Source organism: Novosphingobium barchaimii LL02 (assembly GCF_001046635.1).
Classification (GTDB): Bacteria; Pseudomonadota; Alphaproteobacteria; order Sphingomonadales; family Sphingomonadaceae; genus Novosphingobium; species Novosphingobium barchaimii.
The window spans coordinates 971,048-1,086,390 of record NZ_KQ130452.1; the positions used below are offsets into that span (position 1 = coordinate 971,048).

At 64.7% G+C, this 115,343-nt stretch carries 95 protein-coding genes (2 of these 95 running past the window's edge); 41 read left to right on the forward strand and 54 right to left on the reverse strand.

Features of this window, described 5'->3' with window-relative positions; genetic code table 11:
* From V474_RS04920 to V474_RS04930, 3 genes are all read right to left on the reverse strand, one after another.
* Nucleotides 1–609: the 5' portion of an NAD(P)H-dependent amine dehydrogenase family protein gene (locus V474_RS04920; RefSeq protein ID WP_059150362.1), read on the reverse strand. The gene continues 444 nt to the left of window position 1, outside the view; the window shows 609 of its 1,053 coding nt (coding positions 1–609); its start codon is at nt 607–609; its stop codon lies beyond the left edge, outside the window.
* An 88-nt stretch (nt 610–697) separates the two neighbouring features.
* Nucleotides 698–2,923, reverse strand: coding sequence for a TonB-dependent receptor (locus tag V474_RS04925; RefSeq protein ID WP_236710666.1), 2,226 nt, complete (start codon nt 2,921–2,923; stop codon nt 698–700).
* 108 nt (nt 2,924–3,031) lie between these two features.
* Complete coding sequence (locus tag V474_RS04930; protein ID WP_059150364.1) at nt 3,032–4,714, reverse strand: MFS transporter; 1,683 nt, start codon at nt 4,712–4,714, stop codon at nt 3,032–3,034.
* A 241-nt stretch (nt 4,715–4,955) separates the two neighbouring features.
* Here V474_RS04930 and V474_RS04935 point away from each other — a divergent pair, with 241 nt between their 5' ends.
* Together V474_RS04935 and V474_RS04940 are read left to right on the forward strand one after the other, a co-directional pair.
* Nucleotides 4,956–6,209, forward strand: coding sequence for an acetyl-CoA C-acetyltransferase (locus V474_RS04935; RefSeq protein ID WP_059150365.1), 1,254 nt, complete (start codon nt 4,956–4,958; stop codon nt 6,207–6,209).
* 57 nt (nt 6,210–6,266) lie between these two features.
* Nucleotides 6,267–6,755, forward strand: a complete 489-nt coding sequence (locus V474_RS04940; protein WP_148649278.1) for a MarR family winged helix-turn-helix transcriptional regulator — start codon at nt 6,267–6,269, stop codon at nt 6,753–6,755.
* Nucleotides 6,756–6,847: 92 nt separating this feature from the next.
* Here the strand turns inward: V474_RS04940 and V474_RS04945 are convergent, their stop codons facing one another.
* Complete coding sequence (locus V474_RS04945; RefSeq protein WP_059150367.1) at nt 6,848–7,156, reverse strand: hypothetical protein; 309 nt, start codon at nt 7,154–7,156, stop codon at nt 6,848–6,850.
* A 338-nt stretch (nt 7,157–7,494) separates the two neighbouring features.
* Here V474_RS04945 and V474_RS04950 point away from each other — a divergent pair, with 338 nt between their 5' ends.
* From V474_RS04950 to V474_RS04970, 5 genes are read left to right on the forward strand one after another with little or no spacing between them, the layout of a single operon-like run.
* Nucleotides 7,495–8,724, forward strand: a complete 1,230-nt coding sequence (locus V474_RS04950; protein WP_236710680.1) for a CaiB/BaiF CoA transferase family protein — start codon at nt 7,495–7,497, stop codon at nt 8,722–8,724.
* 45 nt (nt 8,725–8,769) lie between these two features.
* The gene (locus V474_RS04955; protein ID WP_059150368.1) at nt 8,770–9,060 is read left to right on the forward strand and encodes a hypothetical protein; all 291 of its coding nucleotides are present in this window, start codon (nt 8,770–8,772) and stop codon (nt 9,058–9,060) included.
* 19 nt (nt 9,061–9,079) lie between these two features.
* A complete protein-coding gene (locus V474_RS04960) occupies nt 9,080–10,579 on the forward strand; it encodes a class I adenylate-forming enzyme family protein (RefSeq protein ID WP_059150369.1) in 1,500 nt (499 codons plus the stop codon).
* On the forward strand, nt 10,563–11,771 hold the full coding sequence (locus V474_RS04965) for a CoA transferase (RefSeq protein WP_059150370.1): 1,209 nt from the start codon (nt 10,563–10,565) through the stop codon (nt 11,769–11,771). The genes V474_RS04960 and V474_RS04965 overlap by 17 nt, the downstream gene beginning before the upstream one ends.
* A complete protein-coding gene (locus V474_RS04970) occupies nt 11,765–13,192 on the forward strand; it encodes an amidohydrolase family protein (RefSeq protein ID WP_059150371.1) in 1,428 nt (475 codons plus the stop codon). Before V474_RS04965 ends, V474_RS04970 begins: the two co-directional genes overlap by 7 nt.
* Here V474_RS04970 and V474_RS04975 read toward each other — a convergent pair.
* Nucleotides 13,127–14,191 (reverse strand): enoyl-CoA hydratase/isomerase family protein, encoded by a 1,065-nt coding sequence (locus tag V474_RS04975; protein WP_236710683.1) that lies wholly within the window; start codon nt 14,189–14,191, stop codon nt 13,127–13,129. The two genes, V474_RS04970 and V474_RS04975, sit on opposite strands and share 66 nt — an antisense overlap.
* 208 nt (nt 14,192–14,399) lie before the next feature.
* Between V474_RS04975 and V474_RS04980 the strand changes: the two genes are divergently transcribed.
* Nucleotides 14,400–15,215: a helix-turn-helix domain-containing protein gene (locus tag V474_RS04980; RefSeq protein WP_059150373.1), complete on the forward strand. Its 816-nt coding sequence runs from the start codon at nt 14,400–14,402 to the stop codon at nt 15,213–15,215.
* A gap of 94 nt (nt 15,216–15,309) precedes the next feature.
* Here the strand turns inward: V474_RS04980 and V474_RS04985 are convergent, their stop codons facing one another.
* The 10 genes from V474_RS04985 to cysD form a co-directional block, all read right to left on the reverse strand.
* On the reverse strand, nt 15,310–16,056 hold the full coding sequence (locus V474_RS04985; RefSeq protein ID WP_059150787.1) for a TetR/AcrR family transcriptional regulator: 747 nt from the start codon (nt 16,054–16,056) through the stop codon (nt 15,310–15,312).
* A gap of 33 nt (nt 16,057–16,089) precedes the next feature.
* Nucleotides 16,090–17,571, reverse strand: coding sequence for an aldehyde dehydrogenase family protein (locus V474_RS04990; RefSeq protein WP_059150374.1), 1,482 nt, complete (start codon nt 17,569–17,571; stop codon nt 16,090–16,092).
* Between the two features lie 82 nt (nt 17,572–17,653).
* A complete protein-coding gene (locus V474_RS04995; protein WP_059150375.1) occupies nt 17,654–18,391 on the reverse strand; it encodes an SDR family oxidoreductase in 738 nt (245 codons plus the stop codon).
* Nucleotides 18,392–18,519: 128 nt separating this feature from the next.
* A complete protein-coding gene (locus tag V474_RS05000; RefSeq protein WP_059150376.1) occupies nt 18,520–18,966 on the reverse strand; it encodes a MarR family winged helix-turn-helix transcriptional regulator in 447 nt (148 codons plus the stop codon).
* Between the two features lie 197 nt (nt 18,967–19,163).
* Nucleotides 19,164–20,876, reverse strand: coding sequence for a class I adenylate-forming enzyme family protein (locus V474_RS05005; protein ID WP_059150377.1), 1,713 nt, complete (start codon nt 20,874–20,876; stop codon nt 19,164–19,166).
* A gap of 61 nt (nt 20,877–20,937) precedes the next feature.
* Nucleotides 20,938–21,921: an acrylyl-CoA reductase (NADPH) gene (gene acuI / locus V474_RS05010; protein WP_059150378.1), complete on the reverse strand. Its 984-nt coding sequence runs from the start codon at nt 21,919–21,921 to the stop codon at nt 20,938–20,940.
* Between the two features lie 189 nt (nt 21,922–22,110).
* Nucleotides 22,111–22,773, reverse strand: coding sequence for a TetR/AcrR family transcriptional regulator (locus V474_RS05015; RefSeq protein WP_059150379.1), 663 nt, complete (start codon nt 22,771–22,773; stop codon nt 22,111–22,113).
* Nucleotides 22,774–22,890: 117 nt separating this feature from the next.
* Nucleotides 22,891–23,628, reverse strand: a complete 738-nt coding sequence (locus tag V474_RS05020) for a 3'(2'),5'-bisphosphate nucleotidase CysQ (RefSeq protein WP_059150380.1) — start codon at nt 23,626–23,628, stop codon at nt 22,891–22,893.
* The gene (gene cysN / locus V474_RS05025) at nt 23,628–25,550 is read right to left on the reverse strand and encodes a sulfate adenylyltransferase subunit CysN (protein ID WP_059150381.1); all 1,923 of its coding nucleotides are present in this window, start codon (nt 25,548–25,550) and stop codon (nt 23,628–23,630) included. The genes V474_RS05020 and cysN overlap by 1 nt, the downstream gene beginning before the upstream one ends.
* A 98-nt stretch (nt 25,551–25,648) precedes the next feature.
* Nucleotides 25,649–26,551 carry a sulfate adenylyltransferase subunit CysD gene (cysD, locus tag V474_RS05030; protein ID WP_059150382.1) on the reverse strand — a complete coding sequence of 301 codons (903 nt, stop codon included), beginning with the start codon at nt 26,549–26,551 and terminating at the stop codon, nt 25,649–25,651.
* A gap of 106 nt (nt 26,552–26,657) precedes the next feature.
* Here cysD and V474_RS05035 point away from each other — a divergent pair, with 106 nt between their 5' ends.
* Nucleotides 26,658–27,746, forward strand: a complete 1,089-nt coding sequence (locus tag V474_RS05035; protein ID WP_059150383.1) for a helix-turn-helix transcriptional regulator — start codon at nt 26,658–26,660, stop codon at nt 27,744–27,746.
* A 13-nt stretch (nt 27,747–27,759) separates the two neighbouring features.
* Here V474_RS05035 and V474_RS05040 read toward each other — a convergent pair whose 3' ends face one another.
* Nucleotides 27,760–28,677, reverse strand: a complete 918-nt coding sequence (locus V474_RS05040; RefSeq protein WP_059150384.1) for an acyl-CoA dehydrogenase family protein — start codon at nt 28,675–28,677, stop codon at nt 27,760–27,762.
* Nucleotides 28,677–29,822 (reverse strand): acyl-CoA dehydrogenase family protein, encoded by a 1,146-nt coding sequence (locus V474_RS05045; RefSeq protein WP_059150385.1) that lies wholly within the window; start codon nt 29,820–29,822, stop codon nt 28,677–28,679. The genes V474_RS05040 and V474_RS05045 overlap by 1 nt, the downstream gene beginning before the upstream one ends.
* A gap of 184 nt (nt 29,823–30,006) precedes the next feature.
* On the opposite strand from V474_RS05045, the gene V474_RS05050 reads away from it, so the two are divergent.
* From V474_RS05050 to V474_RS05065, 4 genes are all read left to right on the forward strand, one after another.
* Nucleotides 30,007–30,321, forward strand: coding sequence for a Rieske (2Fe-2S) protein (locus V474_RS05050; RefSeq protein ID WP_059150386.1), 315 nt, complete (start codon nt 30,007–30,009; stop codon nt 30,319–30,321).
* Between the two features lie 492 nt (nt 30,322–30,813).
* Nucleotides 30,814–32,007 carry an acyl-CoA dehydrogenase family protein gene (locus tag V474_RS05055; protein ID WP_059150387.1) on the forward strand — a complete coding sequence of 398 codons (1,194 nt, stop codon included), beginning with the start codon at nt 30,814–30,816 and terminating at the stop codon, nt 32,005–32,007.
* Between the two features lies 1 nt (nt 32,008).
* Nucleotides 32,009–33,025, forward strand: a complete 1,017-nt coding sequence (locus tag V474_RS05060) for an acyl-CoA dehydrogenase family protein (protein WP_059150388.1) — start codon at nt 32,009–32,011, stop codon at nt 33,023–33,025.
* A 49-nt stretch (nt 33,026–33,074) separates the two neighbouring features.
* Entirely contained in the window at nt 33,075–34,043 is a 969-nt protein-coding gene (locus tag V474_RS05065; RefSeq protein ID WP_059150389.1) for a cation diffusion facilitator family transporter, read from the forward strand.
* 68 nt (nt 34,044–34,111) lie between these two features.
* Here V474_RS05065 and V474_RS05070 read toward each other — a convergent pair whose 3' ends face one another.
* From V474_RS05070 to V474_RS05090, 5 genes are all read right to left on the reverse strand, one after another.
* Nucleotides 34,112–35,143, reverse strand: coding sequence for an alpha-ketoacid dehydrogenase subunit beta (locus V474_RS05070; RefSeq protein ID WP_407938313.1), 1,032 nt, complete (start codon nt 35,141–35,143; stop codon nt 34,112–34,114).
* Entirely contained in the window at nt 35,140–36,138 is a 999-nt protein-coding gene (locus tag V474_RS05075) for a thiamine pyrophosphate-dependent dehydrogenase E1 component subunit alpha (RefSeq protein ID WP_059150390.1), read from the reverse strand. The genes V474_RS05070 and V474_RS05075 overlap by 4 nt, the downstream gene beginning before the upstream one ends.
* Before the next feature lie 180 nt (nt 36,139–36,318).
* Complete coding sequence (locus V474_RS05080; RefSeq protein ID WP_059150789.1) at nt 36,319–36,654, reverse strand: hypothetical protein; 336 nt, start codon at nt 36,652–36,654, stop codon at nt 36,319–36,321.
* A gap of 233 nt (nt 36,655–36,887) precedes the next feature.
* Complete coding sequence (locus V474_RS05085; RefSeq protein ID WP_059150391.1) at nt 36,888–39,425, reverse strand: penicillin-binding protein 1A; 2,538 nt, start codon at nt 39,423–39,425, stop codon at nt 36,888–36,890.
* Nucleotides 39,426–39,502: 77 nt separating this feature from the next.
* Entirely contained in the window at nt 39,503–40,372 is an 870-nt protein-coding gene (locus V474_RS05090; RefSeq protein ID WP_059150392.1) for an N-acetylmuramoyl-L-alanine amidase family protein, read from the reverse strand.
* 723 nt (nt 40,373–41,095) lie between these two features.
* Here V474_RS05090 and V474_RS05095 point away from each other — a divergent pair.
* Complete coding sequence (locus tag V474_RS05095) at nt 41,096–43,936, forward strand: Rne/Rng family ribonuclease (protein WP_059150393.1); 2,841 nt, start codon at nt 41,096–41,098, stop codon at nt 43,934–43,936.
* Between the two features lie 119 nt (nt 43,937–44,055).
* On the opposite strand, the gene V474_RS05100 is transcribed toward V474_RS05095, so the two are convergent.
* On the reverse strand, nt 44,056–44,808 hold the full coding sequence (locus V474_RS05100) for an SDR family NAD(P)-dependent oxidoreductase (RefSeq protein ID WP_059150394.1): 753 nt from the start codon (nt 44,806–44,808) through the stop codon (nt 44,056–44,058).
* 705 nt (nt 44,809–45,513) lie between these two features.
* On the opposite strand from V474_RS05100, the gene V474_RS05105 reads away from it, so the two are divergent.
* Genes V474_RS05105 through zapE form a run of 3 tightly spaced genes read left to right on the forward strand, consistent with a single transcriptional unit; the run spans nt 45,514 to nt 47,912 of the window.
* Nucleotides 45,514–46,296 carry a succinate dehydrogenase iron-sulfur subunit gene (locus tag V474_RS05105; protein ID WP_059150395.1) on the forward strand — a complete coding sequence of 261 codons (783 nt, stop codon included), beginning with the start codon at nt 45,514–45,516 and terminating at the stop codon, nt 46,294–46,296.
* Between the two features lie 30 nt (nt 46,297–46,326).
* On the forward strand, nt 46,327–46,800 hold the full coding sequence (locus V474_RS05110; protein WP_059150396.1) for a PaaI family thioesterase: 474 nt from the start codon (nt 46,327–46,329) through the stop codon (nt 46,798–46,800).
* A complete protein-coding gene (gene zapE / locus V474_RS05115) occupies nt 46,797–47,912 on the forward strand; it encodes a cell division protein ZapE (RefSeq protein WP_059150397.1) in 1,116 nt (371 codons plus the stop codon). Before V474_RS05110 ends, zapE begins: the two co-directional genes overlap by 4 nt.
* A 399-nt stretch (nt 47,913–48,311) precedes the next feature.
* Here the strand turns inward: zapE and V474_RS05120 are convergent, their stop codons facing one another.
* The 13 genes from V474_RS05120 to V474_RS05180 all read right to left on the reverse strand — a co-directional run bounded on the left by V474_RS05120 (nt 48,312) and on the right by V474_RS05180 (nt 66,892).
* Complete coding sequence (locus V474_RS05120; RefSeq protein WP_059150398.1) at nt 48,312–50,615, reverse strand: EAL domain-containing protein; 2,304 nt, start codon at nt 50,613–50,615, stop codon at nt 48,312–48,314.
* A 224-nt stretch (nt 50,616–50,839) separates the two neighbouring features.
* A complete protein-coding gene (locus V474_RS05125; protein ID WP_059150399.1) occupies nt 50,840–52,735 on the reverse strand; it encodes an XrtA/PEP-CTERM system amidotransferase in 1,896 nt (631 codons plus the stop codon).
* A 9-nt stretch (nt 52,736–52,744) separates the two neighbouring features.
* Nucleotides 52,745–54,319 carry an exosortase A gene (gene xrtA / locus V474_RS05130; RefSeq protein WP_082699592.1) on the reverse strand — a complete coding sequence of 525 codons (1,575 nt, stop codon included), beginning with the start codon at nt 54,317–54,319 and terminating at the stop codon, nt 52,745–52,747.
* Complete coding sequence (locus tag V474_RS05135) at nt 54,309–55,547, reverse strand: TIGR03087 family PEP-CTERM/XrtA system glycosyltransferase (protein WP_059150400.1); 1,239 nt, start codon at nt 55,545–55,547, stop codon at nt 54,309–54,311. Before V474_RS05135 ends, xrtA begins: the two co-directional genes overlap by 11 nt.
* Nucleotides 55,547–56,635 carry a FemAB family XrtA/PEP-CTERM system-associated protein gene (locus V474_RS05140; RefSeq protein ID WP_059150401.1) on the reverse strand — a complete coding sequence of 363 codons (1,089 nt, stop codon included), beginning with the start codon at nt 56,633–56,635 and terminating at the stop codon, nt 55,547–55,549. Before V474_RS05140 ends, V474_RS05135 begins: the two co-directional genes overlap by 1 nt.
* Entirely contained in the window at nt 56,632–57,531 is a 900-nt protein-coding gene (locus V474_RS05145; RefSeq protein WP_059150402.1) for an XrtA system polysaccharide deacetylase, read from the reverse strand. Before V474_RS05145 ends, V474_RS05140 begins: the two co-directional genes overlap by 4 nt.
* Nucleotides 57,532–57,680: 149 nt before the next feature.
* Nucleotides 57,681–58,946 carry an XrtA/PEP-CTERM system-associated ATPase gene (locus V474_RS05150; RefSeq protein ID WP_059150403.1) on the reverse strand — a complete coding sequence of 422 codons (1,266 nt, stop codon included), beginning with the start codon at nt 58,944–58,946 and terminating at the stop codon, nt 57,681–57,683.
* 13 nt (nt 58,947–58,959) lie between these two features.
* Nucleotides 58,960–60,699 carry a hypothetical protein gene (locus V474_RS05155; protein ID WP_059150791.1) on the reverse strand — a complete coding sequence of 580 codons (1,740 nt, stop codon included), beginning with the start codon at nt 60,697–60,699 and terminating at the stop codon, nt 58,960–58,962.
* Between the two features lie 5 nt (nt 60,700–60,704).
* The gene (locus tag V474_RS05160; RefSeq protein WP_059150404.1) at nt 60,705–61,745 is read right to left on the reverse strand and encodes a P-loop NTPase family protein; all 1,041 of its coding nucleotides are present in this window, start codon (nt 61,743–61,745) and stop codon (nt 60,705–60,707) included.
* 10 nt (nt 61,746–61,755) lie between these two features.
* Nucleotides 61,756–63,279: an XrtA system polysaccharide chain length determinant gene (locus V474_RS05165; protein WP_059150405.1), complete on the reverse strand. Its 1,524-nt coding sequence runs from the start codon at nt 63,277–63,279 to the stop codon at nt 61,756–61,758.
* A gap of 17 nt (nt 63,280–63,296) precedes the next feature.
* The gene (locus V474_RS05170; protein ID WP_059150406.1) at nt 63,297–63,938 is read right to left on the reverse strand and encodes an XrtA/PEP-CTERM system exopolysaccharide export protein; all 642 of its coding nucleotides are present in this window, start codon (nt 63,936–63,938) and stop codon (nt 63,297–63,299) included.
* Between the two features lie 186 nt (nt 63,939–64,124).
* The gene (locus V474_RS05175) at nt 64,125–65,357 is read right to left on the reverse strand and encodes a pyridoxal-dependent decarboxylase, exosortase A system-associated (RefSeq protein WP_059150407.1); all 1,233 of its coding nucleotides are present in this window, start codon (nt 65,355–65,357) and stop codon (nt 64,125–64,127) included.
* The gene (locus tag V474_RS05180) at nt 65,354–66,892 is read right to left on the reverse strand and encodes an acyl-CoA ligase (AMP-forming), exosortase A system-associated (protein WP_059150408.1); all 1,539 of its coding nucleotides are present in this window, start codon (nt 66,890–66,892) and stop codon (nt 65,354–65,356) included. Before V474_RS05180 ends, V474_RS05175 begins: the two co-directional genes overlap by 4 nt.
* On the opposite strand from V474_RS05180, the gene V474_RS05185 reads away from it, so the two are divergent.
* The 4 genes from V474_RS05185 to V474_RS05200 are packed head-to-tail and all read left to right on the forward strand — an operon-like array spanning nt 66,867 to nt 69,696.
* Entirely contained in the window at nt 66,867–67,937 is a 1,071-nt protein-coding gene (locus V474_RS05185) for a GNAT family N-acetyltransferase (protein ID WP_059150792.1), read from the forward strand. The genes V474_RS05180 and V474_RS05185 overlap by 26 nt on opposite strands.
* Before the next feature lie 37 nt (nt 67,938–67,974).
* Entirely contained in the window at nt 67,975–68,235 is a 261-nt protein-coding gene (locus tag V474_RS05190; RefSeq protein WP_043972638.1) for an acyl carrier protein, read from the forward strand.
* Nucleotides 68,236–68,248: 13 nt separating this feature from the next.
* Nucleotides 68,249–68,923: an alpha/beta hydrolase family protein gene (locus V474_RS05195; protein ID WP_059150409.1), complete on the forward strand. Its 675-nt coding sequence runs from the start codon at nt 68,249–68,251 to the stop codon at nt 68,921–68,923.
* Nucleotides 68,920–69,696, forward strand: coding sequence for a hydrolase 1, exosortase A system-associated (locus V474_RS05200; RefSeq protein WP_059150410.1), 777 nt, complete (start codon nt 68,920–68,922; stop codon nt 69,694–69,696). The genes V474_RS05195 and V474_RS05200 overlap by 4 nt, the downstream gene beginning before the upstream one ends.
* A gap of 204 nt (nt 69,697–69,900) precedes the next feature.
* Here V474_RS05200 and trxB read toward each other — a convergent pair whose 3' ends face one another.
* Entirely contained in the window at nt 69,901–70,872 is a 972-nt protein-coding gene (gene trxB, locus V474_RS05205) for a thioredoxin-disulfide reductase (protein WP_059150411.1), read from the reverse strand.
* Between the two features lie 174 nt (nt 70,873–71,046).
* Here trxB and V474_RS05210 point away from each other — a divergent pair, with 174 nt between their 5' ends.
* Nucleotides 71,047–71,919 (forward strand): alpha/beta fold hydrolase, encoded by an 873-nt coding sequence (locus V474_RS05210; protein WP_059150412.1) that lies wholly within the window; start codon nt 71,047–71,049, stop codon nt 71,917–71,919.
* Between the two features lie 193 nt (nt 71,920–72,112).
* Here V474_RS05210 and V474_RS05215 read toward each other — a convergent pair whose 3' ends face one another.
* The gene (locus tag V474_RS05215) at nt 72,113–72,319 is read right to left on the reverse strand and encodes a hypothetical protein (protein ID WP_059150413.1); all 207 of its coding nucleotides are present in this window, start codon (nt 72,317–72,319) and stop codon (nt 72,113–72,115) included.
* Between the two features lie 542 nt (nt 72,320–72,861).
* Between V474_RS05215 and V474_RS05220 the strand changes: the two genes are divergently transcribed.
* The 4 genes from V474_RS05220 to V474_RS05235 all read left to right on the forward strand — a co-directional run bounded on the left by V474_RS05220 (nt 72,862) and on the right by V474_RS05235 (nt 75,486).
* Complete coding sequence (locus V474_RS05220) at nt 72,862–73,242, forward strand: winged helix-turn-helix domain-containing protein (protein WP_059150414.1); 381 nt, start codon at nt 72,862–72,864, stop codon at nt 73,240–73,242.
* A gap of 103 nt (nt 73,243–73,345) precedes the next feature.
* Nucleotides 73,346–74,128 (forward strand): molybdate ABC transporter substrate-binding protein, encoded by a 783-nt coding sequence (modA, locus tag V474_RS05225; RefSeq protein ID WP_059150415.1) that lies wholly within the window; start codon nt 73,346–73,348, stop codon nt 74,126–74,128.
* Between the two features lie 7 nt (nt 74,129–74,135).
* Entirely contained in the window at nt 74,136–74,852 is a 717-nt protein-coding gene (gene modB / locus V474_RS05230) for a molybdate ABC transporter permease subunit (RefSeq protein WP_236710694.1), read from the forward strand.
* On the forward strand, nt 74,842–75,486 hold the full coding sequence (locus tag V474_RS05235) for a molybdenum ABC transporter ATP-binding protein (protein ID WP_059150416.1): 645 nt from the start codon (nt 74,842–74,844) through the stop codon (nt 75,484–75,486). Before modB ends, V474_RS05235 begins: the two co-directional genes overlap by 11 nt.
* A 67-nt stretch (nt 75,487–75,553) precedes the next feature.
* On the opposite strand, the gene V474_RS05240 is transcribed toward V474_RS05235, so the two are convergent.
* From V474_RS05240 to V474_RS05250, 3 genes are all read right to left on the reverse strand, one after another.
* Nucleotides 75,554–76,711 carry an acyl-CoA dehydrogenase family protein gene (locus V474_RS05240; protein ID WP_059150417.1) on the reverse strand — a complete coding sequence of 386 codons (1,158 nt, stop codon included), beginning with the start codon at nt 76,709–76,711 and terminating at the stop codon, nt 75,554–75,556.
* Nucleotides 76,712–76,808: 97 nt separating this feature from the next.
* Nucleotides 76,809–78,332, reverse strand: a complete 1,524-nt coding sequence (locus tag V474_RS05245; RefSeq protein ID WP_059150418.1) for an MFS transporter — start codon at nt 78,330–78,332, stop codon at nt 76,809–76,811.
* Between the two features lie 211 nt (nt 78,333–78,543).
* A complete protein-coding gene (locus V474_RS05250; protein WP_059150419.1) occupies nt 78,544–79,596 on the reverse strand; it encodes a LacI family DNA-binding transcriptional regulator in 1,053 nt (350 codons plus the stop codon).
* Between the two features lie 293 nt (nt 79,597–79,889).
* Here V474_RS05250 and V474_RS05255 point away from each other — a divergent pair, with 293 nt between their 5' ends.
* The 4 genes from V474_RS05255 (at nt 79,890) to V474_RS05270 (ending at nt 88,389) form a co-directional block, all read left to right on the forward strand.
* Nucleotides 79,890–82,685 (forward strand): TonB-dependent receptor, encoded by a 2,796-nt coding sequence (locus V474_RS05255; protein WP_236710697.1) that lies wholly within the window; start codon nt 79,890–79,892, stop codon nt 82,683–82,685.
* Between the two features lie 158 nt (nt 82,686–82,843).
* Nucleotides 82,844–84,661: an alpha-amylase family glycosyl hydrolase gene (locus tag V474_RS05260; RefSeq protein ID WP_059150795.1), complete on the forward strand. Its 1,818-nt coding sequence runs from the start codon at nt 82,844–82,846 to the stop codon at nt 84,659–84,661.
* Between the two features lie 48 nt (nt 84,662–84,709).
* Nucleotides 84,710–86,329, forward strand: a complete 1,620-nt coding sequence (locus tag V474_RS05265) for an alpha-amylase family glycosyl hydrolase (RefSeq protein WP_059150420.1) — start codon at nt 84,710–84,712, stop codon at nt 86,327–86,329.
* A complete protein-coding gene (locus V474_RS05270; protein WP_059150421.1) occupies nt 86,326–88,389 on the forward strand; it encodes a glycoside hydrolase family 97 protein in 2,064 nt (687 codons plus the stop codon). Before V474_RS05265 ends, V474_RS05270 begins: the two co-directional genes overlap by 4 nt.
* Nucleotides 88,390–88,453: 64 nt before the next feature.
* On the opposite strand, the gene V474_RS05275 is transcribed toward V474_RS05270, so the two are convergent.
* Genes V474_RS05275 through V474_RS05285 form a run of 3 tightly spaced genes read right to left on the reverse strand, consistent with a single transcriptional unit; the run spans nt 88,454 to nt 91,637 of the window.
* Nucleotides 88,454–89,107: a TadE/TadG family type IV pilus assembly protein gene (locus V474_RS05275; RefSeq protein WP_236710698.1), complete on the reverse strand. Its 654-nt coding sequence runs from the start codon at nt 89,105–89,107 to the stop codon at nt 88,454–88,456.
* Nucleotides 89,104–89,709, reverse strand: coding sequence for a TadE/TadG family type IV pilus assembly protein (locus V474_RS05280; protein ID WP_059150422.1), 606 nt, complete (start codon nt 89,707–89,709; stop codon nt 89,104–89,106). Before V474_RS05280 ends, V474_RS05275 begins: the two co-directional genes overlap by 4 nt.
* A complete protein-coding gene (locus V474_RS05285; RefSeq protein WP_236710700.1) occupies nt 89,706–91,637 on the reverse strand; it encodes a TadE/TadG family type IV pilus assembly protein in 1,932 nt (643 codons plus the stop codon). The genes V474_RS05280 and V474_RS05285 overlap by 4 nt, the downstream gene beginning before the upstream one ends.
* A 260-nt stretch (nt 91,638–91,897) precedes the next feature.
* Between V474_RS05285 and V474_RS05290 the strand changes: the two genes are divergently transcribed.
* The gene (locus tag V474_RS05290; protein WP_059150424.1) at nt 91,898–93,748 is read left to right on the forward strand and encodes a response regulator; all 1,851 of its coding nucleotides are present in this window, start codon (nt 91,898–91,900) and stop codon (nt 93,746–93,748) included.
* Nucleotides 93,749–93,815: 67 nt separating this feature from the next.
* A complete protein-coding gene (locus tag V474_RS05295; protein ID WP_059150425.1) occupies nt 93,816–94,283 on the forward strand; it encodes a low molecular weight protein-tyrosine-phosphatase in 468 nt (155 codons plus the stop codon).
* Nucleotides 94,284–94,359: 76 nt separating this feature from the next.
* Here V474_RS05295 and V474_RS05300 read toward each other — a convergent pair whose 3' ends face one another.
* Nucleotides 94,360–94,947: a GNAT family N-acetyltransferase gene (locus tag V474_RS05300; protein ID WP_059150797.1), complete on the reverse strand. Its 588-nt coding sequence runs from the start codon at nt 94,945–94,947 to the stop codon at nt 94,360–94,362.
* A 160-nt stretch (nt 94,948–95,107) separates the two neighbouring features.
* Between V474_RS05300 and purC the strand changes: the two genes are divergently transcribed.
* Entirely contained in the window at nt 95,108–95,890 is a 783-nt protein-coding gene (gene purC, locus V474_RS05305) for a phosphoribosylaminoimidazolesuccinocarboxamide synthase (RefSeq protein WP_043972592.1), read from the forward strand.
* A gap of 118 nt (nt 95,891–96,008) precedes the next feature.
* The gene (locus tag V474_RS05310; protein WP_059150426.1) at nt 96,009–98,861 is read left to right on the forward strand and encodes a M16 family metallopeptidase; all 2,853 of its coding nucleotides are present in this window, start codon (nt 96,009–96,011) and stop codon (nt 98,859–98,861) included.
* A 17-nt stretch (nt 98,862–98,878) separates the two neighbouring features.
* On the opposite strand, the gene V474_RS05315 is transcribed toward V474_RS05310, so the two are convergent.
* Together V474_RS05315 and V474_RS05320 are read right to left on the reverse strand one after the other, a co-directional pair.
* A complete protein-coding gene (locus V474_RS05315; RefSeq protein ID WP_059150427.1) occupies nt 98,879–99,757 on the reverse strand; it encodes an isocitrate lyase/PEP mutase family protein in 879 nt (292 codons plus the stop codon).
* Nucleotides 99,758–99,848: 91 nt separating this feature from the next.
* Entirely contained in the window at nt 99,849–100,544 is a 696-nt protein-coding gene (locus V474_RS05320) for an HAD-IA family hydrolase (protein WP_059150428.1), read from the reverse strand.
* Between the two features lie 60 nt (nt 100,545–100,604).
* On the opposite strand from V474_RS05320, the gene glmU reads away from it, so the two are divergent.
* A complete protein-coding gene (gene glmU / locus V474_RS05325; RefSeq protein ID WP_059150429.1) occupies nt 100,605–101,996 on the forward strand; it encodes a bifunctional UDP-N-acetylglucosamine diphosphorylase/glucosamine-1-phosphate N-acetyltransferase GlmU in 1,392 nt (463 codons plus the stop codon).
* A 50-nt stretch (nt 101,997–102,046) separates the two neighbouring features.
* Here the strand turns inward: glmU and V474_RS05330 are convergent, their stop codons facing one another.
* Nucleotides 102,047–102,787 carry a tetratricopeptide repeat protein gene (locus V474_RS05330; RefSeq protein ID WP_059150430.1) on the reverse strand — a complete coding sequence of 247 codons (741 nt, stop codon included), beginning with the start codon at nt 102,785–102,787 and terminating at the stop codon, nt 102,047–102,049.
* Between the two features lie 77 nt (nt 102,788–102,864).
* Here V474_RS05330 and V474_RS26080 point away from each other — a divergent pair, with 77 nt between their 5' ends.
* From V474_RS26080 to V474_RS26085, 6 genes are all read left to right on the forward strand, one after another.
* Nucleotides 102,865–103,062 carry a hypothetical protein gene (locus V474_RS26080; protein WP_169795005.1) on the forward strand — a complete coding sequence of 66 codons (198 nt, stop codon included), beginning with the start codon at nt 102,865–102,867 and terminating at the stop codon, nt 103,060–103,062.
* Nucleotides 103,063–103,164: 102 nt separating this feature from the next.
* Nucleotides 103,165–103,398: a CopG family transcriptional regulator gene (locus V474_RS05335; protein ID WP_059150431.1), complete on the forward strand. Its 234-nt coding sequence runs from the start codon at nt 103,165–103,167 to the stop codon at nt 103,396–103,398.
* A gap of 23 nt (nt 103,399–103,421) precedes the next feature.
* Nucleotides 103,422–103,787: a type II toxin-antitoxin system VapC family toxin gene (locus tag V474_RS05340; protein ID WP_059150432.1), complete on the forward strand. Its 366-nt coding sequence runs from the start codon at nt 103,422–103,424 to the stop codon at nt 103,785–103,787.
* Between the two features lie 17 nt (nt 103,788–103,804).
* Nucleotides 103,805–105,628 (forward strand): glutamine--fructose-6-phosphate transaminase (isomerizing), encoded by a 1,824-nt coding sequence (gene glmS, locus V474_RS05345; protein ID WP_059150433.1) that lies wholly within the window; start codon nt 103,805–103,807, stop codon nt 105,626–105,628.
* Nucleotides 105,629–105,749: 121 nt separating this feature from the next.
* A complete protein-coding gene (locus V474_RS05350) occupies nt 105,750–108,113 on the forward strand; it encodes a putative bifunctional diguanylate cyclase/phosphodiesterase (RefSeq protein WP_059150798.1) in 2,364 nt (787 codons plus the stop codon).
* Between the two features lie 79 nt (nt 108,114–108,192).
* Entirely contained in the window at nt 108,193–108,369 is a 177-nt protein-coding gene (locus tag V474_RS26085; RefSeq protein WP_169795006.1) for a hypothetical protein, read from the forward strand.
* A gap of 6 nt (nt 108,370–108,375) precedes the next feature.
* On the opposite strand, the gene V474_RS05355 is transcribed toward V474_RS26085, so the two are convergent.
* From V474_RS05355 to scpA, 6 genes are all read right to left on the reverse strand, one after another.
* Nucleotides 108,376–109,155 (reverse strand): thioesterase family protein, encoded by a 780-nt coding sequence (locus tag V474_RS05355; RefSeq protein ID WP_059150434.1) that lies wholly within the window; start codon nt 109,153–109,155, stop codon nt 108,376–108,378.
* Complete coding sequence (locus V474_RS05360; protein WP_059150435.1) at nt 109,155–109,526, reverse strand: tRNA-binding protein; 372 nt, start codon at nt 109,524–109,526, stop codon at nt 109,155–109,157. The genes V474_RS05355 and V474_RS05360 overlap by 1 nt, the downstream gene beginning before the upstream one ends.
* 1 nt (nt 109,527) lies before the next feature.
* Nucleotides 109,528–111,549 carry an acetyl-CoA carboxylase biotin carboxylase subunit gene (locus V474_RS05365; protein WP_059150436.1) on the reverse strand — a complete coding sequence of 674 codons (2,022 nt, stop codon included), beginning with the start codon at nt 111,547–111,549 and terminating at the stop codon, nt 109,528–109,530.
* Nucleotides 111,531–112,406 (reverse strand): alpha/beta hydrolase, encoded by an 876-nt coding sequence (locus tag V474_RS05370; RefSeq protein WP_059150437.1) that lies wholly within the window; start codon nt 112,404–112,406, stop codon nt 111,531–111,533. The genes V474_RS05365 and V474_RS05370 overlap by 19 nt, the downstream gene beginning before the upstream one ends.
* On the reverse strand, nt 112,403–113,473 hold the full coding sequence (bioB, locus tag V474_RS05375) for a biotin synthase BioB (RefSeq protein ID WP_407938314.1): 1,071 nt from the start codon (nt 113,471–113,473) through the stop codon (nt 112,403–112,405). The genes V474_RS05370 and bioB overlap by 4 nt, the downstream gene beginning before the upstream one ends.
* 94 nt (nt 113,474–113,567) lie before the next feature.
* On the reverse strand, nt 113,568–115,343 hold the 3' portion of the coding sequence (gene scpA / locus V474_RS05380; RefSeq protein WP_059150439.1) for a methylmalonyl-CoA mutase. Its footprint extends 384 nt past the window's final position; the window shows 1,776 of its 2,160 coding nt (coding positions 385–2,160); its start codon lies beyond the right edge, outside the window; its stop codon occupies nt 113,568–113,570.

Genomic DNA, 115,343 nt, shown 5'->3' on the forward strand with positions numbered 1-115,343 from the left:
ATCGCCTTTGAGATGCTCGGCACGGCGCTGGTCGAACGGGGCCATCGGCGCGGCGAAACCCATGATCTGAAACAGCATGTCGGGCGAATTGCGGCTCGATACGTCAGCATATTCGTCGATCGTCAGCAGGCCATGGCTGCGCTGGAGTGACAGCAGCGGGATCGCCAGCGCCTCGGTTACGAAGCCGGGGCTGGAACCCGTCGAATAGATCGAGGTACCACCAGCGGCGCAGGCTTGCTCAATACGCGCGCGGTTGGCCGGGTCTATCATCGGCGGGTAGTGAAAGTCGCCGCGCGTGGTCACCACGTTTTTCCCCGAGGCGAGCAGCGTGCAAATCGCGTCCCAATCGGTGCCCTGCTGCATGAACAGCACGCAATCGGCATCGAGCGCGGCGATATCGTCCAGCGAGCCGGTCGCCTTCACGCCGGTGTCGGCCTCGGCTCCCTCAAGGCCCGCAAGCTCAGCCGCATCGCGGCCGACCTTGTCTGCTGAACTGACCCACACCCCCACCAGGTCCATGCGTGGATGCTCGATGACCATGCGCAGTGCGCGGCTGCCGACATTGCCCGTCGCCCACTGGACGACGCGCCAGATCCTGTCTTGCGGCATCGTGTTCTCTCCCGTGTTTTCGTCCTGGCCGTCATTCGTCCGGGCCTGCTGGCCAAGGGCATTCCGCCGGGGAGCGCCCCTGGCCCGTTCAGAACTTCACGCCCGCCTCGACGCCGTAGACCGCCGGCTTGCTCCAGTTCGCGCCGATGCCGAAGCTGGAGTACTGCGCCTGCGTCAGGTAGCGGCTGTTGGTGACGTTATCGCCGTAGAGCGCGAGGTAGAACTTTTCGTCAGGCGCGGTCCACTGCGCGCGCAGGGCCAGTGTGGCGTAACCCCCCTGTTCGAACTGCACGCCCGAGGGGCCGAAGAAAAACTTCGAGGAATAGAACAGGTTGCCCGACAGCGCGAGTTGCCCCCCGGCCACGTCCGCTTCGTAGCGCGCGCCGATGAAGCCGGTGAATTCGGGCGTGCGCTGCATCGTCACGTCCTCCAGCGTGGTGGGTACCACCGCGAACGTCACCCCGCCCGCTGCGCATGCCGCCGCCGTGGCTGCATCAAGCTCGCTGCAGCGCACATAGACCGGCGCGTTGTTGAACTTCTTGTAGCGTGCATGGACCCACGAAGCGCCCGCCGAAATCTGGAAGGCCGGGGTGACCTGATAGTGGGCCGAACCTTCGAGGCCGTAGATCTCCGAAGTCGCGGCATTGATGATCTCGGCGGTGCCGGTACGGTAAATAGAAACCTGCAAGTTTTTGTAATCGTAGTAGAATGCCGCGCCCTCGAACGAGAGGCCGCGCGCCTGATACTTGAAGCCCAGTTCGTAGGCGTTGATGTCCTCTGGCTTGACGCTGTTGCAGAGGAACTGCCCGGGGTTCGCGGGATCGGGGTTGGACTGGCAAGAACCGCCGACATCGGACACCGCCGCCTTGTACCCCTTGGTGAACGAGGCATAGACGCTGGTCTGGTCGGTGGGCTTGTAGCGCAGCACCACGCGCGGGGTCAGCTTGTTATTGGAGATGTTCGGGACCGGCACCCGGATATCGGTGAACGAGCGGTTCCAGTAGGCATCGACGATCTTGTCCTGCGAATAGCGCGCACCCGCCGTCAGGAACAGCTGCGGAGTAAACTCGTAAGTCGCATCGAGAAACGCGGCGTAGCTTTTGACCGTGGTGCTCGACCCGCCAAGGCGGATACGCTCATTCGGGGCGTTGCCGGCATTGTTGATGTAGGTGACGTAAGTGTCGGTGTTCTGGAAGTAGAACAGCCCGGCGGTCCATTGCAGCTTGGGCCCGGCCTTGGAGGTCAGCAGCAGTTCCTGACTCCACGTCTCATTGATGTTGGGCAGGCCAAGCTGGAAGATATCGGCGCCCGAATAGTCCAGATCCTGCGACATGACCGAGTTTTCGCTGCGGTACTGGCTATAGGACGTGAGGTTGGCAAAGCCGAGGTCGGCGCGGATCGTGCCCTGCACCACGTCGCTGTTCGACTTGAACACCTCGTCCACAGAGCCCGTCGCAATCTTGTTCCTGGCGGTCGTGAACGTGCCGGGAATACCGCCGAACGGCGCACCAAGGCCGAAGTCGGCGGTGTCGAGCGTCGAGGCCAGCATGGTCGAAGGATCGTCCACGTCGCCATGCTTGTAGCGCAGGAGGACGTCCACATTGTCGGTCAGATCCGCCTTCAGGCCGAGGCGCACCGACCAGTTCTCATACCCGCCCACACGCTTGCCGCTGGAGATGTCGTGCTGCCAGCCGTCGCCCCGGCGGTACTGACCTTCGACGCTGAGCGCCACGCGGTCGGAGATGGCGTAGTTGGTGAAAGCCTCGGCCCGGGCCTCGTTGTAGCGCCCGTAACTGACGCGGCCTTCGAAGGCATTGGCCTTGGTCGAAGGTTCGCGCGTGGAGACGAGGATCGCGCCGCCAGTGGTGTTGCGGCCGAACAGCGTGCCTTGCGGGCCTTTCAGTACCTGAATGCTATCCACGCTGATGAGGTCGAAATCGGCGGCCAGCGGGTTGGGTGAATAGAACCCGTCGATGTAGATCCCCACGTTGCCGCCGCCGCCCGAAGTCGTCACCGCCGTGCCGATGCCGCGAATGGTGGGCTGGAAAAAGCCGCCCGCAAAGTCGAAACGCAGCGCCGGGGTAACCTTGCCGATATCGGCGAGCTGCTGGACGCTGGCGGTCCTTAGCGCATCGTTGGTGAGGTTGGTAATCGAGATCGGCACATCTACCTGCGCCTCGGCGCGGCGCTGCGCGGTGACGATGATCGCGCCGTCATCAATCTCTGCCGCACTTTGCGCCAAAGCCGGCAGCGGAGCCAGAACGGCCAGCCCGACAAGGCCGAAAACAGACGCGGTGGTCCTGATAGTGTTCACGATACCCCTCCCTCATTGATTTTCGCCCACCTTACAGGCGATCCACGAGAGAGTTCCAGTAAGCCTGCTGAACAAGTGTACAGATATCGCTAGGGCAGATTCGCCCCTCTACGGGCCCATATAACCGATCGTTTCCTGATGGGCGTCGAAAGAATCCGCTTTCCAACGCACTGAGCCGAACGGCCGCTCCAGTCGGCGGCGCACGCGACGAGCGTGGCGGGTGCGGTTGAATACATCCACTTTCGCCTGAATGTCGAAATCGGGCTGAGTGTAGCGCCCCCTCATGCGCAGATAGTCTCCCCAGGTGGGGCAATGATAGCGCTCGGTCCACAGGGCCGGGTTTTCGATGTCGCGCGCGATGGTCCAGTCGAAAGCGCCGATACGCTTGCGTACGCGCTGCAGCATCATCATCGCATCGTAGAATTCGCGGGCGTGGCCGGGATCGACGTCGTACTCCAGTTCGATCACCACCGGGCCGGAACGCAGGGTCAGCGGCAGGGTGACTTCGGGCTCGTGGCCGATCTCGATCGAGTCCATGTCGCCCTCGGCATCCTGCGCAACTGGCAAGACAACGCCCAGCAAGGCGCTGGCGGCCACGGCGATGCCCGAGGCGACGAGCGCAAAGGACACGTCATGCGCGCCGGCGACCATGCCCCAGCCCCAGGCGCCGATGCCCACGCCCGCCGTGATCGCAGAGGAGAACAGCGAAAGCGCCCTCGCCGTCACCCAGCGCGGCGCGGAAAGCTGCACGGTGACGTTGAGCATCGCCACGGTCAGGATGTTACAGGCCCCCACAACAAGGAATGCGAGGCAGCTCAGGACCAGCGCATGGCTGAAACCGATGGCAACCAGCGCAAGGCCGGTGCCCACAGCGAACAGGCGCAGCGCCCATTCGGTGGAGATCGCCTCGCGGATCTGGCTTACGAACAGTGCCCCCGCCACCGCGCCCACCCCTTGCGCACCCAGCAGGATGCCGAAGGTCGCGGCATTGCCGTGGAGCAGATCCTTCGCAATCAACGGTGCTAAAGCAGACGCGGTTGCCGTGGTCAGCCCGAACACCAGCACACGCAGCAGGGCTGTGCGCACTGCCGGCGCATGAAGCGCATAGCGCGCGCCGGTCAGGATCGCGCGGTCGACACGCTCGGGCGGCAAGCGCGAGGGAACATGCCGGCGCTGCCAGAAATAGAACGCGGTGAGCAGCGGCAGGTACAGCAGCGCCGTCATACCGAACACTGCCTTTACACCGTATACGACGACGATGAGTCCGCCCAGCGCCGGCCCGAAACTACGCGCGACGTTGTAGCTGATGGTCCCCAGCGCAATAGCCGCCGGCAGATGCGCGCGCGAGACCTGCTCCGGGATCGATGCCTGCCAGGACGGGGAGAACAGCGCCACGCCCCCGCCGATCAGCACACAGAACGCCAGCAGTACCCAGGGCGTAGCGAGGCCCAGAAAGGTGACCCCGGCCAGCATCGCAGCGGCCACCGCGCTGAAGGCAAGGCCGGTCATTGCGATGCGGCGCCGGTCGAACATGTCGGCGATGGCGCCGGCGGGCAGCGTCACCAGCATCAGCGGGATCATCATCGCCGTCTGCACCAGCGCGACCATGCTGGCCGAACTGCTCAACCGGGTCATTTCCCACTGCGCCCCCACGCCCAGGAAAAGCTGCCCGAAGTTCGAGAACAGGCTGGCCGACCAGATGTTGCGGAACGTGCGCTCCCTCAGCGGGGCGAATGCACCTCCCTTGCCATGCTCGGCTTCTGCACTGTCTGCGCCCCCTGTACCGCTCATGGCCTCTTCATTCCCTGTTTTTCGCATCGTTGCCGATCTTGGCCAGCGCCCTGCGCCCGTCAAGGCGAGCATCGCGAAGACGATCTATAGCCGCATCTTGGCCCTATACCGAATATACTAACCATAGTCAGCAATCGCTGCGGCGATAGGGCTTTGGGGGCCGATTGCAATTGCCCCGTCCCCCAAGCATGACCGACGAAATCGGCGCTTTTCTGCGCTAACGAAGACGGGGAGAGCTGCCGTGACAGAGGCCTATATCATCGACGCCGTTAGAACCCCGCGCGGCCTTGGCAAGATGGGCAAGGGCGCGCTGTCGCAGATGCATCCCGAGCATCTTTCCGCCTCAGTCCTCGCCGCGTTGAAGGATCGTAACGCGATCGACACCGCCGAAGTGGACGATGTGATCTGGGGTGTCTCCGCCGCGCTTGGCCAGCAGGCAGGCGACATCGGCCGCATGGCGGCGCTCGATGCGGGCTATGACGTGAAGGCCGGCGGCGTCACCCTCAACCGCTTCTGCGGGTCAAGCATCACCTCCACCAGCCTCGCCGCCGCGATGATAAAGTCCGGCATGGCCGATCTCATGGTGGCAGGCGGGATGGACATGCTCTCCTACGCGGGCATGTACGGCATGAAGATGCGCGAAGCTGGCCTTGGCAGCGCCGGTATGGGCGCGGGCAATCCGCGCCTCCAGGCCAAGCACCCCCAGTCCAACCAGGGCGTTGCCGCCGATGCCATCGCAGCGATGGAGGGGTTCACCCGCGCGGAACTGGAAGCGCTCGGCGTCGAGAGCCAGCGCCGCGCCGCGCTTGCCATCGCCGAGGGGCGCTTCGACAGGTCGACGATCACGGTGAAGGACGACGAGGGCAATGTGATCCTCGATCATGAGGAATACCCACGCCCCGAAACGACGGCCGAAAGCCTGGCCCAGCTCACGCCGGCCTTCGAGATGTTCTACGACATGCCTTCCGCGCCCGGCGGTAAGACTTATGTTCAGCTGATAAACCAGGTATATCCCGAGCTGGAGATAAAGCCGATCCACCACGTCGGCATATCCTCTGGCGTGGTTGACGGCGCCTCCGCAATCCTGCTGGCGTCCAGGGACTATGCCAAGTCCCACGGCCTGACACCGCGCGCGCGCATCGTCGCCATGGCCGAAACCGGCGATTGTCCTACCCTGATGCTCAACGGTCCGGTGCCCGCGGCCCGCAAGGTACTGGCCAAGGCAGGCCTCACCGTGGCAGATATCGACGTCTTCGAGGTGAACGAGGCTTTTGCCGTCGTCGTCGAGAAATTCATCCGCGACCTTGACCTCGACCGCGCCAGGGTTAACCCCAACGGAGGCTCGATGGCGCTGGGCCATCCCATCGGCGCAACCGGCGCCATGCTGATCGGCACGGCTCTGGATGAACTGGAACGGACCGGCGGACGTTATGGCCTGATAACGATGTGCGCGGCGGGCGGCATGGCTCCTGCGATCATCATAGAGCGCGTCTGACGGCGCTGGACATCATTATGGAGCGCGCGCCCGAGGGCGCCCTGCAAGGAGCAATGCGTGGCCACTGAGGCGGAAGACAAACCGATGGGCAAGCTGAACGACCCCTTCTCCATGCGGGACGAAAGCCCAACGCGCCAAGTGGGGCTGCGCATGACCATCGTCAGCCGCCTGCAGCGCAACAATTTCGATCGCAAAGTGGCCGCTCTCAACGTCACTCGATCACAATGGGCGATGATTGCAATCGTCGCGCGCTATCCCGGATCGACCCAGCGGACCGTCGCCGAATATCTCGAAATGTCCGAGGCTTCGGCCGGGCGCCTGATCGACCGCCTCTGCGCCGACGGACTGCTGGAACGCCGCGACCGCAAGGATGACCGGCGCGCCCGCGCGGTCTACCTGACCGAGCAGGCAAAGCCGCTTCTCGATCTCCTGGGCGCCATCGCCGCCGAAAGCGAAAAACGCATGTTCGCGGGCTTTTCGGACGAGGAAGTTGACCGCCTGCTGGATTACATGACGCGCATCTACGAAAACGTAAGCCGGGGCTGAGTTTTTCCTGCCGCAACTGCGGTTGCACCATAAGGCACACATGAAAAGGGCGGCGCCATCGGCACCGCCCTTTTTTCAATGCCGTGAAGGGCTCACTTGGCTGAAGCAATTTCCTTCTTCGACAGCGAGGAGGTCACCTTGCCGCCAACGTCGCTAAGGCTGGACGCCGGAACGGTCACCAGGCGGCCGTTCAGAATGACCTGCGGGTTGCCCTCTGCGGTGATGCGGTAAACCGGGGCAATCCGGACCCCATCGGCGGCATACAGCATCTTGCCAGCGGTCAGCGGGGCCGGGGATGCTGCCTGCTCGGTTGAGTCACGGACTTGGGCGGTCTCTGCGAAAGCAACAGCCGGAAAGGCAGCGACGGTGGCAAGGGCGACGAGCGATGCGAACTTCTTCATTCTGTTTCTCCGAACTTTACGAAACCTGGCGCAATCGGTTCTTTCCAATTTACTAACCTAGATTAGTAAATCTGGCTTGCAGGAGTCAATTGTAATTTCTGCAACCGCGGCTGCGATTTTCGCTAACTTTATCGCTGTAGCGTCATTTGCCTCGCCGCCCTCCTGCGCGATGCCTCGAGGGCCATTAACGCGCCGCGTGAAGCCCTTGATCGTCCCTACGATGGGGCCCCCGGTTGATCCTTTCCGGCTTTGCGCGCACATCGAACGGACGGCGGGACACAGCCCGAGAGCTGGCCGCAAACGCGAAATCATAAGATAACGACAGGGATTGGCGGCAGATGTCGACAAAGGTCATGGAGGGCGTGCGCGTCCTTGAAGTTGCACAGTTCACCTTCACCCCCGCTGCCGGCGGCGTGTTGGCCGACTGGGGCGCCGACGTCATCAAGATCGAGCATCCCGTGCGCGGCGATACCCAGCGCGGGTTCCTCAACATGGGCGGCGTCACGCTCGATCCGCTGCGCCACACTCTGTTCGAGCACCCTAATCGCGGCAAGCGCAGCGTCGGCATCGACCTTTCCACGCCCGAGGGCCAGGAAGTCCTCTACGAACTGGCCAAGCAGTGCGACGTATTCCTCACCAACTACCTCCCGCAGGTTCGCCAGAAGAACAAGTTCGACATCGAGCACATCCGCGCCGCCAACCCGAACATCATCTATGCGCGCGGATCGGCGCTGGGGAACAAGGGCCCTGAGCGCGAGGTCGGCGGCTTCGACGGCACTTGCTTCTGGGCGCGCAGCGGCATTGCCTATTCGATGACGCCAGGGGAACTGGACGCACCGCTGTCTCAGGGCATCCCGGCATTCGGCGATTCCATCGGCGGCATGTTCATCGCCGGCGGCATTTCAGCCGCGCTCTATCACCGCGAAAAGACCGGCGAGGCCACCGAACTAGACGTCTCGCTGCTCAGCACGGCCGCCTGGGCGTCGGGCGCGCTGATCGCACAAGTCGCCGAAACCGGCATCCTCACGCGCAATCCGATGCCGGGATCGGGCGGCGCCGCGCGCAACCCGTTCATGGGTAACTACCAGACCAGCGACAACGGCACGATCAACCTGTGCACGATCTCGCCCACCGGCCATATCCGCAGCCTCTTCGAACATCTTGGCGTACCGGAAGCTGCCGAAGACGCCCGCTTTTCCGAACCGCGCGCGCTGTTTGAAAACGCAGGCGCGGCCAGCGATGTATTGGTCAAGGCCTTCGCGCAGCACCCGTTCGCCTACTGGCGCCGGCACCTCAAGACGTTCTCTGGCCAGTGGGCGCCGGTCCAGAGCTTTCAAGACCTGCTCACCGACGAACAGGCCATCGCCAACGACATGATCCTCGAAGTCGAGGGAGCAGACGGCGGCGCACCGCTCAAGCTGGTGCGCGGCCCGGTGCAGTGGAACGGCGAAGCGGTGGAGACCTCCCGTTCACCACAAGCCTCCGAGCACACCGAGCTCGTCCTTATGGAAATGGGCATCGGGTGGGACCAGATCGAGGCCTGGAAGGCCAAGGGCGCGATCGCCTGAACAAGTCGCAAGACCATCGAACATTGCAAGCACGAGGAACCTGAAATGAAGCCCGGAACCCGCCTGAAAAGCGCCGCGTGTGATACCGAAGTCATGGTGATCCGCAGCGCCGACGGTCAGATCGAATGCGGCGGCTCACCGATGGGGGAGGCCAGGCCCACCGAGCCCGCTCCCCTCGCCGCAGACTTCTCCGCCGGCACGCTGATGGGCAAGCGCTACATAGACAGCGAGGGCAAGTACGAACTGCTTTGTGTGAAGCCTGGCAAGGGCTCGCTGAGCGTCGAAGGCGCCGCGCTGGTCGTCAAGGACGCCAAGCCCCTGCCGGCCTCCGACTGACTTTCGAAAAAGACACCCGATGAACATCGCCCTCCTTCTTGAAATGGCCGCCGAGGCCGCGCCGGACCGGATCGCCCTCGTCTGCGAAGGCAAGCGCTGGACTTACGGCGACCTCCTTGCCGCCGCGCGCGGTGCGTTCGAGCTGATCCAGGACAGCGGAGCCGAATATGTCGCCCTGCTCGACGAAAGTAGCGAGGCGGCGGTGATCGCGGTGTTCGGCGCGGCGCTGGCCGGCGTGCCCTATTGCCCGCTCAACTACCGCCTGCCCGATGCCGATCTTGCCGCGCTGCTGGGCCGTATCGCGCCCGCGCTGGTCATCGGTGACGAGGAGCGCGTGCTGCGGATCGCCGGCGGACAGAACCATACGGTCTTTCCGCGCGATGAGTTCACGCTGAAGGTGCAGGAAACCGTGCCCGGCAACGACACGCGCCAATACGATCCCGGCGAAGGCGTGGCGATCCAGCTGTTCACCAGCGGCACCACCGCCGCGCCAAAGGCCGCGATCCTGCGCCACGCGAACCTCATCGGCTACATCCTGGGCACAGTGGAATTCGCCAGCGCCGACGAAGCCGACGCAGCCCTGGTGGTCGTGCCGCCGTACCACATCGCCGGCATCTCGGCGCTGCTGTCGTCGATCTACGCCCAGCGCAAGATCGTGATGCTGCCCAGTTTCTCGCCCGAAGGCTGGCTCTCACTGGTAGCGCACGAGGCGGTCACCAATGCCTTCGTAGTGCCTACCATGCTGGCGCGGATCGTCGATGCCATGGAAAAGGGCGCTACTGCGCAGACCGCCAGCCTGCGCGCTATCGCCTATGGCGGCGGGAAGATGCCGCTTGAGGTGATCCACAAGGCGCTGGAACGGTTCCCCAGCGCAGGCTTCACCAATGCTTACGGCCTCACAGAAACCAGTTCGACCGTTGCCCTGCTGGGGCCCGAGGATCACCGCGAAGCGGTTGCTTCCGAAGACCCGAAGGTGCGTGCCCGGCTCACCTCGCTGGGTAAGCCGATCCCCACCGTCGAGATGGAAATCCGCGGCGAGAACGGCGAAGTCCTCCCCGTTGGCGAACCCGGCGAGATCTACGTGCGCGGCGATCAGGTTTCGGGCGAATACAAGGAAAAGAGCGCGCTCGACGCCCAGGGCTGGTTCCCCACCCGCGACGCCGGGTTCATGGACCAGGATGGCTATCTGTTCCTTTCCGGCCGCGCCGACGATGTGATCGTGCGCGGGGGCGAGAACATGTCACCCGGCGAAATCGAGGACGTGCTTCTCACCCACCCGGCCGTAGCCGATGCCTGCGCCTGCGCGATCCCCTCAGTCGAATGGGGCGAGACGGTGGGCGTCGCCATAGTCACCCGCCAAGGCCACATTGCCCCGAACGAAGGAGAATTGAAGGAGCTGGTCCGCTCGCGCCTGCGCTCCTCGCGCGTGCCGGAGAAGGTCGCCTTCGTCAGCGAACTGCCCTACAACGAAATGGGCAAATTGCTGCGCCGCAAAGTAAAGGATGTTCTTGCCGACTGACCCTGCCTCGCCCGGTCCCGCGATCCCGCTGGCGCGCTGGGCCGACAGGCAGATCAAGGCGATGGCCGACGCGCACGCCAGCCCTGCGCTTGCCGCGCTCGACGGCGCAACCTTGATGGGCGAGCGGGGCGCTAATTACCGCATCAGCGGCAGCATCTCCCCCGGATTGGGCGGCAGCCACCTGATGCCCACACGGGACGGCGGCTGGTTCGCCCTCACCCTGATCCGCGAGATCGACCGCGAACTGCTGCCTGCCCTCTTCGGGAGTGCCGACATCGACGTGCACGACTGGAACGCGATTGCCGCAGCCGTGCTGCGACATGACTGCAACGACCTTGTTGCCAGGGGCCGCGCCCTCGGCCTGCCGGTGGCCTCGGCAGACGAGGCGCCGGTTTCGTCTCCGATCGAAGTCATGCATCGCGGGGAGCAGCGGGAAAGGCCAGCCGGGCACCGCCCACTGGTGATTGACATGTCCGCCATCTGGGCCGGACCGCTTGCCGGGCACCTGCTCTGGCAAGCCGGCATGGAGGTGGTGAAAGTCGAGAGCCGCAGCCGCCCCGATCTCATCCGCCGCGACGATCCGGCGACGTTCGCCCGCATCAACCAGGGCAAGGCCAGCCTGCTCGTCGACTTCGCCAGCGAAAGCGAAAAAGCCGCCCTGGTTGCCCTGATCCGCCGGGCGGACGTGGTTATCGAATCCTCCCGCCCCCGCGCCCTGCGCCATCTAGGGATAGATGCCGAAGCGCTGGTTCGCGAAGTCCCTGGCCTGGTCTGGCTCTCGGTCACGGGCCACGGTGCCAGCGGAGAGGCCGCTAACTGGGTCGGCATCGGCAACGACTGCGGCGTCGCCGGAGGGCTTTCCCGCGCCATGGCCGATGTATCGGGCGAAATAGGCTACGTCGGCGACGCCATCGCCGACCCCCTGACCGGCATCACCGCTGCGCACGAAGGTCTTGCCGCTTACCGCAGAGGGTTTGCCCAGCGCATCGGCCTGTCGATGAGCGCCATCACCGCCCTGGCCCTGGCCCAGGAACGTGACCACGACCGCACAGCCATCGACGCAGAACTGGGCGCGTGGGGCGCCGCGACGGGGTGCCCCTTCCCCCTTGTCCGGCCCCGCATGTTGCAAGCCCCGGTACGTCCGCTTGGCGCGGACACCGTGCGCTATCTCGACGCATTCGCACAATGCTGATCCGCAACGCTGAAATCTTTGGCCGCACACTCTGCGACTTGCGCATCGAAGGCGCCCTCATCGCGGAGATCGGCAACCTGCCTGTTCGTCCACACGAGCTGGTGATCGAGGCCCGCGGCGCAGCCCTGTTGCCGGGCCTGCACGACCACCATATCCACCTCGCCGCCCTCGCCGCGCAGCGCGGTTCAGTGCAATGCGGCCCGCCACAAGTCACCGACGCCGCTGCGCTGTTTAGCGCGCTGCAAGTGCCTGGAACGGGATGGCTGCGCGCCACCGGCTTTCACGAAAGCGTGCTGGGCGGAGACCTGCCAGAAGCGGCCGTGCTTGACCGGATGGTGGCGGATCGTCCTCTCCGATTGCAGCATCGCACCGGGCGTATGTGGCTGCTGAATTCGCGCGCGCTGGACGAACTGTTGGCCATTGCCGCGCCGCCGCCTGGCCTGGAACGCGGCGATAGCGGTTTCACAGGACGCCTGTTCGACGAGGATGTCTGGCTGCAGCGCGCGCTCGCAAGCCTTCCCCCCGACTTCGGCGAAGCCAGCGCCGAACTCGCCCGTTTCGGGGTGACTGGCCTGACCGACATGTCACCGCGCAACGATCCCGTGATCGCCGGCCATTTTGCGCAGCAGAGGGCGGAACGCAGGCTGCTCCAATCCACCGTTCTGGCCGGTGGCCTTACCCTCGCCGAAGCGGAGCAAGACAGCTGGCGCCTCGGCCCTCTCAAGCTGCACCTGCACGAAGCCGCGCTCCCCGATTTCGACGAAGCGATCGGCTTCATCCGCGCCGGCCATGCGCAGGGACGCGCCCTTGCCGTCCATTGCGTGACCGAAGTGGAACTGGTTTTCACCCTAGCCCTGCTCGAAGTCGCCGGCTCTATGCCGGGGGACCGTATCGAGCACGTATCCGTTGCCGCGCCGGAACTGGTGGAGCGCATGGCCGCTCTGGGCCTTTATGCCTGCGTCCAACCGCATTTCATCGCCGAGCGCGGCGATCGCTACCTTGCCGACGTCGAACCCCGGCACCATCGCGACCTCTATCGCCTGCGATCCCTTCGCAAAGCTGGCATCGTCATGGCAGGCGGTAGTGACGCACCCTACGGCAGCGCCGATCCATGGCAGGCCATGGCAGCAGCCATCAGCCGCTGCACACCAAGCGGCACCTGCATCGGTCCCGATGAAGCCCTGACGCCGGAAGAAACCCTGGCGCTTTATATCGCCGATCCGCAGGACCTTTCGCGCGCGCGCCGCATCGCTCCCGGGGAGCCTGCGGACTTGTGCCTGCTGGGACTGCCATGGTCCGATGCGAGAAGCCGGCTCTCCAGCGCCGACGTAACCGCAACGATCTGCGCCGGGCACCTAGTCCACCAGCGCGTCGACCAATCCCCAGTCGAGCGCCTGGCGAGCGCCGATACGGCGCCCTGAAAGCACCATCAGCGCAGTACGCTGACGCCCGATCCGGCGGGTCAGGGACACACATCCTCCCGCTCCCGGCAGGATTCCCATGGCCAGTTCCGGCAACTGGAACCACGACCGCCGCGTCGCAGTGATCCGGCTGGCGAAAGCCGCCAATTCCAGCCCCGCGCCGATGGCGGCGCCGTCGATCTCCACCGCAAACCGGTCTGCGCAGAGCACCGCTTCGCGCGCAGGCAAAGTCCGCGCGCGGATCATGTGCGCGGCGGCCGGATCGGTTGTCGTGCCGAATTCGCCGAGTTCCGCGCCAAGGCTGAATGCCTTGCCCCGCGCTCTCAGGGTGATGCGGGTGATGCTGCGGTCCATGTTCACCAATGCGAACGCTTCGTGCAGATCGTCACGCATGGACCGGTCGATGGCATTGCCCGTGTCTGGCCGGGCGAGAGTGGCAACCACTTCGTTCCCTTGGCGCATGAGTGAAACGCCGCCGCGAATCAGATCGCCCTCAGGTATTTTGCGTCGTGCGATCCAATCCCTGTGCGCCGTGCTGCCCTGCAGCGTGGCATAGGCCAGAGACTCCGCCGTAAGCCCATCTTCGGCAGAAAGTGAAGGCAGCAGCCGCAGCAGCTGCACAAGCGTTGCGGCCGCCAGAGGCTGCGATATCACAGCCTTAGCCAAGGCGTCTGCTTGGGAACCGGATTCGACAAAGGTATCCAACTTGATCGCAAGAGGGTGGTCCGCCGCGCCTATTCCAATCAGCGGACAAGGCGGCAACCGGATATCTGCTGCTTCATGCCGCGTAGCTGCCAGATCGACGAAAGCAACCGGCCCGGGCCACGAATGTCCGCCGTACTCAAGCTCTGCCGCCGATGCCGTAAATTCCTTAAAATCCATGACTTTCCCGCATACGTCCATCGATTTCATTCGTTCTCGCAGAGGAATGGACCTACCCCGCGACGTTGGCCAGCCCCAAACGTGCAGACACACCTCACCACAGCGCAAGCGATCCAAGTGATCGCCCGATTTGACACCTAACCAAGCCCTCCCAACTTGTCCCATTCGTATACATACAAGATGCGCTTGATGAACATCAGTGTTGATGCTAACCCAAGTGAGCAAAAAACGAGAACGACTCGTTTATCTGAGCAATCGACTCAGGGATCGAGGCCAATCTCGCCGAAGGCGAGTTCATCAACCAAGCAGAGGGAGGAGAGACCTCATGTCTGGAAAGACGTCATCATCATCGAACAAGGCAAAAATTGCTCGTCGCGTGATCGAAGTGCTGGAATATTTCGACGACGCGCATCGGGAGGCTACCGTCATGGACATCGTCCGGCGTTATAACCGACCGCAGTCGAGCACGTCCGAACTGCTTTCGAGCCTTGTGGAACTGGGACTCCTTCACAAGGATGCCTACTCGCGCGTCTACAGCCTGACGCCCCGCGCCGCGCTGATCGGCACCTCCGGCCAGCCCGAACTGGTTCGCGACGGACGCATCGTGCGCCTGATGGACCGCCTGGTCGCGCAGACCGGCCTTTCGGTCGCGCTGCATTCCATGGTCGGGCTGGACGCGCAGATCGTCAATTGGCGCCACGGCCCACGCGCCATGGCCGCCACCCGCGAACTGGCGGGCGGCATCAAGGAACCCTTGGCCCGCAGCGCTGCCGGCCTGCTGATGCTGTCGACCATCCCCCGCCAGCGCTGCGAAGGCATGGTCCGCCGCCTCAATGCCGAAGCCGACGAGCAGTGCAAGTTCGCCTTCTCCGAGATGATGGCCCGTATCGACGCCTGCCGGGATTCGCGCCACATATTCGCCGCTGCCGGGTTCGGCACCGGCGCCGATGCGCTCAGCGGCCTTGTCCCGCGCCAGCCCGATGGGCACCCGCTGGTGATCAGCGTCATCTACGGCAAGGACGACAAGGTCACCCCCGAAGCCCTGTTCCAGTGCCTGAGCGACGCCATGCGCGCCTGCCTGCCGGACCCGGGTTCGCACTATGCCGAGTCGACGGTCGAGCAGTTCTCGCACGCGGCCTGAGCGCAGGGCCCAGACCCAAAGGGGAAAGGCCCCGCGAGATATCTCGCGGGGCCTTTCTTTTGCCGAAGTCCTTCAGCGGACAAGAATAAAGCCCCTAATCGGGCAGCACGTATGTATAATCCTTATCGCCGCCATCGCGGGCATCGCGGATCGCGAATTGCATGAGCCTTGCGCCCGGCACGAGGTAGCGGTCCTCGCTGATATCCGGGCCCATCTCGACCAGCTTGCGCAGTTCCTTGTCCGTGACCAGCGTAACCGAGCGCTCGATGCCGATCATCACCATCGTCGCCATGGAGGTGCTCGAATTGCTGACTAGGGCATCGAAATCCATCTGCGCCACAATCAGGCCGATGATTGGACGGCTGCTCTCGATCCGGTGGCGCATCATGCGCGCGTCGTGCTGGTCCGCCAGCGCGTTGCGCATGTGCAGCAGCCGTGAATGGCGCAGCCAGAAATTGTGGTAGCTGCGCACGAAGCGATAGCAGCACGCGAACAGCTCCTCGTCCGGCCAACGCTCTCGCAGGACCGAGAGATACTCATCCTGCGCCGTCTGCATCACTGGCTCCAGCACCGCCAGCAGGAGTTCAGTCATGTCGGTGAAGTAGGTGTAGAGCGAGGTCATGCCCAGCGATGCCTTGCCAGCCACGCGGGCAAGCGTGACCGGCTCCTCGGACATCTCGATCATTTCGATGGCGGCCACCAGAATACGCTCGCGCGTGATCCGCCCCTTGCGGCCCAGGCGCTGGCCGCTCAGATTGTGGCTGACCGCAGCGCAGGCCTGCCTCACCGCAGCCGACAGCAGCGGCGACAGGCCCGCGAGGTGGCTTGGTTGCGCAGCCACCTCGGGATCGTCATCATCCCCTTCCTGCAAGGGTCAAGCCGGCTCAGCCTGCCGCACAGGCCAGGCCAGCAGCTTCACGTCAGTATATTCCTCGATGCCCTCGACGCCCCATTCACGCCCCATGCCGCTGGCCTTGAAGCCGCCGAAGGGAATGTCGCCGGCTATGCACATGCCGTTATTGATGCTCATGGAGCCGGTCCTCACGCGGCGCGCAATGTTCATGGCACGCTCGTGGCTACCTGATACGCCGCCCGAGAGGCCGTAGGAGCTTTCGTTGGCGATGCGGATGGCATCCTCGTCGTCCTCATAGGGAATTACCACAAGGACTGGCCCGAAGATTTCCTCCTGGGCAATGCGCATGTCGTTGGTCACATCGACGAAGCAGGTCGGCTCGACGAAGTAGCCGCCGCCCTTGTCGGGCCGGATCTTGCCGCCCGCGAGCAGCGTGGCCCCTTCTTCCTGGCCAAGGTCGATGTAGCTTTTCACCCGCTCCATCTGCCGTTTCGACACTACCGGACCCATGACGTGGGCAGGATTGTCCACATCGCCCCAGTTGTCGCCGAACTTGCCGTAGGCGCCGCCGAGGATGGCCTTGGCTTCCTCGTAACGGCTCTTGGGCACGAGCAGGCGCGACTGAACCGCGCAGCCCTGCCCGGCATGGAACACGAGCATCGACATGCCTATATCCATCGCGAAGTTCGGGGCATCGTCGAGAACGATCTTGGCCGACTTGCCGCCCAGTTCCAGGAACACCCGCTTCAGGGTCGCTGCGCCCTGCTCCATGATCCGCTTGCCCACGCCGGTGGAGCCGGTGAACGAGATCAGGTCGACGCGCGGGTCGGTCACCAGCATTTCGCCGGCCAGGGCCGGGTCGGCACCGAAAATCACGTTCATCACGCCGTCCGGGAAGCCCGCTTCTTTCGCCAGTTCACCGAATACCGCGCCCATGCCGGGAGTGTCCGGCGCAGGTTTCAGGATGACGGTGCAGCCCGCCAGCAGCGCCGCCACCACCTTGCCGATATTGACGTAGAGCGGCACGTTCCAAGGCGTTATCGCCCCGACGACGCCGACGGATTCGCGCAGGCCCAACCGCTTGTGGACCATCCCGAAGGCCGGCCGCTCGCCGTAATCGACTTCCCAGTCGATGCGGTCGAAGACGGTGATGTAATCGTCCCAGCCGTCCAGCGCCATGTCGACATGGGCGCGGGTCACCGCGCCCTGCGCCGCCCCGGCTTCGTGGATGGCAAGCTGGCCCAGCTTTACGCGATCGCGTTCGAACAGTTCGCGGTACTTCTTCACCAGCGCCACGCGCTTTTCGACGTTGGTCGACCAGTCGGTTTCGTCAAAGGCCCGGCGTGCGGCGGCGATAGCCTCGTTCACGTCATCGGCGGTGGCGTCCGCGGCCTTGCCGACCGGCTCGCCGGTCCACGGGCTGATGACGTCGAAAGTCGCACCATTGCCGGCATCGCGCAGCTTGCCGTCGATGTAGAGCCTGGCATCGGGAAGAGTGGTCATGAGATGATCCTTGGCGAGAAATCTATGAATTAAAGGTCACGAGCGCGCCGGGTCGGCCCCGCGGCTTCGTTGGACGGTGCGCTCAGGCCTTGCGGGCGCCGACAGAGACGTGGGAGACCCGCACGTCCGGCGGCAGGTCGATCACCGCGCGAAACACGCCGGTCACCGAAGCCGAATGCGAAACCGGCCGCACCCGCATGTCGAGGCCGTTCTTCGCGCAGCCCATGTGGAAACGCATGGCGGCGTCGCGGTCCCAGTTCGGCCTGTCCTTGCCCTCGTCGTGCATGGGCCCGGCGCGCACCAGCGTTACGCGAATGCCGCTTTCTTCAAGCTCGGCTTCAAGCTGCTGGCTGAACTGCTCCAGTCCCGCCTTGCTGCACTGGTAGAGCGCGAGCATTACGAAGGGCACCGCGATGGATTCGCTGCCCACGTTGATGATATGGCCGCCCTTCTCCATCATCGGGATGGCTGAGCGGCAGCAGTAGATCGGCCCCTTGAGATTGATGGCGATGATGCTGTCGATCTGCCGATCCGTGGCTTCGGCGATCGTGAACGGCTCATAGATGCCAGCGTTGTTGACGAGTACGTCGATCTTCGGGTGCTTCCGGGCGATGGCCGCGAAAGCCGCGCGAACGGAATCAGGGCTGGCGACATCGCATTCGACAGCCATGGCGCCACCCCCGATAGCATCGGCCACCGACTGCACCTTCGACAGCGTGCGCCCCAGCAGGATCACCGTCTCGCCCTCGCTCACGAAGCGGTGTGCCAGTGCTTTGCCGAGACCCGCTCCCGCACCGGTGATGACGATCGTTTTGCCCACGGTTCCTCCCACTCCATTGGCCGCCCGCTAGATGCGGATCAGCTGCTTGCATTCACCATAGCGGCTCGCCAATCGAGCGCCTATCGCGGCGACGATGGATCAAAGCGCCCGCGCCCCGGCGATACCGTTCAGCCGGCCAGCGGATCGTTGCCCGCAGGCTTGCCGGTGAGGTTGCCGAGGATCGTTTCCAGAGTGGCGAGAAGCTGCGCCTTTTCAGCCTCGCTGACACCCGCCATCGCCGAATCGGACGTTTCCATGGCAAGCGGCTGGAGGCGCTCCATCATCTCGCTGCCGCGGTCGGTGAGGTGAAGGTTCCAGGCACGGCGGTCGGCCGGATCGGCGCGGCGCTCCACCATGCCGGCTTCCTGCATGCGGTCGATCATGCGCCCGGCGGTGATCGGTTCCACTTCAAGAATTTCGGCAAGGCCTGCCTGCCTGATGCCTTCGTGGCGGCGCAGCACGATGAGCACCTGCCACTGCGGCCGGGTAACACCGATCTCTCTCGCACGCTCGTCGAATGCGCGTCTCATGAGCCGCGCGACTTGTGCCAGGACCGTGCCAACCCTGCGTTCCATTATCTCAGGGCTAGTGAGCCTGCTTAGCTTTGGCCAGAGGTTTTGTGTGCGGCAATCACGCAGGACCTTCGGCGTCCATGTGAGCCGCGTCAGGGTTAGCCCGGCGATCTTCCAGCCTTACCGGTCCTTGCTGTCCTGCAGGCGGCTATAGCCGGCCTTCAGGTTGGAGATGGCGAGCCAATCGGCAAAGTCGGGCGTCATCGCGAAGCCACGGCGGCGAGGCGCTCAGCTGCCAGCTTGCGCAAGTCGGCGGTCTTGATCTTGGCGCTCCCGGTGGTCTTGAGATCGCTTTCCGCCACGAACAGGACCCGGCGCGGCAGCTTGTAGCTGGCGAGCTTGTCCCTGGCGAACTCGCGGATCGCCTCCGGGCTGAGGCTGGCGCCGTCGACCGGGACGATGCAGGTGACCACCATTTCGCCCAGCAGTTCGTCAGGCACGCCCACGGTCTGCGAAACCTTGACTTCGGGGTGGGCGCGGATGACCTCGTCGATCTCCAGCGGCGACACATTGGCGCCGCCGGTCTTGATGATGTCGTTGAGGCGCCCTTCCCAGAACAGTCGGCCCTCGGCATCGACATAGCCGCCGTCAGCGGTGCGCAGGAAGCCCTCGCCGTCCAGCGACTGGTCGAGCGCAATGCCCAGGTAGCCCAGCATCAGCGTGGGCCCTTTGACCGCTATCTCGCCGCGTTCACCCAGCGGCACGGTGGCGCCGGTGATCGGGTCGATGATCTTGATCGTAGCGCCTGCCGTAGGAATGCCGTGCGAGGTGCCTGCGACTTCGGGCGCGGTGCCCGTCGGGAACACCGTGATCAGCGTGAACGTCTCGGTATTGCCGTAGGCCTGGCCCGGCTCGCGCCATGTAGTGGACACCGTGGGCTGGCGCGCGATCGGCATCTTGGCGTCGACGTAGACGAGCGATGACAGATCGACATCGCGGAAATTCGGCGCGGCTTCAAGCTGCGGCCACTGGTGCGGCCAGGCCAACGCCATGTTGGCGCGCTCCGCCGCCATGATGTCCAGCGCTTCGGCAGCATCGAACCAGCGTTGCAGCACCAGACACCCTCCGCGCGAAAGCGTGCCGCCCAGCCCCGAAGCGAAGTTGCCCGACCAGAAGAACCCGTTGGCCGACCATGTCCGCGCCGGAACAGCGTCGTCGATCGCGTACCACTGCGGCCAGCGCCATAGTTGAAGACAGACGCCGCGATGCGCGCTGAGGATGCCCTTGGCCTTGCCGGTGGAGCCTGACGAGAACAACAGGATGCCGGGATCGGAGGGCGCGACCGCGTCGCTAGCCGCCAGAACCAGTTCCTCCGACACGCTTTCTCCGCGTGCAACGAAAGCGCCCAGCCCCTCGATCATGCCGAGCGGCTCCTCGTGGTCAATCATCGCCGCGTAGCGCAGGAACGGGAAGTTCAGTGAGGCCAGCTCGCCCGGAGCGCTGGAGAGCACCGCAGGCTCAAGCCCCGCGAGCATCTCTGCAAAGTCCTTCCGCAGCACATGACGTTCCAGCAGCAGCACCGACACCCCCGAAGCCTTGAGCACGACCTCCAGTTCGGACGGCGTGAAGAACGTGCTGATCGGCGTCGCCACGCAGCCCGCAAGCGCCGCGCCGAAGGCGGCGGAAAGGAACTCCAGGCGATTGGTCATCAGCACGCCAACACGAGTGCCCTTCCCCGTACCGACCGCGAGCAGCGACTTCGCCACCGCAATGGAGCGGGCGTAAAGCTCGTCGTAAGTCCAGCGCTGGACCTCGCCGTCGATGTGGATCACCGCCGCCTCGCTGGGGCCGAAACGCTGCGCTATCTCGCGCAGGTAGCCGCCCAGCGTCAGCGCGCCGATGCCCTGCTCGTCCGCCAGGGGAATGCCGTGAACGATGGACAGGCCGTCCACCACCTCTACCGAACCCGTCATGCCATCCTCGTCTTTTTTGTCAGTAAAGGTGCGGGCGGACGCCAAGGTCCGCCCGTGCCGGTCAGGCGTTCACATCGACGATGTAGCGGCCCTTGACCTCGCCCGACATGAACCTGGCGGCGGCTTCCACCGCTTCGCCAAGACCGATGGTCTGGCCGATGGTATCAAGCGCGGCAGGGTCGAGATCCCTGGCCAGCCGGTCCCACGCCTTGAGGCGCCTGGCCTTCGGCGCCATCACGCTGTCTATGCCCAGCAGCGCCACGCCGCGCAGGATGAAGGGCATGACCGTGGCGGGAAGATCGAAGCCCTGCGCCAGCCCGCAAGCCGCCACGGCGCCGCCATAACGGGTCTGCGCGCAGGCGTTGGCGAGGGTATAGCTGCCGGCGGTGTCGACCACGCCTGCCCAGCGCTCCTTCTGCAGCGGCTTGCCCTTGGCGGATAGCTCGGCGCGGTCGATCACCGTCTCGGCGCCAAGCGCCTTGAGGTAGTCCGCCTCGGCGGCCTTGCCGGTCAGCGCGGCGACGGAATAGCCCAGCTTCTTGAGGATCGCGATCGCAACCGAACCGACGCCGCCGGTAGCGCCCGTCACCAGCACTTCGCCCTGATCCGGCGTCACGCCCCAGTCGACCAGCGCGTCGACGCACAGCGCGGCGGTGTAACCAGCCGTACCGATCGCCATCGCCTGCGCGGGCGTGAAGGCTGCGGGCAGCGGCACCAGCCAGTCACCCTTGAGCCGGGCCTTTTGCGCAAGCCCGCCCCAGTGCCCCTCACCCACACCCCAGCCGTTGAGGACAACGCTGTCGCCGGCCTTCCAGTCGGCGTGGCTGCTGTCGGTGACGGTGCCGACGAGGTCGATGCCGGGCACCATCGGGAACTTGCGCACGACAGGCGAGGCGCCGGTGATGGCAAGGCCGTCCTTGAAGTTCAGGGTCGAGAAGGCGACGTCGATGGTGACATCGCCTTCCGGCAGCGCGCTTTCGTCAAGCTGCTGGACGGTGACGGTCTGGCCGTCGTCGTTCTTGTCGATCACGATTGCGGAAAACATGGGTAATTCCCTCCCGGACAGGCACCGTGAACCTCATCGCGAGGGACGCGCGCCGAATACTTGCCCGTCTTGCTGAAGGGATCGTGCCTCCTGCGTCAATGCCGCCGCGGCGCAGCATCGCCGAGGCGAAGTAGTGCACTGATAAGCCGCCCAGGCGGGCACGCGTTCCGCCGTCGATCGGGATCGACGTCAGTCCTTGGCGAAATCCTTGCTCAACCGCTCGGCCACGTCCGGAAAAGCCTTCGCGCTCATCGTGCCATACATCGACAGGCGCAGGATCTCGTGAGTGTAGCGCCGGGTCAGTTCGCTGCGCTCGCCCTCGTCCGCCGCATGGGCGCGTGCGAAAACCGGCCAGAAGAACACACCCGCCAGGTTGATGACGGACATGACCTCGGCGTCGATGCCAGGCACGGCAAGGCTCGTCGAGGCGAAGCGGCGCAGTGAGCCGCAATATTCGCGCCAGAAGGCATCCTGCGAAGGATCGGGCGAGGCCAGGACCTGCTGCAGCCAGACGCGGCCGATCTCCGGGTTCTCCATCGCAAATTCGCTGAGGCGGTCGGTCAGGGCGGAAACGTCGACTTCCTCGACGCGGCGCTCGCCCAGCGTAGCCGGATCGCCGAAGACGGCGCGGAACATCTTGTCCGAAACCCACTCGATAGTGGCCTCGATCAGCTTCTCGCGGGTTTCGAAGTGCTGGTAGGCGGTGCCCCGGTTGACCGATGCGAGATGCGCTACGGCTGAAAGGCTGACCCCTTCCAGACCGTCCTTGGCAAGCAGGTTGCAGGCCGCATCGAGGATCGTCTCGCGCGTCGCGGCGGGGTCTCTCACCCTGCGCCTGGTTCTGGCTTCCATGCTTTCGCCCCTTAATCGGAAAGGGGCCGGCTATACATACGGTATCACTGATCGACAATGTTGCTGGTCAATTGCCACTGGCCGGGATCGCCTCCACGCTCCCGGCCCATGCCGCGTTCACAGGAACGCCTGAACCTCATGGAGGACCATTTCAGCATGTTCCTTCCGGCAGATCAGCAAGTCCGGCATGTAAACGTCCTCGCGATTGTAGACCAGCGGCGAACCGTCGATGCGCGAAACATGGAGGCCCCAGCCGAGCGCCACGGCCGCCGGTGCGCAGCTGTCCCACTCGTACTGCCCGCCCGAATGAAGGTAGATATCCGCCTCTCCGCGCAGGATCGCCATGGCCTTGGCTCCGGCCGAACCCATCGGCACCAGCTCGGCACCGATCGCTTCGGCAACGCCGGTCGCTTCGCGCGCGGGACGGGTGCGGCTGACTACCATTCGCAGGCGTTCGGGCGCGGCCGGCATTTTGCCTGGCTGGTCCGAGCGCAGCACCTGACCATGCCCCGGCAGCGCCACCGCGCCGAGCACCGGCACGCCGTCCACCGCCATGCCGACATGAACCGCCCAGTCGGAACGCTCTTCGCCATATTCGCGGGTACCGTCGACGGGATCGACGATCCACACCCGGCTTTTGGCGAGACGCTCGGCGCTGTCCTTCTCCTCCTCGGAGAGCAGACCATCGTCCGGGCGCTGCTCACGCAGGGCAAGGCAGAGGAACTGGTTCGCCGTCTGATCCCCGGCCTTGCCCAGCGCCTTGCCCCCGAACAGACCCGAGGCGCGGACCGAGAGAAGGATCTTGCCCGCCTCGTCGGCCAGCTTCGCCGCAAGATCGCCGTCAGTGTAGGGCATCAGGCGTCTCCCAGCAGGGTGTCGACGATCAGGTTCGCGGCCTCTTCCGGAGACAGGACCGTGGTGTCGATGCGCACTTCGGGATTGCGCGGCGCCTCGTAAGGGCTGTCGATGCCGGTGAAGTTCTTCAGTTCTCCCGAACGCGCCTTCTTGTAGAGGCCCTTGACGTCACGCGCCTCGGCCACCTTCAGCGGGGTGTCGATGAACACCTCGATGAACTCACCCTCGGGCAGCATCGAACGCACCATTTCACGGTCCGCCTGGAACGGCGAGATGAAGGCGGTGATGACGATGAGGCCGCCATCAGTCATCAACTTGGCCACTTCGCCCACGCGGCGGATGTTCTCGATGCGGTCGGCCTCGGTGAAACCCAGATCCTTGTTCAGGCCGTGGCGCACGTTGTCACCGTCGAGCAGGAAGGTGTGCCGGTTCATGCGGTGCAGCTTCTTCTCGACCATGTTGGCGATGGTCGACTTGCCCGAACCCGAAAGCCCGGTGAACCACAGCACCGCAGGCTTCTGGTTCTTGAGCGCCGAATGCTGCTTGCGGTCGATGTCGATCGCCTGCCAGTGCACGTTCTGCGAACGGCGCAGCGAGAAATTGATCATGCCCGCTGCAACCGTGGCATTGGTCATCTTATCGATCAGGATGAAGCCGCCAAGCGTGCGGTTTTCGCCGTAAGGCTCGAACACCACCTGCTTGTCGGTCGTCAGCTCGGCGACGCCGATGGCATTGAGTTCGAGCGTCTTGGCCGCCATGCGTTCCATGGTGTTTACGTTGACCGTGTACTTGGGCTCGGCGACCGTGGCCGAAACCATCTGCGTACCCAGCTTGAGCCAATACGCGCGGCCCGCAATCATCGCCTCGTCGGCCATCCAAACGAAAGTCGCCTCGAACTGGTCGGCAGTCTGCGGCGGATTGTCCGCGACAGAGATAACAGACCCGCGCGAGCAGTCGATCTCGTCCTCGAAGCAGACTGTGACAGACTGGCCGGCAACCGCTTCCTCAAGATCGCCGTCATACGTGACGACGCGGGTGATCGTGCTGGTCTTGCCCGAGGGCAGGACTCGAATCTTGTCGCCCGTCTTGACGGCGCCTGTGGCGATCAGCCCTGAGAAACCGCGGAAGTCGAGGTTAGGACGGTTCACCCACTGCACCGGCAAGCGGAACGGCTTGTCGGCATCGACCGAGGAGAGAACCTCCACCGTTTCAAGATGCTCGACCAGCGTGGTGCCCTTGTACCACGGGGTATTTTCCGAGAGCGTGGTGATGTTGTCGCCCTTGAAGCCGGAGATCGGCATCGCGGTGAAGCTCTCGATCCCGATCGAGGCGGCGAACTCGGTGTAGTCCTTGACGATCGCGTCGAAGACGGCCTCGTCATAGTCGACCAGATCCATCTTGTTGACCGCCAGAACGATGTTCCTGATACCGATCAGGTGGCACAGGTAAGAGTGTCGGCGCGTTTGCACCAGCACGCCCTTGCGCGCATCGATCAGGATCACCGCAAGGTCGGCGGTGGAAGCGCCGGTCACCATGTTGCGGGTATACTGTTCGTGTCCGGGGCAGTCGGCTACAATGAACTTGCGCTTCTCGGTGTTGAAGAAACGGTAGGCCACATCGATGGTGATGCCCTGCTCGCGTTCGGCGGCGAGGCCATCGACGAGAAGCGCGAAGTCGATCTCCTGGCCCTGCGTGCCGACCTTCCTGGAATCGGCGGAGAGCGCGTCGAGCTGGTCCTCGAAGATCATCTTCGAATCGTAGAGCATCCGACCGATCAGCGTGGACTTGCCATCATCGACGCTGCCGCAGGTGATGAAGCGCAGCATCGTCTTGTGCTCGTGGCTGACGAGATAGGCGTCGATGTCCTCGGCGATGAGGGCGTCGGTGACGTAGACGGCGTCTTTGGTTTCGATGTCAGACATGCAATTCTCTCCGCTCGCCCTGAGCTTGTCGAAGGGCATTGGCGCTACGCTCGGGGGCTTTGACAAGCTCAGCCTGAGCGGAAACGGGAACGGGGCTGTTAGAAATAGCCCTGCTGCTTCTTGACTTCCATGCCGGCGCCGCCGGCATCCTTGTCGATGGCGCGGCCCTGGCGTTCCGAGGTGGTGGTGAGCAAGGTTTCCTGGATCACCTCGGGCAGCGTCGTGGCCTCGCTCTCGACTGCGCCGGTCAGTGGGTAGCAGCCCAGCGTGCGGAAGCGGATCGAGCGCATCACCGGCACTTCGCCGGGTTCCAGCGGGAAGCGGTCGTCGTCGACCATCAGCAGCATCCCGTCGCGCTCCACGGTCGGGCGCTTGTCCGCGAAATAGAGCGGCACGATCGGAATATCGTTGAGGTGGATGTACTGCCAGATGTCCAGCTCGGTCCAGTTCGAGATCGGGAACACCCGGATCGATTCGCCCTTGGCCTTGCGGGCATTGTAGAGGTTCCACAATTCGGGCCGCTGGTTCTTCGGATCCCAGCCATGCGACGAGGTGCGGAACGAGAAGATGCGCTCTTTGGCGCGGCTCTTCTCCTCGTCGCGGCGGGCGCCGCCAAAGGCCGCGTCGAAGCCGTATTTGTCGAGCGCCTGCTTCAGACCTTCGGTCTTCCACATGTCGGTGTGGAGCGCGCCGTGGTCGAACGGGTTGATGCCCTTCTCCACCGCCTCGGGGTTCTGGTAGACCAGCAGGTCCATGCCGCTGTCACGCGCCATCTTGTCGCGCAGTTCGTACATTGCCTTGAACTTCCAGGTCGTGTCGACGTGGAGCAGCGGAAACGGCGGCGGCGAGGGATAGAATGCCTTGCGGGCCAGGTGCAGCATAACCGCGCTGTCCTTGCCGACCGAATAGAGCATCACCGGTTTGTCCGCTTCGGCGACGACTTCCCGGATGATGTGGATGGCTTCTGCCTCAAGCCTGTCGAGGTGGGTAAGTGTCTTCATCAGGATCGCTCGTCCTTTGGCCTTGGGGGTGGCCCCCGGCTGTATCTGGGCTGCGAATCGCTTTCGCAGGGATGACTTTGCGGCAAACCTCCCATATGGGAGGGTTATGGCGCTGACCTCCTCCGACGAGACCGACTTGCTGCTCCCGCTGGTACGCGGGATCGGCGACACCGCGCAGTTTTCCGAGTTTCTGGAGCGGCTGCGTCGCCGCAGCGATGCCGAATACGTCTCCATAGTGATGAAGCAGGGCGACGGCCCGCACGCCCAGATCAGCGACTTCCATGCCGGCCGCGACCTGCGGGCAGCGACGCGCGAAGTCGATCCCTTCGAAATGCACGCGCTGGAACGCCTGCATTACGATCGACTTCGGCCGGGGCGCGTCTATTCGGTTGCCGAGTTCGTGGACCACGATCCGGTTTTCCGGGCCGAGCGCATGGAAAAGATGCGCCGCCTCGGCATCGCCGACGAGCGGGTGGTGCGCCTGCCGCAGATCGACGACACCAGCGCCTGGCTCATCATGGCACGCGCCCAGCCCTGCACCGGTGCCGACAGCGCCCTGCTCTCGTCGCTCGCACCCTATGTCGAGGCGGCGCTGCGCAGCTACGTCACGCTGGAGGCGCACCGCATCCGGGCGAGCGTCAGTTCGCAGGGCATGGCCCGCAGCGCCACCGCCTGGATGGCGCTGGACCACGAGGCAAGATTGCTGGCGATCGACCCGCGCCTGGACACATGGCTGCGCACGAACCTGGGCTACACGCCGCGAACCGGCGAGCGACTGCGCGAACTCGGCGTCCATGCGGAGCGGGAACTGAGCGCCGCGGCGATGCTTTTCGCCGCTGACGACCCGCCCTCACCGCGCGCGGTGGTGCTGCACGAACATCCCCGGCTCGAAGCGCTGCTGACCGCTACAAGCGACATGCCGGTGCCTTCGATGCTGGCGCTATGCCGCCTGCCCAACGCGCGCACCGCGCAGAGCGTCGAACGCCTTGCCCGTCTGTTCGACCTGCCCCCTCGCGAGGCCGAACTGGCGATCGCGCTGAACGAAGGCCAGTCGATCGCCGAAGCGGCCAAAACAATGGGCCTGACGTTGGAAACCGCGCGCAACTACTCCAAGCGGCTCTACACCAAGCTGGGCGTGCGCGGGCAGCCGGAATTGGTCCGGCTGGTGTGTGACAGCGTGGCGGTGATGGCGTGACGCAGTTTCGCCGCTATCCCCAGAGCGCGTCCGACGCCGCCAGCCCCTGCTCTCCGCGCCCCCCCAGTTCGGCGGTCAGAAGCTTGAGGCGGTAGGTCCACAGGTGCAGCGGATGCTCCAGTGTCATGCCCATGCCGCCCAGGAACTGATGGTAGTCATAACACACTTGCTTCGCCGCCTCCTGCGCATGAAGCAATGCCAGAGCCGCGTCCCCCCGGCTCCCGGTCCCGGCCGCGCGCAGGGCGAGCCAGTGGACGCTATTGGTCATCACCTGATCCTCGGCAAGCCGGTGGCGCATGCCCTGAAACGTCGCCAATGGCCGCCCGAACTGCTTGCGGTCGGACACATAAGCCACCGTGGCCGCCAAGGCCGCCGCCAGCAGCCCTGCCGCTTCCGCTGCGACCGCTACCCGCCATGCCCGCAGCACTTCGGCGGCGTCTACGTCGTGCGAAGTCATGCAATCCGGCAAGCCGGTCAGGAACGCCGCCGGATAGGCGTACAGCGTATCCACCTGCGCCGCCGCGATAATCCCGGCATCTGCCATAAAACTGCGCACGCCCGAGGGGCCCACGACAACCACGCTCGCGCCAGGCCGCAGGAAGCGGACCGGGCCGCCGATCCGGCCCTCCTCGACCAGGCACAGCGGGCGCGGCAACGCAAGGTCGATCAACGGGCGCACCATGACCGAAGCCGCAGCCTCTATCGCAAACGGCAACCGCGCCAGTTTCTCCACCACCAGCGCGGCAGTGACAGGGCCGAGTTCCTCGACCGCCATGACATCCAGAAACCCGCTCTCGACCAGCGCGGCGTCAAGGTCTGCGCTTTCCAGCACAAGCGACGCGTCGTGCATCGGCACGCTGGCGTAAGGCCGCGCAAGGGTGTCGATAAAGTCGAGGACCTGGGTCTGGTCCTCGCTGAGGGCAAGCTGCATCAGCGCGGTTCCCGGGGCAGTTCCAGCACGTCGCTGGCGATGATGTTGAGCTGGATCTCGGCCGACCCGGCGGCAACCCCGGCCACGATGCCGCGCTGGTGGTGCATCTTGAGGTAAGGCGATGCCCCGGCCAGCGCTTGAGGCACGAATTCGACCACGAATTCGCACACCGCCCGCTCGGCCATGACGGTGGCATAACGCGCGGAACTCGATTCCGCGCCGATCGAAAGGCCGTCGACCCGCTTTTGCACAACCGCGTAGTTCGCCGTGGCGGCCGCCTCGCATAGCGCCGCACAGCGCGCTGCCTCGATCCGCACATGTTCGCGGGCAAAACGGCTCTCGCCCTGCAGCATCGCCACCGCCCGGTCGAGCGCGGCGCGGGCAAGCGTGAAGCGCGGGATGCCCAGCCGCTCGTTGCGCAGCGAATAGGCGACGATCTCCCACGCCTGCCCCTCGTCGCCGAAACGGGCGGTTTCCGGCACGGTCACGTCGTCGAAGAACACCTCGTGGATGTCGCCCTCACCGATCAGCGACGGAATCTGCCGCACGGTGATGCCCGGCGTGTCCATCGGCACCAGAATGATGGTGATGCCCTTCTTGCGGTCGTCGCTGGTGCGGGTGAGCAGGAAGCAGGTGTCCGCCAGACCGGCGTAGCTGGTCCAGATCTTCTGCCCGTTGATGACGTAGCTGCCATCCCGCAATTCGGCGCGGGTGCGCAGCGCAGCAAGGTCCGAACCCGCGTCAGGCTCGGAGAAACCCTGACACCACAGAGACTGCCCCCTGGTGATCGGTTCGAGGTAGCGGGCTTTCTGCTCCGGCGTACCGTACTTCTGCAAAGTCGGGCCGATCCAGTTGACGTTCATGTACTGGCCGCCGCGCGGCTCGCCAGCGATCCACATTTCCTCGGCCAGGATCTGCTGTTCCCACGGGCCAAGCCCCTCGCCGCCCATTTCCACAGGCCAGTGCGGAAAGAGGATACCCGCCTCGGCGAGCTTCACGCAAAATTCGCGCGCAAAGGCAGTCAGCGCCGGGGACGCGGGGCCATGTTCCGAGAACTTCTCCCAGTCACCGGTCAGGTTGGCCTCCAGGAAATCCCGGATCTTGTGCCGGAAGGCGTCCTGCTCGGGTGTCCATTCGAATTGCATCGGCGCAGCGCCTCTCCTCTTGTGCCTTTCGTTAGGCGCAAGAACGCACGCGCCACAACATGGCCGCCGACGCAATCGCGGGTGCGATTGGCTCCGGGCCCTGCTCTGGCATCTGCAAAGCGCTTGCGGCATGACCGTGAAAACGGGACTGGGACCGAACGATGCAGAAAGTCGAAACAGCATAATGAGCGAACAGGCATTCGTCGCCGTGGCAAAGCTGGAGGAAATTCCGGCAGGCGGCAAAAAAGTGGTCGAAGTGAACGGCATCAGCGTGGTTCTGGTGAACGCCAACGACCGGATTTTTGCGGTCCGCAACTTGTGCAGCCACGCTTACGAGACACTGGAATGCGGCCGGGTGCGGGCGGGGTGGATTTCCTGCCCGGTCCACGGCGCCCGCTTCGATCTCGAAACCGGCAAGCCGCTGAACCCGCCCGCGACGATGCCGATCGAGACGTACGAAGTGCGAATAGACGGCGACACGATCGAAGTAGCCGCCTGACGCGACTTGACTTTCGTAACCAAATAGGTTATAAGCTGCGTCGTCGATTTCGGTCGACATAGCGGCGGGGCGGGGAGTGTGTAGCTGACACTTCATGCTTTTCCGCACATGGTCGGCGCCCGGTGGTGGACCGGACAAGCCGCAATCGGATGCGTGGATGAAAACGGGGGTATGCCCCCGGGACCGGCGGCAGGGGAGCGAGCCCGACCCGCCATCCCCGCGCACCACAGGGCCGTGCCTGAGAGTTTTTGAGGTTTGCCCCTCTCCGGCCGTTCGCGATTCACAGGCAAGCTCGACAAGCATGTCGCCTGATGCTGGCGGCCCCAGCGCCGGCCATACCCGTCCGCTGAATTTCCCTGGCGTTATCCCGCGTTCGCCGGCGGGCGACGAGCCGTACCCTCACCCGATGGGTGAAGCGTTGCCCTCGCGATATCGCCCACACGTACCGCTCGGTGTGGACGCCGGTCCGACCCCTGTGCTTGGACGGTGGCCATGACCCATACCCCCGACCTCGAAGCCCTGCGCCGCGAAGTACGCGATTTCCTGAGGGCAGAAGCCCCGGCGAACTGGCGCGATGCCAGCCGCACGCAAGACGACTTTGTTGCCACCCAGCGGCAATGGTTCACCAAGCTGGTGAAGGCCGGATTTGCGATCCCGCACTGGCCTGCGCGGTTCCCCGGCGGCGGACGCGGGCTTGCCGAACAGAAAGTGATCTACGAGGAACTGGCGAAGGCCGATTGCCCGCGCCTGCTACTCTCGTTCGTCTCCACCTATCACGCCTTCGCCACGCTCAACGAATGCGCCAGCGCCGAGCAGCAGGCCGAGTACCTCCCCCGCATCCTCGAAGGCGAAACCTGGTGCCAGGGCTTCTCGGAACCTGGCGCGGGATCAGACCTTGCCGCAATCAAGACCCGGGCCACGCGCGAGATGCGCGATGGGCGCGAGGTCTATGTCGTGAGCGGCCAGAAGGTCTGGTCGACGATGGCGCAGTTCGCGCAGAAATGCCTGCTGCTGGTGCGCACGTCCTCGGACGGACCCAAGCAGGCGGGCATCACCTACCTGCTGATGGACATGGATGCGCCCGGTGTGTCCGTGCGCCCGATTCACCAGATTCAGGGCGACGAGGAATTCGCCGAGATCTTCCTCGACAACGTCGAGATCCCCGTAACCCGGCGTGTTGGTGAAGAGGGCAAGGGCTGGGCCGTGGCGCAGACAACGCTCGCTTCCGAACGCGGCCTCACCCTGATGGAACTGAGCTACCGGATGCGCGGCGCCCTTGCCCGCGTGGCCACGCTGATCCGTGAGCACGGACATGACGAAGACCGCGGCGTTCTGCGCGACTTCGGCGAACTGGCGACGCAGGTAGACGCCGTCTGCGCCATCGCCGACCAGTTCCTCGACAACCGCATCAACGGCATCGAGCGCATGGGCGACGCCTCTATCGTCAAGAACAGCTACAGCCGCGCATTGCGGGCCTATGCGAAGCTAGGCCTGCGCCTTGGCGGGATGGCCGAACAATATGTCGCGCCGATCACCTTCGGCGATCTCAACACCGGTAACTGGATGGCGGACTTCATGAACTCCTACGCCTGGACCATCGCCGGCGGCAGCGAGGAAGTGCAGCGCAACATCATCGCCGAAAGGATGCTGGAAATGCCGCGCGAGCCGAAGGGCTGGGTGATCTGACATGATCGAACTGAACGAACTGACCGACGCAGCGCAGAAGGCCTTCCCGGCCAGCGCACTCTCCCCGTCGCGTGACGAAAGCTGGGGGCTGGTCGCGGAAATGGGCTGGCTGATGGTCCGCCTGCCCGAAGACGACGGCGGCCTTGGCCTGACCCGCGAAGCCTCCACCGCGATCCACTTCGAGATGGGCCGGATACTGGCGACCACTCCGCTGATCCCCGCACAGCTTGGCCTTCAAGCGGTACTGGCGAGCGAAATGCTGGCCGCCCGCGCAGGATGGCTCGAACGCATCGCCGGGGGTGACTACGTGCCCCTGCACCTCCTTCCCACGAAACTGGAGGCGGCAGCGGATGGTGCGATCTCTGGCACGGTCGGCGGCGTTTTCGACGCCGACATGGCGGCGGCGGCCGTGGTGCGCCTGCCCTCGGGCTATGCGCTGGTCCCAATCGACGCACCGGGCGTGTCGTTTGTGGAGCGCCCGATCTGGGATCCCAGCCGGCGCATGTTCGATCTCGTACTGGATGGCTATGCGCCCGATCCCGCGCTGATGCTCTGCGACGCGGCACGGGCCGGCCCGCTCCATGACGCGCTGGCACCCGAGGCACACCTCGCCTTGGCCGCCGACTGCCTTGGCGCCGCCAATGCCGCACTGGAGCTGACGATCGAATACCTCGGGATGCGCCGCCAGTTCGACCGGCCGCTTGCCATGTTCCAGGCGCTCAAGCACCGCGCCGCCGACATGAAGACCCGCATCGCCGCCGCCGAAGCCCTGCTGTGGGGCCGCGCTAGGGACAAGGACGCCACCCTCGTTCAATGCGGAGCAGCCAAGACGCTGGCGGCAGAGGCTTTCGCCTTCGTCACCGAAGAGGCGATCCAGCTCCACGGCGGCATCGGCCTGACGCAGGAACATCCGATCCACCGCTTCATGAAGCGCGCCATGCTGAACCTCCAGCTTTGCGGCTCATCCGTCTTGTGGAACGAGCGCGTCGGCCGCGAGGCATTGGCGAAGCTCGACTAAACCTTGGCATGATGGCGCAACGTCCGCAGGTCCTGCAAGTTACGCCGTCATGGCCACAGTTTCCGACCCTCCATCCGCCACCAAGGCGGGGCACCCTTCCGAAATCCGCAAGAACATCGTGCTCTACGGCGCGCTTGCCGCGAACATGGGGATCGCGGTGGCCAAGTTCGTGGCGGCGGGGATCGGCGGCTCCTCGGCTATGGCGACCGAAGGCGTTCACTCGCTGGTCGACAGCGGCAACCAGGTGCTGCTGCTTTACGGCCAGCGCAAGGCGAAGCGCGCGCCCGATGCCGCGCATCCCTTCGGGTATGGGCGCGAGCTGTATTTCTGGGCCTTCGTCGTCGCGATCCTGATCTTCGCGGGCGGCGCGGGCATCTCGATCTATGAAGGCATCGTCCATATCCGTGCCCCTCACCCGATCGAAGACCCGACGCTGAGCTACGTCGTGCTTGGCATCGCCTTTGCCATGGAGGGTACATCCTGGGCGCTCGCGGTGCGGGAATTCAACGCCGGGCGCGCCGGACAGAGCTGGTGGCAGGCCGTTCGCCGCTCCAAGGACCCGCCGGGTTTCATCGTGCTGTTCGAGGACAGCGCGGCCCTGATCGGTCTGGTCATCGCCGCGCTCGGCATCTGGGCGAGCGGGTACTTCGGCGATGCCCGGCTAGACGGCGCCGCCTCGGTTCTCATCGGCCTCGTACTTGCCGCCGTTGCCGTGCTGCTGGCGCGAGAATCGAAAGGCCTGCTCATCGGCGAAGCGGCCGACCCTGCCCTGATCGCGCAGTTGCGGGCGGTGATGGAGGGCAATGGCTCGATCACCTCGGTCAACCACGTGCGCACCGTCCACACCGGCCCCGACGCGGTCTTCGTGGCGATCAGTGCCGATTTCGTCGACGATCTGCCCATGGGCGAGGCGGAATCCCTGATCGAAGAACTGGAAACGCGCATGAAGGCGCTCTCACCCAAGATCACCTCGATCTACATCAGGCCGGAGAAACGCGAACAGGCGTTTGTGGAGTAAGGCGCTCCGCCGATGACGACTTGAAAAACCGGCAAAGCTCTCTCCCGCCGAAGCGGGAGAGGCCTAAGTCAGTCATATTCGCAAAGCGCCTTGGCGGCAGCGGCGATATCGGCCGGCTGCACGAGGAAGGCGTCTTCCAGGACCTTGGCGAACGGCACCGCGCTATAGGGCGCGCCCAGACGCCGTACCGGCGCCTTCAGCTTGCGGAACAGTTCTTCCTGAATCGTCGAGGCGATCTCGCCGCCCGGACCGAAATGGCGCACCGCCTCATGAACGACGATCGCGCGGCCCGTCTTGTCGGCGGAGGCGAGGACGGCGTCCTTGTCCCACGGTGACACCGTGCGCAGGTCGATGACTTCGGCGGAAATGCCCTGCTGCGCCAGTTCATCGGCAGCGGCTAGGCAATTGGCGACCATGCCCGAATACGTGATCAGCGAGATATGCGTGCCCTCGCGCGCCACCCGCGCCTTGCCGAGCGGGATCGGTCCCTGATCGGCAGCCACGTCGCCGGGCACGAACAGGGTGCGGCTGTTCTCGATGAACAGCACCGGATCGGGGTCCCGGATCGCGGAGAGCAGCAGGCCCTTGTAGTCCGCCGGAGTGGCCGGAGCGACCACCTTGATCCCGGCGGTGTGGGCGAACCAGCCCTCGTAATGGTCCGAGTGCTGCCCGGCGGTCTGCCAGCCCGCGCCCGTCAGTGTGCGGATCACAAGCGGGACGGTGCTCTGCCCACCCGACATGAAGCGCAGCTTGGCCGCGTGGTTGACGATCATGTCCATGGCCACGGTGATGAAGTTCATCAGCATGATCTCGGCCACCGGCTTGTAACCGGCCATCGCCGCGCCCACGGCGGCGCCCATGATCGACTGCTCGGCGATCGGGGTGGAGCGCACGCGCAGGTCACCGAACTTGGTCGAGAGGCCGCGCGTGGTGCCCATCACCCCGCCGCCTTCGCGGTCCGCCACGTCCTCGCCGAAGACGAGGACCTTGGAGTCTTCCTCCATGGCCTGGAACAGCGCGGCGGTGATCGCCGCCTGGCCGGTCATCTTGAGCATTTCGCCGGCCTGGGCCGGGGTTGCTTCTGCGGTATCGGCGCTCATGCCGGAATCTCCTCGGCAAAGACGTCGCGGCGCAGTTCGTCCACCGACGCGTATCCACTCTCGAAGGCGAAATCGATCGCGTCCTGAACTTCCGCCTCGATGCCCGCCTTCATCTCTTCCAGCTGCGCCTCGGTGGCGACGCCGGTGTCGATCAGCAGCTGGCGGAACAGGACCAGCGGGTCCTTGGCCAGCGCCTCGGCCTTTTCTTCCTTGGTCATGTAGGCGTCGTTGTCGCCGAAGACGTGGCCCATGAAGCGGAACGTCTTACACTCCAGCAGGGTCGGTCCTTCGCCGGCGCGCGCTCGCTCGATAGCGGCGTGGGCATGGGCGTACATCTCGAAGGGATCGTTGCCGTCGACGGTGTAGCCGGGCATGCCGTAGCCGATCGCACGCTTGGAGATGAAGTCCACCGAGGTGCCATTCTCGTACCGCGTGTGTTCGGCAAAACCGTTGTTCGAACACACGAAGATCACCGGCAGCTTCCACACCGAGGCAAGGTTGAGCGACTCGTGAAAGGCGCCGATATTGCTGGCGCCGTCGCCGAAGTAGGCAATCGTCACGCGCTTCGACCCGTCGAGCAGCGAGGCCCAGGCGAAGCCGTTGGCGATCGGCATCGAGGAACCGACGATCCCCGTCGTCACCATCACGCCCGTTTCGGGGTGGGTAAGGTGCATCGGGCCGCCCTTGCCCTTGCATGTGCCGTCGACGCGGCCGCAGATTTCGGCCCAGAGCGGACGCAGCGGCATTCCCTTGGCGACCATGTCATGGATGCCGCGATAGATCGTGCAGATCACGTCATCGTCGGTCATCAGGTTCGAGAGCGTGGACGGGATCACCTCCTGCCCGCGCGCCGAGTAATAAGGCGCGGTGATGCGGCCACGGCGGATCTGGGTCCGGGTGAATTCGTCGTTCCGCTCGATACGCACCATGCGGCGGTAGATGTCGAGCTGCGTGGCGGCATCGGGCGATGCCCTGTTTTCTGGCGTCTGGCTCATGAGTCCTCTCTCGAACAGCTTGGGCTGCTGAACACGCTGAACATTGGTTCAGTCACGCCCCCCGATGCAAGAGCGGGTGGACCGCCCCGGCGTTATCGTTACGTCGCTACAGGAGCCTCGGGCGATCACGCGAAAAGGCCCCGGAAAGGAGGGGCCTCCCGCTGTTCTGGAACCCCGGCCTCAGCCCTGCGGCACTACCCGCTCGCCATGTTCGGTGAACAGCGCGGTGTAGCAGGTGCCAAAGTCCTGCGCGTCGCTCTGGGTCAGTTCGCCACTTTTCGACGCGGCGCCCATCGCCCCCAGCAACGCCATCGGATCATCCGCTTCGATGTCGTAAATCGCGAGGAATTCGTTCTCGTCGCTGCCCATCAACCTGGCGGCGAGCTTGTAGCGCTGGGCGCCCGCCATGCCGAACTTGTTCACCAGCTCGGGCAGGTGCGTGTTGTCATACCACTCGTGGTATTCCGCCTCGCGGCCGGGCTGCGGGCGGGTGAGCGCGACAAGTTTCATTTTCATGGGCATCTTTTCCGGATTGCTTGCGCCGTTCAGCATTCGCCAGCCATCTGGACGTTGCAAGCGTCAGCTATCCAAGCACCAAAAGCATCGCCCCGCCGCACCGACGAAAGCAAGCTAACGCCCATTTTCGGAAAAAAGCTCAGGGGGTGCGGAACGGACTATTCAACTCTGGGCAGGGCGCCGCGCGGAACCGGCGCCTTATCCCGACTTGGTCGCAGCCGCCCCTGAAGGGATCAGTATACGCCGCCCTGCTGCTCCGCAAAGTTCCCGGCGTCGCCAGAGGCAGTGGCCTCCGCTGCGGCACGGGCATCACGCGCGCCTCGGATCTGGGATACCAGCGCGTCGCGGCGGCGGCTGAATTCGTCCTCGGCGGTGTACTGGCGCGGTTCCGTGTCGGGCTTGAAGGCTTCCCAGATTACGGCAGCCTTCGGGTCGTCGCCAGGCTCGACGCCCATGACCCGCTTGCCGGTCACACGGTCGATGCGAACCATGCGGATGCCCGACGGAGCGACAAAGGGCTGCTGCCCCCAACGCTTACGTGTGGCTTCCACTACGTCCTTGAAAATCGGCGCGGCGATGCGGCCGCCTTGAGCATAACCGCCCAGCGAGCGGGGCGCGTCGTACCCCATGTAGACGCCGCCCACGTAGTCCTGGTTGCCTCCCATGAACCACACGTCGGTCGGACCGTTGGTAGTACCGGTTTTGCCGAACAGCGGCAGCTTGAGGTCGCGCAGACGCACCGCAGTGCCGCGCTGAACCACGCCCTCCAGCATGTGGACGACCTGATAGGCGGTGTCGGCGTCGAGAACCTGCTTACCCTTGCGCGCAACCCGGGGCATCGGTTTGCCATCCCACTGGGGCATGTTGCAGGTATCGCAGCGGCTTTTGTCCGCGCGCCAGATCACCTTGCCATTGCGGTTCTGGACATAGTCGATGACCGAGCCCGAGAACTGCACGCCGTTGTTGGCCAGCGCGGCATATGCGTTGATCATGCGCGCCACGGTCGTCTCGCCCGCGCCCAGCGCGAACGAAAGGTAGTTCTGGTAGTCGCCGATACCGACGTTGTGGAATGTGCGGGTGACGCGCGCCATGCCGGCATCGTTGGCAATGCGCACGGTCATCAGGTTGCGCGACTGTTCCAGGCCCCAGCGCATGGTATGGCTGCCTGCGCCGCCTTCTCCACCGAAGTTCTTGAAGCACTTGTTGCCGAGGTTCGCGCCCTGGAACACGCAGAACGTACCGTCGAGCACCTGGGTCGCCGGGGTCATGCCGTTCTGCAACGCGGTGGCGTAGACAAAGGGTTTGATCGTGGAGCCGGGCTGACGCTCGGCCTGGACGGCGCGGTTGAACGAATCGATGCCGGCATCGAAGCCGCCCTGCATGGCGACGATGCGCCCGCTGGCGGGTTCCTCGATGACCATGCCGCCCGAAACCTCGGGGATCGCACGCAGCGCCCAGGTGCCTGCCGTTACCGGCGCAGCGGCAACCAGATCGCCGGCCTTGGCCCGCGCCGGAACGCCGGTCAGCGTGGCGATGTTGCCATCGGAGAAACCGATGCGGCCCGAACCACCGTCGGTCGAAGACCCATCAAGGATGACACCGACACGCCAGTCCTTGTAGTCCACCGTCTTGTTGGCGACGACCAGTTGCGATTGCCAGTTCTCAAGATCGTTGAGATGGGCGATCGGCCCTACCCAGCCCCGGTTGCCATGATAGCGCAGCAATCCGCCGCGGAGCGAATCACGCACCGCCTTCTGCATTTCGGGGTCGAGCGAGGTGCGCACCCACAGACCGCCGGCGTAGACGCTGTTCGGCCCGTCCTCGGCCTTCTCGCCGTACTTGTCGATCAGCCGGCGGCGCACTTCTTCGACGAAGTAGCCATTGGCGGGATCGAAATCGCTGCCCCGCTGGGTGACGAGACCGAGCGGCTCCGCCTTGGCGACAGCGGCCGCCTGCGGGGTCGCCCAGCCGTTGCGGACCATCTGATCGAGCACCCAGTTGCGACGCTCGATCGCGCGGTCTTCGTTCTTCTTGCGCCCGTAGACTTCGGGAGCGCGCGGCAGGATGGCGAGGAACGCGCTCTGGCTGAGCGTCAGGTCCTCGACGTCGCGGTCGAAATAGGCGCGCGACGCGGCCTGCACGCCGAACGAACGGCGGCCGAGCGGAATTTCGTTGAGGTAGAGTTCAAGGATCTGCTGCTTGGTCAGAACGCCTTCGATGCGGCGCGCGAGGACCATTTCCTTGAGCTTGCGGGTAACCGAATACTCGTCGCCGATAAGGATGTTCTTAGCGACCTGCTGGGTGATCGTCGAACCGCCCTTGGCGCGCGCGCCGGTGCCGAACTTCGCAGCATAGTCGACCACCGCACCGGCGAGACCGCCGATATCGACGCCGCCGTGGGTCCAGAAAGTCCGGTCCTCGGCCGAAAGGAAAGCGTTCACCATCGATCTCGGAAAATCGACGAAACGCAGCTGCACGCGCCGTTCGCGGGCGTAGGAATAGACGATCTCGCCGTCCATTCCGCGAACCATCGTCGGCAGCGGCGGCTGATATTCGAGCAGCTTGTTCGCATCCGGCATGTCGCGCGTCAGCACGATCCAGAAACAGATGAGGCCGATAAGGCCGGCCAGACACATGTAGATGAAGCGCCGCAGCCACTTGCGCATCCGCCATTGCCGTCCAATCGCGGCAAAACCGCCGGAAGCCTCGCGGCGGATGCGGAAGCTCGCGTCTTCGGACGGCTGCTCGCCGGGATTATTCGCGTCGGTCATTGCGCCGGTCCTCTAGCACGCCCTTTTCGCGCAAGGCCAGAGAGGTTGCGATGAATGTCCGATCTTCCGCTCAAGGACTATGCCCCCAGTTTCCGTGCGAAATAGGCCCGTATTGCCTTGGCCCCGGCCTCTGCCAGCGCTTGCTGGCCGCTGCGCGAGCCAAGCACCTGGGCATCCTGCGGATTGTTGATGTAGCCGGTTTCGAACAGGATCGAGGGAATGTCCGGCGCCTTCAGCACCGCCAGCCCTGCCGTTTCCGGGTGTTCGCGGTGCAGGCCCATGCCTCTGTCGCCCAGTTCGCGCAGCAGCAGCCCGGCAGCCTGCGCCGAGCCCGCCTGCGCGCCGCGCTGCGACAGGTCGAGCAGGATCGCGCCGACCGTGGCGCTGGTTTTCGAAAGCGCCACGCCATTTACGCGGTCGGCCCCGTTTTCGCGATCTGCGAAGCGCTGCGCGGCATCGCTCGACCCTTTTTCGGAGAGGACATAAACGCTGGCCCCGCGCGCCGAATCGCTTTCCGCGCTATCTGCGTGGATCGACACGAACAGGTCGGCGTTCAGGCGCCGGGCAATGTCCGGGCGATCGGCGAGGGAGATGAAGCGGTCGGTGTCACGCGTCAGCGCCACCCGCAAACCGCCGCCCGCCAGTAATTTGTCGCGCAAGGCCAGCGCGACCTGCAGCGCCACCGTCTTTTCCTTGAGCGCGCCCTGCCCGGCGCCGGGATCGAAACCGCCGTGCCCGGGGTCGATCACGATCAGCGGCCGGCTGGCATCGGGCGGCCCATCGACGCGCGGCAGGCCTACCGGCATGTCCGCACTGGGCAGATCGAACCGCACGACATAATCGTAAGCATCCGCACGCGCAGCCAAAGGCCCGCTGAACACGACGGCGGCAACCAGCAGCGCCAGCGACGTCGAAAGGAACAGGATCAGCTGCAAGGTGCGCGACATTGCCGGAATGACTAAGTCCACATCAGCGCCCCTGCAATCCATTGCCCAATGGCTTTCCCACGGATTTCTGCATGGGAGCCGGCCAGCCACCCTTGGTATAAAGCCAAGCGGGCCAAGGAACTTGCCGTCCCGGGCCATGGATGCTACGCCCATATGACCGGGGCCAAGATGCTTTCGGTCCTCGCAATCCGGGAACGCCAACACCATATGGCACCGGGCAGGACCGGCACAGCGATATAGTCCCGGCCCAGGGAACCGGAAAATCCTTTTCCGGAAAACCTCACAGGTTGAAGCGAGCCATGAGAAGCCAATTGCCGCCTTGCCAGCTGACGCCCGAAAGGGCGTGGGCGGCGTGGTCGCAATTTTCCGCGCTTTCCTTGGCGCCCCGCTATCTCGCGCTCGCAGACACACGCACCGCTCACGCAGTGGTCGCCCCCCCCGTGGCCTACAGGGCTACGGATGCACACGCCGCCTTAAAGACGGCTCATAAATTCGCCGCGCACGAGGCGCTGGATTGCCTCGACTCCCCGTCGCTTTCAAAGCGGCAGGTGCAAACGCACGAACTCGCCCTTCACCCGGCACGCACAATGACGGGCCCCGCCGCAATCGGCCGGGCCCCTGAGATGCATGACGCCGGATTGCTGGGCACATCGGAACACATCGAACAAAATCGCGTCCCCCTGGCTGATCCGGCCGGGCGCGGACGCGCACGGAGAATATCAAATGGCAACGCGCATGCTTATCGATGCGCGCCACCCGGAAGAAACGCGGGTGGCGGTACTCAAGGGCAATCGAATTGAAGAATTCGATTTCGAATCGACCGAACGCAAGCAGATAAAGGGTAACATCTACCTGGCGAAGGTCACCCGTGTGGAGCCTTCGCTCCAGGCGGCGTTCGTGGACTTTGGCGGCAACCGCCATGGCTTTCTTGCCTTCAGCGAAATTCACCCGGACTACTACCAGATCCCAAAGGAGGATCGCGAGGCCCTGTTGGCTGAAGAAGCCGCGCACGCCGAGGAAGAAGCCGCTCTGCGCGCCAGCGAAGGCGACGACGAGGACGAAGATTACAGCGACGACGAAGGCGGCCTGACCGAAGTCGACACGTCCGAGAAGGACCACGTCGCCACGATCGAGGACGGCTCCGTCGAGGGCCAGTTCCACGACGGTGACGAAGGCGAGCACGGCGACGAAGAAGGCGAAGGCAGCGATTCGTCGAACCGCCGTGGCCGCGGGCGCCGCCGCCAGGGCCGCCCCTCGGGCCGCTCGAAGGAAGCTGACGACCTGCGTGCCAAGCGCATGGCGCTGCGCCGCCGCTACAAGATCCAGGACGTCATCCATCGCCGCCAGGTCCTGCTGGTGCAAGTCGTCAAGGAAGAGCGCGGCAACAAGGGCGCAGCCCTGACCACGTACCTCAGCCTTGCCGGCCGTTACTGCGTACTCATGCCGAATTCGAGCCATGGCGGCGGCATCAGCCGCAAGATCAGCTCGGCATCCGACCGCAAGCGCCTCAAGTCGATCATCTCGGAAATGCAGCTTCCGCGTTCGATGGGCTGCATCGTGCGTACCGCTGGCCTCCAGCGCACCAAGACCGAGATCAAGCGCGACTTCGATTATCTCGCCCGCCTGTGGGACGACCTGCGCGAAGTGACGCTCGGCTCGGAAGCGCCGACGCTCATCCACTCGGACAGCGACCTCATCAAGCGCGCCATCCGCGACATCTACAACCGCGACATCGAGGAAGTGGTCGTCGAGGGCGAGGAAGGCTTCCGCGCGGCGAAGGACTTCATGAAGCTCCTGATGCCCAGCCACGCACCTAAGGTTAAACCCTATTCCGACCCGGTGCCGCTGTTCCAGCGCTTCGGTGCGGAAGATCAGCTGACCGCGATGTACGATCCGGTCGTACAGCTGCGTTCGGGCGGCTACATCGTCATCAACCCGACCGAGGCGCTCGTCTCGATCGACATCAACTCGGGCCGCGCCACCAAGGAGCACGGGATCGAGCAGACGGCGGTTGCCACCAACCTCGAAGCGGCGCAGGAAATTGCGCGCCAGTTGCGCCTGCGCGACATGGCGGGCCTGGTCGTGATCGACTTCATCGACATGGAATATGGCTCGAACGTCCGCAAGGTCGAGAAGGCCGTCAAGGACGCACTCAAGAACGACCGCGCCCGTATCCAGGTTGGCCGCATCTCCAGCTTCGGCCTCATGGAAATGAGCCGCCAGCGCCTGCGCACCGGCGTTCTGGAAGCTACGACGCGTTCGTGCCCGCACTGCGACGGCACCGGCCTCGTCCGCACCGCCAGCTCTGCCGGCCTTTCGGCGCTTCGCTTCATCGAAGACGAAGCGGCCAAGGGCAAGGGCGTCGTGGTCTCGCTCTTCGCATCCACCGAAGCGGCGGTCTACATGCTCAACGCCAAGCGCGCTGACCTGGCCGACATCGAGGAGCGCTACGGCGTCACCGTCGAAGTCATCCCCGAGGGTGAGAACGAAGGCGCGAAGATGCGCGTTGTATCCTCTGGCCCCCGCAACGAGTTCGTGCCGCGCTTCGACCCGATCGCCGATGACGTCGAAGACGACTTCGTGATCGAGGAAGAAGAGGAAGAGGAAGAGGAAGAAGTCGAGCGCGAGGAAGCTGCACCGCGTGAACGCGGCGAGCGGGCCGAGCGCGCAGAAGGCGATGAAGGCGAAGGCGGCCGTGGCCGCAAGCGTCGCAAACGCCGCCGTGGCCGCAACCGCGATCGCGGTGACGAGAACGGCGCCGAAGTAGGCGAAACCGAAGCAGAGGTCGAAGGCGAAACCACCGAGACCGAAGCAGACGTTGCTGAGGACGAAGCCGAGAGCGAAACCAGCTACGCCGATACCGACGGCAGCGAAGCACCCAAGAAGCGTCGCCGCCGTGGTGGTCGTCGCCGTCGTGGTCGCCGTGACGGTGAAGCTGAGAACGGTTCCGAAAACGGTGAAGGCTTCGAGGGCGAGGAAGCCCGCGAAGACGCTGCCGAGGACGCCGCGCCTGCTCCGATCGCAGAAACGGTTAGCGAACCCGACGCACCGGCTAAGCCGGTCGCCGAGGAAGCGCCCGCCAAGCCAAAGCGTGCGCCTCGCCGCAAAAAGGCTGACGTAGCCGAAGCCGTGGTCGAGGCTCCCGCCGAAGTGGCCGCCGAACCGGTCGCCGAGGAAGCGCCCGCCAAGCCCAAGCGCGCGCCGCGCCGCAAGAAGGCTGACGTGGCTGCCGAGGCTCCGGCCGAAGTGGTCGCCGAGCCGGCTGCGGAAGAAGCGCCCGCCAAGCCCAAGCGCGCACCGCGTCGCAAAAAGGCTGACGTGGCTGCCGAGGCTCCGGTCGAAGTAGTCGCCGAGCAGGCTGCGGAAGAAGCGTCCGCCAAGCCAAAGCGCGCGCCGCGCCGTAAGAAGGCCGAGGCTTCCGCCGCTCCGGGCGAAGCAGCTGTCGCAGCCGCCGAACCCGCCGCAGCAGAGCCTGAAGCAGCAGGCGATGACGCTTCTGGTGATGAGGGCGATGCATCCGGCTCGCCGCGTCGCGGCTGGTGGCAGCGTACCTTCGGCACCTGATCGAAGCTGAAAACAAGTCAGGCGCCGCGCGCGATCTTCGGATCACGCGCGGCGTTTGCCATTTTGGGCGAAATCAGAAATGAATGCAGCCAACCCGGCAAGGTTGGCCGCCATCCCGCCTAAACCCCCGCAGCCATGCCGCCGGTAACCCGCAGTGTTTCGCCGGTGACGAAACGCGCCTTGCCAGAAGCAAGGTAAAGCAGGGCCTCGACGATATCGTCTTCCAGTCCGTCGCCGGATATCATCTGCATCGCCTGAACGCGCTGTTTGGTCACTTCGGGAAGCTCGTTGCGGATCGTCTCGGTAAGAATAAGTCCTGGCGATATCGCATTCACGCGAATGCCGTCCGGTCCGAGTTCGCGTGCGAACGTGATCGTCAGTCCAGCGACGGCAAGCTTGCTATCGCCGTAGGCCGAGCCGCCCAGATGCGCAGCGCTGGATGCGATATTGATGACCGAAGCACCCGCCCTGCCTCTCATGTGCGGATGAGCGGCCAGCGTACAGCACACCACTCCGATCACATTAACCTCGAACAGACGGCGGACCTTGGCCAGGCCGAGTTTGAGGATTGGCTGGCCATATTCGTTCGAATGGAGGCCCGCATTGTTCACCAGCAGGTCGATGCCGCCGTTAGCCTGCGCCGCCTGCGCCATAACTTCCGCCATGCGAACTTCATTGGTCACATCGCCGCCAATCCCCAGCGCCGAGCCGCCTTGAACCCGGATATCCTGCGCGGCGGCTTCCGCTTGTGCGCCGTCGATATCCACCAGAACAACGTGCGCGCCCCGAAGCGCCAGCGCCGCACCGAAAGCTTTGCCAAAGCCTCTGCCTCCCCCGGTAATCACAGCTGTTCGCCCTTGCCATTCGCGCATCACATTCTCCCGGGTTTCCTTCTTGCACAAACTACAAGCACCCGACGCAAGGCCCCACAAGGCGTTTACCGCGCATCCGCATCGCTAGCGCGGTTTCGCATCCGCGCTTGCCGTGCACCCCTCGGCTGGCGAATTGGATGCGATTTCAAGAACTCTCCTCGCGCAATGGCGCTGAGCGAGCATGAAGGGGCCAAAACCTCGAATTAGTTTGCGGTTGACACTCAATAGCACCTAGCGCTGTATGCGCTTGGGAGTGTCTGACACATTTTGTCAGTCGGAACGAACCGATTGGATTGCTTGCAGTCCTGTAATTCTCACCTTTATCCACTTGCGAACCGCGCAATTCTCCGTGCGCGTAGCTTCAAGGGCAAAGGCGTTTCCCACTAGAGAAAAGAACCACCGTCAGCGCCGGATACTTAGTTAAAGCCGATGGCAGAGGCCTGAAAACCAAGCGATTATCGCTTAAATAACAGTATATTGCTCCGTTCTCGTCGACATCATTGCGGATAACCCAGCCCTCATCGCCATCGATACGGGCCGCCCGTAGGGAGCAAATCGGCGGAGCCAGCGACCACCTCAGGCGCATCCTCCGGGCTGGACCGGGAAAACCTCGCCATTGTCACCCCTTGCCCTGAGCGGACGAATCGCTAGAGGGGGGACATCAGTCGCGGTTCATGCCGCAGTGCAAGATCACGGGGATTCTTCATGGCGACCTTCACCCTCCCGGCCAACAGCAAGATCAAGAAGCAAGGCAAAGTCCACAAGGCCGAGGGCGCCACCAAGGTGAAGAAATTCACCGTATACCGCTACGACCCCGATTCGGGTGAGAACCCGCGCTACGACACGTTCGAGATCGATCTCGACAATTGTGGTCCGATGGTCCTCGACGCGCTCATCAAGATGAAGAGCGAAGCCGACCCGTCGCTGACCTTCCGCCGTTCCTGCCGCGAAGGCATCTGCGGTTCATGCGCAATGAACATGAACGGCTCCAACGGCCTCGCCTGCACTACCGCGATAGAAGATCTGAAGGGTGACATCCGCATCACCCCGCTGCCGCACATGGATGTGATCAAGGACCTCGTTCCCGACTTCACCCACTTCTACGCGCAGTACGCCTCCATCCGCCCCTGGCTTCAGACTGTCTCGACCACGCCGTCGGGCAAGGAGCGCCTCCAGAGCCCCGAGCAGCGTGAGAAGCTGGATGGCCTCTATGAGTGCATCCTGTGCGCCTGCTGCTCCACCTCATGCCCGAGCTACTGGTGGAACTCCGACAAGTTCCTCGGCCCGGCAATCCTGCTACAGGCCTATCGCTGGCTCGCAGATAGCCGTGATGAAATGACCGGAGAGCGCCTCGACGAGTTGGAAGATCCGTTCCGCCTCTACCGCTGCCACACGATCATGAACTGCGCCAACGTGTGCCCCAAGGGCCTCTCGCCCGCACGCGCCATCGCTGAGATCAAGAAGATGCAGGCCGAGCGCCAAGTCTAAGTCAGGATTGGTTCGGAACCGGACCTGCCCATGGCACAAGGCGGAACATTCATTCACGAGCCGGACCCGGAGTTTCCGGGCTGGCATTCGTGGCGGCTCAACGAAGGTACGCGTTTCAACACGCATGGCCTGGGACGTATGATTATCCGCCGCGAAGGTGAGAAAGGCGCCAGGCTGCGCCTTGTCGATGTAGAAAGCCGCCACAGCAACGTGAATGACAACGTCCACGGCGGGGTAACCCTCGCCTTGATCGACGTCGCCATGTTTGCATCGATATTCACGGTTTTGGGTGCGGACGCCGCCGGTTCGGTCACGCTCGATCTCCATAACCAGTTCATCGGCGCGGGCCGTATCGGGCAGCCACTCGACGTGATTTCCGAAGTGATGAAGGAAACCCGGCGCCTCGTCTTCATGCGCGGCACCGTCGAGCAAGGCGAGCATCTGGTGGCCAGCTTCGTGGGCACCTTGCGCAAGCCCAGCATCGGCAAGGTTTCTCCGCCATGACTGCCATGCTCGAGCGATACGAAGCTCTGGTCGCTACCGGCGAACTACGCTCGGATGCCGAGCAGGCTGCCGCTGCCGAGCGGCTTAGTCGCCTTCAACGCGATCTTTACAAGGCCCAGGCCTCCACCGGATTGATTGGCAAGCTGCTGGGCAAGAAACCCGCCCCGCCGCGCGGTGTTTACATGTGGGGCGGCGTCGGGCGCGGCAAGTCCATGCTAATGGACCTGTTCGTCCAGACGCTCGACATGCCCGGCAAGAAGCGCATTCATTTCCACGCCTTCATGCTCGAAGTCCACGCTCTGCTGCGCGACGAGCGTAAAAAGGAAACCGGCGACCCTATCCCGCCGGTTGCTGCCACCATTGCCCGAGGCACGCGCTGCCTCGCCTTCGACGAAATGGTCGTCAACAACTCGGCCGACGCGATGATCATGAGCCGCCTGTTCACGTATCTTATCGTGAACGAAGGCGTGACGATCGTGACGACATCGAACCGCGCACCCTCTCATCTCTACAAGGATGGGCTTAATCGCGAGCATTTCCTGCCCTTTATTGGCCTCATCGAGCAGGAACTGGACGTCCTGACGCTGAATGGACCGACTGATTACCGGATGCAGCGCCTTGGCGGGATGGCCACTTGGCACACGCCATTGGGCGAAGAAGCCACCGAGCAGGTTCGTGAAGCGTTCTATCGCCTCACCGACTATCCACCTGAGGACAGCGAGCACGTCCCCTCTGCCGATATCGACGTCGGTGGCGGCCGCGTGCTCCACGTGCCTAAAAGCCTCAAGGGTGTGGGCGTTTTCAGTTTCAAGCGCCTATGCGGAGAAGCTCGGGGCGCGGCGGATTACCTGGCCATCGCACGCGCTTATCACACGGTGATCCTCGTTGGCATTCCGAAGATGGGTCCTGATCGCCGCAACGAGGCCGCGCGCTTCGTTACGCTCATCGACGCGCTGTACGAACACAAGGTCAAACTGATCGCAGCCGCCGATGCGTCCCCTGAAGATCTTTACCAGGCTGGGACTGGCCGCTTCGAATTCGAGCGAACCGTCAGCCGTCTTAACGAAATGCAGAGCGCTGATTATCTCGCACTGGGACACGGCGAGGACTGAGTTTCGTTAACGCATCCCGAATCGGGATGCGATTCGCGCCTTACGCGACTGAGCATCCTAGCTTGCCAACATCCAGTCTAAAGATGCAACCAATGCACGCCCGACACTTAAGGCGATAGACGGCTGTTCATGCGCTGAATGACCGCAATACACATTTCAAAAAGGCAAAGAAAAAGCGCTTTCCAAAAGACAGGAGTTCTTCTGGAAAGCGCTTCTTTTTCTTAGCAGCAGCCCGTTCTGTTGAAGCGGGCTCTAGCAGGTAGCCTCTCTATTAGAGAGAGCCGCCCCACCAACCACCGCCCCAAAGTTCCTTGTTCATCGTCATTTCCCATGTGAACGACCGCATCACTGCGGCCGATCAAATGGATAACAAGAGGTTAACGAAGCATCAAGGAATTTTTAACCAATCAAACGCGCTCTCCGGCCTGATACGAAGTCGAGAAAATCCCGGAATGGGACAGGGCGGCTAACATAGTAGCCCTGCACCAGATCACAGCCCATGCCTGTGAGCATCTCCAGAACCTTCGCCGTCTCCACTCCTTCGGCGACGACGACACGGTCCAGCGAATGGGCCATCTCGATGATCGACTGCACCAGCAGTAGGTCATCCTTCCGGCCTTCCATCAGCGATACGAATGTCTTGTCGATCTTGACCTCGCTGGCGGGTAGATAGCGCAGGTAATCGATCGTCGCGTTGCCGGTTCCGAAGTCGTCGATCGACAGCCGCAAGCCGGACTGGACGAGGCGCTGCAGCATCTGGAAAGTGCGCGAGCTGCGATCGAGGCGATCGGTTTCCGTGATCTCCAGAATGAGGCGATTGGGCGACAGACCATGCAAAGCCAGAATTTCCGATATCATGCCCGGAAGCCCAGGGTTACGCAGGAGCTGCGCCGAGATATTGACCGACATGGTCAGTTCGTACCCACTACGCTCCAGTTCAACGGCCACCCGCACCGCATCATTGATGACGAACCGCGTAATTCGTTCAATGCGGTGGAATTCTTCGGCAATCCGAATAAATTTATCTGGGCCAATCGGACCTCGCTCGGGATGCGTCCAGCGTACAAGCGCCTCTGCACCGCAGATGCGATTGGATTTCAGTTCCAGCTTCGGCTGATAGGCAACCCAAACTTCACCGTTATCGATAGCCCGGTCGAGCGAGGTCAGCAGCGAGATTTCCCACTGTGCCTCATGCTTACCCGCTTCGTGCTGGTAGACCAGTTCGTCATTGCGCACCGCCTCTTCGGCCGCCTGCATCGCACTGGCAACTCGGCCGGATAGCGCCCTGCCGAACTCGGAATCGACGCCGCAATTGAACGAAAGGTCGACATCGATACCACCAACCTGGATGCCGTTCTGAACAATTCGGTGCAAGCCCTCGAGGTTCTCGAACAAGTCGAACGAACTGCGGATGGACGAGAGCCAGACGAACATGCCGCCTTCGTGGTAGATCAGGACGTTCTCATCGCTGATGCGGATGCGGCGGACGATCTCCTTGGCGAGTTGCGCCTCGACATGTTCCGCGAAGCTACCGATAATGGCGCCATAGTTGCGGATCTTCAGGGCGACTAGGATACGCGTCGACACATCGGCGGAATTGCGAAGTGCCTGAACGCTGGGCAAGCCGGAGCCGGTATTGGTTTCGCCTGCCTCCTCGACACGATCAAGGTTGCGCATGCGGATCACCGCGACGAGAGCGACGCTGAACGCCGGGATCACCTCAATCTGAATGCCGGCATAGTCCAGCACGAACGGTGCCGCGCCGAGGACTGCGGCGAGTCCCGAAAAGCGATAAACATCCAGCACTCGTCCGCGACCGAAAGCCGTTACGATGAGAACCAGAACCAGGACGAAGGCCGGAAGCCAGCCGTATTCCTTGGGCATCCCGCGCTTCAGGGTCTCCGCCCCGATGGCATGAAAATATCCGCCAGGGGCATTTATATTCTGGCCAGGTATCGAGTGGATGTCATTAAAGATGAGAGCCGACGGGACGACCAAGATATCCTTGCCGCGAACGATCGCGGGTTCGAAATTCCCACGCATAACGTCGTAGTAGCTCAGCGTCCGAAACGAGCCGGTCGCTATTGCAAAGTCGGGAAAAAACAGCTTGTCCGGTTCAACATCAACTCCGGCAATCGCAGCCGCAATCGAGGGGATCTTGCCTACAGGGCTGTCCGACGAAAAGGGAATTTGGACATTCATATTCATCGGCCTGTGCCGCACCAGAATTGACGCAACACCGGCGTGTTTACGATATGCCTCCAGGGGGACACGTCCAGCGTAATTACCTAAAGGCCCGCTGCCTCCCACGGTCGCTCCCAAGACGACCTTGCCCTGGTTCGCCTTTAGTGCCGTAACGAATTTTGCATCGTCATCCCTGGAACCGGGCGCCGAAAACGAACGATCAAAAAATATCCGCTTCGCGCCGCTGGCAAATAAATGATCAATGATATCGGCGTCGTTACCGTGAGTGACGTCGTTGGTACCTAAGTTGGTCAGCGTTTGCTGATCCTGCTCGACCATGACGATAGTGCCGCTCGAGGGTTCGGTACGCGACATCCAGCGCCAGTTGCGGAGGTAATCCTCCGCCGGCAAACTTATCCCGCTGATGCCCACGGCCAAACCAGTGAAGGCTGCCCAGAAAACGATCCGGGCGCGAGGGTTCTTCCAGAAAGCATGCATGCGGCGGAAGGGTCCGATCATGATCCATACCCCTGGCCGGTGCCAACAAGATGCTGAACATGCGTCATGGCCGCGAAAATCTTCCGCTTTGAACTCTGGCAATGGCGACCGGTTATGTTCATCGACGTCCCGCAATGGCGCTTCGCTCATGCCGGATTACCGCAAAGGTCCTAAGAATCGGTTTAGTTAATCCGACCGGGCCGGTAAAAAGCGATGCCCGCGAATATCAGGCGCAGCGCACCGTCTTAACCAATACCGAGACCAGTAAATGCCTTGTCAAGCATAAGCAGCTGCCACAGAAGGCGCGAGTTGTCGGCGGTGCCCGCAACATGGCTGTCGACCAGCCCCGAAAGGCGGCGGGTGTCAAACCAGCCGGTGCGGGCCAACGCTGCGCCGCCCGCGATCTCGCGCGCGGTTTCGGCGAGTGGGCCGCGGAACCACTGCTCGATCGGTGTTACGAAACCCTGTTTGGGGCGATAGAGGATTTCGTCCGGCAGGTATCGGCGCATCGCCTTTTTCATTAACCACTTGCCTTGCCCGCCGCGTACGCGGACCGATTCAGGCAAGCTCGCCGCGAATTCGATCAGGCGGTAATCGAGCAGCGGCTCGCGTGCTTCCAGGCTGACCGCCATGCTGGTGCGATCGACTTTGGTGAGGATATCACCCGGGAGCCAAGCCTTGAGGTCTGCATATTGCGCTTGGTCCAGCCCCGACCGTGCCGGGGCGCCGCGCATTAGTTCCAGCACCGGGTCCTCAGCGCGGTAATCCCCGCGCAGGCGGCGGAAGTCGTCGGAATAGAGCCCGTCCCGCAGTTCCGGCGGCGCGAAAGCCATCGACCGGGCATACCCCTGCGCTGAATCACCCGCGAGCGACAGCAACGTCGATTTCGCACGCAGTGGACGCGGCGCCCAATCGGCCTTGGGATAGAGCCCGCCGAGCGCTCCGAACACTGGACCACGAAGGGCCTGCGGCACAAGCGCCCTCACCCGGTCCTCGCCGTTCTGGAACACATGGCGGCGGTAACCGGCAAGCGCCTCGTCGGCACCGTCACCCGAGAGGGCGACAGTCACCGATTCGCGCGCCAGCTGGCATACCCGCCAGGTCGGCAGCGCGGAGGCATCCGCGAACGGCTCGTCGAACATGCCGGCAAGCTGGTCGATCGCGGAGAAATCGTCCGGCGAAACCTTGCGTGATGCATGGTCTGTGGCGAACAGCCGGGCGATCTGGGAAGCGTAGGCGCTCTCGTCCAGACCGGCCACATCGAAACCGATCGAGCAGGTACGCACGGGCCGTCCGCTCGCTTCGGCCATTAAGGCGACGACACTGGAACTGTCGACCCCGCCCGAAAGGAACGCGCCCAGTGGCACGTCGGCGACCATGCGCGAGGATACCGCCTGCTGCATCAGGTGCACCAGTTCGGCTTCCAGATCGGCAGCCTTGCCCTTGCGGCGATCGGCGAAGGAGACGTCCCACCACTGGCTGGGACGGGGCAGTGGACTGCCGCAGCGCAGCAGCAGCGAGTGGCCCGCCGCCAGCTTGTGCACGCCCTTCAGGATCGCGCGGCTGTCGGGGACATAGCCCCAGGTGAGGTAATCCTCGATCGCCAGCGGGTCGATCTCGCGCCGCAGCAGCGGGTGGGCGAGCAGCGCCTTGAGTTCGGAGCCGAAAGCCAGGCTGCCATCACTCAGCGGCGCGTAATAGAGCGGTTTCACGCCAAGCCGGTCCCGCGCAAGAAACAGGCTGCGGGCCTCCAGATCGTAGATCGCGAAGGCGAACATGCCGTTGAGGCGCGAAACACAGTCCGGGCCCCAGCGCTGCCAGGCAGCGAGGATCACCTCGCTGTCGCCGTCGGTGCGGAAGATTGCGCCGGCCGCCTTCAGTTCCTGGCGCAGTTCGCGGTAGTTGTAGATCTCGCCATTGAAGATCAGCATCGCACGGCCATCGGGCGAGGCCATAGGCTGGGGCGAACCGGCAAGGTCGATGATCGAGAGGCGGCGATGGCCAAGACCCACGCCCGGCGCGGTCCATACTCCCTGTCCATCAGGGCCGCGATGCGCGATGGCGTCGCACATCGCCTCGATCCGGGCCGGATCCACGGGCTTGGGCGTTTCGAGATGATAGATACCGGCGATGCCGCACATGGGCCTTGGCTACCTGAGCTGGATCACGCGGTCCACCCATGGGCCAATTGGCCCTGTGGATGCGCGAAAAGCGGAAATGGAATGCTGCGCGGCGCCGCGAGGTGCATCCTCGGCCGAAAGGATCAGCATGGCAGTAGGCCGGGCCCGGAACAGCAAATGGTCACGGATGACCGCCAGCTTGAGTTGCGCATTGCTTCCAGAGAGCAGCGAGCCCGTGCGATATAAGGTTACCGCGACCCGCTCGATCCGGCCGTTGCCCAGCAGGCGCTCGCTGGCGCCGCTGGCCATGTCACCCCCCATCACCGGTCCCGAAGACTGCCACGACCATGCGCTTTTCGGCATGAGTGCGCCCTGCCCGAAACCGCCTGCCTCACTGCCTTCGCCCTGGCTGGCGTAAAGTGCGATAAAGACGTCGACCTCGTGGCCTGCATTGTCGCGGTAGCGGCCGAGCAGGCGGTGCGAGGCGCCTTGGCCACGCGGCTCCCACCAGATCGCGGGGGTGTAGTTGCTGCGCGTCCAGCCCGCGACTTCCGGCAGGTCGATACGCGTCGGCATCGGTGCTTCCAGCGTCTCGGCAGCGAAGGCCCAGCCCCATACCGCGGCGAACACCAGTGCGATACCGGCAAGCGCAGCCCTGCCGGAAATGTCGAACGCCTCCAGCCGGCCGAGCCATGCTTTCCCGGCAATGGCCTGTGCATCGATCATCGGCGCATTCATCGGCCGGTCAAAGAAGCGCCAGGCCCCGGCGATCACCAGTGCCAGCACGATAGCGAAGAAAAACCAGCCGTAGACGATGTGGTCGAACCCTGCCGCCGCTTCGACGCCCCAGATCTGCGCGGCGTAGATCGTGCCCCAGGCGCGCACGCCGTTGGCGAGGATCGGTACGATAACGCAGGCCGCGAGCATCGCTGCGCGGCGGCGCAAGTTGAGGAAACACACGTTGGCGCAAAGCACGCCGAAGGCGACCATTGCGATCAAAAATTTCACGCCCGAACAGGCTTCAGCGACTTCGAACAGGCCCACCGGAGTATCGATGAACACGCCGTCGATCACTGCCGGAATACCGCTGAGATGGGTTAGCGCGATGGTGATGTCTGCGGTTATCGTCTGCAGCACCTTCACCAGTTCCTCGCCAACAGGGACGAGGAAGACGAGGTAGCACAGCGGGAACAGCAGCCCGGCCGAGACCCGCACGCCCAGCAGCAACGGCACGCAGGCGCCCAGCATCGCGACCGCCCCGGCCTGCCGCGCGAGGTCCAGTCCCGAGATCGCACCCAGCAGCCAGAGGAAGGCCGCTGCGCCAAGGAGCACCAGCCCCGGCCACCACGCGCGCGGGGTCAGGCGTTCAAGTTCGGGCCCGCGCTGCCACACCAGCCAGCCCACGATCGGCGGGATCAGCAGGATATGGTTATAGGTGGAGATGTTCCACCACTGGCGGGCCATTGCCGCCCAGTCCGCGAAGAAGGCGGCGAACAGCACCAGCCACGCCAGCGAAAGGCGGACCACTGCCGCCTGCCACTGGGGCGCCAGCGCGCGCCATGTCCGGCCGGGAGCGGCGGCCAGTGCGGCTACGTCAGACTGCATCTGTAGTGCTTTCGGTCATGACACCCATATATTCGGGCAGACGGGCAAGCGCCGCTTCCCAGCTGGCATTCGCAAGTATCCAGTCGCGGGCGGCCTGGCCCATTTCCCTGGCCAGTGCGGGCGCACGCCCGAGGTCGAGCAGGGCCTGCGCTATCGCCGCATCGCTTTCACGCACGGCGAATTCCTTGCCGTCGAGCGCGTCGATGCCGGTGGCCGCGCCCGGCGAAAGAACGACCGGAAGCGCCATGGCCATCGCTTCGAGTACCTTGTTCTGCACCCCCCGGGCGATCTCCAGAGGGACCAGCGCCATGTCGGCGGCGGCAAGCCAGGGGCGGATGTCATCCACCCTGCCCCATACCATGATGCCGTCCCGTCCGCTGCGCGCGGCGAGCGCTGACGAGGGGTTGCGGCCGACGATATGCAGGCTTGCGCTGGGGCACATCTCGCGCACCAGCGGCATGATCCGCTCGATCGCGCGGGTCGCGGCCTCGATATTCGGCGCGTAATCCATCTGTCCGGTGAAGACGATGCGCGGACCTTCGTGCGCCAGCATACGCGGCTCGGGCAAGGCCGCAGCCGGATCGAAGTAAGCCGCATCAAGCCCATTGCCCATCGCGCGCACCCGGGCCGTAGCACGGGCGGGCCCGTCCGGCAGGCGCGATCGCAACAGCTCTGCTTCGGCCCCGCTGATCAGCAGGGTCACGTCGGCGGCGGCGGCGATGCGGGCTTCCTCGGCGCGCAGGAGGCGGGCTTCACGCTTTTCCATCCACGAACGAAAACCCCGGCCCTTTGCGGCATAGGCCTCGAACTTGGCCGAATCGACGTCTACCAGATCGGCGATCACCCGGCCCGTGAACCCTTGCGGCACATATTGCGCCATCTGACCCGAGAAGACGTAGATGACGTCGATCGGGCGCTGAGCAAGCAGTTCACGCACATAGGCTTCCAGCTTGCGCTCATGAAACGCGCTCAGGCTGAGCGGACGCCTGCTCGCCAGCGCCTCCACGCCCGCGACCGGCAGCGCCTTCGCGCGCTCGACGAGACGATAGGAGGCCGCCAGATCGGCAAGGTCAGCCTCGTATGCACGGTCCTGCTCGTCATCGGCGAAAGTCGCGACATGGACAGGGGCAAGCCGGGCAAGCGCTTTGAGGATATGGTGGGAACGGATCTTGTCACCGCGATCCGGTGGAAACGGGATGCGGTGCGAGAGAAACAGGATTTCGCCCATCAACCGATTCCGCGCGCGATCAATGGGCCGAGGCGGTTGGCGACGCTTAGCGGCAGGCGCTGCCAGACCTTGATCTGAAGCGATAGCTTGCCGCTGGTGGGATCGGCGTCCCGTTTTGCAGCCCCGGGCTGGGTCCAGGTGGCATAAGTCAGCGGTTCCGGCTCGAAACCCCAGTTGCGTTTGAAGTGATAGGCGCCGCTCTGCGTCTTGGAGCGTCCGAAATCGAACACGCTCGCGCCGCGCCGGCGGGCATGAAGCATCAGTTCGTAGTACATGCGGTCATTGGCGCGCAGGCGCCGCGCATCCCAGGTGCCGCCGCCCCAATAAGGCATGACCGCGCCCTGGTGGTACACGCTGATGACGCTGGCGACCGGCTTGTCCTCGTGCCGCACGGTCAGGATATCGGTGTCCGCGCCGAACCCGTCGACCACCGAATCGAGCAGCGCGCGCGGGAAGACCGGGGTGCCGAGATTGCGGTAGCTTTCGCAGAACACCGCGTAATGGGCGGCGCGGTCGCGCTCGGATGTGCCGACCTCGATGGTCAGGTCGATGCCCAGCGAGCGGCGCACTTCGGCGCGTTGCTTGCGCGGGATCGAGGTGAGCTGCGCTTCGTCGTCCGCCGCGAGGGGGCGGGCGAAACCTGCATGGGATTCGGTCTTGAGCGCCCAGCCTGCATTCGAACTGGCACCCTCTGCGGGTAGCACACCGCCGCGCAGTTCGATCGAGGGACACGACAGGCGCAGGGCGAGTTCCTCCACCGCCGCGAACACCGCATCCGGGTCTGCATAATCGGTGGCCAGCAAGCCGCCGCCCACCGCGAAGCCAGTCGAGGCCAGGATACGGCCGAACACCGGGGAATGGACCGCGTCAAGCGGCAGGAAGGCGACGATCTCTCCGCCGCGCTCCTGCACCAGGGCAAGCGCCTTGTTGTCGGTAGCCGCCGCCACGGACACGAACCACGCAGGGCGGTGGAAAGGAGTGCCCAGCGGATGGCGCGCGACAAAGCCTTCAAGCCGGGCGATCTCGCCAGGGTCGGCCAGATCGACAAGGCGCACGTCCGAGAGCAGCGGCACGAACGGCGCGTTCATGCGGCCAGGGCCGGAGGAGGCGCCACGGTGCGCCCCGCTTCGCGCGCGGCGAGTTCGTCCATCCGGCCCCAGCGAAAGTCGCCGATCAGACGGCCCAGCTTATCCGCCATGACGCCAAGATTGGTGTAGTGCCGCAGGCGCGAGCGCATCGAGGCGTTCGCCACGCGCGGCTGCCCGGGATCGATCTCCCAGGGGTGAAAATAGAACACCGCCGGGCGCTCGTCCTCGCGGTTCACCTGCCGGATCGCCCAGCGCGAGAAGCCGTAAGGCAGCACCCGGAAGAACCCGCCGCCGCCCGCCGCCAGCCGGCGACCGGCGAACCGCGCGGTGGTAACGGGAATCTCGACGAGATCGCTGCCGGCAATAGGCTTGAAGGCAAAGCGCGGCGCCTCGCGCCAGCCGTAGTGATCATGGGCGATGGGCGCGACGCTGGAGCTATAGGCATAGCCCTGCTCGGCCAGTACCTCGAAGGCCCAGGGCGTGCGCGCATCGATGGAAAAGCTGGGCGCGCGGTAGCCGGTGACGGCGGCGCCCGAGGTATCCTCGATCACCTTGCGGGCCTTTGCGATATCGGCCGCGAAAGCCTCCCGGCCAAGGCGGAACACGCGTTCGTGGTCCCAGCCGTGGCTGGCGATCTCGTGGCCGTCCTGGACGATGCGGCGCATCAGGGACGGATGACGCTGCGCCACCCAGCCCAGCGTGAAGAACGTGCCCTTCACCCCGGCATCGGCGAACAGCTGCAGTATCTCGTTGCAATTGCGCTCGACGCGGGTTGCGCACGAATTCCAGTCGCTGCGGTCGATCACCTTTTCGAAGGCGCCCACCTGAAACCAGTCCTCGACATCGACGGACAGGCCGTTGATCTGATCGTTCGCAGTCTGGCCGGGCAGTGTCATGGTGGCGAAAGCTCTTTTTGGGACGATGGGGCGTAGGCAAGCTCAGCCTGAGCGGGGATGATGGGGTGCAGCGGGGTGTGGGGAAGGAGAATTTGCCCCAGCCCCGCTCAGGCTGAGCCTGTCGAAGCCCCGGCCGCAGACTCCCATGCTCAGGCGGCGCTGCGCTGGCCGTCGCCGCTTTCGATCCACTCGATCAGCATGGTGAGCGTGTGGCGCAGCGTGCGCGACTGCTCGTCAAGGCGGGCCTCCAGCTTGGCGGTTTGCGCGGCGGCCTGCGCCAGATCGGCCTGGAGCGCGGCGATGGCCTCGCTTTCGCCGTGATCAGCGGCCGCGACGGCGGAGGCTGCGGCAAATGCTTCCTCGCGCGCTTCGGCAGCGGCGGCAAGTTCGACCATGGCCGACTGCAGTTCACCGATCTGCGTATCGCGGTCGGCCAGTGCCGCCTCGATCAGTTCGATGGCGGCAGCAGCGTTGATCGCGTCGGACGGCACGGGCGCGAAGGCTGCGGGCTGTTCGAACGAGGCGGAATACTGCACCGTTGCGGCAGGCACCGAAACCGGCGCGGTTTCCGCCACCGGCTGCGGGCTGACCAGTGCCAGAGCACCGTCGTCGCTCAGTTCGTCCATTACCTGCGCCAGCATTTCGCTGTCGATGTGGCTGCGCTGGTCGACCGCGCCCAGCAGCAGCAGGCGGTTGACGATCTGGTTGATCCGGCGCGGAATGCCGCCGGTCGCCTCGTGAATGTCGGCAAAGACGGAAGGCTCGAAACTGGGATTGCCCTGCCAGCCCACGCAGGTCAGGCGGTGCTCGATATAGGGCTGGATTTCCTTGGCCTGCATCGCGCCCAGATGATGGGTGGCGATCACGCGCTGACGCAGTTGTTCCAGCTGGTCGCTCTCAAGCAGGGTGCCGCGAAATTCCGGCTGGCCCAGCAGCAGCGTCTGCAGCAGCGGCTGCGAGCCGAGCTGGAAGTTGGACAGCATGCGCAGTTCTTCCAGCGCGCTGATCGAGAGGTTCTGCGCCTCGTCGACGATCAGCAGGCTGCGGCGACCCGCGCGCGCTTCCTCATGCAGGAACGCCTCGATCGCGCCCAGCGCGGAGGCCTTGTCGTGGCCCGCGACGTGGATGCCGAAAGACTGCGCGACGACGTGGACGATCTCCTCGCCGTCGAGCGCGCTGGTCACCACGTTGGCGGCGGTCATGCGCGCGGGGTCGATCGTGGCCATCAGGTAGGCGACCAGCGTGGACTTGCCCGCGCCGACTTCGCCAGTGATGACCACGAAGCCCTCACCCTGCGCAAGGCCGTAGCCCAGGTAGGACAGCGCCTTGCGGTGCGTCAGGCTCTCGAAATAGAAAGCCGGGTCGGGAGTGAGCTGGAAGGGCCTTGCGTCGAGCCCGTAGAAATCATCGAACATCGCGTTTTCCTTCTCAGAAACTGTAGCGCAGGCCGGCGAGCGCCGAGGCCGTCCAGAAGTCGTCGATCGCGGGCGCATCGCGCGTCGCCCCATCGATGCCGACCGCCAGGGTACCGCGCAGGCGCGGCGTGAACATCCGGTAATAGCTGGCAGATGCGCCATAACCGTTAACGTCGCCGGTGAGGGGATCGTTGCTGCTGATCCAGTTGGCGTAGATATTGGTCGACCAGCCCGCATCGCGGCCCAGCTCGCCGCCAAGGAAGGCGGCCAGCCAGTAGTTTTCGTCGACCACTCCGGCAGCCGAGGCGAGAACGGTGTCGCGGGCGGCGAAGAAGTTGCGGCGGTCGTACCCCAGGCCAAGACCGGCGTTGAGGCGGCCCACCTTCATCGAATAACTGGCGCTCACGCCGCGCGCGCGGAAGAACGCCGAGCGCACCGAACCCAACGCGCCGGAAAAGCAGTTGCTGCCGTCCAGCGAGGCGACGCAGCCGCGCAGCTCGCCGGTGATCGGATCGCGCACGACCTCGAAATCGTCGGGCAACTGGTCGATAGCGCGGTTGAGCTGGCCGCCGAAGCCGCCGACATTGTCGTAGACCGAAACGCTCAGCTGGGTGCGGTCGTTGGGCGCATAGGCCAGGGTGCCGCCGAAGCTGGTGGAGCCGTAGCGGCGCCCGACATGGGCGGAAAGCGAAGTGCGCCGGCTGGGGCGCCACATCACCGCGACGTCCCAGATCAACCCGCTGACATCATAGGCCAGTTCGCGCGGGCCGGACTTGTCGGTGACATAGCGGCCGTCCGAGCCGACCACGGGAATGCCGTCCTCATCGCGCACCGCGTCGCGGCTGGAGATTTCGACGTCCTCGTACCCGATCGCGCCCACCACCTGAACGGTGCGGCTGACCGGCACGGTGACCAGAGCGCGCGCCTGCATGTCGCGGGCGCGCTGGTCGAGGTTGGACATGTCCTCCTGATAGAAGGTGCCCGCAGCGCCCACGCCAACCGGCAGCACCGTGCCCGGCGCGAAGCCGGCCTGCACGTCGGCCATCTGGGTCACGCTCTTGTCGAAGACATCGGCGGCGCCGGTGCCCGAATTCGCGCGGAACCCGTCGGACTGCTCGACCTTGGTGAAGCCTGCGCGGTAATTGGCCGAAACGTCGAGATCGCCCGCACGGGTGGTCACCGAGGGCCCTGCGTAGACCGAATAGATCGAGGTCTTGTACTTGTCGTTGACGCCGCTGCCGACCAGCGCCGAGCCGCCGTTGCCGACATTGGCCTGAGTGGCGAGGCCGCCTGCCTCTAACGTCACGCCCGGCACGATCGTGGTGTAGCCCCGGGCAATGCCGCTGATCGCGTCACCGTCGCGCGCGCGCTTGCCCCAGCCGAACTGGCGCTCGTAGCGCAGCGAGACCGAGGCCCCGTTGTTGCGCCCCGAGATGGCCGCGTCGACACCGACCGCCGCCTGGGTATAGGTCATCACGTCGCTGCCCGGCGAAAGCTCGGCGGTGACGATCTGGTCGACTTCGATGTAAGGCACGATGTCAACGCGCTTGCCGCCGCCTCTGCCGCCCCGCCTGTCGGAGCGGCTGGACTTGCCGGACGAGACATCGGAAGCGCCCTGCCCGCCGCTGCCCATTCCCGCACCGGCGCCGTCGTAGCCGGTAGACTGCGCCTGGCCGGCAACCGGCATCGCCAGCGCGGCAATCGCCGCGAGCGAAACCAGTCCCGCATCCTTGCGGCGCATTGACGCCTTCATCCAGGTCATCCCCTGTATCCGTAATAAGAACCGAAGCGGCGGCCACTCGGGCTGAACTGCGCCGCATTAAGCAGAAGCTGCAAGTTCGGGCAGGCGCCAAGCAGCGAGATCGCATCGTTGAGCGCACCGCGCCCGGTCTTGTCGGCGCGCACGATCACCATCGTCTGGCCGACATACTTGGCCAGCTCCGCCGCCGGCGAGGCCGATAGCGCGGGCGGCGAATCGAAGATCACCATGCGATTGGGAGAGCCCTGCGTCAGCCGGTCAAGCACGCGCGCGGTGCGCGCGCTGGCGATATATTCGCTGTCGTGGCTGGTCGTGTCGCCTGCGGGCAGCACCCAGAGACCCGGAATATCGGTGCCCAGCACGCAGTCGGCGACATCCAGTTCCTCATCCATCAGCGCGTCCATCAACCCCGGACCGCCCGGCAGGCCGAGCGCGGAAAGGATCGAGGGCTTGGCGAAATCGGCATCCACTAGCAGAACTTCGCTGTCCTTCTCGGCGGCGATGGAAAGCGCGAGGTTGAGCGCGCAGTACGTCTTGCCCTCACCCGGATGGGGCGAGCTGACGAGGATGCGCTGGGCCATCGGGCCTGCCTTCTGTCGGCGCAGGTCCGCCGCCTGCACCAGCAGCTGGCGCTTGACGATGCGGAACTCTTCCAGAAGTTCGGTTACGGTGCCTTCGGGCACGATCAGGCCCTGGGCGCGCAGATGCTCCCGGTCGACCGGGTGGGCCTCGCCGTGGAAGATGGCCGGTTCGGGGGCAGGTTCGGGCACGGCGACCGGCGCGGCAGCAACCGCAGGAGCCGGGGCAGCAACCGCAGGCGCAGCGGGCGCAGGAGCCGGTGCAGGCACGGGCGCAGCCGCGACCTGCTGGGCCTCGGGCGGCTTTACCGGAAAACGGCGCGAAGGCGGCTCGGTCGAAACCGGCAGCGGCTTGCCGAGGAAGCTGTTGAAGTCGAACTTTCCGGCGGCGCGCTCGAACAGCGATTGGCCGGCGGACTCGCCCTGCTGCCTGGGTTCGGGGATCTTGTGCTGATCGGTCATACAGGTTCCCTCAGGCCACCATGCCGCGCTGAATGAATTCGGCGGCAAGCAGCACCACGAACAGCCCGCAAAGCGCGGCGCAGCTGGCGTAGAAGTATTTCAGGCGCTTGGCACGCAGCGCGCGGGCACCATCGGTCAGGCTCTGCGAAATCGCGCCGAGCACCGGCAGCCCGGTCGCGCGCTCCAGCCCCGAGGTCGTCGCGAACACCGAACGCACGCGGCTGAGGGCGAAGGCCGCCGCGCAGCCGCCCGCAAGGCCGACTACCAGCACGCCCAGCAGCAGCACCGGACGGTTGGGCGCAACCGGCGAGCGCGGGGTCGTCGGCGGATCGACCACTTCGAACTTCACCGCTTCACGCTCGGTCTTCACTTCGCCGCGCAGGCGCAGTTCCTCACGGTCCTGCAGGAGTTTGTCATACTGCTGGCGCAGCACGTCGTAGTCTCGGTTGATGCGGGTCGCCTGGGTGGCAAGCTCCGGGTCCTGGATCGCCGAGGCCGTGAGCGAAGCGATGTCCGACTGGAGCGCGGCCTTGCGCGACTGGAGCGCCTGGACATTGGCCTGACGCTCTGCCCGGATCGACTGGAGCGAGCTATAAGCGGGATTGATCGTCCCCCCGCCGTTCGCCGCATCCTGCGAAGCCGCGCCCCGCAGCGCCGCCACCTGATTGCGGGCAGCGATCACGTCGGGGTGGTTTTCGGTGAGGCCGCGTGCGCGCATCCCGGCGAGGTCCGCCTGGGCGCGGGCAAGTACGGACTGCGGACTGCCATCGGCAACGCCGCCCGCGATCGTGCGCGGGGTTCCGGCAAGCTGGCCGTCGATCGCGGCGGAAGCGCTCTGCGCAGCGGAAAGGTCGGCCTCGATGTCCCGCAGCGAAGCGCGCGAGGTTTCGAGCCGCTGCACCATCGCGGCGCCGCCCAGCGCCATTTCCGGGTGCTGGGCCTCGAACGCGGTGCGCTTGCTTTCAGCCGATTCCAGCTCACGCTCGCGCTGCTGGAGCTGCTGGTTCACGAACTGCATCGTCTCGACCATGTCGCCCCGGTCGCCCGAGAGATTTTCCTCGCGGAAGATGTCGATCAGCTTTTGCGCGACGCTCTGCGCCAACTGGGCATTCTCGGGGTCCGAAAAGGACTTGTTGTTGGCGGTGGCGGTGATCTCGAAGAGGTTGTCCTCCTGGCTCACGACCTTGACGTTGTTGGCCAGCTTGAGGACCGCGGCTTCCATCTGCTTCGGGTTCTGGATCGTGTCGCCCAGACGCGTCGCGCGCACCACCTTCTCAAGGTTGACGGCGCTGGTCAGGGTTTGGCGGATACGCTCGATATCGCGTTTCTTGTCGGCCACGCCGATGCCAACCTGCTCGGCAAGGGCGTCGTCGAGCTGGATGAAGATGCGGGCGCGCGATTCGTAGCTGTTGGGCACCATGGCAACCACCAGCCAACCGGCCATGCACACCGCCCACGCAGCGCCCAGCGCTATCCAGCGGCGATGCCAGACGCTGTGCAGCGCGCTGAGCAGTTCTTCGTAGAGCGTATCCATGGTTTCGATCCGGCCTCTTAGAACATGCTCTCGGGGATGATGATCACGTCGCCCGGGCTCAGCATGACATTGGCCTTGCTGTCACCCTTTTTGAGCAGATCGCCCAGCTTCAGGTCGTATTCCTTTTGCGTGCCGCTCGCCTTGTCGAAGCGGATCAGGCGCGCCTTGTTACCTGCCGCATATTCGGACAGGCCGCCAACCGCAATCATCGCGTCAAGCACGGTCATGTTCGCGCGGTACGGGATCGAGGCCGGCTTCTCGGTCGCGCCGACGATGCGGATCTGCTGGCTGAACGTGCCGGAGAACCCGTCGACGATGACAGAAACCAGCGGGTCCTCGATATATTGCGAGAGCTGGAGGCGGATGTCCTCGGCCAGCATCGAGGGCGTCTTGCCCACGGCCGGCATGTCGGTGATGAGCGGTGTGGTGATGCGCCCATCGGGCCGCACCTGCACTTTCGCGCCCAGTTCAGGGTTGCGCCAGACGAACACGGTCAGTTGGTCCAGCGGGCCGATGATATATTCCTCGCCCGGCCCTTCCTGCATCGACACGAAGGATGCAGGCGGCAACTGCGACCCGGAAGTAGAGGCGCATCCCGTCAGGGCGACGCTGGCAAGCGTGGAACCAGCCAGGAGTCGGGTGAGGCGGCGATGCGGCATGGAGACTTCCCTGTATGCGCCTGCCTGCATCCCGTGCGCGAAGGCAAAGGGCAGGACTTGGCAAAATCCGGTGTCCGGTATCGGTTGAAAGGGTGAATATTGCGTTAGCCTTGACGGGCTAATTAAATGCGGTCCCATAACGGGACGGAGCGAAAACAAGGGTTAACGCCCGTTTCCTCCGTCCCGTTATGCCTGGACGAGCATTTCCGCCGCCGGTCCCTGCCCCAGGAACATCGCGGGGCTGGCGCTGGCGCCGTAGGCCCCGGCGCAGAACACCGCGATCAGATCGCCCACATCGGCGCGCGGAAAACCGCCTTTGTCGGCCAGCTTGTCGAGCGGCGTACACAGGCACCCCACGATCGAGGCTTCTTCCTCCACCCCGGCGCCAAAGCGCGTGGCGATGGCCGAAGGATAGTTGCGCCGCACCACCGTGCCGAAATTGCCCGAGGCTGCAAGCTGGTGATGCAGCCCGCCGTCCGTGACGAGAAACACCTCGCCGTGGCTGATCTTGCGGTCGACGATCCGCGCGAGATAGACCCCCGCCTCGCCCACCAGATAGCGGCCCAGTTCGATGCAGAACTCGGTTTCGCGCAGGACTTCGGGGAGCGATTCCATCTGCTGCGCCAATAGCTGCCCAACCAGCGGCAGATCGACCGGCGTGTCACCGGGGAAGTAGGGAATGCCAAGGCCCCCGCCCAGATTGCAATGCGGCAGCGGCGCGCCGCTTTCCTGTGCCAGCTGCGCCGCCAGAGCGAGCGCCTGCGCCTGCGTCTCGGCGATGGCCTCCGCTCCCAGCGCCTGGCTGCCCGCGAAGATGTGAAAACCGCGCCACTCCGCGCCGCTTTCGATCACCGTGCGGACCAGCGCCGGCACCCGTTCGGCATCGATGCCAAAGGGCTTGGCGCCGCCGCCCATTTTCATGCCAGACCCCTTGAGGTCGAAGCTGGGATTGACCCGGATCGCCAGACGCGGCGTTTTGCCGAGGCGCTCACCGATGGCGATGGCGCGGGCGGCCTCGCCCTCCGATTCGAGGTTCAGGGTGACCCCTGCCAGAATCGCCGCTTCCAGTTCGGCATCGCGCTTGCCGGGACCGGCGAAGCTGACCTTGGCCAGCGGCAGACCCGCCCCCCGCACGATCTCCAGTTCCCCGCCCGAGGCGATGTCGAATCCGTCGACCAGCCCCGCCATCAGCGCCAGCAGCGGCGGATAGGGATTGGCCTTCACCGCATAGTGCAGCGCCACCCGCTGCGGCAGCGCGGCGCGAAGCTCGGCCACCCGGCGGCGCACGTGATCGGCGCTGTAGACGAACAGCGGCGTTGCGCCGGCCTCCTCGACCCAATGGGTGACAGGGCGCCCGCCGATGGCAAGAACACCATCGATGGCGTCGTACCCGGCCGGGATCGGACCAAGCGCTTTCACGCGGCCGTCTCCGCCGAAATCTGGGCGGCAAGGCCGGTCCGGTCGATCTTGCCGTTCGGCCCGATCGGCATCGCATCGCGCCAGTGGATCACTTTGGGCTGCATGAAATTCGGTAGTTCCTGCATGAGCTTGCGGGGCAATTCCTCCGATGCATCGAGGCTTGATGGCGCCGCCCTTACGACGAGGTGCACCGCCTGTCCAAGCCGCTCGTCAGCCACGCCCAGCGCCACCGCCTCGGCGACGAGGCCGGTGCCCAGCGCTGCTTCCTCGATCTCCTGCGGGGAGATGCGGTTGCCCGCGCTCTTTATCATCGCATCGCGCCGGCCGACGAAATAGAGCAGGCCATCGGCGGCCCGCTTCACCCGGTCCCCCGACCACACCGCGATCCCGCCATAGCGCGAAGCCGCGGGCGCAGGCCTGTACCGCTCGGCGGTACGCGCGGCGTCCTGCCAGTACCCTTGCGCGACCAGCGGCCCGCAGTGCACCAGCTCACCCTCCTGTCCATCCTCAGCAACCTCGCCCAAGTCGTTGATCACGAGGATTTCGGCATGAGGGATCGCCTTGCCCATCGAGGTCGGATGGCTATCGACAAGGTCCGGGTCGAGATAGGTCGAGCGGAACGCCTCGGTCAGTCCGTACATGGGAAACAGCCGCGCCTGCGGGAACAGCGCGCGCAGGCGGCGGACCAGATCGACCGTCAGCGCGCCGCCGCTATTGGTCAGGCGCCGCAGCTTCGCCGCCGTTTCTGCCGGCCAGTCCAGTTCGCAGACCTGCACCCACAACGGCGGCACGGCGGCAAGCGTGGTGACCCCGTGCCGCCCCGCCGCCTTCACGACATCGCGCGGCATCAGGTAGTCGAGCGGGATCACGCAGCCGCCCGCAAACCACGTAGAGAGCAGCTGGTTCTGCCCGTAATCGAACGAAAGCGGCAGCACCGCCAGCGTCCGGTCATCCGCCGCAAGGCCCAGATAATCGGCGACACTTTGCGCCCCCAGCCACATGTTGGCATGGCTCAGCATCACCCCCTTGGGCCGCCCGGTGGAGCCGCTGGTATAAAGGATCGCGGCAAGGTCATCCGGGTCCGCCTCGGACGGCAGCATATCGCCGCCCAGATCGGCGGCGGTCTGCAATGCCTCCCCCTCGCCCAGCAGGCGGCAGCCGCCGGGCACGTCGGCCGCGTTCAGCGTCGACAGCCTTGCGGGCGTGGCGATCAGCAGCACAGACCCGCTATCGCCCAGAATATGCGCGACCTGCGCGTGCTTGAGCAGCGGATTGACCGGCACATGCACCAGCCCCGCCCGCGCCGCCGCCAGCGGCATGAGGCAGGTCAGTTCGCCCTTTGCGGCCCAGGTGGCGACACGCGCGCCTTTTTCGGGCACCTCGCGGGCCAGCCAAGCAGCCAGGCGTGAGACACGCGATCTTAAGTCCTTCCAACTAAGCACGCCTTCACGCAGTACCAGAGCATCGCCGTCATCGTGCCCGCGCAGGGCCAGATGGTCGAGCGGCAGGATGGATTGTTCAAGACTGCCGGGCATATGCAAGGAAAGGCTCCGCGAGGACGTGGTGAAGGTCGATTATCACTCTGATCTTAAGGAAGTGCAATCGGATGGCCAGCTTGCGCAGGCGCTGTCCGAAACGCACCAGAGCGCGCCCTTCGACCGGCTGGCGTGGTGGCAGGGGCTGTCGCAGCATTGCGGGCTGACACCGCTGCTGGCGGTAGCGCGCGGGACTGATGATGCCCTTGCCGTGCTGCCGCTGGCCGGAAAGGCAGGCCACCTGACCGCGCTGTCCAACTGGTACACCTTCCGGTTCCGCCCGATTCTGGTGGGTGCGGGCGCGCCGCTGGATGCGCTGGCGGCAAGTCTGAAATCGCGCGCGCATCGCATAACCCTCTCCCACGTCCCCGACGAGGACGGCAGCGCCTCCGCGCTCGAAACCGCGTTCCGCAAGGCTGGGTGGCTGGTCCTTCGCGAGGTTTGCGACACCAACCGCATCCTGCCGCTGGAAGGACGCTCCTGCGACGCATATCTGGCTGCCCGCCCCGGCAAACTGCGCACCACCCTGAAGCGCAAATCGGGCAAGGTGGCCACACAGATCCTCACCGAATTCGACGGCGAGGCTTGGGCGCAGTACGAATCGATATACGCCGAAAGCTGGAAGCCCGAGGAAGGATCTCCCGATTTCCTGCGCGCATTTGCCCGCGCCGAAGGCGCGGCGGGCCGCCTCAGACTGGCCCTCGCCCACGACGCGGCAGACCCGCAAGGCCCCGCCATCGCCGCCCAGATGTGGACGGTGGAGGGAGGCACCGCCTTCATCCACAAGCTGGCTCACCGCGAGGCAGCCCGCCCCCTCTCGCCCGGCTCCGTGCTCACCGCCGCCCTGATGCGCCGCGTGATCGACGTCGACCGGGTAACGCTGGTCGATTTCGGCACCGGCGACGATCCCTACAAGCAGGATTGGATGGAACAGCGACGCGCACGCTACCGGCTGGACATGTTTCGCCCGTTTTCTCCGCGAAACTGGCCCGTTCTCGCCCGGATCGGCCTGCGCGGTCTTGCCGCAGGTGCGAAGCGCGGCTAGACGCCGCCCGTTAATAATGAGACTGCGCCGAGGGGCCATGCCAGACGAAACCGACCTGCTGCTGCGCCGCATCCTGACGGATGTGCTGGGCCTAAAGCCCGGCCAGGCCGATGCATTCGATGCCGATACCGGCCTGTTCGGCCACTTGCCCGAACTCGATTCGATGGCGGTGGCCGGCCTGCTCACCGAACTGGAAGACCGCCTCGACATCATGATCGAGGACGACGAGATCGACGGCGAGATGCTGGAGACCTACGGCGGCCTGCTTGCTTTCGCCGAGGCGAAGCGCGGCTCCTGATGGGCATGTGCCGATGACCCCGTCGAGCTGGCCCTGCCCGCTCCCCGGTGGCGGCACTTGCGAGGAATTCGCGCTCCAGTTCGACGCGGGTCGCAGCGTGCGCCTGCTCGTCGTCCCGGCGCTGTTCGACGAAGGCAACCGGATGCGGCGCTTCACCGTAGAGGTGATGCGCCGGCTGGACGCGGCCGGAATCGACAGTTTCCTGCCCGATTTTCCAGGCTGCAACGAAAGCCTGCAGGCGCTGGAAGCACAGGACCCGACCGACTGGCTGGACGCCATGACGGCAGCGGCCCGGCACTTCAACGCCGGTCACGTTCTGGGCATTCGCGGCGGCTGCCTGTTCACCCCGCAGCGCCTGCCCGCCTTTCACTACGCCCCGGTCAAGGCCGCCTCGATCCTGCGCCAGATGGTGCGCGCCCGCATCCTCGCCTCGCGTGAGGCGGGCCGCGAGGAGAACCGCGAACAGCTGGCACAAATCGCGCTGGCGGACGGGATTGCCCTGGCCGGCTATTCACTTGGCGCCGATTTCTACCGCCAGTTCGAACCGATGACGGCGGATGACGATGCCGTGATCGTCGCACAGGACCGGCTGGGCGGCAGCGGCCTGTGGCTGCGCGCCGAACCTGACGAGAACGCCGCTCAGGCAGATGCGCTGGCGGCGATCCTTGCTTCGGCGCTTGCATCATGAGCCGGCGGCATTTCACGTTCCTGTGCGGCGGCGACGGCCTTGTCGCTACGCTGGATCCGGCGCCGGGACGCACCGCGCTGCTCATCGTCTCGGGCGGCAACGAAGTGCGCGCAGGAGCATGGAACGGGCAGGCCCGCTTCGCCGCGCGGATCGCCGGGCAAGGCTTTCCAGTCCTGCGCTTCGACCGGCGCGGCGTGGGTGACAGCGAGGGGGTCAACGCAGGTTTCCGCTCCAGCGCCGACGACCTCGCCGCAGCGGCCCGCGCCTTGCGCGCGCAGTGCCCGCAGGTCGACCGCGTGGTGGGGCTGGGCAACTGCGACGCCGCCAGCGCGCTGATGCTGGCACAGGGCGCGGGGCTGGACGCTCTGGTGCTGTCGAACCCCTGGACCATCGAGGACGACGCCGAGGAAGCGCCTGCCGAAGTGGTGCGCGATCACTACCGCCGCCGTCTCGCCGATCCGGCGGCGATCAAAAGGTTGCTGACCGGGCAGGTCTCGCTGGCGAAACTGGCGCGCAGCCTTGTCTCGGCAATGCGCCCCGCCCCTGCCGCACCCGATGGACTGGCCGCGCAGATGGCGCAGGGCATCGCCGGGTTCGCAGGCGACATCCGCTTTCTCGTCGCTGGGCGGGACCGCACCGGGCTGGCCTTCCTCTCACGCTGGGACAAGGCGGATGCGCGTATCCGCACCTGCGCGGGCGCAACGCACAGCTACGTCGAACCCGAAGCGCAGGACTGGCTGGTGGAGCAGGTTCTGGAAGTGCTGCGCGGCTGAGGCCGGGTATGCCGATGGGCCTTCGACACGCTCAGGCTGAGCGGACCTGAGCACTACCGCCGCAATCTCCTCCGACCCGCTCGATTCCGCTCAGGCTGAGCCTGTCGAAGCCCGTTCAAGCTGAGCTTGTCGAAGGCCGCTCGCACCGTGTGATCCCGCGCGATGTAAGCACGGCGGAGAGGCCCCCCCTCCGCCGCTCCCGTATCAGCCTTGCACCGTCTCGGTGACGCGCTCGAATTCCTTCTCGGCGAGATAGCGCTCGGCATCCAGCGCGGCCATGCAGCCCATTCCCGCAGCGGTGATCGCCTGACGGTACACGTGATCCGAAACGTCACCGGCTGCGAACACGCCCGGAACGTCGGTCTTGGGCGTGCCCGGCTCGACCAGCAGGTAACCGGTCTCGTCCATCGCCAGCTTGCCCTTGAACAATTCGGTCGCAGGCGCGTGGCCGATAGCGACGAAAGCGCCGTCGGTGAGGATTTCGCTCTGCTCGCCGGTCACGGTGTCAATCAGCGCCAGCGCGCGAAGACCGCCGTCATCGCCGGGCATGAAACGGTCGACGCGCTGGTTCCACACAACCTTGATCTTGGGATGCGCGAACAGGCGGTCCTGCAGGATCTTCTCGGCCCGCAGCGTATCGCGGCGGTGGATCAGGGTCACGTCGTCGGAGTGGTTGGTGAGGTACAGCGCTTCCTCGACCGCGGTGTTGCCGCCGCCGATCACGACCACCTTCTTGCCCCGGTAGAAGAACCCGTCGCAGGTGGCGCAGGCCGAAACGCCCTTGCCCGAAAGCTCCTGCTCGCCCGGAACGCCCAGCCACTGCGCCTGCGCGCCGGTGGCGATGACCAGGGTTTCGCCTTCATAGATATCGCCGCCGTCGCCCACGGCAACGAAAGTATCGCCCGAAATATCGACCGAGGTGATCGTGTCCCACATCATGCGCGTGCCGACGTGGACCGCCTGGGCCTCCATCTCCTGCATCAGCCAGGGGCCCTGGATGACCTCTCGGAAACCGGGGTAGTTCTCAACATCGGTGGTGATGGTCAGCTGGCCGCCGGGCTGCAGGCCCTGCACCACGATCGGCGCCATCCCGGCGCGCGCAGCGTAGATGGCGGCGGAAAGCCCGGCAGGGCCGGAGCCGATGATGAGCATACGGGTCTTGTGCGTGGTCGCCATGTGGCTGTCTCCGGCGTGAATTCGTTGCCCGCGAGATAGGGGTTCAAGCACTGGTTTGCCAAGCATTGGCGTGCCCAAGCATTTATTTCATCCCCGCAAATGAGAGCTTGCCAGTCCCGCCGGGCAAACATTGGCCAATTGACCTTGCCCCTGCCCCGCCCCAATTGATGGCGCATGGAATCATTGCTTGGCCCGACCTCGAACCGTTTCGTCTCGCAGCGCCTGCGCCTGAACTACGTCGACTGGGGCAACGCGGATGCGCCCTTGCTGATCCTCCAGCACGGCGGGCGCGACCATTGCCGCAGCTGGGACTGGGTGGCCGAGGAACTGCGCCGCGACTGGCACGTCATCTGCCCGGACCTGCGCGGTCACGGCGACAGCGAGTGGTCGCCCGAGGGGCACTACGGCATGGACGCCTTCGTTTACGACTTCGCGCAGCTGGTTCACACGCTGGGGCAGGACAAGGTGACGATCATCGCCCATTCGCTGGGCGGCAACATCGCCACACGCTACACCGGCCTGTATCCCGAGAAAGTGGCCAAGTTCGTCAACATCGAAGGCCTGGGCCCGCCGCCCGGCCTGCGCCGCGAATCCGAAATCAATGCAAGCGACCGCCTGCGCCAGTGGGTGGAGGACAAGCGCAAGGCCTCGGCCCGCACGGTACGCAAATACGCCACCTTGCGCGATGCCTACCAGCGCATGAAGGAGGAAAACACCTTCCTCACCGACGAGCAGGCTCGCCACCTCACCGTCCACGGCGCCAGCCGCAACGAGGACGGCACCTGGAGCTGGAAGTTCGACAATTACCTCAACGTCTGGTCAGCCTCGGACCTGCCGACGGACCAGATCGTCGCGCTTTGGGAAGCCATCGCCTGTCCGGTACTGATGCTGTGGGGCAAGGACAGCTTCGCCGCCAGCCCGGCAGGTGACGGTCGGATGGACTATTTTCCTACCGCCAAACTGATTGAATATGACGATGCAGGGCACTGGCTGCACCACGATCAGTTCGGTCGGTTCATGGCCGATGTGCGGGAGTTCCTGGGCTAACGGACCAGTCCCGCCCGGCAAACGGTCAGACGCGGCGCGCTACAGGGATTTCCAAAGAGGACAGGCCTGAAAAAGGCGGCCCGAAGGCCGCCTCAGTTCAGGTCAACGTCACCATCAAATGGTGATCTAACGCCGAAATGGACGGCAATTCATGCCCGCCATTCCGGAAACAACGCTGCGCGATACTGACCGTTCAGGCCAGCAGGAAGTAACCCAGCGCAGCCCAACATGCCATGCATAGCAAAATCGCGATGATGAGCCCGCGACCGTCATGCTCTTCCTCGCCGCTGCGCATCCGCTGGGCGGCATAGACCATCCCGGCAGGGATGCGCGCCGAGAAGTTCCGAGTGCGTTCCGAAAAACTCTCGAAGCGGATAATGTTTTCGTCTGCGACCTTCATCACCTGATCCTCAATTGCCGAGACGGTTTCAAAAGCGCTTCTTCGCCCATACCGTCCTGATCAATCCCACGGGCTGCACCTATTGGCGTCAGATCCCAGTTCGCTTGTTGCGATGGTTATACCAAAATCGGACACATTATTCCAGAATATCCCGAATGGCTCACATGCTTTTAATTTTCAGACAGAATGTGCAATCATAATATTTTATTGGGTAATTTTCGGTCTTTACTGCGAAATTTTTGTTGATCGCATCATCCAGTCATTTTGCATTGCAAAACGTCGGGTCAAGTTGGTTTTGCTCAACTTTGCAATCGTTGCCGGTCGCTCACCTCCAAATTCTGCCGCAGGGCAGCAGTAAACCGGCCAGTCGACGGTGCGCTGCAACACAAAGTGCGCGCAGGCGGCGCCCCGGCACATGCAAGAGGGCAGCGCCGATATGGTTGAACCACGCGCCGAAGTGATTCGCGAGACCGCATCCTGGCTTTCGCCGCTGGCGGCGGCCTGCCCTTGCCGCCGGACCGGAGCCATTCTACGCTGCGTCAATGACGACAGCGCCCAGCCTCAAGATCAAGATTCAGATCCATTGTGGCAGCGAAATCGCCATGGGGCCTGGCAAGGCGGATCTGCTTGACTCGATCTGCGAACATGGCTCGATCTCGGCCGCTGCACGGACCATGGGCATGAGCTACCGCCGGGCGTGGCTGCTTGTCGATGTCATGAACCGCTGCTGGAACGGCCCTTTGGTGCACACCTCACCCGGGCGCTCGGCCAGCAGCGGGGCGCGGCTCACCGAACTTGGTGGCAAGGTGCTGGCCCATTACCGCGCCTTGCAGGACGGCATCGCCGATGCATCTCGCGGGACGGACTACGACGCCCTCGCCGGGCGCCTGCTATCTGAGCCACGCGCCAGCCAGAAGGACTGAAGGCGGGCACTTGCTCCGCCCCCCCCTGTCCGCCTTGCCCGATACTTTGCAAACGCGGGCCCGCGATATACTGTCAGATACAGTACCCCTTGGAGACTTTAGAATGCGCAAGTACCTCGCCATCTTGTTGACGGCGTTTCTCGCGGTGCTCGCCGCGCTGCTGCCTGTGGCGACCATGGCCGCACCGCAGAAACAGGCGCCGCTGGTGCTTGCCGCCGCCAGTCTGCAGGAATCGATGAACGCCGCCGCCGATGCCTGGAAGGCAAAGGGCCATCCGCGTCCGCGCATTTCCTTCGCCGGTTCATCCGCCCTGGCACGTCAGATCGCCTCTGGCGCGCCTGCCGACCTGTTCGTTTCGGCGGACGAACCCTGGATGAACGACGTTCAGTCCAAGGGACTTCTGCGCAAGGGCACACGCATTTCATTCCTGCGCAATTCGCTGGTGCTGATCGCCCCGCGCGCCAGCACGGTACGCCTGCGCATCGCGGCGAACATGCCGCTCTCCCGCACGCTGGGCACCGGACGCCTCGCCATCGCCGACCCGGCCGGCGTGCCGGCTGGGGTCTATGCCAAACAGTCGCTCACCAAGCTGGGCGTGTGGAATTCGGTGCAGACCCAGCTTGCGCCGGGTGAAAGTGTGCGCGCCGCGCTGGCGCTGGTCAGCCGGGGCGCGGCGCCGCTGGGCGTGGTCTACGCCACCGATGCCCGCGCCGATCCGGGCGTGCGCGTCGTCGGCGTGTTCCCCGAAAACAGCCACGACCCGATCAGCTACCCGGTCGCCCTCATCGCCTCTTCACGCAATCCCGAAGCCGATGCATTCCGCCGCTACCTGATCTCCGCAGAAGGCAAGGCGGTGTTCCGCCGCTTCGGGTTCGGGACGAAATAGACAGGCCGTGTATTCCCTGGCCCCTGGATGGCTTTCCCCGGCGGAGTGGGAGGTTCTCATCCTCTCGCTAAAAGTCAGCGGCGTTGCGATCGTGGCAGCGCTGCCGGCGTCCTTTGCGCTCGCGTGGGTACTGGCCCGGTGGCGCTTTCCGGGCAAAGTGCTGGTCGACGCACTGGTCCACCTGCCGCTGGTTCTGCCGCCGGTGGTGACCGGGTGGCTGCTGCTGATCGCCTTCAGTCCCAATGCGCCGCTGGGCGGTTTTCTGGAGCGGACTTTCGGCGTAACCTTCCTGTTCCGCTGGACGGGCGCCGCGCTGGCTGCGGCGGTGATGGCGCTGCCATTGATGGTGCGGGCGATGCGGCTTTCGCTGGAAGCTGTCGACCGGCGGCTGGAAAACGCCGCACGCACGCTGGGAGCCGGACCATGGCGCACCTTCGCCACCGTCACCCTGCCGCTATCGGCTAACGGAATCCTTGCCGCGCTGGTCCTTGGCCTCGCCCGTTCGGTGGGGGAATTCGGCGCCACGATCACTTTTGCCTCCAATATTCCCGGCGAAACGCAGACCCTGCCGCTGGCCATCTACAGCGCCCTGCAGATGCCGGGCTCGGACATACAGGTCGCGCGGCTGGCAGGGCTGTCGGTGCTGCTGTCGGTGGGCGCGCTGGTGCTGTCGGAGTGGCTGGCGCGGCGTAGCGGACAGGAAAAGGGGCGCCATGTCCTCTGACGCTCCCGCCTTCGAAATCTCCGTCACCCTGAAGCGCGGGCGACCGCGGCTGACCTACGAGTTCACCGCAGGCCCCGGCCTGACCGCACTGTTCGGCCCCTCCGGCGCGGGCAAGACCAGCCTGCTCGATGCGGTGGCCGGCCTTGCCCGCCCTGCACAGGGGCGCATCGCCGTCTCCGGCACGGTGCTTTACGACCGCGCGGCGCGTATCGACCTCAAGCCGGAGCAGCGGCGCTGCGGCTACGTGTTTCAGGATCTGCGGCTGTTTCCCCACCATACGGTGCGCGATAACTTGCGGTACGGCTGGAAGCTGGCGGAGGCGCGGCGGCGCTCGCTGGGCTGGGACGATACGCTGGACCTGCTGGGGATCGCCCCCTTGCTGGACCGGATGCCCGCGACGCTCTCGGGCGGCGAGGCGCAGCGTGTCGCCATCGGACGCGCGCTGCTATCCGGCCCGGCATTCCTGCTGATGGACGAACCGCTCGCCTCGGTCGACGCCGCCCGGCGCGGCGAGATCCTCGGCCTGATCGAGCGTATCCGCAGCGACCTGAAACTGCCGATACTCTACGTCAGCCACGACCGTGCCGAAGTCGAACGCCTCGCCGACCGGATCATCCCGATCCCCGCGCCCTGACCCCCAGGCCAGGCGCGGGGATCGCCTTCAGGCACTTCGCGCCGGTTACGCAGAGGATTACGGCAGGTCAGACCGCGCCGATCAGTTCACGCCCGATAAGCATTCGGCGGATTTCGTTGGTGCCCGCCCCGATATCCAGCAGCTTGGCATCGCGCAGGTAGCGCTCCACCGGCCAGTCCTTGGTATAGCCCGCACCGCCCAGCGCCTGCACCGCCTCGCCCGAGACGCGAAAAGCGTTCTCGCTCGCCAGCAGGATCGCTCCGGCCGCGTCGAAACGGGTTGTCTGCCCGGCATCGCAGGCGCGCGCCACGGCATAGACATAGGCCCGCGCCGATTGCAGCGCGACGTACATGTCCGCGACCTTGGCCTGCATCAGCTGGAATGCGCCGATCGGCTTGCCGAACTGCTTGCGCTCGCGAAGATAGGGGATGACCGTGTCGAGACATGCCTGCATGATGCCCAGCTGCAGGCCCGAAAGCACCACGCGCTCATAATCCAGCCCGCTCATCAGTACGCCGACACCGCCATGCAGCGGGCCCATGACGTTCTCTTCGGGCACGAAGCAATCGTCGAATACCAGTTCGCAGGTGGGTGAGCCGCGCATGCCCATCTTGTCGATCTTCTGCCCGATCGAGAACCCGGCCATGCCTTTTTCGATCAGGAACGCGGTGATGCCTTTGGAGCCTTCGCCGGTCTTGGCGTAGACCACCAGGGTATCGGCGCAGGTGCCGTTGGTGATCCAGAACTTGGTGCCGTTGAGCTGGAATCCGCCCGAAACGCTTTCCGCCTTCAGCTTCATGCCGACCACGTCCGAACCCGCGCCCACTTCCGACATGGCAAGGCTGCCCACCTGCTCGCCCGAGATCAGGCCGGGCAGATACCTGGCCTTCTGCGCGTCGGTGCCCCAGCGGCGGATCTGGTTGACGCACAGGTTGGAGTGGGCGCCGTAGGACAGGCCGACCGATGCCGAGGCCCGGCTCACTTCCTCAACCGCGATGACGTGTTCGAGATAGCCCAGGCCGATGCCGCCCCACTCTTCCTCGACGGTCATGCCGTGCAGTCCCAGTGCGCCCATTTCGGGCCAGAGGTCGCGCGGGAACCAGTCCTCGGCGTCGACCTTCGCGGCCAGCGGCGCGATCCGCTCGTCCGCGAAACGGGCCACGGTATCGCGGATCATCAGGGCGCTTTCGCCAAGCGCAAAATCGAAATCGGGGGTGGCGCGCATGTCTTTTGACCCTTTCGCTGAGTGCCTCTCTTGAAACGCCCTTAGCGCAAGATCGATGCTCCGCGAAGATGGATTATTTCTTGTCTCAACGCATTTATTACTGCGCCGTCTCGCCTATCCGCAGCGATGCCAGCGCCGCGACCAGCAGTGTGCCTGCGGCGAAAGCCATCGTCCAGATCGGCTCACCGGGGAAGAAGGCCTTCATGATCGAGCCCATGACCGTCGCCACCAGAAGCTGCGGTAGCACCACGAAGACGTTGAACAGGCCCATGTAGATGCCCAGCTTCGCCTGCGGCAGGCTGCTGGCGAGGATGGCATAAGGCATCGCAAGGATCGAGGCCCAGGCGATGCCGATGCCGATCTCGCACGCCAGCAGCGCCTGGGGATCACGCAGCAGCAGGAAGCCTGCGAACCCGGCCGCGCCTGCAACAAGGCACAGCGCATGGGTCTTCGCCTTGCCCAGCCGCGCGGACAGCAGCGGCAGCAGCGCCAGAGCGGCGACGGCCGCAACGCCGTTGTAGACCGAGAACAGCACACCCACCCAGTTGCCCGCCTCCTGATAGGCCGCGCTGGCCGGGTCAGCCGAGCCGAAGTGGTACTGCGCCACGACCGGCGTCGTGTTGATCCACATGATGAACAGCGCCGACCAGCTGAAGAACTGCACAAACGCCAGCCGCTTCATCAGCGGCGGCATCCCGGCAAAGTCGCCAACGATCCCGGCCAGCATCGAGGCACTGCGCCCGGCGCGCGCAAGGCGGATCGCCAGCATCGTCGCCGCGCCGTACCCGGCCAAGAGGCCCGCGAGAAGGTAGACTTCCTTTTCCAGCCCCCACGTCCAGACCAGCAGCGCCGTGACCAGACCGGCGGCGATCCAGGCAAGGCCGCCCGTCATGCTGCGTGCGGCGAGCGCAGCGGCGGATGCACCGTCATCATGATCGGCCTTGCCGTCGAACGCCGCCTGTTCCTCGGGCGAATATTCGCGGGTGGTCAGCACGGTCCACAGCACGGCGGCCAGCAGCGCGATGCCGCCGGCCCAGAAGCTGTAGCGCACGGTATCGGGAATGCCGCCCAATTCCGCGCTGTTGGAGACGCCAAGATGCTCCAGAACATAAGGAAACAGCGATCCGACCACCGCGCCCGCGCCGATGAAGGCGGTCTGCACCGCGTAGCCGGCGGTATGCTGGTCGCGGCGCAGCATATCGCCCACGAAGGCGCGGAACGGCTCCATCGAGACATTGAGGCTGGCGTCCAGCATCCACAGCAGCATCGCCGCCATCAGCAGGCCGGAGCCCGATCCCCCGCTTTCGGGCATGAGCAGCAATGCGGCGGCCGCCAGAACGGCCCCGGCAAGGAAGTAGGGCCGGCGCCGTCCCAGCCGCCCCAGCCACGTCCGGTCGGACATGTGGCCGACGATGGGCTGCACCAGCAGGCCGGTTAGCGGCGCTGCCACCCATAGCGCGGGCAAGTCGTCGATCCCGGAACCGAGCGACTGGAAGACGCGGCTCATATTGGCGTTCTGCAGCGCGAAGCCGATCTGGATGCCGAAGAAACCGAAGCTGATGTTCCACAGGCCGGCCCAGCCCTGGCGCGGCTTTTCCTGAATTGCGGCGTGGTCTTGCATCGCGTCCCTTCCCGTTCCTCGCAGACTTTCGCCGCGTCAGAGGCAGTCGCTGCGACTGGCATGTCCGGTGCGAGGCGACAACATGCATACGAATGCTTGCCCTGCTGGCGTACCGGTTGCGGCCAGCCTTCGACAAGCCCAGGCTGAGCGGTGTTGGGCATGTGCGAAGATACGTCCGGTATGGAGGTAGCCGCTGTGGATCGAGTTCCGCTCAGCCCGAGCTTGTCGAAGGCCCCGCCGTACTGCCCCTCACCACCAGCTTCGCATCCAGCGTACCGGCTGGCGCATCGCCGTCCTCGATCTGCGCGGCAAGCGTTTCGACCAGGACTTCGCCCGCGCGCTTGAGGTCCTGCATGATCGTGGTCAGCGGCGGATTGGTCATGCTGGCAGCGGGCAGATCGTCGAAGCCCATCACCGCCACGTCGCCGGGGATCGACAGGCCCGCCTCGGCCAAGGCGCGCATGGCGCCCACGGCGATCGTATCGCTGGCCGCGAAAACGGCGTCGAAGGCCGCGCCCTTGGCGATCAGTGCGGCCATCGCGGCGTGGCCCCGGTCCTCAAGGTTCACGGCATTGCATTGCAGGCGTGGGTCCGGCGCGATACCGGCGGCCTCCAGCGCCTCGCACAGGCCGCGGTAACGGTCGGCGAACTCGGGGTAGTGCTCGTCCGCCTGGCCAAGAAAAGCGATGCGGCGGCGGCCGAGGCCCAGCAGGTGCTCACCCGCCATGCGGCCTGCCCCCACGTTGTCAGACCCCACCGTGGCGCCGATGTTGGCCTCGTCCACGCTGCCCCAGCGCACGAAATGCGTGCCCTGCCCCACCAGTTGGCGCAGGCGGCTTTCATAGACCTTGTAGTCCCCGTAGCCGAGCAGGATCAGGCCATCGGCGCGGTGGCTGTCCTGGTAGCGAACGTGCCAGTCGTCCTCCAGCTTCTGGAACGAGATCAGCAGGTCCAGCCCGCGCGTCGCACAGCTGCGCGTGATCGCGCCGAGCATGGCGAGGAAGAACGGGTTGATCTTGGAATCGTCGGGCATCTGTTCTTCGAAGAACAGCAGCGCGATCGTGTTCGACCGCTGCGAGCGCAGCGACGATGCGTTCTTGTCGACCGAATAGTTCAGCTCGCGCGCGATGGCCTCGATCCGGGCGCGGGTTTCGGCGCTGACCGACTTTGCCCCTCGCAGCGCCCTGCTTACCGTCGGCTGGGACACTCCGGCGCGGTAGGCGATGTCGAAACTGGTCGGTCGGTTGCTAGGCTTGCGTCCCATCTTGCCATCTCTTTGCCATCGGCCATCAGCGATGCTGCACTGCAACAGAGCAGGATCGCTTCCTCTCCAGGATGCCGGTATTCCTACACTTACGAACAAATCCGTGCGTTGCATAGAAGCAACGCACGTCGCTATGCGGCATCTGCGTATACGTATGCCCTATTATGCGCTGCGCAGTCTCATCTTAAGCAAAGGGGGTAGATGGAGTCGCGGCAGCAATGTGCGGGCTCCAAATTGGGCGGTGCCGGTCGCCACGTACAGTTTTCCGGTGGGGACAGGAGAGGGACACCCAAATGCAGCTTCGTAAGCCAATTTCCGCCGTCGGGACTTCGTCCTGCATGGCCATCGCCGCCGTGCTGGTCGCAGCCGCCCTGCCCGCCGCCGCGCAGGCGCAGGACGCCGAAGCACCCGTCGCCGACGAAACCGCAGCCGACCAGGGCGCCATCGTCGTCACCGGCTTTCGCGCCAGCCTCCAGAACGCGATCAACAAGAAGCGCAACGCCGAGCAGATCGTGGAATCGGTCTCGGCCGAGGACATCGGCAAATTGCCGGATGCATCCATCGCGGAATCGATCGCGCGCCTGCCCGGTCTGACCTCGCAGCGCGTCAACGGCCGGTCCAACTCGATCGCCATTCGCGGCTTCTCGCCGGACTTCTCGACCACGCTGCTGAACGGCCGCGAACAGACCTCCACCGGTGACAACCGCGCGGTGGAATACGATCAGTATCCGTCCGAGGTCGTCAGCGCCGTCAACGTCTACAAGACGCCGATGGCCAGCCTCGTCGGTCAGGGCCTTTCGGGCACGGTCGACATGCGGACGATCCGCCCGCTCGATACGGGCAAGCGCATCATCACGGTGGGCGCGCGCGGTTCCTACGCCGATCTGGGCAAGCTGAACGCCGGGTCCACCGACAAGGGTTACCGCGTCAACGCGATGTACGTCGACCAGTTCGCGAACGACACGCTCGGCATCGCACTGGGCGCCAGCTACACCAACGAGCCTTACCAGGTTAAGGAGTACAATGCCTGGGGTTACTCCGATCTCGCCAATGGCGACCGGGTGATCGGCGGCGCGAAGGCGATGGTAACCTCCACCAAGCTGAAGCGTCTGGGCTTCAACGGCACGCTGCAATGGCGCCCGACGCCGAACCTGACGAGCACGCTCGACGCGTTCTACTCCAACTTCAAGGACGACCAGATCAAGCGCGGCGTCGAGATGCCGCTGGCGATGGACCCCGACACCGCCGTGCTCACCCCCGGCACGGTCGAGAACGCCCTGGTCACCTCGGGCGAGTTCTCCGGCGTCAAGTCGCTGGTGCGCAACGACCTGTTCCAGCGCCACGCCAAGCTCTATTCGTTCGGCTGGAACACCAAGTGGGAAGGCGACGACGGCTGGAACGCCTTCTTCGACGTCAGCTATTCCAAGACCGACCGCAATGAACTGTCGATCGAGACGACCGCCGGCACCGGCCGCAACACGGACGGCGCTTACGACACGATCGGCTTCAACACCGGCACCAAGGGTTCCACGTTCACACACGGGCTGGATTACGGCAACTACGACACGATCCTGCTGACCAGCCCGCAAGGCTGGGGCGGCACCCAGATCGCGCCCGACGGCACCGCCATTCGCAATGGCCAGGACGGCTACTACAACAACCGCCGCATCAAGGACGAACTCTGGCAGTTCCGCACCGAAGTCGAGCATGAGTTCGAAAGCGGACCGCTGCACTCGTTCCAGTTCGGCATGAACTACACCAACCGTTCCAAGACGCTGGTGCCCGAGGAATACTTCCTTGGCCTTGCCGCCAATACCGATGGCCTGACCAGCGTTGCGGTGCCCGAACAGTACCGCAAGGGCACGACCGATCTCGGCTATGCCGGTCTCGGCTCGGTCATCAGCTATGATCCGGCCGCACTTGTGCGCGACGGCATCTACAACCGCGTCGCGAACCCCTACGGGGACGTGGTGGTCAAGAGCTACGCGATCCGCGAGCGGCTGATGACGGCTTATCTTCAGGGCAATCTCGACACCGACGTCGGCTCTGCCCACCTGACCGGCAACTTCGGCGTCCAGGCGCAGTGGACCGACCAGAACTCGCGCGGAGCCAGCGCCGTGCTGCTCGGCACCAACGCCAACGGTTCGCCCAATGTCGGCGCCTTGGCGCGCAACGAGAGCACCGACTATCTCGACGTGCTGCCCAGCCTCAACCTGTCGCTGCGCTTCCCCGGCGAATTCGTAATCCGCTTTGCCGCCGCGCGCGAGATCATCCGCCCGCGCCTCGACGACATGCGCGCCTCGGAAAGCTTCAGCTACCTGCTGACCGAGGACGCCAACGGCGCGCCCGTGGCGCAGGTCAGCGGGACGTCGGGCAACCCGGCCCTGCGTCCGTGGCGCGCCAACGCGCTTGACCTGACCTTCGAGAAGTACTTCGCCAGCAAGGGCTACATCGCCGCGCAGTTCTTCTGGAAGGAACTGAAAAGCTACGTCTACAACCAGGATATCCTGGTCCCCACCAGCAGCCTCTCGCTCGCCCCGGCGGACGACGACGTGCCCTTCGCGGACACCGCGCTCATCAACGTGCCGATCAACGGCAAGGGCGGCAAGCTCTACGGCGTGGAGATCGCCACCACCCTGCCGTTCGACGCTTTCGTATCAGCGTTGGAAGGCTTCGGTGTCACAGGCTCGGTCGCCTATACCAAGAGCAAGATCCAGCCCTCGCCGGGCGAAGCGGCCAGCGCTCTGCCGGGCTATTCGAAGTGGGTCGCCAATGGCACCGCCTACTTCGAGAAGGCCGGGTTCAACGCCCGTGGTTCAGTGCGCTATCGCTCCACCTTCCTGGGTGAAGTCTCCGGCTTCGCCGCCAACCGCGTGCGCCGCCGCGCCGCTTCGGAAACGATCGTGGACGCTCAGATCGGCTACGATTTCCAGCCGGGCAGCGCACTGGAAGGCCTGTCGCTCTACATCCAGGGCCAGAACCTGACCGACGCGCCTTTCGTCACCACCAACCCGGGCGATACCCGCGAGGTCATCGATTACCAGACCTACGGCCGCCGTTTCCTGGCCGGTTTCACGTACAAGTTCTAACCCCCCCGGCGCGGCAGGAGATCCTCCTCCTCATCTGCCGCGCCACATGGGCGGAGCCGGGAAGTTACCCTCCCTCCCCGGTTCCGCCTATCTCCCGAATGCTGCACATTCGGCGGGAATATGCGGGCACAATGCCGGCCAATGCGAAGGACCGACCGATGAACCGCCTCCTCCCCTCGCTCGCCCTCGCGCTTGCCCTCGCCCACGGCGCCGCGATGGCCACGCCCGAACAGGACCTGCGCGCGCGGACGCCCGAGCAGGAAGTGATCTACTTCGTCCTGCCCGACCGCTTCGAAAACGGCGATCCTGCAAACGACAGGGGCGGCCTCAAGGGCAGCAAGCTGCAGACCGGCTTCGACCCCGCCGACAAGGCCTTCTACCACGGCGGCGATCTCAAGGGCCTGACGCAGAAGCTGGACTATATCGAGGGCCTTGGCGCCAGCGCGATCTGGGTCGGCCCGATCTTCAAGAACAAGCCGGTACAAGGCGCCAAGGGCGAAGAAAGCGCCGGATACCACGGCTACTGGATCACCGACTTCACGCAGGTCGATCCGCACCTCGGCACTGATGCCGATTTCAAGACCCTTGTCGATGCCGCCCATGCGCGGGGCATGAAGGTCTACATGGACATCATCATCAACCACACCGCCGACGTCATTCAGTACAAGGAAGGCGCGGCGCAGGGCTATCCCTATCGCTCGAAGGCTGATTATCCCTTCTCAACGCGCGGCGGCGTGAACAGCCCGGCGATCAATCCCGGCTTCGCGGGCGATACCGTGGCCACCGCCCAGAACTGGGCCAAACTGACCGACCCGTCGTTCGCCTATACCCCGGTCGTGCCCAAGGCCGAGCGTCATGTAAAAGTGCCCGCCTGGCTCAACGATCCGATATATTACCACAATCGGGGCAACACCGACTGGAAGGGCGAGAGCGCGCAATACGGCGATTTCGTGGGCCTGGACGACCTCGCCACCGAGGACCCGCGCGTAATCGCGGGCATGTTCGACATCTACGGAGCCTGGATCGACCGCTTCGGTATCGACGGCTTCCGCATCGACACCGCCAAGCACGTCGATGCCGCATTCTGGCGCTCGTTCGTGCCGGCCATGCAGGCACGCGCGAAGGCGAAGGGCATTCCCAACTTCCACATCTTCGGCGAAGTGACCACCGGCGACGTCTACGACCCCGCCCTGCTCGCTTCGTGGACGCGCAATTCAGGCCTGCCAGCAGTGCTCGACTTTGCGTTCATGCAGGCCGCGATCAGCGCCAGCAGCGGCAAGTCCGGCACCCAGGACCTTGCCCGCATGGTCGAGGATGACGTACTTTATCAAGGAGGCAAGGCGGGGGCGATGCAATTGCCGACGTTCCTTGGCAACCACGATGCCGGGCGCATCGCCATGTTCATCAAACAGGCGCGTCCCGGTATCGCGGCCGACGAACTGCTCGCCCGCGACAAGCTGGCCCATGCCCTTCTGCTGACCCTGCGCGGGGTGCCCACGATCTATTCGGGCGACGAACAGGGCTTCGTCGGCGAAGGCAACGACCAGCTTTCGCGGCAGGACATGTTCCCGTCCAAGACCGCGACCTATAACGCGGAAAAGCTCGTCGGCACGGATGCCACCACGGCGCAGGCGAACTTCGACACCGCCCATCCGCTCTACACCTTCATCGCGGGTCTTGCGAAATTGCGGCGCAGCACGCCTGCGCTGACTTCAGGGCGGACGGAACTGCGCACCGCGTCCGAGGAACCCGGCCTGTTCGCCGTCTCGCGCTTCGACCCCCAGGACGGGCGAGAGGTGCTGCTGGCCTACAACACCTCGACCAAGCCAGTCACCGCGCAGGTTCAGGTCGATGCCGCGTCGCGCCATTTTGCATGGCTTGCGGGCAGCGATTGTGCCCCGCAATCCAGCGCTCCGGGCTCTCTCACTGTGACGCTTCCCCCGCTTGGATTCGCCGTTTGCGCCGCGCGTCCCTGACGGCACCTAACCGCACCCGCACGACACCTGGATGGCCCGGAACCCGCGATGACCTACACCGATAAGACCACAAGCGCCCCCTGGTGGCGCGGCGCCGCGATCTACCAGATCTATCCGCGCAGCTTCGCCGATTCCAACGGTGACGGCATCGGCGACCTGCCGGGCATCACCGCCCGGCTGGACCACGTCGCCCGCCTCGGCGTCGACGCGATCTGGATCTCGCCATTCTACGCCTCGCCCATGGCGGACTTCGGCTACGACATTTCCGATTACTGCGCGGTCGACCCGATGTTCGGCACGGTCGAGGATTTCGACGCGCTGATCGCCAAAGCGCGCGCGCTTGGCCTCAAGGTCATCGTCGATCAGGTCTATGCCCATACATCCGACCGTCACCCCTGGTTCGCCCAGAGCCGGGCCAGCGGCGATAATGCCCGGGCGGACTGGTATGTCTGGGCCGATGCGAAGGCGGACGGATCACCGCCCAATAACTGGCAGTCGGTGTTCGGCGGCCCGGCATGGCGCTGGGATGCGCGGCGCGGGCAGTATTACATGCACAACTTCCTGGCCGAGCAGCCGCAGCTCAACGTGCACAATCCGGACGTGCAGCAGGCCCTGCTGGACGTGGCGAAGTTCTGGCTGGACCGGGGCGTCTCTGGCTTTCGCATCGACGCGCTCAATCATTCGATGCACGACCCCTTGCTGCGCGACAATCCGCCCGCGCCGCAGGACGGCACGCTGCGCACCCGCCCCTATGATTTCCAGCTTCAGGTGCACAACCAGTCGCACCCCGACATCATCGGTTTCATCGAGCGGCTGCAGGCCCTGATCGCCTCCTACCCGGACACTTATTCGCTGGCCGAAGTGGGCGGCAAGAACGCGGCGCAGGAGATGAAGGACTTCACCCAAGGCCCCGCCCGCCTCGACAGCGCCTATGGCTTTGACTTCCTCTATGCCGACAAGCTGACCCCGGCGCGCATCGCCGCCGCGCAGGATTTCTGGCCGGATCAGGCCGGCATCGGCTGGCCGAGCTGGGCCTTCGAGAACCACGATGCCCCGCGCGCCCTTTCGCGCTGGTGCGAACCGGACCAGATCGAAGCCTTCGCGCGGATGAAGACCATGCTGCTGTGCTCGCTGCGCGGCAATCCGATCCTGTTCCAGGGCGAGGAACTGGGCCTGCTGCAGGACGAGATTCCCTTCGAACAACTGCGCGATCCCGAGGCCATCGCCAACTGGCCCCTCACCCTCTCGCGCGACGGCGTTCGCACCCCGCTGCCCTGGGCCACGCAGGACGAGCATGGCGGCTTCACCTCCACCACGCCGTGGCTGCCGCTGAGCGCGCAGAACCTCGAACGCGCGGTGGACCGGCAGGAGGCCGACCCCGCATCGCTGCTCAACCTGACGCGCCATTTGCTGCACCTTCGCAGAACAAGCGCGCCGCTGCGCCGGGGTTCGTGCGAGGTGCTGGTGGCGGATGAAACCCGCCTCGTGCTGCGCCGCATTGCCGAGGGCAAAAGCGTCCTCGCCGCATTCAACATGGGGGCCGATGCTGCAGCATGGCCCGCTGAAATTGCCACGTCCGGCCGCATTCTTGCGGCTGTTAACGCGGCAGAGCCCGGAACGCTGCCCGCATGGGGCGGCGTGTGGATCATCGAAGGAGAACAGGCATGAAGCCGCTCAATCTGCTGGCAACCGCTGGCCTGACTTTCGCCGCGTTCGCCGCCCATCCCGCATCAGCCCAAGATGCCAAGGCCGTCACCGCCGCCTCGCCCGACGGCTCGATCGTGCTCACCGTCAGCACCGACAACGACAGCCGGCCGACCTACTCGATCTCGCGCAAGGGCAAGCTGCTGATCGCGCCCAGCAAGCTCGGCTTCGTCCTGACCGACGGCCTCAACATGGCGCGCGGCTTCTCCATCACCAGCAGCGAAACCGCCAGGGGCAACGACACCTGGGAGCAGCCCTGGGGCGAGCGCCGCTATGTGAAGGACAGCTACAACCAGATCACCGTGCGCTTCCAGCAAGGCCCGACATACGGCGAGCGGCGCATGAACGTGACCTTCCGCCTGTTCGATAACGGTGTGGGTTTCCGCTACGAAATACCCGAGCAGCCGGGCCTCAAGACGATGAAGATCGCCGAGGAAACCACCGAATTCGACATCGTTCCCAAGGGCACCGCATGGTGGATCCCCGGCGGCGAATGGAACCGCTACGAGCAGGTCTACCAGCAGACCCCGATCGACGCCGTTTCGACCGCCCACACGCCGATCACCATGAAGCTCGAAGATGGCACCCACCTTTCGTTCCACGAAGCGGCGCTGGTCGATTACGCCGGATACTGGTTCAAGCGCGCCGACGGGCAGAAATTCCGCACCACCCTCTCGCCCTCGTCGCGCGGGGCCCGCGTGGTGCGCGACCTGCCTTTCGCCACCCCCTGGCGCACGATCCGCATCGCCGACAATGCGGCGGGTCTGGTTGACAACGACCTCGAACTCAACCTCAACGAGCCCAACAAGCTGGGCGACGTCAGCTGGGTGAAACCGGCGCGCTACATCGGCATCTGGTGGGGCATGATCCGAAACGACTGGAGCTGGGCGGAGGGCCCGAAGCACGGCGCCACCACCGAACGCACCAAGCAGTACATCGATTATGCTGCGCAGCATGGTTTCCGCGGCGTGCTGGTTGAAGGCTGGAACAAGGGGTGGAACGGCGACTGGTTCGGCCACGGCGACGAGTTCAGCTTCACCCAGGCAACACCCGATTTCGACATCGAGGCAATCACAAAGTATGCCCGCAAAAAGGGCGTGCGCCTGATCGGCCACCACGAAACCGGCGGGAACATCGCCAATTACGAAGCGCACATGGACGAGGGTTTCGCCCTGTACCAGAAGCTGGGCGTCGATACCGTGAAGACCGGCTATGTCGCGGACGGCGGCGGCGTGATCGCCAATACCGACGCGCCGGGCGCCCCGGTTGGCCCGCTGCGCATGGAATGGCATGATGGTCAGCGCATGGTGCAGCATCACCTCGCCGTGGTCGAGGATGCGGCGAAGCATCACATCGCCATCGACGCCCACGAACCGGTCAAGGACACCGGCCTGCGCCGCACCTATCCCAACTGGGTATCGCGCGAAGGCGCACGCGGCATGGAATACAACGCATGGGGCACATTCGCGAACGGGCCTGAGCATGAGCCGACGCTGGTCTATACCCGCATGCTTTCCGGCCCGATGGACTTCACCCCGGGCGTTCTGAGCCTGGAAGGCGCCAACGGACCGCTGGCCTCTACCCTCGCCAAGCAGCTGGGGCTGTATCTGGCGATCTACTCGCCGATCCAGATGGCGGCGGACTTCATCGAGCAGCTGGACAAATACCCGCGCGAGATGAACTTCATCGAGTCCGTCCCCACCGACTGGTCGGAAAGCCACCTCATCGCCGGCGAAGTGGGCGATTATGCGATCTTCGCGCGCAAGGATCGGGGTTCGCAGCGCTGGTTCGTCGGCGGCGTCAACGATGCCACAGCGCGCACGGTAACGCTGAAGTTCGATTTCCTCGACGCGGGCAAGAGCTACAAGGCCAGCGTCTGGAAGGACGGCGAAGGCGCCACCTACCTCACCGAAGCGCGCCACAAGATCGCCTACGATACGAAGACTGTGCGCAAGGGCGATACGATGGACGTATGGCTGGCCCCCGGCGGCGGCACCGCGATCAGGCTTGAGCCGGGCCGCTAAGAGAAAAAGCGTCGGCCCCGCACAAGCGGGGACGGCGCTTTATTCCGACACACCGGTATCGGCTTTACGAACAGCTGGTATCGGTGTTGGTCGGCGTAATGCCCGGGGTCAGGTTGCGGTCGTCGCGGATCATGAATGCAGCCTCGCGGCGGAAGTTGGGTTTGCCCACGAACATCGAACCGAACAGCGGCTGGTAGGTATAATATATCTCGACGTACATCACCGCCGAGCCATCGACCGCCGTAATCAGCGGGTTGCCCATGCCGGCCAGTGTAGTGCCTGTCAGGCCGGTGCCGGACTTTCCGTACTTCGAATTGGCCTTGAGGCTGCCTTTGCAGCGCTGCCAGTGGATGTACTGGCGCCCGGTGGCGGAATCGCGCTCCAGGCTGGACAGGATGATCCGGCCGTTGGTTTGGAAATTGAAGGCCGATCCTTGGACCAGAGCGCCCGTCATGATCGAATCGATCTGGGTCTGGGTGACGGTGGGCGTCACCGCGCTATTGTCCGTCTGGCCAAGGCGCGAAGCGTTGTCGGCAACCGAAGTCGCCATCTGCCCGATCTGCATGTTCACCGTGGCCATCGTCGCCAGTTCGGTGCCGTAGAAGCCCAGCGTGATGAGCACCGGCAGGATCAGCGCGAATTCGAGGAAGGAAACGCCGCGCTGGTCCTTGCGCAGCCGCTGGGCGAGCGAGCGCGGTCGCCACATGGTACGCCTCACGAACATATCCCCGCAGCCGAACCGTACTTCTCCTGAAGCGCGTAAGGCTGGTTCTTGCTGACCGCGCTGGCGATCAGGGTGCGGGCATTTTTCGCGTTGCTCACGAATGGGTTCACGAAGATCGGCGTGTAAGTAACTGTCACCGTGTAGAGTACGACGTCGTTCGCACCGCCATTGTCGGTGGTGCCGACGTCCACATCCCAGCGACCGTTCTTGTTTTCATCGGTATAGCTTTCGGAATTGTCGCAGGTGCCGTTGCCGTTCTTGTCGTTCCATGCCTCCGCTCGCTTGATGTCCGCGAAGTCGTAATAGCTGACGCGCTTGCTGGTGACCGTTGCGCCCGGCGCCACGCCCTGGACCAGGCCGGTCACATAATTGTCCGCCTTGGTGGTATCGGCAATCTCGAGGGCACCGATGCGCGCGGCCTGGTTTACCGCGCCGTGCAGCACCGCATTGAGATAGGCCATGTGGCCCATGTCGTAGATCCCGATAAGCAGCATGAAGAGGACCGGCGCCGTCACCGCGAACTCGATCGCGGTGACACCGCGCCGGTCGCCCCGAAAACCGCGCAGCACCGCAGGCAGACGCAGCGACGTCCTCACTCCACGACCCTCAGCTCACCCACCTGCTTGGCGATTTCCTGAAACGCGGAATTCAGCTCGGCGGCATTGCCCGCGACGTAGGAGCTGCTGTCGGACGCGCACGCCTTCAGGTCGTCGCTCAGCGCAGAGGTGAACGCTACCACCCAGATGCGGATGCCCTTGTCCTTGATCGCCTCACACACGGCGCGGAAGCGTGCCGTGTGGCGCGCTTCGTCGCTGGTGGTGCCGTCGCTGGTAACCCGGCGGTCCCAGTACTCCATGCCCCAGGCCTGCTGGATGTAGGCGTTGGGCTCCATCTCGCCGTCGGTCATGAAGATGAGGTGACGCGCCACTTCGCCGCCATTGTCGGGATCATCGTTCACCAGGCCCCTCCACAGGCCCTGCGGCGAAAGCAGGCGCCCGCCCCAGATCATGCCGATGTCGAGATAGGTGCCGCCGATCGGCGTGAGAGAGTCCGCAACCTTCGCGAAACCGTCCTTGTCCATCGTGCTCAGCAGCCTCGATTCGACCGGGCAGTAAAGCGCCGTCTTGGCGCCGTAGAGAGAGTTGCTCGTCGTGTAGCGATTTGAACTCGTATACCGGTAATAGCCTACTTCCGGCCACATCGGCGCCCACTTGGTCTTGTCGTCCGAACTGGGAATACCGTCGAGGTTTAGGTCTAGCGCGCCGGTCGGCGTGATGCCGGTGGCCGACGAATAAGAGAAGTTCGCCTGCGCGATGGTGCTGCGTTCTTCGATGCAGCCCGCCCAGGTTGAAGAAACATTGGTTCCACCATCGCCGGTGCGCGTCGTTACCTTGTTGAAATTCTTGTAGGCGCTCGTGTCATAAGTCGCAGCCCTGTAATTGAAGGCATACGGCCGCGTGGTGATGCGCGAATATATGTAATAATAATATCCCGAGTCGCGGCAGGAGTATTCAGTCCTCTGCTGCTTCGACTGGCCCGAGACATCGGTGAAATTCGTCGTCGACGGCAAATCGGAACTGCATTTGGAGGACGAGGAATAGGCCTTGCTCGAATAGAGCTTCCAGTCGGTGTTGGTATCCTTGTCCGCGGTTGTGCCCGGCTCCCATACGCGCGACTGATATTGACGCGAATCGACAAGATAGCGCGGGTCGAGATCATTGATCAGACGCCCGACGTTCACGGTCGAGCTGAACGGCACGAATCCGTAGCGCACGCGCGCATTGCTGGCGCCGGTCGCGGCCGACATCGTCTGGTAGAAGTTCTTCACCGCAGCACGCAGTGCCTGGATCCGCGTCTGCCCGCCCGAAAGCGAATTGGCCATCGAACCCGTGGTATCGAGCACCATCATGATGTCGGCGTTACCCACGCCCATCGAACTGCCGCATGTTACGGTGACGGTGATGGTGTCTTTGCCGACGACGCGCATCAGCAGCGTATCCAACACGGTGGTCGCCGTGGCGGTGATGGTGTTGCCATCGTCAGAGGAAACGGGGTTGAACGTCGTCAAACGCGTGGTCTGGGCGTTATCGTTGTAGTTCGTGTTAAAATAGGCCTTGGCGGCATTCTGGGAAGCGGTGTCCCAGCCATTGGTGGTCACCGTCCGGCGCCCCGCCAGCACGCCGGCGTCACAGGCCGTCTGGAGCTGTTCCTTGGCAAGATAGTTGCGGCTGAGATCGACGGCCGAACCGATGATCACAATTCCCACGAGCAGTCCGATCGCTGCGATGGGCAGCACGTTACCCGCCGTATCGCGGATAAGCTGTTGGACTGGCCGCATTTTAATTTTTGGTGCTTGGCCCATCTTGTAAACCAGACTCGCTCTTGGAAATGCCCCGATAAGCTCCGGGTCGTACCAGCAATATCTTAAGGAAGTTTTCCGCGTTAACGGCGGGAACCAAAGCGGGACGCCGTGCGTTGCCTTGCCCGATCCGGGGATCGGGCGCGCCGGGGGCGTACGGTCCATACTGGTACCTGCATCCCCCACACGGCCTTGCAACGGCGCTGGATACTAGATGAAAAATGCGCGTGGCAGCAAATACTCGAAATCTTCCTCTCCCTTGGCATCCATTCTGATACACCCCGCCCCCGCGCTCCGGCACCGTACCTGCGGCCTGCCGGTACAATGCCTCCCTCCCGGCGGTTTCCCTGCCCCCTGCCCTTTCGGGTCGGACACCGAGGAAACGACCCCGCGCCGCGCTATCCACGACGTGCAGGAGGCAGCCATTGCCCAATGAATCGATCAGGATCCTGGCTGTCGACGACGTTCGCAAGAACCTCGTCGCGCTGGATGCCGCGCTCGACCAGCCGGGCGTCGAACTGGTCACCGCCGCGTCCGGGTTCGAGGCCCTGGAACTGTTGCTGAAACACGAATTCGCGCTGGCCCTGCTAGACGTGCAGATGCCCGACATGGACGGCTTCGAACTGGCCGAACTGATGCGAGGCAACGAGCGAACCCGCGGCGTGCCGATCGTCTTCCTCACCGCCGTCGCCACCGACGAGCGCCGTAGGTTTCGCGGTTTCGAAACCGGCGCGGTCGATTATCTGCTCAAGCCGCTCGACATCACCGTGCTCAATTCCAAGGTCGCGGTCTTCGTGGAACTGGCCCGCCAGCGCCGCGAGATCGCCTCGCAGCGTGACGAACTGGGCGCCGCGCTGGGCCGCCTGCGCGCGCACGGCGACAATTCGCCGCTGGCCATGCTGGAGATCGATTCGACCCTGCGTATCGTCGGCTGGTATCGCAGTGCCGAACGCATGATCGGCTATACCGCTGCCGAAATGCTGGGCCTGGCCCTTGCCGATGCCCCGTTCCTCCCCTCGAACGGCGGCCGCGAGGAATTCCTTTCCGGCATGAACGCGCTGCTGAAGGGCGGGGACCGCCGCGCCATGCAGCAGCACCGCTTCGCCCACGCCGATGGCACCCTGCGCGAAGGTGAGTGGTACTGTTCCTCGCTGGCGCCTTCGCTGTCAGGGGGCGGCCTGCGCCCCGGCAGCGTGATGATCGAACTGCTCGACGTCACCGAGCGTCGCCGCGCCGAGGACACCCAGCGGCTGCTGATCGGCGAGTTGAATCACCGGGTGAAGAACACCCTCGCCACGGTCCAGGCGATCGCCTCGCAGGGCTTTCGCCACGCCCGCTCGGAAAAGGATTTCCAGGATGCCTTCACCGGGCGTCTCCAGGCGCTCTCTCGCGCGCACTCGATGCTCAGCGCCACAACCTGGGAACGCGCGCGTCTGCGCCGCCTCATCGCGGACCAGGTCGCCATCGGCGCGGTAAGCGAGGACCGCCTGCTGCTGGCCGGCCCGGATGTGGATCTGCCGCCCGAACTGGCGCTCCGGTTCTCGCTGATCTTCCACGAACTGGCGACCAACGCCCACAAGCACGGCGCACTCTCGAATGCTGCCGGCACGGTGCATCTGGCCTGGCGGCTCGAAGCGGGCGTGCTTGAGCTGGAATGGGCGGAGCACGGCGGTCCGCCTGTCGCACCGCCCCAGCGGCGCGGCTTCGGCTCCACCCTGATCGAGCACAGCATGGCGGCCGACGGCGCGCACATCACCGCCGACTTCGCCCCCGAAGGCGTGCGCTGGACGATGACCCTTCCGCTGGTCGCCCCGGTGGAAACCGCTGCCGAGAGCGAGGCACCGGCGCCCATCCCCGCGCCCGCCATGCAGGACCCGCCACCCCCGCCCCAAAGTGCCGATACCCTGCCTCCCTTGCGCATCCTCGTGGTCGAGGACGAACCGCTGGTGGCGATGGAACTGATGATGGAGATCGAGGACGGCGGTGCGATCGCCATCGGCCCGGCAACGTCCTGCGAGCAGGCCTTGGCCATGATCCGCGAAGCGCGGCCCGACGCCGCCCTGCTCGATGGGAACCTCAACGGCGAGAAGATCGACCCGGTGGCCGACATGCTTGCAGCGCACGACACCCCTTTCGCCTTCGTCAGTGGATACGACCGGGACCACCTCCCCCAAAGCCACGGCGGGCGCCCGATGCTCGGCAAGCCGTTCATCGGATCGGACATACGCGCCGTGCTGCACCGCCTTGCCGAAGAAGCCACCGCCACCGTGCGCTGAAGGCTATTCTCATCTCCCCGCCTCATCGCCCGGTGACGCCGCGAAGCCCGGGCGCTATCGTAAGGACATGCGACAGATTCCGTCCGTTCTCTTCGTCTGCCTCGGCAATATCTGCCGTTCTCCCCTGGCAGAAGCCGCCTTGCGCCGCGAGGCGGGAGTAGCGGGCCTTGACATCCTCGTCGATTCAGCCGGAACCGGCTCCTGGCATATCGGCAAGGGCCCAGACCCGCGCTCCTGCGCAGAGGCGCAGCGCCACGGCATCGACATCCGCTCTTACCGCGCCCGTCAGGCGACGCCCGAGGACTTCGCCCGGTTCGACCGCATAATCGCGCTGGATGCCGCCAATTACGCTGATCTCCAGCGCATCGCACCGCGCAATCCCCATGCGAAACTGTCGCTGCTTCTGGACCATGTTCCCGGATTGGAAGGTCAGGACGTCGCCGATCCCTACTACGGCGGCCCGGAAGGCTTCGAGGAGACCTGGCAGCAGGTCAGCGCAGCGGCCCGTCAACTGGTTACAGAACTGGATCGTTAAGAGACCGTTTGAGAATGGGCTTTGGCCATTCTGCCGCCTTCAAAATGCTCGCTTCCGCGCATTTTCAAACGGTCTCTTAGAAACGCCGCAGCCAGTACTGCATGGGCTTGGGCGTAGCGCCCTCGTCCCGGTGGTCCTTCCAGGCGAATTCGGTGACGAAGCCTTCTACCGGCGCATAACCGCGCTTTTGCCAGAAAGCGTCGAGCGGACGATAATCCGCCGGACGGTCGGGATGCTCCGAGGGCCGGATGACGGCCGCAAACGTGGCTGCCTGCGCGCCGCATCGCCGGGCCTGTGCCTCGCGGTGATCGAAGAAGGCATGGCCGATGCCCTGCCCGCGATATTCGGGCAGCAGCACGGATTCGCCGAAATAGAACAGCTTGTCGACATCTAGCCCCCGCACGGTGAAGGGGGCTTGGAATTCCGCCTTCTGCGCCGTCATTGCCGAGGCGGTGGCCGCCCCCACGATCCGCCCGCCATCGCGCGCGGCGACAAGCACCGCACCCGGCGCCTCCACGAATTCGCGCAGGTAATCGGCCTCGTACCCCCCGTCACCGTCATAGAGGTAGGGCCACTGGGCGAAAACCGTCACGCGCAAGGCGGCCAGATCGTCGATTGCGGCAAGCACTTCATCGCCGGTAAGAGCATCGATTGTAATGGTCATCGCGAATGTTAGCGCGGCTTCGTCCACGGCGCCATCCTTGCCCGGTTTGCTTTTGACGCCGCTTCCACTATATGCCCGCTCCAATGCCCCGGCCGATGAAGTCGCCAAAGCGGCTCGATCGAGCCGGGGTTTGCTCTTTATCGTTTCAAGGACCACGCGCATGTCCCGTCGCCGTCAGATCTACGAAGGCAAGGCCAAGATCCTCTATGAAGGTCCTGAGCCGGGTACGCTGATCCAGTATTTCAAGGACGATGCCACTGCGTTCAACGCGCAGAAAAAGGGCACCATCCAGGGCAAGGGCGTGATCAACAACCGCATCAGCGAGTATGTGTTCACGCGCCTCAACCACATTGGCGTACCCAACCACTTCATCCGCCGCCTCAACATGCGCGAGCAGCTGGTCCGCCAGGTGGAAATCATCCCGATCGAGGTCGTGGTGCGCAACGTGGCCGCCGGCTCCATCTCCAAGCGCCTCGGCATACCCGAAGGCGAGATGCTGCCGCACACGCTGATCGAATATTACTTCAAGGACGACGCGCTGGGCGACCCGCTCGTCTCCGAGGAACACATCGCCTGCTTCGGCTGGGCCAATCACGACGAGATGCAGGACATCGCGGCGATGGCCATCCGCGTGAACGATTTCATGGCGGGCATGTTCGCGGCGATCAACATCCGCCTCGTCGACTTCAAGCTGGAGTTCGGCCGCATCTGGGACGGCGACTACAGCCGCGTCATCCTGGCAGACGAGATCAGCCCCGACGGCTGCCGTCTGTGGGACATGATCACCGGCGAAAAGCTGGACAAGGACCGCTTCCGCCAGGATCTCGGCGGCGAGGAAGAGGCTTACCAGGAAGTCGCCCGCCGTCTTGGCCTGCTGCAGGACGACAGCGGCCCGAGCGAGGTTCTGGATCTGACCAAGCACCGTAAGCTGCGCGGCAAGTAAATCCTCCTTCCGGTTAAGAAAAAGCCCGGTACGCCATGCGCGCGCCGGGCTTTTTCATGCCTGCGGCAACCACCTCGCCCCTTGCCATCCTCGGCCCGGACGGGCAGTCCTTGCCGGGATGAGAGCTTCCCTGATTGCGATCCTGATCGTGCTGGCGCCCGCGCCGCTGGCTGCAAAGGACAAGCCCCCCCGCCCCGCCGCCGCCCGCGATCATACCGCCTGGGCCTTCGAGCACAGCGACGTGCCGGTCGACCCGGATTTCCGCTTCGGGCGTCTCGCCAACGGCATGCGCTACGTGGTTCGCCATAATTCCACGCCCGCCGGAACCGGCATCGTGCGCATGGACGTGAATGCCGGCTCGCTCGACGAATCGCAGCAGGAACAGGGGTTCGCCCACTTCGTCGAACATATGGCTTTCAACGGCTCCACCCGTGTTCCGGAAGGCCAGATGATCCCGCTGCTCGAACGCGAAGGGCTGGCTTTCGGCGCGGATACCAATGCCTCGACCGGGTTCGACCGCACACTTTACAAGCTGGACCTGCCGCGCAGCGATCCGGCTCTGCTCGATACCGCGCTGATGCTCATGCGCGAGACGGCAAGCAACCTGACCATCTCGCAGGCCGCCATCTCCCGCGAGCGCGGCGTCGTGCTGGCCGAAATGCGCGACCGTAATTCCTGGGCCCTGCGCAATGCCATAGCCACGACGCAGTTCTTCTATCCTGGCGCCCGCTATGCAGAGCGTTTCCCGATCGGCACCACTGAAACGCTGAACGCCGCGAACGCCGAAACCTTGCGCGCCTTTTACGAGCGCGAATACGTGCCTGCCCATGTCACGCTGGTCGTGGTAGGCGATTTCGACGTGGCGGCAGTGGAAGCCGGGATCGTGCGCCATTTCGGCGATTGGGCGGCGAAACCCGCCGATCCCCAGCCGGATGCCGGTCCGATCAAGCCGAAGGACCGCGACCGCGCCGCCGTCTACCTCGACCCCGCGCTGGCCGAGCGCATCACCGTTCAGCGCAACGGCAAGTATCAGGATGAGCCTGACAGCCTCGCCCAGCGCCGCGAGGGGTTGCTGCGCTCCATCGGCTACGACATCGTCAACCGCCGCCTCCAGCGCCTTTCGCGCGGTGCCGAGCCGCCGTTTCGCGGGGCCGGTTTCGGCACCGGCGATGTGTTCGAGGCGGCCCGCTCGACCCGCCTCATCATCGACACCGTCGACGGCAAGTGGCGCGCCGGGCTGGACGCCGCCGGGCGCGAATATCGCCGCGCTCTGACCTACGGCTTCGAGCCGGGCGAAGTCGCCGAACAGGTGATACAGGTGCGCGCCGCGCTGACCAACGGGGCGGCCTCCGCAGGCACGCGCAGCAATGCCGTGCTGACCCAGCTGGCGCTCAAGTTGATCGACGACGAACTGGTGCCCGCTACTCCGAAATCCGGGCTGGCCCGCTTCGAGGCTTACGCCGCGCAGATCACACCGGATGCCGTGCTGGCAGCGATGAAGCGCGAGGCGCTGGCGCTCGACAAGCCGCTGATCCGCTTTCAGGGCCGCCAGGCGCCGGAGGGCGGTGCTGCGGCGCTGCGCGAAACCTGGCGCGGGGCGATGCACGCGAAGATCGCCCGCGAAACCAAGGCCGCCGCCGCGCAGTTCGCCTATACCGATTTCGGCGCGCCGGGCACCGTGGTCAGCGACACGCGCACCCCGGGCCTCGCCATTCGCGAGGTGCGTTTCGCCAACGGGGTGATGCTCAACCTGAAGAAGACCGACCTTGAAACCGACCGCGTGCGCGTCACCCTAGGGATCGACGGCGGCGACATGCTGGGTACCCGCGCCAACCCGCTGGCAAGCGAGATGGTGCCTTATCTCGACGAAGGCGGCCTTGCCCTGCACAGCCGCGACGATCTCGATTCGATCCTTGCCGGACGCACCGTGGGCTTCGGGCTTTCGCGCGGAGAGGCCAGCTTCGATTCGCGCGTCGCCACCACCCCGCGCGACCTCGAACTGCAGTTGCAGCTGCTCACCGCCCTGATGACCGCGCCCGGCTATCGCCCCGAGGGCGAGGTCCAGTACCGCCAGCAGATCAACAACTACTTCGCGCAGTTCCGCGCCACTCCCGGTTCGGCATTGCAGGCAGACCTCGGCGGCATCCTGTCGAACAACGATCCGCGCTTTTCGCTGCAGAAGGTCGAGGATTACCGCCAGCTCACGTATGCCCGCCTGCAGAAGGACATCGGCGACCGCCTCGCGCACGGCGCCATAGAAGTCGGCGTGGTCGGCGACATCGACGAGGACCGGACCATCGCCCTTGTTGCCGCGACACTGGGCGCCCTGCCCGCCCGCGAATCGGCGTTCCGCGCGTACGGCGACCAGCCTCCGCGCCTGTTCACAAGCGACCGCAGCGCCCGCGTGATCCGCCACACCGGGCCCGCCGATCAAGCGCTGCTGCGCATTACATGGCCGACCCGCGACGATGCCGACCCGGTGGAAGCGCTGGCGCTGGAGATGCTGGAGCGGGTCATGCGCGTGGAACTGACCGACCAACTGCGCGAGGCGCTGGGCAAGGCCTATTCGCCCTCTGCCTCAAGCTCACTCTCGCACGAGTGGAAGGGCTACGGCGTGTTCGCCGTCAACGCCTCGGTCGACGTATCGGAAGTCACCGCCACCCGCGCCGCGATCCGGCAGGTGGTGGGCGAACTGCGCGCCGCCCCTGTCAGCGAGGACATCCTGCGCCGCGCCCGCCAGCCGCTGGTCGAAGGGCTGCTGAACGCGCTTAAAAACAACGGCGGCTGGATGGCGCTGGTCGACCACGCCCAGACCCAGCCCGACCAGATCGTCCGGTTCGAAAAGGCAAAGGAGCGCGTGCTGGCGCTGACACCGGAGGACGTGCAGGCGATGGCGAAACGCTACCTTGCGCCGGATGCAGGGCTGGAAGTGCTTGTTCTGCCTGAGGGCGTGCCGGTTCCGAAAGGCTGACCTCGCCCCTCGCCCCCTCAGCGCGCGTGATTGGGCCTGGTCGGCTTGCCCACCCGGTCCGCCCAGTCGACGATGAGGTCATCATATAGCGCCTGGTCGATCAGGTCGTACTTCTCGGGAAAGTTGGTGAACGCTCCCATCGCGCTGGCGACCGAGCCTGTCTCCATCAGCTCGCGCGCCATCTTGAGGTGATTGACCGCCGCCGAAACCCAGCCCCACCCGGTGGACAGCGTGAAGCGCGTATCGGGCAGGTTGAAGCCCAGTGTGCAGACCGGAATCTTCATATGCGGGATCACCTGCATCTGCTGTTCGGGCGGCGCACTGGCGAAGACCACGGCGTCGGCCCCGGCCTCGGCATAGGCATGGGCGCGGCGGATCGCCTCGTCGATGGAGCCGGTGCCGCCCCCGCCATTGGCGCTGGTGTAGAGTTCGTCGCAGCGCGCGATGATGACGAGGCCCGAATCGCCCCGCGCCTTGACGCCGGCCTCGATCCGGCACTGCATTTCCTCGATCGAGCACAACCCATTGACGTGCTTGGAGTGCTTGGGGTTCACCTCGTCCTCGACGTGGTAGCCGGCGATCCCGGCCGCGACGTACATCTTCGTCAGGCGATAGGCATCGGCCACCGTCTCCCCCAGGGTATCGGCATCGGCGACCAGCGGAATGTCCATGGCCTGGGCGATCCGGCCCGCCTGCTCGATCTGCTCGATTTGGCTGAAGCTCCCGTTATCGGGCACCGCATAATGGAAGGCGGAGCAGGCATGGCCGCCCAGATAGGCCGCCTTGAAGCCGACATGCTGAACGATGCGGCCGGTAAGCGCGCTATAGGCCTCGGCGGCAACGAAATGCTCGCCGTTCTCGATCAGTGCGCGCAGCTTCTCGCCCGGCGTCGGCATCGTCTCGTCTCCCTCTTTTGCAGAAGGGCTCGCACGGCGATCCCGGGCTGGCAAGCGCGCGGGCTTGCCGTCCGAACGTATCGGCGGGGCGTTACGCAGCCGGGACCGATTGTCCGATGCGTTCCAGCGCGGGGACCAGTTCGCCAAGGTGCCCGATCACCGCCGCCGCGCCCATGTCCTCGGGCGCCATGTCGCTGAAGCCGAAGCCCACGACCACGCAAGGCAGCCCGGCAGCCGCCGCGGCGCGGGTATCGTAGGTCGTGTCGCCCACATAGGCCGCCCGGCCTTCGATCCCGGCGCGTTCAAGCATCAGGTGAAGCAGATCCGGCTTGGGCTTGGCCCGGCCCGGCCCCAGAGTATCGCCGCCAATGACGGTATAGAAACGGTCCGACAGGCCAAGCTCGGCGAAGATCTTCACCGCGAAACGCTCCAGCTTGTTGGTTACCACGGCGATCTTCACGCCCTTTGCCGCCAGGGCATCGAGCATCGCCTCACCGCCGGGGAACAGCCGTGTCTCCACCGCGATGTTCGCTTCGTAATAGGTCAGCAGCGCATCGTGGAGCTCCTCGAAGCGCACGTCGTCCACCGCGCCGCCCGTCGCCACCAGCGCGTTGGCGAGCATCTTGCGCGCGCCGCCGCCCACGAAGCCTCGCACTTCGGCAATCGGCACCGTGCGCCGGCCCTCCAGCGAAAGCGCGTGGTTCACCGCGTGACCAAGGTCGCCGAGGCTGTCGAGCAAGGTTCCGTCGAGGTCGAAACCGACAATTTTATAAGGAAATGCAGTCATCTTGCCTGCAGTGGCGGCTTGGTGTGGAAACCGCAACAATTTGCTGGCAGGAGTACGCCCATGACTTCTGCCAGTACGCCCGCCGTGGCGCCCGCCGCCGTTCCCCTTGCAACCGTAGTCCTTGCCGCCGGCAAGGGCACCCGGATGAAGAGCGACCTGCACAAGGTGCTCCATCCGATCGCCGGCCGGCCGATGCTCGAACACCTTCTGGCAAACGCGCAGGCGCTGACGCCCCAGCGCCAGGTCGTCGTCGCCGGGCACGGGCGCGAGCAGCTGGAAAAGGCGCTGGGCAGCCGCGCCGCGATTGCTGTGCAGGACCCGCAGCTAGGTACAGGCCATGCCGTGCAGCAGGCTGAAGGCGCACTGGCGGGCTTCGACGGCGACGTTCTGATTCTCTACGGCGACGTGCCGTTCGTGCGGGCAGAGACCATGCGCGCGATGATCGAGCGGCTCCATGCCCCAGATGCTCCGGCGGTGGTCGTGCTGGGCTTCGAGCCGGCGGACCCGCTGCAATATGGCCGCGTCCTGGCGCATGACGACGGACGCATCGCCATGATGGTCGAGTACAAGGACGCAACCGAAGAACAGCGCGCCTGCACCCTGTGCAATTCGGGCCTGATGGCGGTGAAGTCGGCCGACCTGTTCGGCTTGCTCGCCAAAGTCGGCAACGACAACGCCAATGGCGAATACTACCTCGTCGACATCGTCAATATCGCCACCCTGGAAGGCCGGGCCTGCGCCGTCATCGTCACTGACGATGCGGACGAAGTGGGCGGCATTAACAGCCGCGCCGAACTCGCCGAGGCGGAAGGCCGCTGGCAGAAGAAGCGCCGCATCCAGGCCATGGCCGATGGCGCGACCCTGATCGCCCCCGAAACGGTGTTCTTCGCCTGGGACACCAGACTGGGACGCGATGTCACCATCGAGCCCAACGTCGTATTCGCCCCCGGCGTCACCGTGGCCGACAACGTCGTGATCCACGCCTTCTCGCATCTGGAGGGCGCCACCCTGGAAAGCGGCGTGGCGATCGGGCCTTATGCGCGGCTGCGCCCAGGCACGGTGCTGAAGGCCAATTCCAAGGTCGGCAACTTTGTCGAGATGAAGAACGCGATCCTCGGCGAAGGCGCCAAGGCCAACCACCTGACCTACCTTGGCGATGCCGAAGTTGGCGCGGGCGCGAACATCGGCGCGGGCACCATAACCTGCAATTACGACGGCTATTTCAAGCACAAGACGGTGATCGGCGAGCGCGCCTTCATCGGCTCCAACAGTGCCCTGATCGCGCCGGTGAAAATCGGCGCCGATGCCATCGTCGCGGCCGGCAGCGCAGTGACGCGCGACGTGGCGGACGGGGAGCTGCGGCTGGTGCGCGGCGAACAGCTTGTAAAGCCCGGCTGGGCCGACAGCTTCCACGACGCGATGAAGAAGAAAAAGGCTGAGAAGAACAGCTGAAATGCAGGCACCACGCCGGAGTTCACTCCGGCGTGGCCGTCAACCGCCGATCAGGAACCGATGGCCTTCCGGCGGGCGATGTTACCCAGTTCCACCTGGGCAATTTCGCTCTTGGGTTCGTATTGCAGCGATTGCGTATAAAACTGCTGGGCCTCGTCGAACTTGCCCATCGCGGCCTCGTTGAAGCCCATGCCCCTCAGTGCGCGCGCCGCTACCGAAGCGTCGGGACCGGTGGTCGCCTTGTCGACGACGGCCCAGGCCCGCGCGAAACCGTCGTAGCTTTGTTGCCAGTCACGGCGAGACTTGAAAAGTTCGGCATATTCGTTGGCGAAGTGGGCATTGCCCGGCGCCATCTGGCTGGCCTTGCGCAGTTCCGCCTCGGCCAGGTCGCCCCGGCCCATGTCGATCAGGGCGAAGCCCTTCCCGAAATGGGCATCGCACACCGCCGGATCGACCGAAACCGAATTGTCCACCGCCCCGCCAACGCGGCACAGGCGGCCGCGATTATCGCCGTAAAGCTGCTGGTCGGCATGCGCGATTACTTGGTCGAACATCTTCACCGCCTGCGCCTGCTTGCCGCGCCGGATCAGGTTGAAACCCTGCTCGACATGGGCACTGGCGTCGAACCCTGTGTTGACCGGCGTGCCGCGCTCGAACGCGGCGGCGACCAAAGCGACCGGAGCGATCGCCGCAACCGCAGGACCTTCCGCTTGGGCAGAACCGGCATGTGCCGTTCCCGCGAAAAACAGAGACATTACGCCTGTGAATACCAACGCGTTTCTTGCGTTCATCGGTGATTTCCCTCTCCCAAAACACCGATGCCGCGCCGGTCTTTGCCGGGCCCTGTAGTCGGACCAATCGTCAGACAGTGTTCGTTGAACTGAAGAGAATATCCCAACAGTACGGTTTGACAAGTCGTCTCGCCGAAATCACGCCGCCATTCGTCGCATTTGCCAGCCCTGAAATCGCCGCGCCCCGGATACTTGCTTTGGCCGAATCATACAGGGCCAGAATCGGCCTGCCGGCCCGCCTGCGGATAACAGGCCTGCGAATGACGGGGATGTAATCTTCAGGCAAGTGGCCGTTAACCCTCGCTGGTCCATGGTATCGGCATGACACCCGATGCATCCTCGTTGAGAATGATATCGCGATATGATATCGCGCCGTCATGACTCGAATTCTTGCAGACCTGCCCGATGAGGACATCCGCTGGCTCGATGCCCGCGCGGCCCAGCAGGGCAAATCGCGCGCGTCGGTCCTGCGCGAAGCGGTCAGCGTCTACCGTGCCGAATCCTCGCAGGACTGGATTGCGCGCGGGGCCGGCTACTGGAAGCACCGCGATGATATCGGCGACGGTATGGAATACCAGCGTGCCATGCGCGCCGACCATAGTTTCGACTGAACTTCGGGGCGATTGCAAGCATCGTGGCCGATCCGTTTTTCGACACCAACATTCTTGTAGACTGGCTGCAGGATTGTCCGCAGGCGGCGGCGGAACTGTCGCGTTATGATCGGCATCGGATAAGCCGCATCGTGTGGACCGAAATCCTCGCAGGCGAACCGCCCGAAACCCGGCCAAGAGTGCAGCAGTTGATCTCGTATTTCGACGTCGTAGAGATCGAGGCCCGCGCTGCCACGGCGGCGGCGGACATCCGCAACCGCATGAAGATCAGATTGCTCGACGCCCTGATCCTGGCAACCGCCCAGGTGCACGGCGCCATTCTCGTTACACGAAATACCAAGGATTTTCCGGCAAGCATGCCGGGCGTCCGCATCCCCTATACCCTCTAAAGAAAGCGCATACGCTCATGTGTGGCATCATCGGCATCGTCGGCAAGCAAGACGTGGCAGATCGTCTGGTCGACGGACTTCGGCGCATGGAATACCGCGGCTATGACAGCGCGGGCGTGTGCACCATCCATGATGGCCAGCTGGTGCGACGCCGCGCCGAAGGCAAGCTGCTCAACCTCGTGAAAGTTCTGGCGCACGATCCCGCGGCGGGCCTGACCGGCATCGCCCACACCCGCTGGGCCACCCACGGAGCGCCGACCGCCGCCAATGCGCACCCCCACGCCACCGCCGAACTGGCGCTGGTGCACAACGGCATCATCGAGAACTTCAAACCTTTGCGCGAATCCCTCGAATCGCGCGGCCGCAAGTTCGAGAGCCAGACAGACACCGAAGTCGTCGCCCACCTCGTCTCCGAGCAGGTCGAAGCCGGCCTTTCCCCTCAAGACGCGGTAAAGGCCGCCCTGCCCCAGCTGCGCGGCGCATTCGCGCTCGCCATCGCCTTTCGCCGCTTCCCCGACATGCTGATCGGCGCCCGTCTCGGCTCGCCGCTGGTGGTGGGTTACGGTGACGGTGAAACGTACCTCGGCTCCGACGCGCTGGCGCTCGCACCGCTGACCCAGCGCATTACTTACCTCGACGAGGGCGACTGGGTCGTCATCACCCGCGAGGGCGCGCAGATCTACGACGCGCAGAACAACCCGGTAACGCGTGAGATGGTAGCCTCGGGCGCCTCCGCCGTCGCCATCGAAAAGGGCAACTATCGCCACTTCATGCAGAAGGAGATCTTCGAACAGCCCACCGTGGTCGCCCAGACCCTGCGCAGCTACCTGCGCCAGGTCGACCAGTCGGTGGCCCTGCCCCAGATCGACTTCGACCTCGGTGCGATCAACCGCATCACCATCGTCGCCTGCGGCACCAGCTATTATGCCGGCATGGTCGCCAAGTACTGGATCGAGACTTTCGCCCGCCTTCCTGTCGACATCGACGTGGCATCCGAGTTTCGTTACCGCGATCCCGTTCTGGAGGCTGGCGGCCTGGCGCTGTTCATTTCCCAATCGGGCGAAACGGCCGACACCCTTGCCGCGCTGCGTCACTGCAAGGCCGCCGGGCAGACCATCGCCGTCGTCGTCAATGTGCCCACCAGCACGATGGCGCGAGAGGCCGACCTGCTGCTGCCTACTCACGCCGGGCCGGAAATCGGCGTCGCTTCGACCAAGGCCTTCACTTGCCAGCTCGCCGTCCTTGCCGCACTGGCCGCGCACCTTGCGGTCAAGCGCGGGCGCATGGACCGGGCGGAGGAGATGGAAGTCGTCCATCACCTGCTCCAGACCCCGGCCAGCCTCAACGCCGCGCTCGACCACGACGAGGAGATCGCCGCCATGGCCCACCTCATCGCTCCGGCGCGCGACGTGCTCTATCTGGGCCGCGGGCCGGACTATCCGCTGGCCCTCGAAGGCGCATTGAAGCTGAAGGAAATCAGCTACATCCACGCCGAGGGCTATGCCTCAGGCGAGATGAAGCACGGCCCCATCGCGCTGATCGACGAAGCGGTGCCGGTAATCGTCCTAGCTCCGTCCGGCCCGCTGTTTGAAAAAACCGTCAGCAACATGCAGGAAGTGCGGGCACGCGGCGGCAAGGTCGTGCTCATTTCGGACGCGGAAGGAATCGCCGAGGCGGGCGAAGGCTGCATCGCCACGATCGAAATGCCCCGCGTCCACCCGCTGATAGCCCCACTCGTCTACGCGGTGCCGGTGCAGCTGCTGGCCTATCACGTCGCCTGCGTAAAGGGCACCGACGTCGATCAGCCGCGCAACCTCGCCAAGAGCGTCACTGTCGAGTAAAGAGGAAAAAGAACAGCGAAGGGGAATCAGGACCATCCTGCACATATCTATCCACGGGTAGATCCGTACTGGGTTAATTACTTAACCTCCCGCTAACCCTTTGAGCGGTACCCCTTTGCGCGTGAATATAAGGACACCTGCCAGCAAAGCCCTTCCGAAAGAGCTTCCCGCTCTTGCGGTGCTGGGTCTGTCCGATTCTGGCGACGGGGACTGGGGCCGCCTGCGCGGGCTTCAGTACTCGACCCTTTGGCGCACAGCCTTTACCCGCATTACCACCCAGGCCACAGCGGCGCTGGCCGTCAGCTTGCTGCTGCTGGGCCGTGTGCATCCCGCGGCCATCGCATCATGGCTTTTGCTGCTCGCCCTTACCCACTGCCACGGCTACCGCATCGACCGCTCGCTGGCCGACACCGACCGCCGCCAAGTCACCCGTGACGAGGTCAAGGCGCAGATGCTCGGTTCCATCGGCAACAGCCTGGCCTGGGCCCTGCCCCTATGCGGACTGGCCCTGTTCGTGGACTCGCAGACGCAAGTGAAAGTGTGGACCGTGCTCGCCATGCTGATGGCGGCATCGGTGATATTGATCCCGGCCGTACCGATGAACACGCTGGTGTTCTCCGGCATCGTCGGCGGCGCGGCCGTCGCCGCTTTCGTAGTGCGAGCCAGCTACGACATGGCCGCGATCGCGATACTGTTCATGGGCATCATCCTGCTCGGCGCGATCGAGGGTGCCCGCCGTTATCTCGCCGCGAAAATTGCCGAGGCCGGCATGGCCGAAAAGGACGAAGTCGTCTCGCTCCTGCTGCGCGAGTTCGAGGAAGGCCAGGCGGACTGGCTGTGGCAGATAGACACAGGCCGCCGGGTTCGCTCGGTCTCTCCGCGCTTCGCCTATGCTTTGGACCGCGATGCCGCCGGGGCTGAGGGCATGCCCCTGATCCAGCTGATCTCCGGCCCCGCATGGGAAACCGGCCAGTTCCCTCCCAGCCTGCACGAACTGGCTGAACGGTTGAAACGGCGCGAACCATTCTCGAATCTGCTGGTGCGGGCGATGATCGACGGACAATCACGCTGGTGGGAACTTTCCGGAACTCCCCGCATCAACGAAAACGGCGTTTTCGAAGGTTTCCGCGGCGTCGGCTCGGACGTTACCGAAGCGCGTGAGAATTCCGACAAGATCGCCTGGCTTGCCCGGTATGACACGCTGACTGGCCTGCCCAACCGCATGATGCTGACCGAGACGATGGCCGGCGCACTCGACTACGCAGACAAGTGGCGCACCCGCTGCGCCTTTCTGATGATCGACCTCGACCGCTTCAAGGCCGTCAACGACACTTTGGGCCACCATGTCGGCGATCAGCTGCTGGCCCGCGTCTCGGAGCGACTCAAGGAGCAGATGAGCGAGAACGAGCTATGCGGCCGCCTGGGCGGCGATGAGTTCGCCATCGTCGTGCGCGATGCCACCGATGCCAAGCAGATTGACCAGGTCGCCCGGCGCGTGATTGATCGCCTGTCGCAGCCTTACGAGATCGACCATCACACGTTGTTCATCGGCGCATCCATCGGCTCAGCCATGGGCCCCCGCGACGGCTCCAGCGTCGAAACGCTGATGCGCAACGCCGACCTCGCGCTCTACCGCTCGAAGGACACCGGCGGCAACGCCCACTGCACCTATGAGCCCGCGCTCCACGCCCATGCCGAAGAACGGCGCAAGCTGGAATTCGCGCTGCGCCGCGCCATGGACCGCAAGGAGTTCCACGTCGTCTACCAGCCGGTGGTCGATGCGATATCCGAGGCCGTGCTCAGTTTCGAGGCTCTGCTGCGCTGGGACAATGCGGAACTTGGCGCGGTGAGCCCCGCCAAGTTCGTGCCGCTGGCGGAAGATACCCGCCTCATCGTTCCGATCGGGGAATGGGTCCTTCGCGAAGCCTGCCGCGAGGCGATGAACTGGCCACCACATGTACGCGTGGCGGTGAACGTCTCGGGCGAACAATTGCTGGACAGCAACTTCGCAGCCAGCGTCGTGGGCGCGCTTTCGGGCAGCGGCCTCCCCGCACACCGGCTCGAGATCGAGGTAACCGAAAGCATCTTCCTGCGCGATGCCAGCCAGGCGCGCGCGGCGCTGGAACAGATCATGAGCCTGGGCTGCGCGGTCGCGCTCGACGATTTCGGCACCGGCTATTCCTCGCTGGGTTACCTGCGCAAGCTGCGCTTTTCGACGATCAAGGTCGACCGCTCGTTCGTGCAGGGCGCGGCCACCGGCAATGCAGAAAGCCTTGCCATAATCCGCGCCGTAGTCGCCATGGCGGACAGCCTTGGCATGTCGACCACGGCCGAGGGGGCGGAAACCGAGAAGCAGGTGCAAGTCATCCGCAAGCTGGGCTGCCGCAAGATCCAAGGCTATTTCTTCGGTCGCCCAATGTCACCGAACGACGCGCAGGGCCTGTTCCGCAACCAGGCCCTTCCCGCCCGCCAGAGCGTAGCCTGAGCGCCCCGGGTCAGGCCGAGTTCATGCTGCATGTGCGAGAAAACGTGCGATCCCAGTTTTCGCACGAAAGCCTGTCCCCATGCCCGTTATCGGATGCCTGCTGCTGATAGTCCTGCCGCTGCTCGGTCTGGCCGGCGGAGGGTTCGTGGGGGGCGCAGAGGGTGCGAAATGGGGCGCGGGCGCCGGCTTTGCAGCAGCGATGGTGGTGCTCGGCGCAGGTTCCTATGCGTTTATCAAAGGCATACGCGGACGCTGAGACGCGTCAGCCGAATACGGCGACCGACTGCATCCCGGAGATCGCCGGAACGCCATCCGCGCGCCACTGCATGATATGCTCGCTCGCCCCGCCATGCGCCGCGTGCTCGCTCGTCGAACGGATCAGCCACCAGCCGTCGGCGTCCGGGCGCGGGTCCAGAACATTGACGTGCCACTGCATCGACGAAATCGGCACGCGGAACGACAGCAACGGCCATACCGCCACCGGGAGCGCATCGCCGCACAGCACCGCTTCGACTTCAGGGTGGAGGCCGCCGCGCTCTCGGGGGCGGACCCACCAGCATAAATCCGCCTCTCCCAGCATCGCTCTAGGCATGGCGAAGCGGACGTCGAAATGGTTACGCAGGAAGGCCGGAGCCTGATCCATCGGGACCGGCGGCGCATCAACTAGCGGGATAGCCTCTTCGGGCATCGCGTAATGATCGATGGCAAGAGCGCTCTCGATCGGGCGCATGAAGACGAAACTGGCGCAAAAACCGACCCCGCCCTTGCCGGTAAGTTCGGCGGCAACCCAAGTCGCATTGCGCCCCTGCCGCAGCACTCTCGCCCGTGCCTCGATGCGCCCGGCAAGCGGTGCGATCATCGAAAACTGGCCCGAGCGCAGCGGCGCAAGCTCATCTGAAACCCCGCGCGCCGCAGCCACCGCTATGGCGGAGGTCAGCCCGCCATAGGCGGTGCGCCCCTGCAACCAATCCTCAGTGATTTCCAGCGAAAAGCCGTTCTCAAGCGGCTCTGCCTCGGCCAGCATGGTTCCGAGGCCCGCCATCAAAAAAGCCGTGATCCGTTGGGCACCGCCTTGTCCGGGGAAAACAGGACCACTCTGCCCTCCGCATCCGCGAAGCCCATCGTCAGCACTTCCGACAGAGCCTTGCCGATCTGGCGGACGGGGAAGTTTACCACCGCCGCCACCTGCCGCCCGACAAGCTCCTCGGGAGAATAGAGCGCGGCCACCTGGCCAACGCTCTTCTTCTCACCGATGCCGGGACCGAAATCGATCCGCAGCTTGTAGCTTGGTTTGCGCGCGCCTTCGTAAACTTCCGCCGCCACTACGGTGCCGATGCGGATGTCTACTTTCAGGAAATCGTCGAAGCCGATCTCTTCGGCTGCGAGCGCGGCAGGGTCGTGATCGAGGTGCATCTCACTCCATTTCGAGGATGATCGCATCCACGCGCAGGCTCTCGCCAGCCTTGGCATTGACGGTCTTCACCGTACCCGACTTCTCGGCGCGCAGGATGTTCTCCATCTTCATAGCTTCGACAACTGCAAGCGGCTGGCCGGCCTCGACCTTGTCGCCCTCCGCCACGCTCAGCGAAACCAGCAGGCCCGGCATCGGGCAGATCAGGAAGCGCGAAAGATCCGGCGCGACCTTTTCGATCATGTGCTGCGTCAGCCCGACGATGCGGGAGGGCAGGCACTCCACCTTGTGGATCGCGCCGCGCGTGGTCATCCTGAAGCCGGTGCGGGTGGTCTCCAGCTTGAGAACCAGATCCTCACCGTCGACATCGGCTTCCACGAAACGGTCGCCCGGCGTGTATTCGAGAGCGAGATCGACCTCTTCGCCGTTCACCGTCAGCAGATCTTCGTCGAGTTCGACTTCGTGGACGGTGCCGTCAATGGTCACGGTCCAGGCGCTCGGCGGATCGAGCGGGCCGCCAAGCTGGCCTTCCACCTGACGCGCACGGTCGGACCGGGCAGTGGCAACGAAGGCGGCCACGGCGGCCAGCTTAACCTTGAGGTCATCCGACGCGGGCGCGCCGTGGAACCCATCGGGATATTCCTCGGCGATGAAGCCGGTCGTCAGTTCGCCCGAGCGGAAGCGCGGGTGCTGCATGATGGCCGAGACGAAATCGATGTTGTGGCCCAGACCCTCGATCTCGAAGGCGTCAAGCGCGGCGACCTGCTTGTCGGCAGCCTCATCGCGCGTTTCGCCCCAGGTGATGAGCTTGGCGATCATCGGATCGTAGAACATCGAGACTTCGCCGCCTTCATAGACGCCGTCATCCACACGCACGCCGTCGACACCGCGGCGCCCGTTGGCATTTTCGTCCTCGGTCCAGCCATCAACCGGCGGGTTGTAGCGCGACAGGCGGCCGGTGGAGGGCAGGAACCCGCGATAGGGGTCCTCTGCGTAGACGCGGTTTTCGATGGCCCAGCCCTCGATCTTCACGTCGTCCTGCGTCATGGCCAGCGGTTCACCGGCGGCGACGCGAATCATCTGCTCGACCAGGTCGACGCCGGTGATCGCTTCGGTAACCGGATGCTCCACCTGCAGGCGGGTGTTCATTTCGAGGAAGTAAAAGCTCTCGCCGGTGGCATCCGCGCCCGAGACGATCAGTTCCACCGTACCGGCCGAGTAATAGCCAACCGCGCGGCTCAGGGCGACGCACTGCTCACCCATGGCCTTGCGCATGGCCGGGGTGACGAAGGGCGACGGCGCTTCCTCGACCACCTTCTGGTGGCGGCGCTGGATCGAGCATTCGCGCTCGTTCAGGTAAAGAATATTGCCGTGCTTGTCGCCGAGGATCTGAATTTCGATGTGGCGAGGGTTGAGGATGAACTTCTCGATGAAGACGCGGTCGTCGCCGAAGGAATTCAGGCCCTCGCGCTTGGTGGCCTCGAAGCCCTCGCGAACGTCGTTTTCGTTGTAGGCCAGGCGCATGCCCTTGCCGCCGCCGCCGGCGGACGCCTTCATCATCACCGGGTAGCCGATCTCGGCGGAGATGCGCACGGCATGCTCGGTATCCTCGATCTCGCCGACGAAGCCGGGGACGACATTGACGCCGGCCGCCTTGGCCAGCTTCTTGGACTCGATCTTGTCACCCATCGCCGCGATTGCGTTCACAGGAGGGCCGATGAACTCGATGCCCTCTGCGGCGAGTGCCTCGGCGAACGAGGTTCGCTCGGACAGGAAACCGTAGCCGGGGTGAACCGCTTCCGCGCCCGTCTGCTTGCAGGCGGCGATGATCTTGTCGGCGATCAGGTACGACTGCGCGGCGGGCGCGGGGCCGATGTGAACCGCCTCATCCGCCATCTGCACGAAAGGCGCGCGGGCATCAGCATCGGAATAGACGGCAACGGTCTGGATGCCCATGCGGCGCGCAGTCTTGATGACCCGGCAGGCGATCTCGCCCCGGTTCGCGATCAGGATTTTTTTGAACATGTAACCTCAAAGCCCCATTCAGCGTCATGCTTGTTATCGGTCGGAAACAGGAACTGCAGCGCCTGCGGTGCAAGCGTGTGATAAGCGGTCGCATGCGTCAGGTCCTCACGTGGGACGAGACAGACGAGCGGTCCACTTGCATCCGCAACGACTTTCGCCGCCTGCGCGGTTTCCGGCCCTTCGTTGGAATACGTCAGGAACAGGGGGCCGCGCTGCCGGTCGGCAGCGAGAAGGCCCGCAGCTGCTTTCGCAAGCGCGCCGTCGTCCCACCACAGGCTCGCGTCGATAGCGGCGTAGCGGTGGAACAGCCCGGGCTCGCGCAGCCAGATTTCAGTGATGAACAGTCCAGCCAGCGATTCGCCAATCACGCCGTCATCGCCGTTGGTGCGATAGGTCGCCTCAACCAACGGCTTCACCTGGTCACGCAGGAAAGTGCGGAAAGCGGCGGACTGTCCTGCCGTAGGATATTGTTTGCGCTGGCCTGCATTACCGGGGCTGCCGATCAGTTCGGCCCGCCGGTCCTTGCTCTCGATCCCGACGACGATCACCGGCAGCGAACGCCCCCATACGGCGTTCAGCGCACTGGTTCCGGCGATGTGGAGGAAGTCCTGCGAAAGTCCGCCGTCGATGAGATAGAGGACGGGGTAGCGCGTATTTCCCTGCCCGTAGCCATCGGGCAGGTAGACGTTCACCTGCCGCATATCGTCCTTGGCAAAGGGAATGAGGTGCGTTTCGCCGATCGTGATCGGCACGGCAGCAGAAGGTGCCACAGCCGCAGACGGCGCGGCCGCCACGGCGCAAGGTGCGGAAAAAAGGCAGGCCAACGCCAGCAGCATTGAGCCCGCGCTTTTCATCATTCGGCAGCTTCCAGCTTGGCGCAGCCTTTGGGCATGCGCTGGGCTTCCACCTGCCCCGGCGTCAGGTCGATCGCCATCGGCTTGATGCCCAGACGCGCGAACATCGCCAGGTCGTTGTCGTCGCCCGAATTGGGTGCAGTGAGCAGCTTGTCGCCGGTGAAAATCGAGTTTGCGCCGGCCATGAAGCACATCGCCTGCGTCATATCGGACATCGCTTCGCGGCCCGCGGAAAGGCGCACCATCGACAGCGGCATGGTAATGCGCGCCACGGCCACGGTGCGCACGAACTCGACATCGTCGATCTTGGCGAGCGGGGTATCGGCCAGCATGTCGCCCAGCACGGTCCCCTTTACCGGCACCAGCGCGTTGACCGGCACCGACTGCGGATGATCCGGCAGCGTGGCGAGCGTGTGGACGAAGCCCACACGGTCCGCGCGCGTTTCACCCATGCCGACGATGCCGCCCGAGCAGACGTTGATGCCCGCCATCCGCACGTTCGAAAGTGTGTCGAGGCGGTCGTCCATGGTGCGCGTGGTGATGACCTGGTCGTAGCGCTCAGGCGAAGTGTCGATGTTGTGGTTGTAGTAATCCAGCCCCGCGTCCGAAAGCATGTCGGCCTGATCGGGGGTGAGCATCCCCAGCGTCATGCAGGTTTCGAGGCCCATGGAGCGCACGCCTTTCACCATTTCGATGATGGCGGGCATGTCGCGGTCCTTGGGGTTGCGCCAGGCGGCGCCCATGCAGAAGCGGGTCGAGCCCTGATCGCGTGCCTGCGCGGCGCGCTGGAGGACCTGCTGGACTTCCATCAGTTTGGTCGCCTTGACCCCGCTGTCGGCTTTGACCGACTGCGAGCAATAGCCGCAATCCTCGACGCAACCGCCGGTCTTGATCGAGAGCAGCGTCGAAAGCTGCACTTCGTTGGCCTTGTGGTTGGCGCGGTGAACCTCGGCTGCGCGAAACACCAGCTCGGTGAACGGCAGGTCGAACAGACCAGCAATTTCCTCACGGGTCCAGTCGGTGCGAGCCACAGTCGGGGCGGCGACGGCGGGGGTATCAGTCATAGTCATTCCTCAGGCAGCATCGTCGGCATGGGGGCCAGTGCCCAGCCATAGAGCCTGGAGCCGTCCCTTGCCAGTTCTCGCACGCGCCCCTGCACAGCGCTTACTCGGCCGCCTGCAGTTCGGAACCGGCCGGCGGCATGTTGTGGCCCAGCAGGCGCAGCACGTCGGCGGCGCATTCGACCACGTTCGAGCCGGGACCGTAGATGCCCTGCACGCCGGAATTGCGCAGATATTCATAGTCTTTCGCGGGGATCACACCGCCTGCGATCACCTTGATATCGCCGCGGCCGGCATCGCGCAGCTGCTGTATCAATTCGGGGATCAGCGTCTTGTGGCCTGCGGCAAGGCTGGAGGCGCCAACAACGTCGACTTCGTTCTCGAGTGCCAGCACCACGGTTTCCTCGGGAGTCTGGAACAACGGCCCCGAATAGACGTCGAAGCCCATGTCGCCAAAGGCCGATGCGATGACGTTGGCGCCCCGGTCGTGGCCGTCCTGGCCCATCTTGGCGACGAGCAGCTTGGGCTTGCGGCCCAGACGGCGCTCCACCGCAGCGACGCCGTCGAGCACCTGCTGCCAGCGGCTGTCGCCTTCGTAAGGGGCGCCGTAAACGCCCTTCACCGGGGTCGGCTGGGTGCCGTAGCGCTCGAAGCTCTCTTCCATCGCGGACGAGATTTCGCCCAGCGTGGCGCGGGCGCGGGCGGCTTCCACCGCGAGGGCGAGGAGGTTGTTCTCGATGCTGGCGGGCGATGCGGCGCCTGCCGCCAGCGCTTTCAAGGCAGCCTGGCAGACGGCTTCGTCCCGATCCGCCTTCATCTTGTTGATGCGGGCGATCTGGCCTTCGCGGACCTTGGCGTTGTCGATGTCGAGCGTCTCGATCGCGTCCTCGGCGGCGAGGCGGTACTTGTTGACGCCGACGATCACGTCGTCACCCCGGTCGACACGCGCCTGGCGCGAAGCGGCGGCGGTTTCGATCATCGCCTTGGGCCAGCCGGCGGCGACTGCCTTGGCCATGCCGCCCTCGGCCTGGACACGCTCGATGATTTCCCAGGCCTGATCGACCAGCTGCTGCGTCAGCGATTCGATGTAGTAGGACCCACCCAGCGGATCGACGACATTGCACATGCCGGTCTCCTCCTGGATGATGATCTGCGTATTGCGGGCGATGCGCGCCGAAAAATCGGTCGGCAGCGCGATCGCCTCGTCCAGCGCATTGGTGTGCAGCGACTGGGTGCCGCCCAGCATCGAGGCCATCGCCTCGACCGTGGTGCGGATGACGTTGTTGTAGGGGTCCTGCTCCTGCAGGGACACGCCCGAGGTCTGGCAGTGGGTGCGCAGCATCTTCGAACGCTCGTCCTTGGCGCCAAGGTCAGTCATAACCCGGTGCCACAGCACGCGCGCGGCGCGCAGCTTGGCGATCTCCATGAAGAAGTTCATGCCGATGGCGAAGAAGAACGACAGACGGCCCGCGAACTTGTCGATGTCGAGGCCCGAGGCAACGCCGTACTTCACATATTCCGCGCCGTCGGCGATGGTGAAGGCCAGTTCCTGGACCTGCGTCGCGCCTGCTTCCTGCATGTGATAGCCGGAAATCGAGATCGAGTTGAACTTGGGCATTTCGCGGCTGGTGTAACCGAAAATGTCCGAGATGATCCGCATCGAAGGCTCGGGCGGGTAGATGTAGGTGTTGCGGACCATGAACTCCTTGAGGATGTCGTTCTGGATGGTCCCGTCGAGCAGCTTGCGGTCGACGCCCTGTTCCTCGCCGGCGACGATGAAGAAGGCCAGGATCGGGATCACCGCGCCGTTCATCGTCATCGAGACCGACATCTTGTCGAGCGGGATGCCGTCGAACAGGATCTTCATGTCCTCGACCGA

Bases quoted from the DNA above. Each gene is read 5' to 3' on its own strand.
- V474_RS04930 (WP_059150364.1), bottom strand. From the start codon at position 4,714: ATGAGCGGTACAGGGGGCGCAGACAGTGCAGAAGCCGAGCATGGCAAG.
- V474_RS04945 (WP_059150367.1), bottom strand. From the start codon at position 7,156: ATGAAGAAGTTCGCATCGCTCGTCGCCCTTGCCACCGTCGCTGCCTTT.
- V474_RS04950 (WP_236710680.1), top strand. From the start codon at position 7,495: ATGTCGACAAAGGTCATGGAGGGCGTGCGCGTCCTTGAAGTTGCACAG.
- V474_RS04955 (WP_059150368.1), top strand. From the start codon at position 8,770: ATGAAGCCCGGAACCCGCCTGAAAAGCGCCGCGTGTGATACCGAAGTC.
- V474_RS04960 (WP_059150369.1), top strand. From the start codon at position 9,080: ATGAACATCGCCCTCCTTCTTGAAATGGCCGCCGAGGCCGCGCCGGAC.
- V474_RS04965 (WP_059150370.1), top strand. From the start codon at position 10,563: ATGTTCTTGCCGACTGACCCTGCCTCGCCCGGTCCCGCGATCCCGCTG.
- V474_RS04970 (WP_059150371.1), top strand. From the start codon at position 11,765: ATGCTGATCCGCAACGCTGAAATCTTTGGCCGCACACTCTGCGACTTG.
- V474_RS04980 (WP_059150373.1), top strand. From the start codon at position 14,400: ATGTCTGGAAAGACGTCATCATCATCGAACAAGGCAAAAATTGCTCGT.
- V474_RS04990 (WP_059150374.1), bottom strand. From the start codon at position 17,571: ATGACCACTCTTCCCGATGCCAGGCTCTACATCGACGGCAAGCTGCGC.
- V474_RS05000 (WP_059150376.1), bottom strand. From the start codon at position 18,966: ATGGAACGCAGGGTTGGCACGGTCCTGGCACAAGTCGCGCGGCTCATG.
- V474_RS05005 (WP_059150377.1), bottom strand. From the start codon at position 20,876: ATGACGGGTTCGGTAGAGGTGGTGGACGGCCTGTCCATCGTTCACGGC.
- acuI (WP_059150378.1), bottom strand. From the start codon at position 21,921: ATGTTTTCCGCAATCGTGATCGACAAGAACGACGACGGCCAGACCGTC.
- V474_RS05015 (WP_059150379.1), bottom strand. From the start codon at position 22,773: ATGGAAGCCAGAACCAGGCGCAGGGTGAGAGACCCCGCCGCGACGCGC.
- V474_RS05020 (WP_059150380.1), bottom strand. From the start codon at position 23,628: ATGCCCTACACTGACGGCGATCTTGCGGCGAAGCTGGCCGACGAGGCG.
- cysN (WP_059150381.1), bottom strand. From the start codon at position 25,550: ATGTCTGACATCGAAACCAAAGACGCCGTCTACGTCACCGACGCCCTC.
- cysD (WP_059150382.1), bottom strand. From the start codon at position 26,551: ATGAAGACACTTACCCACCTCGACAGGCTTGAGGCAGAAGCCATCCAC.
- V474_RS05035 (WP_059150383.1), top strand. From the start codon at position 26,658: ATGGCGCTGACCTCCTCCGACGAGACCGACTTGCTGCTCCCGCTGGTA.
- V474_RS05040 (WP_059150384.1), bottom strand. From the start codon at position 28,677: ATGCAGCTTGCCCTCAGCGAGGACCAGACCCAGGTCCTCGACTTTATC.
- V474_RS05045 (WP_059150385.1), bottom strand. From the start codon at position 29,822: ATGCAATTCGAATGGACACCCGAGCAGGACGCCTTCCGGCACAAGATC.
- V474_RS05050 (WP_059150386.1), top strand. From the start codon at position 30,007: ATGAGCGAACAGGCATTCGTCGCCGTGGCAAAGCTGGAGGAAATTCCG.
- V474_RS05055 (WP_059150387.1), top strand. From the start codon at position 30,814: ATGACCCATACCCCCGACCTCGAAGCCCTGCGCCGCGAAGTACGCGAT.
- V474_RS05060 (WP_059150388.1), top strand. From the start codon at position 32,009: ATGATCGAACTGAACGAACTGACCGACGCAGCGCAGAAGGCCTTCCCG.
- V474_RS05065 (WP_059150389.1), top strand. From the start codon at position 33,075: ATGGCCACAGTTTCCGACCCTCCATCCGCCACCAAGGCGGGGCACCCT.
- V474_RS05070 (WP_407938313.1), bottom strand. From the start codon at position 35,143: ATGAGCGCCGATACCGCAGAAGCAACCCCGGCCCAGGCCGGCGAAATG.
- V474_RS05075 (WP_059150390.1), bottom strand. From the start codon at position 36,138: ATGAGCCAGACGCCAGAAAACAGGGCATCGCCCGATGCCGCCACGCAG.
- V474_RS05080 (WP_059150789.1), bottom strand. From the start codon at position 36,654: ATGAAAATGAAACTTGTCGCGCTCACCCGCCCGCAGCCCGGCCGCGAG.
- V474_RS05085 (WP_059150391.1), bottom strand. From the start codon at position 39,425: ATGACCGACGCGAATAATCCCGGCGAGCAGCCGTCCGAAGACGCGAGC.
- V474_RS05090 (WP_059150392.1), bottom strand. From the start codon at position 40,372: ATGTCGCGCACCTTGCAGCTGATCCTGTTCCTTTCGACGTCGCTGGCG.
- V474_RS05095 (WP_059150393.1), top strand. From the start codon at position 41,096: ATGGCAACGCGCATGCTTATCGATGCGCGCCACCCGGAAGAAACGCGG.
- V474_RS05100 (WP_059150394.1), bottom strand. From the start codon at position 44,808: ATGCGCGAATGGCAAGGGCGAACAGCTGTGATTACCGGGGGAGGCAGA.
- V474_RS05105 (WP_059150395.1), top strand. From the start codon at position 45,514: ATGGCGACCTTCACCCTCCCGGCCAACAGCAAGATCAAGAAGCAAGGC.
- V474_RS05110 (WP_059150396.1), top strand. From the start codon at position 46,327: ATGGCACAAGGCGGAACATTCATTCACGAGCCGGACCCGGAGTTTCCG.
- zapE (WP_059150397.1), top strand. From the start codon at position 46,797: ATGACTGCCATGCTCGAGCGATACGAAGCTCTGGTCGCTACCGGCGAA.
- V474_RS05120 (WP_059150398.1), bottom strand. From the start codon at position 50,615: ATGATCGGACCCTTCCGCCGCATGCATGCTTTCTGGAAGAACCCTCGC.
- V474_RS05125 (WP_059150399.1), bottom strand. From the start codon at position 52,735: ATGTGCGGCATCGCCGGTATCTATCATCTCGAAACGCCCAAGCCCGTG.
- xrtA (WP_082699592.1), bottom strand. From the start codon at position 54,319: ATGCAGTCTGACGTAGCCGCACTGGCCGCCGCTCCCGGCCGGACATGG.
- V474_RS05135 (WP_059150400.1), bottom strand. From the start codon at position 55,547: ATGGGCGAAATCCTGTTTCTCTCGCACCGCATCCCGTTTCCACCGGAT.
- V474_RS05140 (WP_059150401.1), bottom strand. From the start codon at position 56,635: ATGAACGCGCCGTTCGTGCCGCTGCTCTCGGACGTGCGCCTTGTCGAT.
- V474_RS05145 (WP_059150402.1), bottom strand. From the start codon at position 57,531: ATGACACTGCCCGGCCAGACTGCGAACGATCAGATCAACGGCCTGTCC.
- V474_RS05150 (WP_059150403.1), bottom strand. From the start codon at position 58,946: ATGTTCGATGATTTCTACGGGCTCGACGCAAGGCCCTTCCAGCTCACT.
- V474_RS05155 (WP_059150791.1), bottom strand. From the start codon at position 60,699: ATGAAGGCGTCAATGCGCCGCAAGGATGCGGGACTGGTTTCGCTCGCG.
- V474_RS05160 (WP_059150404.1), bottom strand. From the start codon at position 61,745: ATGACCGATCAGCACAAGATCCCCGAACCCAGGCAGCAGGGCGAGTCC.
- V474_RS05165 (WP_059150405.1), bottom strand. From the start codon at position 63,279: ATGGATACGCTCTACGAAGAACTGCTCAGCGCGCTGCACAGCGTCTGG.
- V474_RS05170 (WP_059150406.1), bottom strand. From the start codon at position 63,938: ATGCCGCATCGCCGCCTCACCCGACTCCTGGCTGGTTCCACGCTTGCC.
- V474_RS05185 (WP_059150792.1), top strand. From the start codon at position 66,867: ATGGATTGTTCAAGACTGCCGGGCATATGCAAGGAAAGGCTCCGCGAG.
- V474_RS05180 (WP_059150408.1), bottom strand. From the start codon at position 66,892: ATGCCCGGCAGTCTTGAACAATCCATCCTGCCGCTCGACCATCTGGCC.
- V474_RS05190 (WP_043972638.1), top strand. From the start codon at position 67,975: ATGCCAGACGAAACCGACCTGCTGCTGCGCCGCATCCTGACGGATGTG.
- V474_RS05195 (WP_059150409.1), top strand. From the start codon at position 68,249: ATGACCCCGTCGAGCTGGCCCTGCCCGCTCCCCGGTGGCGGCACTTGC.
- V474_RS05200 (WP_059150410.1), top strand. From the start codon at position 68,920: ATGAGCCGGCGGCATTTCACGTTCCTGTGCGGCGGCGACGGCCTTGTC.
- trxB (WP_059150411.1), bottom strand. From the start codon at position 70,872: ATGGCGACCACGCACAAGACCCGTATGCTCATCATCGGCTCCGGCCCT.
- V474_RS05210 (WP_059150412.1), top strand. From the start codon at position 71,047: ATGGAATCATTGCTTGGCCCGACCTCGAACCGTTTCGTCTCGCAGCGC.
- V474_RS05215 (WP_059150413.1), bottom strand. From the start codon at position 72,319: ATGAAGGTCGCAGACGAAAACATTATCCGCTTCGAGAGTTTTTCGGAA.
- V474_RS05220 (WP_059150414.1), top strand. From the start codon at position 72,862: ATGACGACAGCGCCCAGCCTCAAGATCAAGATTCAGATCCATTGTGGC.
- modA (WP_059150415.1), top strand. From the start codon at position 73,346: ATGCGCAAGTACCTCGCCATCTTGTTGACGGCGTTTCTCGCGGTGCTC.
- V474_RS05235 (WP_059150416.1), top strand. From the start codon at position 74,842: ATGTCCTCTGACGCTCCCGCCTTCGAAATCTCCGTCACCCTGAAGCGC.
- V474_RS05240 (WP_059150417.1), bottom strand. From the start codon at position 76,711: ATGCGCGCCACCCCCGATTTCGATTTTGCGCTTGGCGAAAGCGCCCTG.
- V474_RS05245 (WP_059150418.1), bottom strand. From the start codon at position 78,332: ATGCAAGACCACGCCGCAATTCAGGAAAAGCCGCGCCAGGGCTGGGCC.
- V474_RS05250 (WP_059150419.1), bottom strand. From the start codon at position 79,596: ATGGGACGCAAGCCTAGCAACCGACCGACCAGTTTCGACATCGCCTAC.
- V474_RS05255 (WP_236710697.1), top strand. From the start codon at position 79,890: ATGCAGCTTCGTAAGCCAATTTCCGCCGTCGGGACTTCGTCCTGCATG.
- V474_RS05260 (WP_059150795.1), top strand. From the start codon at position 82,844: ATGAACCGCCTCCTCCCCTCGCTCGCCCTCGCGCTTGCCCTCGCCCAC.
- V474_RS05265 (WP_059150420.1), top strand. From the start codon at position 84,710: ATGACCTACACCGATAAGACCACAAGCGCCCCCTGGTGGCGCGGCGCC.
- V474_RS05270 (WP_059150421.1), top strand. From the start codon at position 86,326: ATGAAGCCGCTCAATCTGCTGGCAACCGCTGGCCTGACTTTCGCCGCG.
- V474_RS05285 (WP_236710700.1), bottom strand. From the start codon at position 91,637: ATGGACCGTACGCCCCCGGCGCGCCCGATCCCCGGATCGGGCAAGGCA.
- V474_RS05295 (WP_059150425.1), top strand. From the start codon at position 93,816: ATGCGACAGATTCCGTCCGTTCTCTTCGTCTGCCTCGGCAATATCTGC.
- V474_RS05300 (WP_059150797.1), bottom strand. From the start codon at position 94,947: ATGACCATTACAATCGATGCTCTTACCGGCGATGAAGTGCTTGCCGCA.
- purC (WP_043972592.1), top strand. From the start codon at position 95,108: ATGTCCCGTCGCCGTCAGATCTACGAAGGCAAGGCCAAGATCCTCTAT.
- V474_RS05310 (WP_059150426.1), top strand. From the start codon at position 96,009: ATGAGAGCTTCCCTGATTGCGATCCTGATCGTGCTGGCGCCCGCGCCG.
- V474_RS05315 (WP_059150427.1), bottom strand. From the start codon at position 99,757: ATGCCGACGCCGGGCGAGAAGCTGCGCGCACTGATCGAGAACGGCGAG.
- V474_RS05320 (WP_059150428.1), bottom strand. From the start codon at position 100,544: ATGACTGCATTTCCTTATAAAATTGTCGGTTTCGACCTCGACGGAACC.
- glmU (WP_059150429.1), top strand. From the start codon at position 100,605: ATGACTTCTGCCAGTACGCCCGCCGTGGCGCCCGCCGCCGTTCCCCTT.
- V474_RS05330 (WP_059150430.1), bottom strand. From the start codon at position 102,787: ATGAACGCAAGAAACGCGTTGGTATTCACAGGCGTAATGTCTCTGTTT.
- V474_RS05335 (WP_059150431.1), top strand. From the start codon at position 103,165: ATGACTCGAATTCTTGCAGACCTGCCCGATGAGGACATCCGCTGGCTC.
- glmS (WP_059150433.1), top strand. From the start codon at position 103,805: ATGTGTGGCATCATCGGCATCGTCGGCAAGCAAGACGTGGCAGATCGT.
- V474_RS26085 (WP_169795006.1), top strand. From the start codon at position 108,193: ATGCCCGTTATCGGATGCCTGCTGCTGATAGTCCTGCCGCTGCTCGGT.
- V474_RS05355 (WP_059150434.1), bottom strand. From the start codon at position 109,155: ATGGCGGGCCTCGGAACCATGCTGGCCGAGGCAGAGCCGCTTGAGAAC.
- V474_RS05360 (WP_059150435.1), bottom strand. From the start codon at position 109,526: ATGCACCTCGATCACGACCCTGCCGCGCTCGCAGCCGAAGAGATCGGC.
- V474_RS05365 (WP_059150436.1), bottom strand. From the start codon at position 111,549: ATGTTCAAAAAAATCCTGATCGCGAACCGGGGCGAGATCGCCTGCCGG.
- V474_RS05370 (WP_059150437.1), bottom strand. From the start codon at position 112,406: ATGATGAAAAGCGCGGGCTCAATGCTGCTGGCGTTGGCCTGCCTTTTT.
- bioB (WP_407938314.1), bottom strand. From the start codon at position 113,473: ATGACTATGACTGATACCCCCGCCGTCGCCGCCCCGACTGTGGCTCGC.